General features: G+C 38.2%; 105 protein-coding genes, 1 tRNA gene, 1 pseudogene and 1 other annotated feature (1 of these 108 running past the window's edge). Of the genes and pseudogenes, 32 read left to right on the top strand and 75 right to left on the bottom strand.

The features are described from left to right. Positions 1 to 118: the 5' portion of a hypothetical protein gene (locus M3225_RS24200; RefSeq protein WP_251398677.1), read on the bottom strand. The gene continues 65 nt to the left of window position 1, outside the view; the window shows 118 of its 183 coding nt (coding positions 1-118); its start codon is at positions 116 to 118; the stop codon falls past the left edge of the window. A 67-nt stretch (positions 119 to 185) separates the two neighbouring features. Continuing rightward, the gene (locus M3225_RS24195) at positions 186 to 572 is read right to left on the bottom strand and encodes a hypothetical protein (protein ID WP_251398674.1); all 387 of its coding nucleotides are present in this window, start codon (positions 570 to 572) and stop codon (positions 186 to 188) included. 261 nt (positions 573 to 833) lie between these two features. Between M3225_RS24195 and M3225_RS24190 the strand changes: the two genes are divergently transcribed. Together M3225_RS24190 and M3225_RS24185 are read left to right on the top strand one after the other, a co-directional pair. Then, positions 834 to 1,571 carry a hypothetical protein gene (locus tag M3225_RS24190; RefSeq protein WP_209150982.1) on the top strand — a complete coding sequence of 246 codons (738 nt, stop codon included), beginning with the start codon at positions 834 to 836 and terminating at the stop codon, positions 1,569 to 1,571. A gap of 138 nt (positions 1,572 to 1,709) precedes the next feature. After that, on the top strand, positions 1,710 to 2,543 hold the full coding sequence (locus tag M3225_RS24185; RefSeq protein ID WP_251398671.1) for a hypothetical protein: 834 nt from the start codon (positions 1,710 to 1,712) through the stop codon (positions 2,541 to 2,543). A 47-nt stretch (positions 2,544 to 2,590) separates the two neighbouring features. Here the strand turns inward: M3225_RS24185 and M3225_RS24180 are convergent, their stop codons facing one another. The 4 genes from M3225_RS24180 to mgtE all read right to left on the bottom strand — a co-directional run bounded on the left by M3225_RS24180 (position 2,591) and on the right by mgtE (position 7,125). Continuing rightward, a complete protein-coding gene (locus M3225_RS24180) occupies positions 2,591 to 2,926 on the bottom strand; it encodes a DUF1360 domain-containing protein (protein WP_251398668.1) in 336 nt (111 codons plus the stop codon). Positions 2,927 to 3,003: 77 nt separating this feature from the next. After that, positions 3,004 to 3,516, bottom strand: coding sequence for a CotO family spore coat protein (locus tag M3225_RS24175; protein WP_251398665.1), 513 nt, complete (start codon positions 3,514 to 3,516; stop codon positions 3,004 to 3,006). 213 nt (positions 3,517 to 3,729) lie between these two features. Beyond that, a complete protein-coding gene (locus M3225_RS24170) occupies positions 3,730 to 5,589 on the bottom strand; it encodes a monovalent cation:proton antiporter family protein (RefSeq protein ID WP_251398662.1) in 1,860 nt (619 codons plus the stop codon). A 159-nt stretch (positions 5,590 to 5,748) separates the two neighbouring features. After that, entirely contained in the window at positions 5,749 to 7,125 is a 1,377-nt protein-coding gene (gene mgtE / locus M3225_RS24165) for a magnesium transporter (protein ID WP_251398659.1), read from the bottom strand. 177 nt (positions 7,126 to 7,302) lie between these two features. Here mgtE and prpE point away from each other — a divergent pair, with 177 nt between their 5' ends. Next, the gene (prpE, locus tag M3225_RS24160; protein WP_251398657.1) at positions 7,303 to 8,043 is read left to right on the top strand and encodes a bis(5'-nucleosyl)-tetraphosphatase PrpE; all 741 of its coding nucleotides are present in this window, start codon (positions 7,303 to 7,305) and stop codon (positions 8,041 to 8,043) included. A 35-nt stretch (positions 8,044 to 8,078) separates the two neighbouring features. Here the strand turns inward: prpE and M3225_RS24155 are convergent, their stop codons facing one another. The 4 genes from M3225_RS24155 to M3225_RS24140 all read right to left on the bottom strand — a co-directional run bounded on the left by M3225_RS24155 (position 8,079) and on the right by M3225_RS24140 (position 10,895). Then, on the bottom strand, positions 8,079 to 8,972 hold the full coding sequence (locus M3225_RS24155; RefSeq protein ID WP_251398655.1) for an RluA family pseudouridine synthase: 894 nt from the start codon (positions 8,970 to 8,972) through the stop codon (positions 8,079 to 8,081). Positions 8,973 to 8,986: 14 nt separating this feature from the next. Next, the gene (locus tag M3225_RS24150) at positions 8,987 to 9,784 is read right to left on the bottom strand and encodes an NAD kinase (protein WP_025749877.1); all 798 of its coding nucleotides are present in this window, start codon (positions 9,782 to 9,784) and stop codon (positions 8,987 to 8,989) included. A 61-nt stretch (positions 9,785 to 9,845) separates the two neighbouring features. Beyond that, positions 9,846 to 10,481 carry a GTP pyrophosphokinase gene (locus M3225_RS24145; protein WP_251398653.1) on the bottom strand — a complete coding sequence of 212 codons (636 nt, stop codon included), beginning with the start codon at positions 10,479 to 10,481 and terminating at the stop codon, positions 9,846 to 9,848. A gap of 27 nt (positions 10,482 to 10,508) precedes the next feature. Further along, positions 10,509 to 10,895, bottom strand: a complete 387-nt coding sequence (locus M3225_RS24140; protein ID WP_251398651.1) for a UPF0738 family protein — start codon at positions 10,893 to 10,895, stop codon at positions 10,509 to 10,511. A gap of 216 nt (positions 10,896 to 11,111) precedes the next feature. On the opposite strand from M3225_RS24140, the gene M3225_RS24135 reads away from it, so the two are divergent. From M3225_RS24135 to M3225_RS24115, 5 genes are all read left to right on the top strand, one after another. Further along, a complete protein-coding gene (locus tag M3225_RS24135; protein ID WP_251398649.1) occupies positions 11,112 to 11,702 on the top strand; it encodes a CYTH domain-containing protein in 591 nt (196 codons plus the stop codon). A 4-nt stretch (positions 11,703 to 11,706) separates the two neighbouring features. Beyond that, complete coding sequence (locus M3225_RS29700; protein WP_285886006.1) at positions 11,707 to 12,396, top strand: lytic transglycosylase domain-containing protein; 690 nt, start codon at positions 11,707 to 11,709, stop codon at positions 12,394 to 12,396. Positions 12,397 to 12,682: 286 nt separating this feature from the next. Continuing rightward, positions 12,683 to 13,093, top strand: a complete 411-nt coding sequence (locus M3225_RS24125; RefSeq protein ID WP_251398647.1) for a globin domain-containing protein — start codon at positions 12,683 to 12,685, stop codon at positions 13,091 to 13,093. 26 nt (positions 13,094 to 13,119) lie between these two features. Then, positions 13,120 to 13,971, top strand: coding sequence for a ClpXP adapter SpxH family protein (locus tag M3225_RS24120; protein WP_251398775.1), 852 nt, complete (start codon positions 13,120 to 13,122; stop codon positions 13,969 to 13,971). 300 nt (positions 13,972 to 14,271) lie between these two features. Then, positions 14,272 to 14,451, top strand: coding sequence for a hypothetical protein (locus tag M3225_RS24115; protein WP_251398645.1), 180 nt, complete (start codon positions 14,272 to 14,274; stop codon positions 14,449 to 14,451). 31 nt (positions 14,452 to 14,482) lie between these two features. Here the strand turns inward: M3225_RS24115 and pepF are convergent, their stop codons facing one another. The 4 genes from pepF to mecA all read right to left on the bottom strand — a co-directional run bounded on the left by pepF (position 14,483) and on the right by mecA (position 20,179). Then, entirely contained in the window at positions 14,483 to 16,300 is a 1,818-nt protein-coding gene (pepF, locus tag M3225_RS24110; protein ID WP_034267646.1) for an oligoendopeptidase F, read from the bottom strand. Positions 16,301 to 16,463: 163 nt separating this feature from the next. Further along, the gene (locus M3225_RS24105) at positions 16,464 to 17,645 is read right to left on the bottom strand and encodes a competence protein CoiA (protein WP_251398643.1); all 1,182 of its coding nucleotides are present in this window, start codon (positions 17,643 to 17,645) and stop codon (positions 16,464 to 16,466) included. A gap of 120 nt (positions 17,646 to 17,765) precedes the next feature. After that, positions 17,766 to 19,283, bottom strand: coding sequence for a cardiolipin synthase (gene cls / locus M3225_RS24100; RefSeq protein ID WP_251398641.1), 1,518 nt, complete (start codon positions 19,281 to 19,283; stop codon positions 17,766 to 17,768). A 215-nt stretch (positions 19,284 to 19,498) separates the two neighbouring features. Beyond that, positions 19,499 to 20,179 (bottom strand): adaptor protein MecA, encoded by a 681-nt coding sequence (gene mecA, locus M3225_RS24095; protein ID WP_013055427.1) that lies wholly within the window; start codon positions 20,177 to 20,179, stop codon positions 19,499 to 19,501. Between the two features lie 360 nt (positions 20,180 to 20,539). Here mecA and M3225_RS24090 point away from each other — a divergent pair, with 360 nt between their 5' ends. Then, positions 20,540 to 21,205, top strand: a complete 666-nt coding sequence (locus M3225_RS24090) for a TerC family protein (protein WP_251398639.1) — start codon at positions 20,540 to 20,542, stop codon at positions 21,203 to 21,205. A gap of 96 nt (positions 21,206 to 21,301) precedes the next feature. Here the strand turns inward: M3225_RS24090 and madM are convergent, their stop codons facing one another. The 6 genes from madM to M3225_RS24060 form a co-directional block, all read right to left on the bottom strand. Beyond that, entirely contained in the window at positions 21,302 to 22,063 is a 762-nt protein-coding gene (gene madM / locus M3225_RS24085) for a malonate transporter subunit MadM (RefSeq protein ID WP_251398637.1), read from the bottom strand. Next, positions 22,060 to 22,473, bottom strand: a complete 414-nt coding sequence (gene madL / locus M3225_RS24080) for a malonate transporter subunit MadL (RefSeq protein WP_251398635.1) — start codon at positions 22,471 to 22,473, stop codon at positions 22,060 to 22,062. The genes madM and madL overlap by 4 nt, the downstream gene beginning before the upstream one ends. Positions 22,474 to 22,668: 195 nt before the next feature. After that, complete coding sequence (locus tag M3225_RS24075) at positions 22,669 to 23,565, bottom strand: LysR family transcriptional regulator (protein ID WP_285886003.1); 897 nt, start codon at positions 23,563 to 23,565, stop codon at positions 22,669 to 22,671. Positions 23,566 to 23,766: 201 nt separating this feature from the next. Beyond that, the gene (gene spxA / locus M3225_RS24070) at positions 23,767 to 24,165 is read right to left on the bottom strand and encodes a transcriptional regulator SpxA (RefSeq protein WP_013055422.1); all 399 of its coding nucleotides are present in this window, start codon (positions 24,163 to 24,165) and stop codon (positions 23,767 to 23,769) included. A 420-nt stretch (positions 24,166 to 24,585) separates the two neighbouring features. Beyond that, the gene (locus M3225_RS24065; RefSeq protein WP_251398631.1) at positions 24,586 to 25,989 is read right to left on the bottom strand and encodes an amino acid permease; all 1,404 of its coding nucleotides are present in this window, start codon (positions 25,987 to 25,989) and stop codon (positions 24,586 to 24,588) included. Between the two features lie 205 nt (positions 25,990 to 26,194). Next, a complete protein-coding gene (locus tag M3225_RS24060; protein ID WP_251398629.1) occupies positions 26,195 to 27,571 on the bottom strand; it encodes an amino acid permease in 1,377 nt (458 codons plus the stop codon). Positions 27,572 to 28,017: 446 nt separating this feature from the next. On the opposite strand from M3225_RS24060, the gene M3225_RS24055 reads away from it, so the two are divergent. Further along, the gene (locus tag M3225_RS24055) at positions 28,018 to 28,593 is read left to right on the top strand and encodes a GNAT family N-acetyltransferase (protein WP_016763051.1); all 576 of its coding nucleotides are present in this window, start codon (positions 28,018 to 28,020) and stop codon (positions 28,591 to 28,593) included. 283 nt (positions 28,594 to 28,876) lie between these two features. On the opposite strand, the gene M3225_RS24050 is transcribed toward M3225_RS24055, so the two are convergent. The 5 genes from M3225_RS24050 to M3225_RS24030 all read right to left on the bottom strand — a co-directional run bounded on the left by M3225_RS24050 (position 28,877) and on the right by M3225_RS24030 (position 34,468). Next, positions 28,877 to 29,794, bottom strand: a complete 918-nt coding sequence (locus M3225_RS24050; RefSeq protein ID WP_251398627.1) for an ABC transporter ATP-binding protein — start codon at positions 29,792 to 29,794, stop codon at positions 28,877 to 28,879. Between the two features lies 1 nt (position 29,795). After that, complete coding sequence (locus M3225_RS24045) at positions 29,796 to 30,866, bottom strand: ABC transporter ATP-binding protein (RefSeq protein ID WP_251398619.1); 1,071 nt, start codon at positions 30,864 to 30,866, stop codon at positions 29,796 to 29,798. A 14-nt stretch (positions 30,867 to 30,880) separates the two neighbouring features. Continuing rightward, positions 30,881 to 31,798: an ABC transporter permease gene (locus M3225_RS24040; RefSeq protein WP_251398617.1), complete on the bottom strand. Its 918-nt coding sequence runs from the start codon at positions 31,796 to 31,798 to the stop codon at positions 30,881 to 30,883. Positions 31,799 to 31,805: 7 nt separating this feature from the next. Next, entirely contained in the window at positions 31,806 to 32,741 is a 936-nt protein-coding gene (locus M3225_RS24035; RefSeq protein ID WP_251398773.1) for an ABC transporter permease, read from the bottom strand. 95 nt (positions 32,742 to 32,836) lie between these two features. Beyond that, a complete protein-coding gene (locus M3225_RS24030; protein WP_251398615.1) occupies positions 32,837 to 34,468 on the bottom strand; it encodes a peptide ABC transporter substrate-binding protein in 1,632 nt (543 codons plus the stop codon). Between the two features lie 665 nt (positions 34,469 to 35,133). Continuing rightward, positions 35,134 to 35,338 (top strand) — a binding site (T-box leader). 79 nt (positions 35,339 to 35,417) lie between these two features. Here M3225_RS24030 and trpS point away from each other — a divergent pair. After that, complete coding sequence (gene trpS / locus M3225_RS24025) at positions 35,418 to 36,404, top strand: tryptophan--tRNA ligase (RefSeq protein WP_251398613.1); 987 nt, start codon at positions 35,418 to 35,420, stop codon at positions 36,402 to 36,404. A 28-nt stretch (positions 36,405 to 36,432) separates the two neighbouring features. Here the strand turns inward: trpS and M3225_RS24020 are convergent, their stop codons facing one another. The 9 genes from M3225_RS24020 to M3225_RS23980 all read right to left on the bottom strand — a co-directional run bounded on the left by M3225_RS24020 (position 36,433) and on the right by M3225_RS23980 (position 46,513). Then, the gene (locus M3225_RS24020) at positions 36,433 to 37,182 is read right to left on the bottom strand and encodes a YjbA family protein (RefSeq protein ID WP_013055412.1); all 750 of its coding nucleotides are present in this window, start codon (positions 37,180 to 37,182) and stop codon (positions 36,433 to 36,435) included. A gap of 300 nt (positions 37,183 to 37,482) precedes the next feature. Next, the gene (gene opp4C / locus M3225_RS24015; protein WP_013081753.1) at positions 37,483 to 38,397 is read right to left on the bottom strand and encodes an oligopeptide ABC transporter permease; all 915 of its coding nucleotides are present in this window, start codon (positions 38,395 to 38,397) and stop codon (positions 37,483 to 37,485) included. An 11-nt stretch (positions 38,398 to 38,408) separates the two neighbouring features. Further along, on the bottom strand, positions 38,409 to 39,374 hold the full coding sequence (gene opp4B / locus M3225_RS24010; RefSeq protein ID WP_251398611.1) for an oligopeptide ABC transporter permease: 966 nt from the start codon (positions 39,372 to 39,374) through the stop codon (positions 38,409 to 38,411). A 28-nt stretch (positions 39,375 to 39,402) separates the two neighbouring features. After that, positions 39,403 to 41,139, bottom strand: coding sequence for an oligopeptide ABC transporter substrate-binding protein (gene opp4A, locus M3225_RS24005; RefSeq protein ID WP_251398609.1), 1,737 nt, complete (start codon positions 41,137 to 41,139; stop codon positions 39,403 to 39,405). 43 nt (positions 41,140 to 41,182) lie between these two features. Then, complete coding sequence (locus tag M3225_RS24000) at positions 41,183 to 42,166, bottom strand: ABC transporter ATP-binding protein (protein ID WP_048021971.1); 984 nt, start codon at positions 42,164 to 42,166, stop codon at positions 41,183 to 41,185. Then, positions 42,166 to 43,188 carry an ABC transporter ATP-binding protein gene (locus M3225_RS23995; RefSeq protein WP_251398607.1) on the bottom strand — a complete coding sequence of 341 codons (1,023 nt, stop codon included), beginning with the start codon at positions 43,186 to 43,188 and terminating at the stop codon, positions 42,166 to 42,168. The genes M3225_RS24000 and M3225_RS23995 overlap by 1 nt, the downstream gene beginning before the upstream one ends. A 226-nt stretch (positions 43,189 to 43,414) precedes the next feature. Continuing rightward, positions 43,415 to 44,188 carry a DUF2268 domain-containing protein gene (locus tag M3225_RS23990; protein WP_251398605.1) on the bottom strand — a complete coding sequence of 258 codons (774 nt, stop codon included), beginning with the start codon at positions 44,186 to 44,188 and terminating at the stop codon, positions 43,415 to 43,417. Positions 44,189 to 44,293: 105 nt separating this feature from the next. Next, positions 44,294 to 45,535 (bottom strand): beta-ketoacyl-ACP synthase II, encoded by a 1,242-nt coding sequence (gene fabF, locus M3225_RS23985; RefSeq protein ID WP_251398603.1) that lies wholly within the window; start codon positions 45,533 to 45,535, stop codon positions 44,294 to 44,296. Positions 45,536 to 45,574: 39 nt separating this feature from the next. After that, positions 45,575 to 46,513, bottom strand: a complete 939-nt coding sequence (locus M3225_RS23980; protein WP_251398601.1) for a beta-ketoacyl-ACP synthase III — start codon at positions 46,511 to 46,513, stop codon at positions 45,575 to 45,577. A 256-nt stretch (positions 46,514 to 46,769) separates the two neighbouring features. Here M3225_RS23980 and M3225_RS23975 point away from each other — a divergent pair, with 256 nt between their 5' ends. Further along, on the top strand, positions 46,770 to 46,970 hold the full coding sequence (locus M3225_RS23975) for a hypothetical protein (RefSeq protein WP_045291919.1): 201 nt from the start codon (positions 46,770 to 46,772) through the stop codon (positions 46,968 to 46,970). 28 nt (positions 46,971 to 46,998) lie between these two features. On the opposite strand, the gene M3225_RS23970 is transcribed toward M3225_RS23975, so the two are convergent. The 3 genes from M3225_RS23970 to M3225_RS23960 all read right to left on the bottom strand — a co-directional run bounded on the left by M3225_RS23970 (position 46,999) and on the right by M3225_RS23960 (position 49,078). Next, on the bottom strand, positions 46,999 to 47,193 hold the full coding sequence (locus tag M3225_RS23970) for a ComZ family protein (protein WP_251398599.1): 195 nt from the start codon (positions 47,191 to 47,193) through the stop codon (positions 46,999 to 47,001). A 78-nt stretch (positions 47,194 to 47,271) separates the two neighbouring features. Continuing rightward, positions 47,272 to 48,156, bottom strand: coding sequence for an NAD-dependent epimerase/dehydratase family protein (locus M3225_RS23965; protein ID WP_251398597.1), 885 nt, complete (start codon positions 48,154 to 48,156; stop codon positions 47,272 to 47,274). A gap of 181 nt (positions 48,157 to 48,337) precedes the next feature. Continuing rightward, positions 48,338 to 49,078, bottom strand: coding sequence for an alpha/beta hydrolase (locus M3225_RS23960; RefSeq protein ID WP_251398594.1), 741 nt, complete (start codon positions 49,076 to 49,078; stop codon positions 48,338 to 48,340). 209 nt (positions 49,079 to 49,287) lie between these two features. Between M3225_RS23960 and M3225_RS23955 the strand changes: the two genes are divergently transcribed. Further along, on the top strand, positions 49,288 to 49,476 hold the full coding sequence (locus M3225_RS23955; RefSeq protein WP_013055400.1) for a YjzD family protein: 189 nt from the start codon (positions 49,288 to 49,290) through the stop codon (positions 49,474 to 49,476). 212 nt (positions 49,477 to 49,688) lie between these two features. Further along, entirely contained in the window at positions 49,689 to 50,573 is an 885-nt protein-coding gene (locus M3225_RS23950) for an NAD(P)-dependent oxidoreductase (protein ID WP_251398591.1), read from the top strand. Positions 50,574 to 50,617: 44 nt separating this feature from the next. Here M3225_RS23950 and galT read toward each other — a convergent pair whose 3' ends face one another. Continuing rightward, positions 50,618 to 52,141, bottom strand: a complete 1,524-nt coding sequence (galT, locus tag M3225_RS23945; RefSeq protein ID WP_251398588.1) for a UDP-glucose--hexose-1-phosphate uridylyltransferase — start codon at positions 52,139 to 52,141, stop codon at positions 50,618 to 50,620. A 30-nt stretch (positions 52,142 to 52,171) separates the two neighbouring features. Then, positions 52,172 to 53,350 carry a galactokinase gene (locus M3225_RS23940; protein ID WP_251398585.1) on the bottom strand — a complete coding sequence of 393 codons (1,179 nt, stop codon included), beginning with the start codon at positions 53,348 to 53,350 and terminating at the stop codon, positions 52,172 to 52,174. A 336-nt stretch (positions 53,351 to 53,686) separates the two neighbouring features. Here M3225_RS23940 and M3225_RS23935 point away from each other — a divergent pair, with 336 nt between their 5' ends. Further along, entirely contained in the window at positions 53,687 to 54,580 is an 894-nt protein-coding gene (locus tag M3225_RS23935; protein WP_251398582.1) for a helix-turn-helix domain-containing protein, read from the top strand. 28 nt (positions 54,581 to 54,608) lie between these two features. Here the strand turns inward: M3225_RS23935 and M3225_RS23930 are convergent, their stop codons facing one another. From M3225_RS23930 to argC, 11 genes are all read right to left on the bottom strand, one after another. Further along, on the bottom strand, positions 54,609 to 54,860 hold the full coding sequence (locus M3225_RS23930; protein ID WP_251398579.1) for a hypothetical protein: 252 nt from the start codon (positions 54,858 to 54,860) through the stop codon (positions 54,609 to 54,611). A 199-nt stretch (positions 54,861 to 55,059) separates the two neighbouring features. Beyond that, positions 55,060 to 57,663 carry an ATP-dependent chaperone ClpB gene (clpB, locus tag M3225_RS23925; protein ID WP_251398576.1) on the bottom strand — a complete coding sequence of 868 codons (2,604 nt, stop codon included), beginning with the start codon at positions 57,661 to 57,663 and terminating at the stop codon, positions 55,060 to 55,062. A 114-nt stretch (positions 57,664 to 57,777) separates the two neighbouring features. Next, positions 57,778 to 57,957: a YjzC family protein gene (locus tag M3225_RS23920; protein WP_153253005.1), complete on the bottom strand. Its 180-nt coding sequence runs from the start codon at positions 57,955 to 57,957 to the stop codon at positions 57,778 to 57,780. Between the two features lie 130 nt (positions 57,958 to 58,087). Beyond that, positions 58,088 to 58,732, bottom strand: coding sequence for an SDR family oxidoreductase (locus tag M3225_RS23915; RefSeq protein ID WP_251398573.1), 645 nt, complete (start codon positions 58,730 to 58,732; stop codon positions 58,088 to 58,090). Between the two features lie 103 nt (positions 58,733 to 58,835). Beyond that, positions 58,836 to 59,786 carry an ornithine carbamoyltransferase gene (gene argF, locus M3225_RS23910; RefSeq protein WP_251398571.1) on the bottom strand — a complete coding sequence of 317 codons (951 nt, stop codon included), beginning with the start codon at positions 59,784 to 59,786 and terminating at the stop codon, positions 58,836 to 58,838. Continuing rightward, on the bottom strand, positions 59,783 to 62,893 hold the full coding sequence (locus M3225_RS23905; RefSeq protein ID WP_251398568.1) for a carbamoyl phosphate synthase large subunit: 3,111 nt from the start codon (positions 62,891 to 62,893) through the stop codon (positions 59,783 to 59,785). The genes argF and M3225_RS23905 overlap by 4 nt, the downstream gene beginning before the upstream one ends. Then, entirely contained in the window at positions 62,886 to 63,959 is a 1,074-nt protein-coding gene (locus M3225_RS23900; protein ID WP_251398565.1) for a carbamoyl phosphate synthase small subunit, read from the bottom strand. The genes M3225_RS23905 and M3225_RS23900 overlap by 8 nt, the downstream gene beginning before the upstream one ends. Positions 63,960 to 64,029: 70 nt before the next feature. After that, entirely contained in the window at positions 64,030 to 65,184 is a 1,155-nt protein-coding gene (locus tag M3225_RS23895; protein WP_251398562.1) for an acetylornithine transaminase, read from the bottom strand. After that, positions 65,150 to 65,974 (bottom strand): acetylglutamate kinase, encoded by an 825-nt coding sequence (gene argB / locus M3225_RS23890; protein ID WP_251398559.1) that lies wholly within the window; start codon positions 65,972 to 65,974, stop codon positions 65,150 to 65,152. Before argB ends, M3225_RS23895 begins: the two co-directional genes overlap by 35 nt. Positions 65,975 to 65,986: 12 nt before the next feature. Beyond that, a complete protein-coding gene (gene argJ, locus M3225_RS23885) occupies positions 65,987 to 67,222 on the bottom strand; it encodes a bifunctional ornithine acetyltransferase/N-acetylglutamate synthase (RefSeq protein WP_251398556.1) in 1,236 nt (411 codons plus the stop codon). A 45-nt stretch (positions 67,223 to 67,267) separates the two neighbouring features. Then, positions 67,268 to 68,311 carry an N-acetyl-gamma-glutamyl-phosphate reductase gene (argC, locus tag M3225_RS23880; protein WP_251398555.1) on the bottom strand — a complete coding sequence of 348 codons (1,044 nt, stop codon included), beginning with the start codon at positions 68,309 to 68,311 and terminating at the stop codon, positions 67,268 to 67,270. Positions 68,312 to 68,662: 351 nt separating this feature from the next. On the opposite strand from argC, the gene M3225_RS23875 reads away from it, so the two are divergent. After that, entirely contained in the window at positions 68,663 to 69,361 is a 699-nt protein-coding gene (locus M3225_RS23875; RefSeq protein WP_251398552.1) for a Crp/Fnr family transcriptional regulator, read from the top strand. Positions 69,362 to 69,388: 27 nt separating this feature from the next. Here M3225_RS23875 and M3225_RS23870 read toward each other — a convergent pair whose 3' ends face one another. Beyond that, the gene (locus M3225_RS23870) at positions 69,389 to 69,697 is read right to left on the bottom strand and encodes a metal-sulfur cluster assembly factor (protein WP_013081729.1); all 309 of its coding nucleotides are present in this window, start codon (positions 69,695 to 69,697) and stop codon (positions 69,389 to 69,391) included. A 237-nt stretch (positions 69,698 to 69,934) separates the two neighbouring features. Between M3225_RS23870 and M3225_RS23865 the strand changes: the two genes are divergently transcribed. The 3 genes from M3225_RS23865 to M3225_RS23855 all read left to right on the top strand — a co-directional run bounded on the left by M3225_RS23865 (position 69,935) and on the right by M3225_RS23855 (position 71,783). After that, positions 69,935 to 70,747 (top strand): Cof-type HAD-IIB family hydrolase, encoded by an 813-nt coding sequence (locus M3225_RS23865; protein WP_251398549.1) that lies wholly within the window; start codon positions 69,935 to 69,937, stop codon positions 70,745 to 70,747. 121 nt (positions 70,748 to 70,868) lie between these two features. Next, the gene (locus M3225_RS23860; protein ID WP_013081728.1) at positions 70,869 to 71,018 is read left to right on the top strand and encodes a hypothetical protein; all 150 of its coding nucleotides are present in this window, start codon (positions 70,869 to 70,871) and stop codon (positions 71,016 to 71,018) included. A 3-nt stretch (positions 71,019 to 71,021) separates the two neighbouring features. Beyond that, positions 71,022 to 71,783, top strand: a complete 762-nt coding sequence (locus M3225_RS23855) for a DUF3813 domain-containing protein (protein ID WP_251398546.1) — start codon at positions 71,022 to 71,024, stop codon at positions 71,781 to 71,783. A 36-nt stretch (positions 71,784 to 71,819) separates the two neighbouring features. Here the strand turns inward: M3225_RS23855 and M3225_RS23850 are convergent, their stop codons facing one another. Further along, on the bottom strand, positions 71,820 to 72,659 hold the full coding sequence (locus M3225_RS23850; RefSeq protein WP_025749916.1) for a YitT family protein: 840 nt from the start codon (positions 72,657 to 72,659) through the stop codon (positions 71,820 to 71,822). A 256-nt stretch (positions 72,660 to 72,915) separates the two neighbouring features. On the opposite strand from M3225_RS23850, the gene M3225_RS23845 reads away from it, so the two are divergent. Further along, positions 72,916 to 73,776 (top strand): DegV family protein, encoded by an 861-nt coding sequence (locus tag M3225_RS23845; protein WP_251398543.1) that lies wholly within the window; start codon positions 72,916 to 72,918, stop codon positions 73,774 to 73,776. 52 nt (positions 73,777 to 73,828) lie between these two features. Then, positions 73,829 to 73,960, top strand: coding sequence for a DUF3941 domain-containing protein (locus M3225_RS23840; RefSeq protein ID WP_013055378.1), 132 nt, complete (start codon positions 73,829 to 73,831; stop codon positions 73,958 to 73,960). Between the two features lie 34 nt (positions 73,961 to 73,994). Here the strand turns inward: M3225_RS23840 and M3225_RS23835 are convergent, their stop codons facing one another. Next, the gene (locus tag M3225_RS23835; RefSeq protein ID WP_251398540.1) at positions 73,995 to 74,858 is read right to left on the bottom strand and encodes a CvfB family protein; all 864 of its coding nucleotides are present in this window, start codon (positions 74,856 to 74,858) and stop codon (positions 73,995 to 73,997) included. A gap of 255 nt (positions 74,859 to 75,113) precedes the next feature. Between M3225_RS23835 and M3225_RS23830 the strand changes: the two genes are divergently transcribed. From M3225_RS23830 to M3225_RS23820, 3 genes are all read left to right on the top strand, one after another. Beyond that, a complete protein-coding gene (locus tag M3225_RS23830) occupies positions 75,114 to 75,605 on the top strand; it encodes a YajQ family cyclic di-GMP-binding protein (protein WP_013055376.1) in 492 nt (163 codons plus the stop codon). 140 nt (positions 75,606 to 75,745) lie between these two features. After that, positions 75,746 to 76,609, top strand: a complete 864-nt coding sequence (locus M3225_RS23825; RefSeq protein ID WP_251398535.1) for an SDR family oxidoreductase — start codon at positions 75,746 to 75,748, stop codon at positions 76,607 to 76,609. A 104-nt stretch (positions 76,610 to 76,713) separates the two neighbouring features. Beyond that, complete coding sequence (locus M3225_RS23820; RefSeq protein WP_251398532.1) at positions 76,714 to 78,126, top strand: sigma-54 interaction domain-containing protein; 1,413 nt, start codon at positions 76,714 to 76,716, stop codon at positions 78,124 to 78,126. Between the two features lie 27 nt (positions 78,127 to 78,153). Here M3225_RS23820 and M3225_RS23815 read toward each other — a convergent pair whose 3' ends face one another. The 9 genes and pseudogenes from M3225_RS23815 to asnB all read right to left on the bottom strand — a co-directional run bounded on the left by M3225_RS23815 (position 78,154) and on the right by asnB (position 90,099). Then, positions 78,154 to 79,572 carry an amino acid permease gene (locus M3225_RS23815; RefSeq protein ID WP_251398511.1) on the bottom strand — a complete coding sequence of 473 codons (1,419 nt, stop codon included), beginning with the start codon at positions 79,570 to 79,572 and terminating at the stop codon, positions 78,154 to 78,156. Positions 79,573 to 79,595: 23 nt separating this feature from the next. Then, positions 79,596 to 81,275, bottom strand: a complete 1,680-nt coding sequence (locus tag M3225_RS23810; RefSeq protein ID WP_251398508.1) for a M20/M25/M40 family metallo-hydrolase — start codon at positions 81,273 to 81,275, stop codon at positions 79,596 to 79,598. Between the two features lie 103 nt (positions 81,276 to 81,378). After that, positions 81,379 to 82,584 carry an ornithine--oxo-acid transaminase gene (locus M3225_RS23805; RefSeq protein WP_251398504.1) on the bottom strand — a complete coding sequence of 402 codons (1,206 nt, stop codon included), beginning with the start codon at positions 82,582 to 82,584 and terminating at the stop codon, positions 81,379 to 81,381. A 23-nt stretch (positions 82,585 to 82,607) separates the two neighbouring features. After that, the gene (pruA, locus tag M3225_RS23800) at positions 82,608 to 84,155 is read right to left on the bottom strand and encodes an L-glutamate gamma-semialdehyde dehydrogenase (protein ID WP_251398500.1); all 1,548 of its coding nucleotides are present in this window, start codon (positions 84,153 to 84,155) and stop codon (positions 82,608 to 82,610) included. 280 nt (positions 84,156 to 84,435) lie between these two features. Beyond that, complete coding sequence (locus tag M3225_RS29695) at positions 84,436 to 84,570, bottom strand: hypothetical protein (protein ID WP_285885997.1); 135 nt, start codon at positions 84,568 to 84,570, stop codon at positions 84,436 to 84,438. 130 nt (positions 84,571 to 84,700) lie between these two features. Beyond that, the gene (locus tag M3225_RS23795; protein WP_251398497.1) at positions 84,701 to 85,735 is read right to left on the bottom strand and encodes a LacI family DNA-binding transcriptional regulator; all 1,035 of its coding nucleotides are present in this window, start codon (positions 85,733 to 85,735) and stop codon (positions 84,701 to 84,703) included. A gap of 57 nt (positions 85,736 to 85,792) precedes the next feature. Continuing rightward, positions 85,793 to 87,307 (bottom strand): alpha-amylase family glycosyl hydrolase, encoded by a 1,515-nt coding sequence (locus tag M3225_RS23790; RefSeq protein WP_251398494.1) that lies wholly within the window; start codon positions 87,305 to 87,307, stop codon positions 85,793 to 85,795. Between the two features lie 148 nt (positions 87,308 to 87,455). Continuing rightward, a pseudogene (locus tag M3225_RS23785) lies at positions 87,456 to 88,145 on the bottom strand (ammonium transporter); the annotation flags it as partial. Between the two features lie 106 nt (positions 88,146 to 88,251). Further along, entirely contained in the window at positions 88,252 to 90,099 is a 1,848-nt protein-coding gene (asnB, locus tag M3225_RS23780) for an asparagine synthase (glutamine-hydrolyzing) (RefSeq protein WP_251398491.1), read from the bottom strand. A gap of 171 nt (positions 90,100 to 90,270) precedes the next feature. Between asnB and M3225_RS23775 the strand changes: the two genes are divergently transcribed. Then, entirely contained in the window at positions 90,271 to 90,831 is a 561-nt protein-coding gene (locus M3225_RS23775; protein WP_251398488.1) for a DUF2777 domain-containing protein, read from the top strand. 41 nt (positions 90,832 to 90,872) lie between these two features. Here the strand turns inward: M3225_RS23775 and M3225_RS23770 are convergent, their stop codons facing one another. Next, a complete protein-coding gene (locus M3225_RS23770) occupies positions 90,873 to 91,220 on the bottom strand; it encodes a DUF1516 family protein (protein WP_251398485.1) in 348 nt (115 codons plus the stop codon). Positions 91,221 to 91,298: 78 nt separating this feature from the next. After that, entirely contained in the window at positions 91,299 to 92,471 is a 1,173-nt protein-coding gene (locus M3225_RS23765) for a DUF418 domain-containing protein (protein WP_251398482.1), read from the bottom strand. Positions 92,472 to 92,669: 198 nt separating this feature from the next. Between M3225_RS23765 and M3225_RS23760 the strand changes: the two genes are divergently transcribed. From M3225_RS23760 to M3225_RS23735, 6 genes are all read left to right on the top strand, one after another. Next, the gene (locus tag M3225_RS23760) at positions 92,670 to 92,891 is read left to right on the top strand and encodes a spore germination protein (RefSeq protein WP_013055358.1); all 222 of its coding nucleotides are present in this window, start codon (positions 92,670 to 92,672) and stop codon (positions 92,889 to 92,891) included. Between the two features lie 30 nt (positions 92,892 to 92,921). Then, on the top strand, positions 92,922 to 93,197 hold the full coding sequence (locus M3225_RS23755; protein ID WP_029324687.1) for a spore germination protein GerPB: 276 nt from the start codon (positions 92,922 to 92,924) through the stop codon (positions 93,195 to 93,197). Between the two features lie 89 nt (positions 93,198 to 93,286). Then, a complete protein-coding gene (gene gerPC, locus M3225_RS23750) occupies positions 93,287 to 94,003 on the top strand; it encodes a spore germination protein GerPC (RefSeq protein WP_251398479.1) in 717 nt (238 codons plus the stop codon). Beyond that, on the top strand, positions 94,000 to 94,176 hold the full coding sequence (locus tag M3225_RS23745) for a hypothetical protein (protein ID WP_013055355.1): 177 nt from the start codon (positions 94,000 to 94,002) through the stop codon (positions 94,174 to 94,176). Before gerPC ends, M3225_RS23745 begins: the two co-directional genes overlap by 4 nt. A 12-nt stretch (positions 94,177 to 94,188) precedes the next feature. Beyond that, positions 94,189 to 94,584, top strand: coding sequence for a spore germination protein GerPE (locus M3225_RS23740; RefSeq protein WP_251398476.1), 396 nt, complete (start codon positions 94,189 to 94,191; stop codon positions 94,582 to 94,584). Positions 94,585 to 94,679: 95 nt separating this feature from the next. Continuing rightward, positions 94,680 to 94,898 carry a spore germination protein gene (locus M3225_RS23735; protein WP_251398472.1) on the top strand — a complete coding sequence of 73 codons (219 nt, stop codon included), beginning with the start codon at positions 94,680 to 94,682 and terminating at the stop codon, positions 94,896 to 94,898. A gap of 46 nt (positions 94,899 to 94,944) precedes the next feature. On the opposite strand, the gene M3225_RS23730 is transcribed toward M3225_RS23735, so the two are convergent. From M3225_RS23730 to M3225_RS23695, 8 genes are all read right to left on the bottom strand, one after another. Next, positions 94,945 to 95,250: an HNH endonuclease gene (locus M3225_RS23730; RefSeq protein WP_251398468.1), complete on the bottom strand. Its 306-nt coding sequence runs from the start codon at positions 95,248 to 95,250 to the stop codon at positions 94,945 to 94,947. A 14-nt stretch (positions 95,251 to 95,264) separates the two neighbouring features. Beyond that, on the bottom strand, positions 95,265 to 98,657 hold the full coding sequence (locus tag M3225_RS23725; protein WP_251398465.1) for an AAA family ATPase: 3,393 nt from the start codon (positions 98,655 to 98,657) through the stop codon (positions 95,265 to 95,267). Then, positions 98,654 to 99,838, bottom strand: a complete 1,185-nt coding sequence (locus M3225_RS23720) for an exonuclease SbcCD subunit D (protein ID WP_251398462.1) — start codon at positions 99,836 to 99,838, stop codon at positions 98,654 to 98,656. Before M3225_RS23720 ends, M3225_RS23725 begins: the two co-directional genes overlap by 4 nt. Positions 99,839 to 99,891: 53 nt before the next feature. Next, on the bottom strand, positions 99,892 to 103,629 hold the full coding sequence (addA, locus tag M3225_RS23715; RefSeq protein ID WP_251398458.1) for a helicase-exonuclease AddAB subunit AddA: 3,738 nt from the start codon (positions 103,627 to 103,629) through the stop codon (positions 99,892 to 99,894). Next, positions 103,622 to 107,122: a helicase-exonuclease AddAB subunit AddB gene (gene addB, locus M3225_RS23710; protein WP_251398441.1), complete on the bottom strand. Its 3,501-nt coding sequence runs from the start codon at positions 107,120 to 107,122 to the stop codon at positions 103,622 to 103,624. The genes addA and addB overlap by 8 nt, the downstream gene beginning before the upstream one ends. 263 nt (positions 107,123 to 107,385) lie before the next feature. Next, positions 107,386 to 108,126 (bottom strand): 3-oxoacyl-ACP reductase FabG, encoded by a 741-nt coding sequence (fabG, locus tag M3225_RS23705; protein ID WP_251398438.1) that lies wholly within the window; start codon positions 108,124 to 108,126, stop codon positions 107,386 to 107,388. A 580-nt stretch (positions 108,127 to 108,706) separates the two neighbouring features. Next, positions 108,707 to 109,324, bottom strand: a complete 618-nt coding sequence (locus M3225_RS23700; RefSeq protein ID WP_013081701.1) for a TVP38/TMEM64 family protein — start codon at positions 109,322 to 109,324, stop codon at positions 108,707 to 108,709. A gap of 161 nt (positions 109,325 to 109,485) precedes the next feature. Beyond that, positions 109,486 to 111,465, bottom strand: coding sequence for a S9 family peptidase (locus tag M3225_RS23695; RefSeq protein WP_251398435.1), 1,980 nt, complete (start codon positions 111,463 to 111,465; stop codon positions 109,486 to 109,488). Between the two features lie 176 nt (positions 111,466 to 111,641). On the opposite strand from M3225_RS23695, the gene M3225_RS23690 reads away from it, so the two are divergent. Then, the gene (locus M3225_RS23690; RefSeq protein WP_028412421.1) at positions 111,642 to 111,878 is read left to right on the top strand and encodes an IDEAL domain-containing protein; all 237 of its coding nucleotides are present in this window, start codon (positions 111,642 to 111,644) and stop codon (positions 111,876 to 111,878) included. A 196-nt stretch (positions 111,879 to 112,074) separates the two neighbouring features. On the opposite strand, the gene aceA is transcribed toward M3225_RS23690, so the two are convergent. The 3 genes from aceA to M3225_RS23675 all read right to left on the bottom strand — a co-directional run bounded on the left by aceA (position 112,075) and on the right by M3225_RS23675 (position 115,290). After that, positions 112,075 to 113,358 (bottom strand): isocitrate lyase, encoded by a 1,284-nt coding sequence (gene aceA / locus M3225_RS23685; protein WP_251398432.1) that lies wholly within the window; start codon positions 113,356 to 113,358, stop codon positions 112,075 to 112,077. A 392-nt stretch (positions 113,359 to 113,750) separates the two neighbouring features. Next, a complete protein-coding gene (locus M3225_RS23680; protein WP_251398429.1) occupies positions 113,751 to 115,010 on the bottom strand; it encodes a M48 family metallopeptidase in 1,260 nt (419 codons plus the stop codon). A gap of 208 nt (positions 115,011 to 115,218) precedes the next feature. Further along, positions 115,219 to 115,290 (bottom strand) — tRNA-Glu (locus tag M3225_RS23675). Positions 115,291 to 115,343: the final 53 nt, after the last annotated feature.

The raw sequence follows: 115,343 nt of genomic DNA, 5'->3' as shown, positions 1-115,343 counted from the left end.
GCTTAGGAATAGGCTGCCCTTTCTTCACCGATTGTTTTTTCATTGGTTGTGGATGATAAGGCAGCGGCTGAGGGTATTGATTAGGATTAGGATTATAATTGTAATGATAATACATCATGTTTCCCTCCTTTTCACAGCATCCTATCTATAACATTATATTCAGGACTAAAGAAAGACGTTCTCTCTTATTTGTCCATTTTGCGCTGCATGGACAAAAATAAATCCGTGCTGTTTTTTGGCTTCCTTGCTCTCGAGCTTTCTCCTCCTTTTTGCGCTGTCACTTCACGCAGCTGATTTTGCAGCTCTCGAATGGTTCCTTGCGCTTCATGATTGTACTGTACAATGGACTTTTCGGTTTTTGATTTTTGTTCATTGACGCATGCTTTAAGCCAATCTATTTTTTCCTCTAGTTTTCTTTTTTCTTCTTCATGCTTTTGCTTTAATTCCACTAATTCTTCCTTAATATCTTCATACTCAAATTCTTGATGCTTGAATTTTTGATATTCTTCTTTATAAAAAGCCAGTTCTGACTTCAATGAAGCAATATATTGTTTTGTTTTTTCCTCACTCATGCCCTTCACTCCTTCATTATAAATAACCCACAACTTCTAAAAAATCAGTTAAAGATGAATAACACTTTTTATTAACATGAATATGCTGTAATTGAGTTTATTATTTCCTTCATTTTTTATGCTCGTTCCCACTAGAATTTATTCCGATAAATTCCGCTTTTACTAAGGAACATAAAAGCAGATCATTCATACACTATAGTAGTCCGATACCTAGTAACGAAAAGCGTAAAGGAAGGACAATTACAATTAGGAGGTTTAAAAATGGGAGAACTTTTTGAATCATTATGTATCCGCGTACCTAAAGTGTACGACTGGGTTAGACGTCAAGTTGTTTTACCACAAATCTTTACTAACGACACTTCATTATTTGATGAAGAAGCACTTAAAGATTTAGGGCATGACGCAGACGTTGAAATTATTTTAACAGATAGTGACGGTAAACCTGTGGATCCTTCAGATGAAGATGCACTGGATAAAGTAATTGAACTTGTACCACACGGTGGTCGCCGCTCTAGAAAAATCGTTTTACCGGATGGAGAAGTGGTTATTCTTCATGAAGTTAGATTATCGATCAGTGGCTTCTATAAAATTAAGATAATTGATTTAGGTGGTCATCACAAGCATCATAGCATTACCTCTTGTAATATTCCATGGAAGACACATCAAACGTTTTACCTTTGTGCTCCAGAAGGTACAGAGCCAGTTGTTCACCTTGATTCTTTTGAAGGATCCGGTGGTTCTATCAGATTATCACATTGTGATTTACAGCTGTTAAGCTTTGAGCTCGTATTATGTTTCAGCGTACAAATTGAAAAAGATGTAAAAATTGAAGTGGAAGGCAGCTTCTGCTATCCTCGTCCTGATATTATAGATTCAGCCAGTGGTTGCGCACCTATTGAATATCCACCTCAATGTGAAGCTCTCTTCCCTGGAAGACGCCATCACGATGATGAGGAAAGTAGTAGCTACGAAAGTTCTTTTGAAACAGATTTTGATTAATTAGATACCCTCAGAGGAGAATATTTCTCCTCTTTTTTCATCGTTTACAAGCTTTGTGCATACATATAAATAAAACTGCTGTGGGCAGCTCAGGTTTACAAAATTAATTCATAGCTCAGCAGGAAAGGAGACTACTAGATGAGTCGTAACTCCCCTTCCCCTAAAGATGATTTAACTCAATTAAAACAAAAGCTCATTCACTATAAATCGGAAATTCGGCACGTACAGAACCAATTAAAAAGCTATGAACGAGCTTTAGAACGAGAAAAAGAAAATACATCGTTTTGGAAGAAGAAACACGCTGAGACGCTTTCTACATCTGAAAAAGAAGTAGAAATTGAAGGATTAGAAAAAGAGCTGGATTTACTGAGAAACGAGCTTTCTGAACAAAAAATTATTGCAGAAGCATTCCGAGAAAAAGCCTCGAGAAAACAGCCCGTTATTGAAGAAAAGATTGTGGAAAAAGTAATCGAAAAAATTGTGGAAAAACCCGTGGAAAGGTTTGAAAAGAGTGATATCCTCTGTTTCTTTCAACATTCTATACTGCTGCCAGAACAAGATGAAAGCGAGCTGATGATGTTCGGCAACGTAATTATTCAAAATCAAACGAGCAGTACTTTACGCTCTCCCGTACTTTGCTTAAAAATAAAACCCACTGCTTCTGCTATATTAAGCGGGAAGATTATTGATGAAAAAGGCATTGAAGTTTCTAGTATTCCCTCTTCTTCTTTAGAATGGCGCTACGCTCATCCAAAATGGAACGAAAAAATTCAAAATGACGGTGAATATTGGATCAAACCTATTAAGCAAACAGTATTAAAGCCAAAAGACAAATTACTATTTGACTCTTTTCAAGTAGTCATTCCTCTGTCCTCTGATACGACTTCATTTATGCTAGAAGGCTTTTTTTATAGTGAAGAGTGGCAAGAAGGTATCCCTTTTTTAAATAAAGTTGTGCTAAATTTCCCTTAATTATTAAAAGACATATTGATGTTCAATATGTCTTTTAACTCGTCCATTTATTTCATAAAAGATTCTATAATTCCTGCACATCCTGCAATAGCTAAGATTGTAATGATAGGAATAGCAATGTGCGGGATTGCTACATAACTAAAATAAATTCCTACCGCACACCATATGCCCGTACACCAATAACAGCTGAGCAGCTCTCCAATCCATCGTTGCAGTCCCTTCCCTTTTATCTCCAAGTAAGTTACCGTATTTCCTTGTTCATCTTGATCTTCTACAATTTTATGAAACGGTTTACGAATAAAAGCCGTAATTTTATCAAAAACAATTAGACGAGTAAGTCGAAACGTCGCAAAGACAAATAATGTTAGATAAATCCATGTCATCTTCATTCCTCCGTGCATTCACAAACTTATGAAAATAAAAGCTAACGTGCTTTTTCACTGTTAGCTTTTAGAGTTACTTAAATTTTAACGATAGATATGGTCTGAATATCATGAAACGTCAATACTGTTTTCTCTTTATTAGGAGGAACGCTTACGTATAAACTTCCTTCTTTTAATTCTAAAATTGTTCCTATATATTGTTGGTTTCGACACGTAATTTCACAAATTGGTTGAGACATATGAGCTGGGAAGCTGCATAGAAATTCAACTTTTTCTTTAATCGTCATAGACTGAAACATTTTATTTGGCTTTTTAGTCTCTGATTGCGGTATATCCACGGGAACAATTGAACGCTCTTCCTCTTTTTCTAGCTTAATCTCTTCCACTTTTTCTACGTCAGGCTCTTTGACTTCTTGAATGGAAGAAAAGCTGGGCTCTTCTTTTAACACATGCTCTTTCTTTATTCCTTTATTGTCTTGCTGTTTTGAACTGAAATAATATTGCATAGAACGCTGATTTTGCGTAGCGTTTGGCTGGACAATGTACATTAGCGGCTCGTTTTCTTCTGACTTAGATTTTGAGTTAGTCATGAAGCATACCTCCAATTGCTTGTTATCGTTCTTTTAAAAATGTATGCTTGCACACGGAAAAACTTGTTTATTTTTTTGCGGTAGCCTTTTTGGAAACAAAATCAGCGCTATACTTTTGTTTTCAGCATTGAAAAAATCATAAAAAAAAGCGCTGCATATGCAGCGCTTTTCCCTCATTTAATAAGGTAGAAAACTAAACCCACCTAAATACCTTTATCTAATTTTATACTCAAGAAGCATACGCAATTCATTCACATACGAACGAGACCCTGTTACAATCAAACGATCATCAAATTCAAGCTCCGTATCGCCATGAGGTACAATGGAATCTTTGCCTCTAAAGATTCGAACAAAAATCACATCTCCTGTAAATGGGAACTTACGAAGCTCTACCCCCTCATATTTAGGGTTACGCATATTGATTTGATAAAGTGCTGTTTCTTGATTCGTTAAGATATTTAAAATATTTGGCGATTCGATTAAAGCTTTTAGCAATGCAGTCGTAGATAACAGTACAGAAAAAACTTCAATGTTATTTTCTTTCATCTTTTCATCTAATACAGGACTTTCTACGCGGGCAATAACCCGTTCTGTACCATATTCTTTTGCAAATAGAGCAATGTCGCTATTTCTCTCTTCTTCTCCTGTTGTCACAACTAATACATCCGCATCTAAAATTTCCATACGTTTTAAAGTTTCCTGACTATATCCATCGATGTCGACGATATTAAAAATAGAATCGGACGTACGGTTTTCAATCTTGTCCTGAGTAGGATGATAAATCGTCACATCATATAAATCAAGATCCATTTCTCGAATAACCGGGAGTGTAAATTGATTTGCACCGAGCATATTAACCTTCAACTTTTTGTCATTGATTTCTGGCTTTGGAAATAGCTTTCTAAAGATAATTGGTGTAATAATACATGTAATAATCGCCACCAAAATCAGCGCACCGGACATTTGTGAATCAATAACACCGATATTTTCACCAACCGTTGCTGCTGCAATAACAAGTGATAAAGTCGATGTTAAAAGAAAACCCGATGCCAAAACAGTTTTCATATCATACCATTTTCTTAAAATTAACGCTGGGACCAGCTTGGATATTAACAATGCAATAAATAATAAAGGCATTAAAATCAGCACTTTTTTATCACTGAACAATGACCAAACGTCAAGCTTAACTCCTACCATCACAAAAAAGATAGGAATTAAAAATCCGTAGCCAAACGAATCTAATTTATGAACTAAGTTTTTGTTAGGCGCAAGAAGAGAAACGAGTGATCCCGCTAAAAAAGCGCCTAAAATGTTCTCAACACCAATTGATTCCGAAAGGCCCACCAGAATGATAATGAGTGCAAATACGGCGCGCGTGTCGATTTGAATTGTGCCTTTAGACATTGTTTCAAGAAACGATCGGTTTTTAAACTGCTTCCCTATGAAGTATAAAATCACTCCTACTCCAAATAAAATTAAAATCAACCATGTATTACTATTTCCTGATTTATCATAGACGGAAGCAAATACGGCTAGTAAAATCATCGTGACTAAGTCCGCAATAACCGCAATCAGTAAAATGGTTTGTCCAATCGGCTTTTTCATAATCTGTGCATCTTTTAACGTCGGCACTACTACTCCTAGTGAAATGGTAGAAATAATAAGCGTCATCAAAAAGGCATTATCAATAAAACCTGTCCATACAAAAACATAGGACAAAAATAGTGAAACCGCAAAGATAGCTGCAAACACTAGTATAGAAATGGAAAAAGCATTTGGCACTTTCGCCCCTGATGCCTTTTTGTCTTTTGAATTTCCTCCCGCAAAAGCAGAAAAATCAATTTCTAAACCACTTAAAAACATCAAAAAGATAAAGCCTAGAGTGGAAAGTGTTTCAAGCCACATATCCTGCTCAACAAGGTCAAAACCACTTTTTCCTATAATTAATCCCATAATAATTTCAGCCACGACTACAGGTATAATGTTGAGTTTAAACCGATGCAACAGTATAGGCGTTAAAAAGGCCAAACTAATGACGATAACAAGTGATGTAAAGGACGCGTGCTGTTCCATTAGATTCCCCTCCTTTTACCTTCGCTATTTGTAAAACGAAGACGTTAGTATTCAAAATTAAAGGTTAATCATAAAAGCTTGAAGGCTCTCTGTCAACTATATGAACTGATAATGAAAATCCGACATGATTACTCATGCCGAATTCTAAAGTTCCTGTTATTATTTTAAATAACTCATAAATGTTGTCGCTAGACCGAAGTAAATTAAAATACTGATAAGATCATTGATCGTTGTAATAAATGGTCCTGATGCGACTGCAGGGTCAATTTTGAACCTGTGCATAAGAAGCGGGATAAACGCTCCTGCTAGTGTAGCCACAATCAATGTTGAAAATACAGAGACGCCTACCAAAGCGCCTAAAATAAGATCTCCTTGCCAAATATAAACAATTAATACGACTAAAAGTCCACATGATGCGCCCGTAATCATTCCGGTAGCTGCTTCTCGGATTAACAGCTTAAATTTGCTTTCTTCTTCAATTTCTCCCGTCGCCAGTCCACGAACCGCAACGGCTAGTGCCTGTGTCCCTGTATTACCAGCCATACCGCCAATCAAAGGTATAAATACAGCTAAAATTGCTACTTGATTCAACGTATCTTCAAAACGTCCAATTAAACTCGCTGTCATCATTCCTAAAAACAGCAAAATGATAAGCCAAGGCAGCCTCTTTTTTGCCGCTACTAAAGGATTGTGATCAATCGTATCATCTACATCACTAATACCGGCTAATTTAGAATAGTCATCCGATGCCTCTTCATCAAGAACATCCATCACATCATCAACCGTAATAATCCCGAGAAGATGCTGCTGAAAATCAACAACTGGAAGCGCAAGAAAGTTGTAATCGCGCATAATACGCGCAACTTCTTCTTGGTCTTCTGCTACTGACACGGATACGACTCGTTCATTCATAACTTCGCTTATCATCGTATCGTCATCTGCTATAATTAAATCACGAAGAGAGATAACACCTGCTAGATGCTTTTGTTCATCAATAACAAATACATAATAAATCGTTTCTGCTTCTGGAGCTTCCCTGCGTAAAATGTGCATAGCTGAATGTACGGTTTGATTTTCACGAATGGCCACAAACTCAGTCGTCATAATACTTCCAGCGGTATATTCCTCGTAATGAAGCAACTCTTTAATTTCATCGGCTGCTTCTTCATCCATAATCGTTAAATAACTCGCCACTTGTTCTTTATCCAATTCATTTAATACGTCAACGGCATCATCCGCAGACATTTCTGACAGCATGTCTGCTGCAAAATTCGGATGCATCTCTGAGAGAATTTCTTGATAATCTTCTTCTCGTATCTCTACATTTTCAAAGATATCTGCCATTTCTTCCGGAGATAACATCTCATACAGCGCAAATCTAGAAGGCTCATCTAATTCTTCAAAAAATTGAGCTTGGTCATACGTATGCATATGTAAAAATTCTTCACGAAATGCATCGATTTCATTTTTTTCTAAAAGTGATAATAAATGTTCGGCGAACCATGCCTTTTCTTCTTTTTCAATTGAATCTGTCATGTCTTCAACCTCCCTGTCGCACAAAACTCATTTAACTTTATGATGAATTTTGTTTTTTTTCAACTCACAGCTCTTTACTCTTTTCCCAATAATATATAAGTTCTACACATAGTTTGCTCCATATAAGGGTAATTTTATATCGTCAAAGGAAAAACCTTTTAAGGATGTGGATAAAAGATGCAAGTAGATATAATAGGCGATATCCATGGGTGCTATGATGAATTAAAAGTGTTAACAGAAAAACTTGGGTATGAGTGGCAAGACGGGATTCCTGTCCACTCTGACGGACGGCGCCTTGGATTTGTAGGTGATTTAACAGACCGAGGACCTCATTCACTAAAAGTGATTGAACTCGTATGGTCGCTTGTAATAAAGCATCAGCAAGCTTACTACTGTCCAGGCAATCACTGCAATAAGCTATATCGCTTCTTTTGCGGTAACAAAGTGCAAATTACTCATGGGTTAGAAACGACCGTTGCTGAGTACGAAGCTTTGCCTTCAAGAGAACAGAAATTCATTAAAAAAAAGTTCATTGAGCTTTATGAACAATCACCTCTATATGTGCAGCTTGATCAAAACCAATTAATTATTGCTCACGCCGGTCTTAAAGCTGAATACATTGGCAGAACGGATAAAAAAGTAAAAACATTTGTGTTGTACGGAGACATTACGGGTGAAAAACATCCAAATGGCATGCCTGTCCGGCGGGATTGGGCCAAACATTATAACGGAAAACCTTTTATCGTGTATGGGCATACACCCGTAGTAAAAGCCAGAAAAATTCATAATACCATTAATATTGATACAGGCGCAGTTTTTGGAGGAGCTTTAACGGCGTTTCAGTATCCTGAAGGGAATATTATATCGGTGCCTTCATCTATGCCTTATGTAGAGGAAAAATTTAATCACTTCGTGTAAAAAGAAAGTCGCTTTTCATTAAAAAAAAGCGACTTTTATCTTACGATTTGAAGTTTCTGCATATCTGACGGCAAAGGTGCTGTAAAAGACAATGTTTTTTTAAAAAAAGGATGAAAAAAAGTGAGCTCATAGCTGTGGAGAGCTTGACGAGAAATAAGATGATTCGTTCCGCCATATAGAGTATCTCCAAGCAGTGGATATCCTTTATAAGCCATATGAACACGAATTTGGTGAGTTCTCCCCGTCTCAAGCGAAAGAGAAACTTCTGTAAAAGAAGAATATTGACGAAGCGCCGTATAGTGTGTAATAGCAAACTGCCCATCTTCTCTTACTTCCCGTTCGATGATACTTGACTCTTTTCGGCCAATCGGTGCCTCTATCGTTTCCTTGCCAACAAGCTTACCATGAACAAAAGCTCGGTATACGCGTTTAATTTCATGTTCTTTTTGTGCTTTAGAGAATAAGTAATGAACGTGCCTATGCTTGGCGACAATAAGCAGCCCAGATGTGTCTCGGTCCAACCTATTCACAAGATGAACAGTCGAGTCAATGTTATTTTTCTCATAATAATAGAGCACAGCATTACTTAGTGACCACGTTAGATGTTCTCGAGAAGGTATACTTGGCATGTTTGGCTGCTTATTCAAAACTAATATATACTCATCTTCGTATACAATATCCAAAGGTATAGCTTTAGGAAGAAGACTTTCACTTGCTTTTTCTGGTGGAAACGCCACCTTGATTTCGTCACCTTTTTGCAGAATATACCGAACCGTTGCATGCTTTCCATTTACTTCAATTGCTCCTCCTCTGAACTTAATGTCCGTCAGAGAAGCTTTGGAAATATCATGTTCTTTTAAAAATTCGCGAACCGCTACACCCTCGAAAGAATTATCCACGGTCCAACTCAACGTAAAAACTTGTTTCATTCTCTTCCCTGCCTTTAATCATCACATACAAAAGAGTCTCTGACACGCTGCCAGAAAGGAAACGCGCGAAAGCGAGCAAATCGAATTTTTTCGCTTGCTACCCGAAATTGAATCGACTTTACATCTTTATGTAAAAGAGTTAAATGATCAATGGTAATTTGAAAGTCTGCGTCGTTTACAGGCTTTAACAGCGCTGTATGATGTCCAGGAAGAACCAAGGGAGAACCTATCGTACGGAACACTCGATTGTTAATAGAAGCCATTTCAGCAATTTGAATAGCTTGAAGCGAAGGATGTAAAATCGCGCCTCCAAGGGATTTGTTATAAGCTGTACTTCCCGAGGGAGTGGATACACAGAGGCCGTCTCCTCGGAATGTTTCAAATCGCTGTCCTTTAATTTCCACATCCATTACTAAAGAACCTTCTACACTTTTTACCGTGCATTCATTCAGAGCTAAGTATCGAGCTTCGCGCCCACCGTTTGTATAGCGAATAATCACTTCGAGCAGTGGATACTCTACAGTCTGATAGGGTGTCTTTGCAATAGCAATCACCAGCTTCTCAATCTCATCAGGTGTCCAATCTGCGTAAAAGCCTAGATGGCCGGTATGAACCCCAATAAAAGCCGTCTTGTCAAGTCGGTTTCGATAGCGGTGAAACGCGTAGAGAAGCGTTCCATCTCCTCCTACTGACACTACAATATCAGGCTGGTTTTCATCATATTCTAAATGAAAATCTAATAAATACGTTTTCATTTTTTGCATAAGCGTATTTGATATTTGGTTGCCTTTTGATGTAATAGCAAATTTTATTGTCTCCACCTAATTCTCTCCCCCTATCCATCCAATGTACAAAGCTGTTGCTGAGTCATACCTAAGATTCTTCCGCCGATTCTTTTTTTCGTGAGAAAATAGCCTGGGCTTCTTGAATCTCACCTCGAATTTGAGACATTTCTTCATCGAGCTGAGTAGCCGCTTCAGAAGCACGCTGAAGTCGCTTTTTGATATTCTCAGGAAATTTCCCGCTGTACTTATAATTTAAAGAATGCTCAATTGTAGCCCAAAAATTCATAGCCAGTGTACGAATTTGAATTTCCACTAAAATTTTCTTTTCACCTTTAATTGTCTGAACAGGATAACATACGACCACATGATATGAACGATAGCCGCTTTCTTTTTTATGAAGAATATAATCTCTTTCTTCAATCATTTCAAAGTCTGTGCGCTGACGAAGGAGCTCTACGACCGCTTTAATATCGTCCGTAAATTGACACATCATACGAAGTCCCGCAATGTCCTGCATCTCTTCCTCTAAGCGATCGAGAGAAATTCCTTTTCGAGTCGCTTTATCCAAAATACTGGCGATAGGCTTTACTCGTCCCGTCACGAATTCAATAGGTGAATGCGTAGACTTCATATCATACTGTGAACGAATTCCTTTTAATTTCACCTTAAGTTCTTCAACGGCTTGTTTATACGGTGCTAAAAATAAATCCCAATGCCTGATCATTAATAACACCCCCCTTTTTTCTCTCTATTACTTATTTTCTTTATCTAAAAAAACTTCCTCTACTCTTGCTACCATCTCGTCTCCATAATTCACATTTCCTTCGATATTACTGATGAGATAAGATAGCTCTTCTTTAACGGCTGACAGTTCAATTACTTCCTTATTAATTTCTAAAAATACTTTCATACCTTTATGTAAGACGTGCTTTAAATTTGCCCAAATATTATCACTAAGGCCAACATACATAAATTGATCATTAATATCTACAACATATACAAATGACATGTTATCTGAGTCAACAAGCATTTGTTTTGTATCTTCCAGTTGTTCAATTTCCGTCTCAATAGGGTCTGCTTTTAAATGTAATTCATTTGATTTCATCACACAGGTAGTGATGTCAATTCGATTGTGCATAAATAAACTCCTTCCAACTATACAATTCGTTACTATTTTAACACATTCCAGGAACGTTTAATAAAGGTAAAACCTAAACAATCCGTATTTCTTCATTTTCCAAATTCCCCATATGGATATTCCTGTTAGGAAATGTAGTTTTACTGTCTCAAAAAGTGTGATAAATTAAGATGGAAAGTGCCTCACCAAAAGACCTAAATTAAAAGGATGATTTCATTGAAACAAGAAATTGAAATTGAATTTAAAAATATAGTAACGAAAGAAGAGTTTGATCGTCTCCGCTCACACTTTCAATTAACTGAAGATCAGTTTGTTTCTCAAGAAAACCACTATTTTGATACACCTGCTTTCTCATTAAAAGACTGCGGGGCTGCCCTGCGAATTCGAAGTAAAAAAGATAAGTCTGTTCTCACGCTCAAACAGCCTCATCAAGAGGGTCTTTTAGAAACACATGAAGCATTAACAAATGAACAAGCTAAAAAATTGCTAGATGGGAGTGCCAAGATTCCGTCAACGATTCAACAGCTTATTACTGATTTACAAGTCGATAGCCATACGCTAACTTATTTTGGCACTTTGCGTACAAGTCGAGCAGAAATTCCATATAAAAACGGGTTACTTGTACTCGATCATAGCTTTTATCTAGGTGCTGAGGATTATGAACTTGAATACGAAGTACCCGATGCCACTGAAGGGGCAAAATATTTTGAGCAATTGCTTACGGAGCTTGATATTAAAAAGAAACCCACGGAAAACAAAATTCGACGCTTTTACAAGCGAAAGTATACGTTAATGGATGGAGAATAAATTCATGAGCATGAATATTAACAATTACATGTCTTCTGTTCAATTTCCTGGGACTCAGCCATTTTCAGTCAACAACCAGCTGCCTACAGCTAACGTGATGCTTGGTACAACTTTACTCTCTGTATTTGCTCAGCTTTTTCAAGACTACGTCAATCAAGAGCCTCAAATGAGTACCAATCTTTACTTGAAGGCAGCGCAGGTGTTTCCAGCTATGGCGGTTCAAATGCAGTCTCAGCCAGCTGTTTCTTCCTCAGGTAAGGCAACGGCTTCATCTGCTGCCTTACCTGCACAAAAAAACGAAACGGCAAAGGCCAGTTCTAAGGATGTACAAACGATAATTACAGAAGCAGCTACACGCTACCAGCTGGATCCTAAACTTATTCATTCTGTTATTAAGCAAGAGTCAAACTTTAATCCATCTGCCAAAAGTTCTGTCGGAGCGGCTGGGCTTATGCAGCTTATGCCGGCAACCGCTAAAGCTCTTGGTGTAGAAGATCCGTACGACTCCAAGCAAAATGTATTTGGAGGAGCCAAATATCTTCGACAAATGTTAGATAAATACGACGGAAACGTAAAATTAGCGTTGGCGGCCTATAATGCTGGACCAGGTAATGTCGATAAATACGGCGGAGTACCCCCTTTTCAAGAAACGCAAAAATATGTAAATAAAATTATGTCTTCTTATCTTGTGTAAAAGAGTCAAATCATTCGCCACTCGAACATGGAATGGCTATAGTTTGTCGAGGTTACACTATATAAATAGAAGGAAACGTTTGTGAAAGTATTCCTTTGTTTCTCATAATTAATGATTCGCCACAGCATCATAGACCTTTCTTATGTAGAATTCCACTTTATCTCTTTTCCAGTAGAAGAAGTAAGCGGATAGTTTGAGTTAACGAAATGACACTGCTAAAATTAAGGAAAGTAAAAAACACCAAAGAGTTAAGACGTATATTTCTTATAACAAAGGAGTTATCAACATGAGAGAAAAAATCCACTCCCCTTATGAATTATTAGGCGGTGAACATACGATTTCAAAACTTGTTGATGCTTTTTATACACGCGTTGGACAACATCCTGAGCTCGCGCCAATTTTTCCTGACGATTTAACAGAAACAGCACGAAAGCAAAAGCAATTTCTGACACAATATTTAGGAGGGCCTTCGTTATACACTGAAGAGCATGGTCACCCTATGCTGAGAGCTAGGCATCTTCCTTTTGAAATTACACCGTCAAGAGCCAAAGCCTGGCTGACGTGTATGCATGAAGCAATGGACGAAATTAATTTAGAAGGCCCTGAGAGAGATGGACTTTATCATCGTCTTATTTTAACTGCCCAACACATGATTAATTCACCGGAACAGACAGATGAGAAAGGATTTTCACATTGAGTAATCTAAATAGCCAATACCCATCCTTGCATCAGCTTTGTCAAGGGTCAAATAAAAAACCGCTTGAAATCTATGTATTTGTTGACCCTCTTTGCCCGGAATGCTGGGCACTCGAGCCTATTCTAAAGAAGTTACAAATAGAATATGGTCAGCTGTTATCCCTCAAGCATGTGCTTGGCGGAAACTTGCAGCAATTAAATATTGGAGCACAGCAGAGATTTGAATATATTGCAAAATCGTGGGAGAAAACTGGAAGCCGCTCCGGCATGTCATGTGACGGCAATCTGTGGCTTGAAAACCCAATCGATACTCCTTATGCTGCATCAATTGCGATTAAAGCGGCCGGGCTGCAAGGAAAGAAACAGGGCATTCGCTTTTTGAGAAGACTTCAAGAAGTAGTATTTTTAGAAAAACAAAATGTTACAGAAGAATCTGTCTTAATACAATGTGCAAAACATGTGGGGCTAGATGTTAATGAATTCGTAAAAGATTTGCATTCAGATTACGCTGCGAAGGCCTTTCAATGTGATTTAAAAATCACGTCGGAAATGGATGTCGATGAGATTCCAACTCTTGTGTTCTTCAACGAAAAAGTTGAAGAAGAAGGCATTAAGATATCAGGATACTATTCGTACGAAACATACGTACACATCATTAAAGAGATGTTAGAAATTGACCCAGATCCAGCTTGTCTTCCGCCTCTTCGTTCATTTTTAAGCTATTTTCAATTTGTTGCTTCAAAAGAAGTTGCAGTTGTGTATGGTTTATCATTAGAAGAGGCTGAAAAAGAATTGAAAAAACTTCAGCTTCAGCAAATTGTTGAGAGAGTTCCTGTCAAATACGGAACCTTTTGGCGAAGTACTGAAAAGAGCTGTTAATCATTAAATGTCGATGCTTATACAATGCATAAGCATCGACTAAACAAAAAAGACTTGGCTTTCGCCAAGTCTTTTCGTTTGTCTTAAGACAACAAGGGGATGGGAGAAATTTTTCACGGTCAAACAAAGGGGTATATGTTTGTTTTGTGATAAACTTCACGATTAATACTATAGCAAATTATGTCGACTTTTGGCAACCCCTTTTTTCAATTTTATTCACTTTTTTATAAAAAAACTTCATAAACAGCCAGATTCAATCATATAGTACAACTAATTATGCTTTTAATAGAGGTGTTAACTATGAAAATTGCTGGAATTACTCTAGGCACTGTTATCCTTTTGTTTTCTTTTTTATTCTATATTTTATCTCTTATGCAGCTTGTTCCTCTCATTATTGCAGGCCCTCTTTTATTTTTAGCTATTCTTATTATTTTTACATTGCTTAACAATCACAATAAATTTCGAGGATTTAAAAAATGAAGCAGGATACAGCTCCTGCTTCATTTTAATTTTATTGATTTAATAAACGTTCCATTTCCGTTAATTTCTCTTCAAATACGGCTAGTGCTTCTTCAATAGGTTGAGATGTTGTCATGTCCACTCCTGCTTTTTTCAACACTTCAATTGGATAATCAGAGCTTCCTGACTTTAAGAAACCTACATAGCGCTCAACTGCTGCATCTCCTTCTTCAAGGATTTGCTTGCTTAATGCTGCTGCTGCACTGAATCCTGTAGCATATTGATAAACGTAGTAATTGTAGTAGAAATGCGGAATACGAGCCCATTCTAATCCAATCTCTTCGTCAATTACCAAATTGTCTCCAAAATACTTTTTATTTAAGTCATAATACAATTTTGTTAATAATTCAGGTGTAAGCGGCTCTCCGTTTTGAGCACGCACGTGAACATCGTGTTCAAATTCAGCAAACATCGTTTGACGGAATACCGTACCGCGGAATCCTTCTAAATAATGATTAAGCAAGTATAAGCGCTGCTTTTCATCATCAATCGTTTTTAGTAAATAATCGTTTAGAAGCGCTTCATTACAAGTTGAAGCTACTTCTGCAACAAAGATTGAATAATCTCCGTAAGGATACGGCTGCGTTTTTCTTGTGTAATAACTGTGTACAGAATGTCCAAATTCATGGGCTAGTGTAAACAAGTTATTTACATTATCCTGCCAGTTCATTAAGATATAAGGATTGGTGCCGTACGTTCCTGAAGAATAAGCACCGCTTCGCTTGCCTTTGTTCTCATGCACATCTACCCAACGGTTTTCAAATCCTTCTTTTAACACATTAAGGTAGTCTTCGCCTAATGGTTTCAGGCCTTTTAAAATATAATCTTTTGCTTCTTCATAGGTTACTTCCATTTTTACGTCTTTTACTAAAGGCGTATAGAGATCATACATATGAAGTTCTTCAATTCCCAATACCTTCTTACGTAAATCAATATATCGATGCAATAAATGCAAATTATCGTTCACTGTTTTAACTAAGTTATCGTATACTTCTTCTGGAATATTATTTGTACTAAGAGCTGAGTGACGAGCCGAATTATAGTGACGAACGCGGGCGCTAAAATTATCTTTTTTCACCGTGCCGCTTAAGGTACTTGCAAACGTATTTTTAAATTTACCGTACGTTTCATACACCGCTTTAAACGCTTCTTCTCGTACGCGGCGATCGCTGCTTTCTAAAAAACGAATATAGCGCCCGTGCGTAATTTCTACTTCTTCTCCATTTTCGTCTTTAATGGAAGGGAATTCCAAATCTGCGTTATTTAACATTCCAAACGTGTTGCTAGAAGATCCTAGCACTTCAGAAGCCTGAGCGAGAAGCGCTTCTTCACTTTCTGATAAAATGTGTGGACGTTCGCGAGTAATTTCATCTAATGCATGAGCATATAACTTTAGCTCTTTATGTTCCGCCATGTATTGTTTAATTTTTGATTCTTCAATAGACAAAATTTCTGGTGTTACATACGATAGTGCACTTGCAATTTGAGTATAAAGTGTTTTGATACGATCATTTAACCCTTGATAAAAAGAGTTAGTCGTATCTTGATCGTAGCGCATATGGGCATATGTATAAAGTTTACTAACGCGCATTGTGAGCTCGTCTTGCTCTTGAAGAGCGTCGTATAAAGTTTGAGCCGACTCTCCAAGTTTCCCTTTGAATTTTTCCATTTTCGGAATAAGAGCTTTTACTTCTTCAAATTCTTTTTCCCATGCGTCATCTGAAGCAAAAATATCCTCTAGTTTCCACGTATCTTCTACCTTTATCTCACTTCTACTTGGTAACTTTTTCACTTTTGATTGTTCACTCATGGTCATCCCTCCATCTTTTTCTACCTGTCTATAACTGTTCGCTTTTTCTAAAGCGAATCCTTTTTATTTCTTCCGTTATTGTATGTTGTTTTAAAAGAATTAATCAAAAGTCAGTACGCTTTTGAAAAAAGGATTCTTTCTTAAGCGTACTGATTTTCAGTGGTTATGTCACTTCTTTTGCTTGATTTAACCACTTTTTCATCATTTGTCCATCTTCTAAAAAAGCATCGGATGTTTGCTTTGGAATCGTGTAAGGTCTTCTGATTTTGTATACCCCAGAATTTATAGACGTTAGCATCCCTAACCGGCATAATACCTCTATATACTCAAACAGGGGCTGTTCCACAACGACAGGGGCCATCGGCAAAGACCGAAACACAATATGTCGCTGATGAATTCTGTAGAGCCATAACCTGCATAACTCTTTTTCTGTAACTAAATCCCCTACTTGCTTCTGCTGCATTAAATCAAGAAGCAGCCACGTTTGCCATATAGTAGCAGACGTTTCGATCATGTATAAAGAAGAAAGCGGCATGCCTGCTTCTGCTGGAATATGGGATGGAGGAATATTGTTTTCATAAAGAGCGTGCAAAAAGGGCTGAAGCTTCTGATTAGGATAGAGGGTATAATGCGTTCTCCACGCCTTCTTTTTCTTTATCCATGAAGAGAAAAATTGAGGTTGTGTATGTGTAGAAAAAAGATCATGAAAGATATGCTCGTGAGGAGAGAGCACGACAAGCTGTGCATAACAAATCTGAGATGAAAAAGGAATAAGATGTTCAAGCTTCAACAGTTGATTAGTAGAAGGTGAAAAATAAAGAAGGGTGGGTGTATAATCGGAAAGAGTGAGAAACTGCCACTCTTGAAAAGAAAGTTGGTACATATAAGTGGATAAGCGCTTCATTCTTTTTGCCCCCATAATCCAAAGAGGCGTATAATTTCCCTTCTCATAATGAACAGAACGTTTGGTTAGTACTGAGGAAGATAAGGAAGCACATTGAAATTCGATTGCATATTTTTGCGAGGGCGTATCTATAAGAAGATCTGGACGCTGCATAATTTCAGGAAGATAACTTTCTAACTCGACTTCAAGATGAGAACTAAACCAGTGAAACAGCTTTCGCTTTCCGTCAAGATGATAATCTGTTTCACCTTCATGCTGAGCGACGCACATTTTTTTCAGGTGAGCAAAATGAGGAATTTTTTTTGTACCTACCTTTAACTGTACAGGGGATTGACAAGAGGGACAGTAGAACTGCTTTTCTTTTTTCCACAGCTTAAGCTGTTCAATGGAAAAGCGCTGAGCTAGTGAAACGATGCCTTTTTCTGTTTGGGCAACTAACAATCGTACATTTCTCCTTCCTATAGTAGCGAGCTATATCCTTATATTCGACACCTTTTTACTAAAACCCTTTTCTTTAAGAAAAAAACCACATTGCAGCATACGCAATGTGGTTTATAGCGATTATAATAGCGGTGAAAGCAAACGGGCTGTTGATTCAAATAACCGCTGTATAAATGGCCGCTTTTCAAAGTCTTTAAAGTGAAGCTCACTCGTTTCTTCTAAATCTTGCATATATTCATATACGAGCTTTTGGGTACTAGCTGTGCGATATAAAAAAGCATTTACTTCAAAATTCAAATGAAAGCTTCTCATGTCCATGTTAGCTGTTCCAATAGAGGCAATTTCTCTATCAACGATCACAATCTTGCTGTGCATAAATCCTTTTTTATACTCGTAAATTTTCACACCTGCTTCTAGCAGCTCCGGAAAATAAGAGCGTGATGCATGAAAAACAATTTTTTTATCGGGCTTCTGAGGTACAAGAAGCCGTACATCTATACCGCTTAAAGCAGCTACTTTTAAGGAAGTAAAAATATCTTCATCAGGTATGAAGTAAGGAGAAGCAATCCAAATGGATTCTTTCGCAGACGTAATCATCGAAAAAAATAAGTGTTTGATAATTTCCCACTCACGGTCTGGCCCGCCAGCAATCATTTGAACACCGCCACACTTTTCCATATCAATGTCAATTAAATCAGGCGATAGATACGTTTGAGTAAGCATCGTCTGACCTGTCATATAATACCAGTCTTGCAAGAAAATAAGCTGTAATGAACGGACTGCCTCACCCTTCACCATCAAATGGGTATCTCTCCAAAAGCCAAAATGTCGACTTTTCCCGAGATATTCATCACCAATGTTCAAACCTCCTACAAATCCGATTGTTCCATCAATGACTACAATTTTACGATGATTACGAAAGTTGATTTTATTGTTGAGAAATGGAAGTCTGACCGGCAAGAATGGAATCATTTCTACGCCGGCGTTTCTTAATTCGTGAATATAATGCGGTGAAAGCTGAAAACTTCCCACGGCATCATACAAGAAACGTACATAAATTCCTTCTTGTACTTTCTGAATTAAAATATCTTTAATTTGTTCTCCCAAGTGATCATGTCGTACGATGTAATACTCTAAGTGGATATGATGCCTTGCATGCTTTAATGATTCCATAATTTCGTGAAACGTCTCTTTTCCATTCGTCAATGCGCGCGTATCTGATGAAAAAGAAATTGGACTCTTACCAAGCTTGACGGCTAGCTTCAGCATTTGCTTTCTACTTGTGCCCAACTGTTCAAAGTGATTGTCTAATATACCGGAATCTCTTTCCATCTTTAAAAGCACCTGTTCATCCAGCTTTGCTTTTTTAGCAAATAAACGACGTTTTCGCGTATTGCGTCCAAATAACAAATAAAAAAAGAATCCTATTACTGGGAAACCGCCTAATACTACGAGCCACGTTAGCGTTTGAGTTGGATGACGGTTTTCTAATGAAATGACAAGACCGATGAAAACAACACTAATCGTAATTAAGATACTTAGCACGCCAATAAATTTACCGTCCCAATATCCTTTTGTAAAATAAAGCAAAGCAATAATACCAATAACAAAAGTTAAAAGCTGTAATCTATTTTTCAACTTGTTTTCACCTATCCTAAAACCAATCTTTCATCATTAATAACAGGTCTCTATACCGTTATTATCCTCAAACTTGTTATTTTAACCCTACACTTTCCCCGTGTAGGAACCAGCCGTCTGCTTTTTCTACCTATATTGTTCGATATGAGCGGAGAGCATTTCCAAAAAAGAGGGCAAAACAAAGACCGATTTCATATACATGAAATCGGCTGCTATTATCGTAAAGGAAAATACTGCTTTACTTGTTCAAGTGCATTTTCACTGATTAATTCTTTTCCATATTCCATTAAACGATGAACTGTTACATTTGATTCATTTGCATATTCTAAAATGATGCTTAAAATGTTATCAATTTCAGCTACAAAGTCTTCATCATCTGTAAACTCAACGTATAAATAATATTTTCCTTCAAACACGTACATGCTGTTGATGATATCATCTAACTCTAAATGGTGACTTAAGGAAATTAAATGTTCTAAGTCTTGAAAGCGTGCGACGAACTGTAGCCCTTCGTCTTCTATAATTTCTTCTTCAAAATCAGCTTTTTTATTTTGATTCGCTTGATGATCAAGCAACGCTTCAATTTTTCCATCTACAGGGATATCGATTTTATCATTTTCACCAACAGGTACTTCGAACTTTTGACCGTCTTTTGAAACTTGTGCTCTTGTTACAATAACCTCTAGCCCCTTCTCAAGCGCATGTACTTGAATCCAAAGAGGACCTTCTGCTACAAACTCTTCTTCTTGATGAATTTCGTCCATCATCTCCCAGAATAGCTCTTCACTGCGCTCTCGGCTAAACCAAATTTCATTGCGATCAAATCCACGTTCTTCAATATCTACGTAAGTGACAAAGAATTTTACTGTGTTTTCATTAATGCGTTCGATTTCCATTATCATCTCTCCCTTCGGAAAAATCAGTGAAGGTAATCCGGCCATTTCGAACATTACCCCTAAACGATGAAGGGACTATTTTACCCCCGTGTTAAAGCAATATTACATGTACTTTCTCACTTTGTAAAGCATTCTAACTTGGGATATACAAGCATACACTATTTGAGTGAACCTTGTATATCTATTTTATGACAAAATGCGAAAGAAAGGAAATAAAAAATACTCTGGCAACTCATAGCCACCTTACACCTTACTTTGTTATATACATAATCTCTTTACCCTATGAACGCTTTTTGTTAAAAATGAACACAGATAAAGCAATATGAGCTACTTATCTTTACATATTGGGAGGGAAGACTATTGGATTTAGAATTAATAACCTCCATTCTTCTTATTATCGGTATCGATATTGTATTGGGTGGAGACAACGCTATTGTTATTGCCTTAGCAAGCCGCAACTTACCTGAATATCAGCGAAATAAAGCTATTTTTTTAGGGACTGGCTTAGCTGTGGTAGTTCGCATAGTACTTACTATTTTAGCTGTTTATTTACTAACTATTCCTTACTTGCAGCTCATCGGCGGTTTTTTATTAGTGATCATTGCCTTTAAGCTTCTTGTATCAGAAGGTGATGATGCGTCCTCAATCCGTGCAGGTGTGACATTAGGCGCCGCTGTAAGAACGATTGTATTTGCTGATATTGTAATGGGACTAGATAATGTAATAGCTGTAGCAGGCGCAGCTCATGGAAATATTATCTTGGTTGTCATCGGATTACTTGTATCCGTCCCCATCATTGTTTGGGGAAGCAAGCTCATTTTGTATTTGATGGAACGATTTCCCCTGCTTGTTTACGGTGGAGCAGCTATTTTAGCTTATACTGCTGGAAATATGATTGGACATGAAAAGAACTTACATTCATTCTTTGCAGACCATACATCTCTAGGAACATTCATACCTTTTATAACAATTGCTGTTGTGCTGATAAGCGGCATGGTTGTTAATAGCATTCGTTCAACTAAATGATAAAGAAAAGGCCATACTAAACATTTTTATTTAGTATGGCCTTTTCTTTAGTTTAATGAGCACCGCAGTCTTTTATTCATAAAACACTTTGTACACTTAAAAAATAATCTCTGTGAGTAAAAAAAGAATAGATGGTACAAGTAAGCAACCAAGACCTGTATAAAATGTAGCTGTCATGGCTCCGTAGGGTACAAGTTTTACATCTGTCGCGGCTAAACCAGCTGCTACACCGCTCGTCGTCCCCATAACTCCTCCATATATCATAGCTGTACGAGGGTTGTTTAATTTGATTTTCTTAGCAAATATCGGGGTCAAAATCATAACTGAAATGGATTTAATTAATCCTACAGCTATACTCAACGCGATAATATCAGAAGAGGCTCCAATCGCAGTTCCAGAAACCGGCCCCACAATATAGGTCACGGCCCCTCCTCCGATTGTGGTCAAAGCAACGGAATCTCTGTATCCGAAACAAAGAGCAATAATTATACCTATTACGAAGGAATAGAAAATCCCAAAAAACAAAGCCGTAATTCCGCCGATTCCCGTTTTTTTCACTTCGCTAAAATTGGCGCCGAACGCAGTAGCAATAATGGCAAAATCTCGCAGCATCCCTCCGCCCATTAAACCAATTCCTGAAAATAACTGTATATCAGAAATTCCTTTCTCTCCTCCTGTGTTCACTCCACCGATATAAGCAAGAATTAATCCAAACATAATAGCAATAGCAGATCCGTGAACTCTTCCTTTTGTTAATTTATCTGATAAAAAATAAGCAATATACATGACAATCCCAATAACAGCAAATGCCGTAATCAGCCCGTTATTTTCTAATCCTTCTTTGATCATATTTATCATTTTATCTGCTCCTTAGGTAAAATAGAAAGCTCTATTTCTTGTTCGTTCACCTTCGCTTTCTCTCCTATTCTGCTGATAAATGGTATGGATAGAAAGCCTACTACGACTACTACTACCCCTGCAAGAATCGCCATGCCTCCTCCATCTAGAGCAGCTACAACATTTTGCTGCGCAGACATTGCTACCACGATAGGAATATAAATGCCTCCCCAAAAAGCAATGCCTTCTTCGGATTTTACTTGGAGCTTATTTTTCTTCTTTAAATAATCCACTGCTAGTACAAGAAGAAACATGGATACCCCTACTCCTCCAACGTTGGCTTCTACTCCCATCAGCCCTCCTAATGCGTCCCCTACAATTACTCCTATCAACATGCAAATAGACAGCAATGCTACACCGAAGATTATCATATTACTTCCTCCCCAACACATTATCGAAAGCGTTTACTTTATGATTTAAAAATAGTGTAAAGGAAAAAAGTTGAATAACCTATGCTTTTTTAGTTATATATTTATATCAAAAATGACATAATGCAGTTTTTCTCTACTGTTCACTTTAGATTTATTCGAAAAAGAAATAAAAATCATGACATTTAGTCATGATTCTTATATGTATTCATGAGACATACCGGAGGGTAAATATTTAAAATAATCAATCACAAACTGTCTGAAGATTTGTTGTAAATCCGTCACGTAGCCGCCGTTGTTCCAAGCCAAAAAGATAGTACGTTCAAATGTTTCCCCTTCAATTTTCAGCAGTTTTACATCTTTTCCTGTAGAACCCCCCCAAGTCACTTCAGGAATAAAACCTATTCCTTGCTTCGCTCTAATCAAGCCTCTCACTGTTGCTGGATCATCGCTTTCAAACGTAATTTGAGGCACAAAATTCTGTTCCTTACAAATCACATCCGTTATTTTTCTTAGCTCTTTCCCTTTCTTTAGCACAATAAATTTTTCATTTTTAAGTTCATTTAACTTTACATGCGATTGCTTGGCTAAATGATGATCAAGAGGCACTGCAAGCAAAATCGATTCACGAAGCAAAGGAGTATGTTCGATCTGACGGGTTGTTAATGGAAAAGCTGAAATACATAAATCAAAATCAGGCTGTGAATTGGAATTAGTCAAATGCTGCATCAACCGAAACCGCACCTGAGGATATTGCTCACGAAACCTGCTTAATAGCTCTGGAAGTAAATGTGAACTAGCTAATACAACAAGACGAATTTCTTCAGATGGATCGTTCGACATATCCTTTAGCTCGTGCTTTGCATCTTCCAATGTTTTTAAAGCAAGTTCTACTTTGGCACAGAATGCTTTACCATACCGATTTAATTTAATGTATTTACCGTTTCTATCAAACAAACGAATACCTAGCTCTTTTTCCAACTGTGAAATCGTTTTGCTGAGCGCAGGCTGAGATACGTATAGCTCTTCGGCCGCTTTGCTGATATGTTCTAGTCTAGCAACTACTTGGAAATATTTTAGCTGTAAAAGCTCCAATCCGTTCACCACCACTTTTATATGTTTAATTACTCTCTTACTTTACTAATTACATATATACTTCATTTTCCCTGCTATTTCGACAAAAAATAAGCAGCAGGGAGCCATTGGCTCCCTGCTGCTTATTTTTTATATACCAACTTCAAGCAAACGTTACTTTGTTGGTTTCTTATTTAAATCTTAAACAGACAAATATAAAAATTAACCATTCACAAGTCTTTGAGCTTCGCGAAGTTGGAAAGTACGCACTTTACGTGGTAAGAAACGACGGATTTCGTCTTCATTATAACCAACTTGTAGACGTTTTTCATCAATGATAATTGGGCGGCGCAATAAGCCAGGATTTTGCTGAATTAATTCATACAAATCTTGTAAAGGCATAGCATCTACCTGAACGTCTAGTTTTTGGAAAGTTTTCGAACGTGTTGAAATGATTTCATCTGTTCCATCTTCTGTCATACGTAAAATTTCTTTAATCTCATCGATTGATAACGGCTCTGAAAAGATATTACGCTCTGTATATCCAATATCATTTTCCTCTAACCAAGCTTTCGCTTTACGACAAGATGTACAACTTGGTGATGTATATAATGTAACCATTTACTCCTTCACTCCTTCTATCATAATCGGTCATAACATTCAAAACATGAACTGTAAATCATGTTGTTTTATACAAACTTCATCGAGTGTAAATATTTAATGACTGATAATGAAAATCGATACTACTTTATAATTACTTTTAAAAAATAATATCTATTTGCATTATACTATAAACTTCATCGGAATGATATACTTTTTAAAGTGAACTAGTACATTAGTTCGTTCCTTCACTGTCATTATTTTCATTGCCGATTTTCTTCATTATTTATTTACCACACTACTATTACGAATAAACCCGTAGATTAGTTTCATTTTTTTTTATTATTTTTTTCTTTCACAAATGCCTCAAACTTTTTAGTCACTAAAAAAGCTTTGCAGAAGAAAAGACTTTTCTGCAAAGCTTTTGAGATAACCTTTTATTTATTTAATAGCTGATGTGCTTTTTCCTCGTCTCATTAAAATAGGATACAGTAACAGCCCGATTACAAATAAGCCAATACCTAGGAAAAATGTTTTTAAATCAGCTGTCCCTGTCTTAATCACCCAAAGCGAATAAATAAGTGCTAACGAGGCAATAATTCCGTCTTTTACTCGCGATCCTTTAATTATATCGTACGTCTCACCCGTCACAATAAGCTTTAATTGATAAACTGTCGTCACGAAATAAGGAACTAAATAAGCGAGAGTAGCTACAACGATAGCGAAATTATAGGCTTGCGAAACTGTACCCGAAATAGTCGCAAACAGAAACAACTGTGTTAAGCCATTTGTTAATGTTAGTGAGCGGGCTGGACTATTGTTCTGATTCGTTTTAGCAAACCACTGTGGAAACAACCCTGATTTTGCTGCTTGATAAGGAACTTCTGCACTAACAACAATCCATCCAACAGTAGAACCTAATAAAGATATAAGTGCTAAAATGGCCATTACGTAAGCACCTTTATGTCCAATAACCATTTCTAACGTATCTACTAAAGGCTTTTGAGACTGCTGAAGCTGAGCTGTTGAAAGAATCCCCATAGCTAGAAGCGTAATTCCTACATAGATAACCATTGAGATTAATAATCCAAGCAGCGTTGCTTTCTTTACTACTTTTTGTGATTTTGCACGGTTAGATAACAGTACAGCTGATTCAATTCCGATAAACGCCCACAGCGTAGCAATGGCTGCGCCATTGACCTGACTTCCTAATCCTACATTTATACCCTTTGAATTAACAAATTCTGTACTGACTAGGTTGGATGCGCTAAATAGCGACAGCGCCACAACAATAAATAAACCGAATCCAATAATTTTAGCTGCCGTTGTGATAAAGTTAATATTACCGGCGCTATTGATATCTCGCTGCAAAATAGCTTGAATTCCCCATAGTACAACAGAACATACTAAAAACGTAATAAATTTTCCAGCTTCTAATTGAAAATCTCCGACTGAAAATAAAATATCCTTACTCTCCATTACTGGAAAGAACGTTGTTAAATATCCCGCAAACGATATGATGACAGATGCTGTTGCAGCCCAATTTGCTGCCCAGTAACCCCAAGCCATGCTATACCCTGCTACTTTACCTGCTTTAGGCGATGAAAAAAGGTTCGCTGCATAACTTTGAGGTCCTCCTTTTAATTCAGGCTTTCTCATGACTAAGTTCCCGAACACAAGAGCAATCATGAACACGCCAAGACCTGTTGCAATCCAAGCAAGTGTTGAACCGATTGGACTTGATACGTTTGCTAAATTAGAAGGAAGCATAAACACTCCGCCGCCTACCATATTACCAACTACAAAGGCTGTTAAAAACCAAAGGCCCCATTTTTTATCTTTCATTTGCCGTTTCTCCTTTTGCTTTCTAAAAGCTTAAACTTTTGACATAGAAAGCTCGATGCTTATCTATTAAAACATAGAAATTATTTATTTCTTCATTTGTTTAACAATATAATATATTAGCACACTAAAGCGAAAAGGGAAATAATAAATCCTTCATTTTCTTTTGGAAAAAAATACACGGCTTCATCAAGAAGCCGTGTGTTTTTTATCTTTTATGAAAACCTTTTGAATAATAGACAACAACCAACAAAACAAACCATATCGGACCTACAATAAGCGCTATTCTTGTATCAGAGGAAAAACCCATCACCACTACTACTCCCGCTAAGAAAGCAAGAGAGAGATACGACGTATATGGGAAAAACGGAAGCTTATATTTTAAATCACTTACTTGCTGATCGCTTAATCCTCTGCGGAAGCGAATTTGAGAAAGTAAAATAATTCCCCATGTCCAAATCGCTCCAATAGTGGCAATACTCGTCACCCACGTGAACACCTTATCAGGAACAACATAGTTTAAGCCAACTCCGATTAGCAGTACAACAGCTGAAGCTATAACTGCTGCACCAGGCACGCCGCCTTTTGTTAAGTTGGCATAGCGTTTTGGGGCTTCCCCGTGCTGAGCTAAATTAAATAACATACGACCTGTACTAAAAATTCCACTGTTACAAGAAGATAAAGCCGCTGTTAACACTACAAAGTTTATAATCCCTGCCGCAGCGGGAATTCCAGCTTTATCAAATGTTAAAACAAATGGGCTTCCTTGTGTTCCGATCTCTGGCCAAGGATAAATAGACATAATAACAAACAAAGCTCCGATGTAAAAAATCAAAATTCTCCACAGTACATTATCAATTGCTTTTGTTAAGGTCTTTTCAGGATTTTTTACCTCTCCTGCTGTTACTCCAATCATTTCAATACCAAGGTAAGCAAACATAACCATTTGAAGTGATAAAAGAACACCTTTCATACCATTCGGGAAAAAGCCCCCGTGATTCCATAAATTACTGATCCCTGTTGCAATACCGCCATTTCCAATTCCAAAGATAATCATACCTAGTCCAAGCACAATCATAAGAATAATCGTTACTACTTTAATAAGAGAAAACCAAAACTCTAGTTCACCATATGCTTTTACAGCTAAAAAGTTAACCCCTGTCATAATAACGAGTGCTGCAAGTGCCCATATCCACTGAGGTACCCCCGGGAACCAAAACTCCATATATACTCCAACAGCCGTAATTTCAGCCATACATGTAATAATCCACATAAACCAGTAGTTCCAGCCTGTTAAGTAACCAGCGAGTGGCCCTAAATAATCATTAGCATACTTACTAAAAGAACCGGCTACTGGATTTTGCACTGCCATTTCACCTAGCGCTCTCATAATAAAAAACATAATAAGACCACTGATTCCATACATGATAAGAATACCAGGACCCGCTAACCGAATAGCGGATGCAGAACCTAAAAACAGTCCAACTCCGATAGCTGCACCTAAAGACATTAAGCTAATATGTCTTTCCTCAAGTCCACGGCTTAATTCTTTTTCTTGGGTGTTCCCTTGCGTGTTCCCTTGCATAATTCTCTCTCCTAACATATCCATTTCATATAATAGCGGCTAATTGTATTAGTATTAACTTATTTTTTAGCCAAATGATTCTAGGCAGTGTATGTACTAAAAATCTGATATGGCAAGTTTCACACCTGCACTTTTAACGCTATCACATCTATAAAATACAATATTTAAAAAACTTCACTTTGTTCATTTTATCAAAAATCACAAAAAATGCGATAGTTTTTTGTGATTTCCACAAATAAACTTACGGTTAAAATATAATTAAAACGATTTTTACCATTATATGTTCTTATATTACTATAATTATCTGATTATTAAGAATAGTAAGTCGATTATTCTTCTATATTTTCAATTATAGATGCTTACTTTTCCCTAAAAAGGGTAAAGATAAGATAACTGTTTAAACACTATTTTGAACATCATCATGAAAAGATCAGTAGGAGGATGCTATGAATTGGTATGAAAAACTAAGTCAATATTTTCCCATTGAAGAAATGAAATCAAAGAAGCATATCGAAACGCTTTTACAAGAACGCAGCGATATTTATCATAAAAATGAAGGTCCTCATCACGTATTAATGTACGTGGAAACAGAACAATTTATCTTTATTGATTACCTCTTTGTTTCAAAAGACGCTCGCGGTCAAGGGCTTGGCGGTAAATTAATTGATGAGTTAAAACAGCATAACAAACCAATTATCTTGGAAGTAGAGCCTGTGGACTATAAAGATTCAGACTCAGCAAAACGACTGCATTTTTATAAACGTGCAGACTTTAAGCATGCTCAAACAATCGGCTATAACCGCCGGTCATTAGCTACAAATGAAATTAACCAGATGGAAATTCTATATTGGTCTCCTACCTCTGAAACAGAGGAAAGCATTTTAAATAAAATGAAAAAAACGTACGAGTTAATTCATACGTACAAAGACAAAGAAATATACGGTGCGTCTTATCAGCCGGCAGATCAAGTATTAAAAATTGACAAAAATCGTAAAGACGGCGATATCTTAGCAGATTTATAAAAGGAGGTAGACATTTGTCTACCTTCTTTTATAACTTTTTTGAATGATTATTCAATTAAAAACATTATTAATCACTTATATTCCTTTAGTTATAAGGTTTACACCTAGATAATTTGTCTTAAATATAAAATTCTGAAAATTTTCAATAGTATTTTTTAACCCTTTACTGTATAATACCTGTAAAGCGCTAATGTTACTTGTTCTTACATATTTTTTTGCAACTTGAAGCTTAGTGTTCTTTGATAACCAAATAAAAAACGACCTCGTTGTGAGATCGTTTTTGTTATGTTGTATATGTGGCAAACTCTGCTTGAGAACAAGACACGTAGTGACCTGGAGATACTTCTCTAAGCTCCGGTTCTTCACCATTATAATTATGGATACTTGGATCATAAATTTTGCGCTGACGCGTTTTTTCACTGTCAGGATCGGGAAGCGGAATAGCTGAAAGCAACGCTTTTGTATATGGATGAACAGGGTTTCGATAAAGTTCATCACTTGGTGCAAGCTCTACAATCTTCCCTCTATACATAACGCCGATGCGGTCACTGATGTATTTCACCATTGATAAATCATGGGCGATAAATAAATATGTTAGTCCACGTTCACGCTGTAACTTCTTCATTAAGTTAACAACTTGAGCTTGTATAGATACGTCCAAAGCTGAGATTGGTTCATCTGCGATGATAAAATCAGGTTCTACTGCCAGTGCTCTTGCGATACCGATACGCTGACGCTGGCCACCACTAAACTCATGTGGATAGCGATTTGCATGTTCTTTGTTAAGACCTACTGTTTCAAGAAGCTCATGAACCTTTGCCATACGCTCCTTTCTCGTCTTAGCTAAACAGTGAATGTCAATGCCTTCTGCTATGATATCTGCTACGGTCATACGAGGGTTAAGCGACGCATATGGATCTTGGAAAATCATTTGCATTTTACGATTGAATTTTTTAAGCTCTGAGCGAGATTTGCGACCATGTACATTTTCGCCATTAAATAGTACCTCACCGCTAGTAGCGTTGTATAAACGAATAATCGTTCTGCCTGTCGTTGACTTTCCGCAACCGGATTCACCTACAAGCCCTAATGTCTCTCCGCGGAAGATGTCAAACGTCAGACCATCAACTGCTTTAATTGTTCCTTTGCTTGTGAAAAAATGTTGCTTTAGGCCTTTAATCTCTAATAATTTATCTGTCATGTTATTCACCATCCTTCGCTACGAGTATAGGTGTACTGTATACATTATCAACCTTACGCATGCGACGCTGAACTGAAGCAGGCGGCTCTACTTTTGGTGCATCGGGATGTAACAGCCATGTTTTCGCATAGTGCGTATCAGATATTTTGAACATTGGAGGTTCTTGCTCAAAATCAATTTTCATTGCGTATGGATTTCGCGCTGCAAATGCATCTCCCTTTGGAGGATTAGTTAAATCTGGCGGCGTTCCAGGAATAGCAGCCAGCTCTTCTTCTGCCTCATTATCTAAGCTTGGCATAGAAGCTAGTAGTCCCCACGTATACGGATGTTTTGGATCGTAAAACACTTCATCCACTGCGCCCATTTCAACAATTTGACCAGCGTACATAACGGCTACTCGATCTGCTACATTCGCTACTACACCAAGATCATGGGTAATAAAGATAATAGATGTATCCGTTTTTTTCTGAATGTCTTTCATCAACTCTAAAATTTGAGCTTGAATTGTTACATCAAGCGCCGTTGTTGGTTCATCAGCGATCAATAGCTTCGGATTAGAAGCAAGAGCCATCGCAATGACAACACGCTGTCTCATCCCGCCGCTGAATTCATGCGGATATTGATTCATACGCTGTTCTGGAAAAGGAATACCTACAAGCGTTAATAACTCCACTGCACGTTTTTTCGCTTCTGCTTTAGATACTTTGGAATGCTTGATTACAACTTCACCAATTTGAGCCCCAACTTTCATCGTCGGATTTAAAGAAGTCATCGGATCTTGGAAGATCATACCGATATCTTTACCGCGAATGGCTTCCATTTCTTTATCCGTTTTCTTAGCTAAATCAATACCGTCAAACAGCATTTCACCGCTTTTAATTTGGCCAGGAGGCATCGGAATAAGGCGCATGATCGTTTGTGAAGTTACACTTTTACCAGATCCTGATTCACCAACAATGGCTAGTGTTTCACCTTTATTTAAGTGGAAGTTAACGCCGCGAATGGCTTGTACTTCACCGCCATATGTTTTAAATGATACAGCTAAATTTTTTACTTCTAATAAACGTGACATATAAGTTCACTTCCTTACTTACGTAATTTTGGATCTAACGCGTCTCGTAACCCATCACCTACTACATTAAATGCTAGTATAGTCAAGCAAATAAACGTAGCCGGGAAGAATAACCTCCATGGATAGTACTCTAAAGCTGGTAAAGCATCGGAAGCCATTGTTCCCCAGCTTGCAAGCGGTGCCGGAACGCCTAGTCCCAAGTAACTTAAAAATGCTTCTGTAAAGATTGCTGAAGGAATGGTTAAAGTCATTGTAACTAAAATTTGACCCATAGAGTTAGGAATTAAATGCTTGAATAAAATTCTGTTAGTATTTGCGCCTAATGTTTGTGAAGCCATTACATATTCTTGATTTTTTAACTGCATTACTTGACCGCGAACAATACGAGCCATATTAATCCATCCAGTTAGAGTCATGGCTATAATCATAGTTCCTAAACCTTGATCAAATACAACCATTAATAGAATAACAAGCAATAAGTATGGAACCCCGTATAGGATATCGGCAAATCGCATCATTACTTCGTCTGTCCGTCCACCGCGGTAACCGGAGATGCTGCCCCATACTACACCGATAAATAAATCGATTAATGCTGCAGATAAACCAATGAATAGAGAAATACGAGCTCCTTCCCATGTTCTTGTAAATACATCTCTACCTAAATCATCTGTTCCAAACCAATGCTCTGATGAAGGTGGTTTGTTAGCATTAACTAAGTCGTTAGTTGCATAATCATATTTGGTCATCATGGGTCCAAATATAGCCATAAAGACAATTAGTATTAGGAGGATCACTCCAAACATGGCCAATTTATTTTCTCTGAATCTCAAACCTACATCTTTCCAAAAAGATAAACTTGGTCTAGAAATCTTTTCTGCTTCACTTAAATTTACGGATGCTGGTTCAAACATGTCTTTAGGAATCTGTTGCATAATTTAATTAAGCCCCTTTCTTTCCACCACTTAACTTAATGCGTGGATCAATCAGACCATACAGAATATCTACAAGTAATACTGAAGCTAGAAGCAGAATGCTATAAAATACTGTAACTCCCATAATCACTGTGTAGTCCCGGTTTGTAATACTAGTAACGAAATGTAATCCCAATCCAGGAATTCCGAAAATCTTTTCAATAATAAAGCTACCCGTTAAAATCCCTGCAGTTAAAGGTCCTAAATAAGAAACTACCGGTAACATAGCATTTCTTACTGCATGTCTTATTATGATAGCCCCTCGACTTAACCCTTTTGCTTTAGCAGTTCGCATATAGTCATTGCTCAATACTTCAAGCATACTCGAACGAGTAAGTCGTGCAATAAAGGCCATAGGCGTAGCAGCCAATGCTAATGCGGGTAAAACAGTGTGAGCCCACGATTCCCAACGTGCTACTGGAAACAGGTCTAACTTCATTGCTAATGTGTATTGAAGAAGAGTTGCCATAATAAAGCTTGGTACAGAAATGCCTAGAACGGCAATAACCATCGCAGCATAATCTTGCCATTTATTGTGCTTCATGGCTGAGAAGACACCAAGAACAACCCCAATTGCTAGGGCTATTAAAATAGCTTCCATTCCTAGCATAAATGAAACCGGAAATCCACTGCTTATTAAATCGTTAACTGTTTGACCTTTATATTTAAAAGAAGGCCCAAAATCCCAAGTACTTACAGATTTCAAATAATCTACATATTGGATATACCAGGGTTGATCTAAACCATAAAATTTATTTAAATTTGCAATAATCTCTGGTGGAAGCTTTTTCTCTCCGGAAAATGGCCCTCCTGGTGCGGCTCTCATCAAGAGAAACGTAGCTGAGACAATTAAAAATAATGATAGTAACATATAGATTACTCTTTTCCCTATATATTTGACCATCATATACACCTCCATAATTTAACATTCACTACTTATTCAAGCAGAAAAGTATATGGGATTTCTCCCATATACTTTCTCTTAAAAGCTTGTTATTTTCACTTAAAGTGAGCCCATTTAAACTGAATATCTCCAGTTGAAGACAAAACTACATCTTTCAAGTCTTCATCCTGCACCCAAGCATCTGTATAATAGTAAATTGGTGCTGCAGGCATGTCAGTCATAAGGATTTTCTCTGCTTGCTTTAAGATATCATAACGCTTTTTAGGATCCTGCTCTTTACGAGATTGATCAAGTAACTGTTGATATTTAGGATTTTCCCAGAATGTGTTATTATTTCCACCGTTTTTATCTTCGAACATTTCTAAGAATGTAATCGGATCATTAAAATCTGCTATCCAACCCATACGGCCAATTTGGAAATTTCCTTTATTTAATTCATCAATATAAACGTTCCACTCTTGGTTATTAAGTTGGACGTCTACACCTAGATTTTTCTTCCACATATCTTGAACGGCTTGTGCTACTTTTTGATGCCCTTCGTCTGTGTTATAAGAAATTTTAATTGGAGGAAGTTTAGACAATCCCATTTCTTTCAAACCTTTGTTTAAAAGTTCTTTCGCTTTTTTTACATCATTATCTTTAAATAAGTTATTTTTCTTCTCACCATATGCTTGTGCAGGCACCATAGCAGTTGCTGGAACTTGTTCAGCTTTAGTTACATTTTCTACAATTGCTTTACGGTTAATTGCATAAGCTAAAGCTTTTCGAACGTTAGCATTACTTAACGCTTTATCTTCAGTGTTAAACTTGTACATATATGTTCCTGTTTTTACGTTAACATGAAGATTTCCTTTATCTTTTAGTTGTGGAATTGCATCCTGAGGAAGTTGTCCCGCAGGGTTACCAGCCCAATCTAGTTCACCTTTTTCAAACATAGAAAGCTCAGTAGCATTATCGTTAATCATATACATTTCAATATTTTTTAATTTTACGGCATCTTTGTCCCAATAATTCTCGCTAGGTTTTAAAACAATTTTGTCGTTATGCTTCCACTGAGTCATTTTAAAAGGACCATTTGTTACATAATTATCTCCAGCATTTGTATACCATTTAGGATTTTTTTCTACAACTTTACTATCAACCGGATAGTACGTATAGAAAGCTGTTAACTCTAAAAAGTAAGTTGTCGGATGTTCTAAAGTTACTTGTAAAGTTTTATCATCTACTACTTTAATACCAACATCATCCATACTTCCTGTACCTTTATTAGCAGCTTCTCCACCTTTGATGTAATAAAGCTGTTCAGCATATTGTGATTCATTTTTAGCATCTAAAGCCCATTTCCAAGCGTATTCAAAGTCTTTTGCTATTACAGGGTCACCATTTGACCACTTAGCATCTCTTAATTTAAATGTGTAAACTAATCCATCATCACTTACATCAATCTTTTTCGCCATTGCTTCTTCAGGCTTACCATCTTTACCTAGACGAGTTAACCCTTCAAAAGTTTGTCTTAAAACCGCACCAGATACACTATCATTTGCTAAACCTGGGTTTAGAGAAAACGGTTCTGTTTTGATATTCACACGCAGATCTTGGCTTTTAGCTTTTCCGCTATCATCGCCTCCGCTACTACTGCCACCAGATTCTTTGTTAAATCCACATGCAGCTAAAAACAAGCTCATTACAAGCAGCAAACTGAAAAGAATCGACAACCTTTTCTTCATTGCATGTTACCCCCTATTAAATTTTGTTTGTGTGGCAACCATATTTTTTGATATTCACTAATTTCTTAATCCTCTTTCAATACAAAATAATCAGTTATTTTTTCGTATGGTAGAGTATTAAAGAACTCACTGCAAAATTATTCTTCTACCCTATGAAACTCTCATCAATTGTTTACATGCTGTAAATCCAATGTATGCGCTTAATATGTAGAAGACTCATTCATTACAAAATTCGCTAATTGAAACAAAACATTTTCTATTTTGTGTTTTCTGAAAAATCAAGAAATTGTAATACCTTTGTAAAAAATATGTTTGTTACGCCTATTATAAATATTTTAAAAATTTATTGCAATACTATTATTTAATGGTATTTTTTTATCATGAGGGAAAAAACCTTATCTTATAAGGATTGTGCCCACTTGTCAGACGTCTAAAATCTTTTTTGTAGTATAGGTATTACAATAGTATTACAAAGTCATTAGAAATACTAAATAAAAGATTTTTACCAAATCCTACACCAAATTTTCATCAAGAAATGCTTTAATTAAAAGATTCTTGTCTTTTTTTGTCGCTGAAAAATTCCAGTAAATTGTCTTATAAAACTTTTTAGCGATAAGATGTTTAAATTCCTGCTTTTTCGCGTTATAATAACGAATAACTATATAATTAAAGCTGTGAAAAAGAGTAGTATGCAGAATTTTCATTTTTAGAGAGTTTGTGGCTGGTGAGAACAAACATTGAAACCTGCAGAATGGACTTTGGAGCTTTCAAGTGCAAAGCTTGAACGTTGACCTCAACGTTACATGAATAAAGATAGTTCACAATAATGTGTGCTAATTAGGGTGGCAACGCGGTCCATTCGCCCCTAGCTTATGCTAGGAGCGAATGGGCCTTTTTATGTTGTATCCTTAAACTAGCATCATATATGTGCAGATGAAAGGAAGATTTGATGAAAACAATTTTTTCAGGTATTCAACCAAGCGGTACAATCACTTTAGGTAACTACATTGGAGCGATGAAGCAATTTGTTGAACTTCAAAATGACTATAACTGTCATTTTTGTATTGTAGATCAGCATGCAATTACAACGCCTCAAGACCGTTTAGCACTTCGTAAAAACATTCGCAGCCTTGCTGCTCTGTATGTAGCAGTAGGAATTGATCCAGCAAAATCAACTTTATTTATTCAATCAGAAGTGCCCGCCCACACAGAAGCGGGATGGATGTTACAGTGCGTAGCGTATATCGGTGAACTTGAGCGTATGACTCAGTTTAAAGATAAGTCCGCTGGAAAAGAAGCAGTATCAGCAGGATTATTAACTTATCCTCCGTTAATGGCAGCTGATATTCTTTTATACAACACCGATTTAGTTCCAGTTGGTGAAGATCAAAAGCAGCATTTAGAATTAACGCGTGACTTAGCTGAGCGCTTTAACAAAAAATACAATGATATCTTCACTATTCCTGAAGTACGTATTCCAAAAGTAGGCGCACGCGTCATGTCTCTTCAAGATCCTACGAAAAAAATGAGCAAGTCCGATCCAAACCAAAAAGCTTTCATTACGCTCTTGGATGACGCTAAAACAATTGAAAAGAAAATTAAAAGTGCCGTAACGGATTCAGAAGGTATTGTTCGCTACGATAAAGAAAATAAGCCAGGTATTTCAAACTTATTAAGTATTTATTCAATCTTAGCCAATAAATCGATCGAAGACATTGAAGCAATGTACGAAGGCAAAGGTTATGGTGACTTTAAAGCTGACACAGCTAAAGTGGTAGCTGAAGCACTCGCTCCAATTCAAGAAAGATATTATGAATTAGTTGATTCTAGCGAGCTAGATGATATTTTAGATCAAGGTGCCGATAAAGCAAACACAACAGCTAATAAAATGCTTCGCAAAATGCGAAACGCAATGGGAATTGGCCGTAAACGTTAAAAAAACGACTGCTATGCAGTCGTTTTTTTTAATTAACTTTTGGCTCTTGTTCAATTTCCCAAAGTTTTTCAAAGAAAGGTTGTCCTTTTACTAAGCGCTCGCATAATAATTTATGTTTTGGTGACCACCCTGACTTCGTTTCATCGTATAGCTGATTCCATACGTCTTGAAACGACATCTCTTGAATGTCTTCATATTTCGTTGGATTCCACTCTGTGTACCAGTAGCGGATTTGAGCTGTATTTTTTGTTGTATGTAGCTGATCAAGTGCCATAAATAACAGCTGTTTTAGCTGACGTTCTTTACGTGTTAGTCCTCTCATCGTTTCAGGAGACGGCGAAAGAATATGATGCTCTTTTTTATTTAGCTCGTCTTCACTGAACTTATATTCTAGCTCTTCTTGGTCCGCAATCATCTCATAGACTAACTGTTCTTGTCTTGGAATTAAGCGGCTTTTTCGAATCGGAATATGATACCCCATCGTGTCAATTGCTAAAATATTCGTTCCATCTGTAACGATAAAACAATATTCAACCTGTGTGCGTTCATGATTTTTCCGAATGTATGCTTTCTGATAGACATCTTGTAGTAGTTGTTGAGGTAGCTCGGAAAGATCATTTTCAATGTAATGAAATAAAAGCGGATTTACTTTTAATAATGGTGCTTGATCGAGCAGTTCTACACAATCGTCTTTTCTCCACTCATGGAAATGACACACATTATAACCGTTTTCTTCGCCTTCAAACCAATTAACCCATACATCATGAAGATATAGCATAATTTACCCCTCACTTACTATCTGTTTGTTATCCATCAGTATAGGCAGAGAAAGGAATTTTTATTCCAAATGATGTTATTTTTCTAAAAATTAATTACAAAATGCCTTTGTTCTTGGCTATTATTCAAATGCACTTATTTCGAAGCTAAGACATAACGGCGTTGCTAATGATTGTTAAAGGCTTCATGAACTATTTCCAACCCTATAAGCAACAAAAAATCCGAGTTTCTTCTATAATAATAGGTTTGTCAGGAGGTCTGACAAACCTAAAAAAATCTATCACACTTTTGTGATAGATTTTTAACGAAGAGATTTTGGATTCAAAGCATCTTTTAATCCTTCACCAATGAAGTTGATAGCTAGGATCGTAAATGTAATAGCTAAACCTGGCGGAACCCACATCCAAGGCTTATTCTGCAGCACATCTGATTCCCTTGCTTCTGTCAGCATATTCCCCCAGCTCGGCGTATCAGCCGGCACGCCAAAGCCGATAAAGCTAATCGCTGACTCAAATACAATAAGAATGGCCATCTGCAAACTGGCTTGAACCACAATCGTTGAAAACACATTTGGCAGCAAATGTTTAAAGATAATTTTAAACGGGCTGCACCCAATGGAAACAGCTGAAAGCACATATTCATTTTCTTTTTCAGCCAAGACTTTGCTTCGAACCAGCCGTGCCGTACTTCCCCAGCTTAAGAAACTAACAACTAGAATTAGCGTCCAAACGCCTGAGATCTTCCCAATTAGGATTGTATTTAACACTACAACGAAAACAATTAGCGGAAAGTTTAATACAAAGTCTGTAAAACGCATTAAGAATTGATCCACTTTGCCTCCGTAATAACCCGCAATCGAACCAATAAGAGTTCCGATTAAAATAACGAGTGTTGTACAAGCAACTCCAATCAGTAACGAAGTTCTTCCCCCATACAGTGTACGTGCAAATACGTCTCGCCCATTTGTATCCGTTCCAAACCAATGCTCACTAGAAGGCGCTGCATTCATCGCCATATAGTCGATACGTGTAATATCTGCTTTTGTAAGCAGCGGTGCAAAAATGGCAAGAAGCGTAATCACAATCATGAAAGCTAAACTTATCATGGCTAATTTATTTTTAACAAACTTCTTTCGCGCAATCGCCCATGGAGAAAGGTTTTTAGGAGCTTTCATATTCACTTCTGGCTGTACATCTTTTTTCGTTACAATTTCCATACTTTCTCCTCCTAATCCAAACGAATACGCGGATCTGCTACGCCGTATAACAAATCAGCAATCAGATTCCCAACCAGTGTTAAAATTGAAAACAGCATTGTAAGCGACATCATAACTGAATAGTCACGAGTTGCTACAGAGTCAACAAACAACTTTCCTATTCCTGGATACGTAAAGATCGTCTCTGTGATGATAGAACCGCTAATGATTGTCACAAGATCAAACCCTAAAAACGTAATAAGCGGAATCATTGAGTTGCGTAAGATATGAACATTATAAATTTTAGATTCTTTTGTCCCTTTCGCTCTAGCTGTGCGTACAAAATCTTTGCGACTGTTTTCAATAATATCATTACGCAAAAATTGGGTGTACTGCGCGGTCGACATCAAGCCAAGAATCAGCGCAGGTAATATAACGTGATGAATTCTACTTTGAATAAATTCCCATGAGCCCTCTTTCAATCCTACTTCAACAGAACCGCTAAATGGAAACCAACCTAACTGAAAGGAAAATAAATAAATGCCTACGATCCCTGCGATAAACGATGGAACCGCTAATGCAAAGTAATTATATCCTGCAATAAAGTTATCTGCTAAGGTATACGGTTTTCTTCCTGCATACATACCTAAAATAAATGCAAACACATACGTAATCAAAAGCGAAGTCAAAGCTAAAAAGATGGTATTAGGCATACGCTCTAAAATAATATCTAATGTCGGTAACTTATGAGTTGTTGACTTTCCTAAATCTCCTTGTGCCACTCCCTTTACCCAGTTCCAATATTGAACGTAGATAGGATCGTTATATCCTAGCTTATCACGCATTTCCTCAATGTATTTTGGATCTGTATTACTAGGGTTGATTTCTCCCCCAAAAGGGTCCCCTGGCATCATTTTTGCCAGGGAAAACACAACAAAGGAGATCAGAATCAACATTGGAATCATCCCTAAAATACGTCTTAGTGAGTATTGCAGCATCGTTGACTCTCCTTTACATGTAAAATACTTATTCCGTTACAGACCATTTCTCCGGATCTACAACTACCGTTGATGGATCTAGAGTTACGTTTTTCACACGCTTATTCACAGCATAAATATTGATATTTTCCCATAAAGGAAGTGCTGGCAGCTGCTCATTAAAGAATTTTTGCCATTTTACATATACATCTTTACGGTATTTATCATCAAATGATTTTTCACTTAAACCGCCTTTAAGCATTTGGTCAGATTCCTTATTTACCCAACGTCCATAGTTCCATTCAGCATTAGAGCTCCATAATCCTGTAGGGTCTGGATCTGAACCAGTGTCCCAAGAACCAAAGAACGCTTCTAACACCTTATCGTCGTTATCTTTCATTTCATTGTACAAGTTAAATTCAACAAGTGAACCCGTTGCTAATTTTGTTTTAATACCAATATCATTCCATGCTTGCATAATAGCCTTCGCACGACCCTCGAAGTTGGCTGGACCAGCATAGTGACCGAATGAGATCGTAAATGGTTTTCCGTTTGGATCTTCTACAAAACCATCATTATTCTTATCTTTATAACCAGCTTCGGCTAATAATTTTTTAGCTTTTTCTGGACTATACTTGTAATTTGTTAAATCTTTTTGGTCGGCAGCAATCCAGAATACAGACGGAATAACTGTATTAGAAACAACCGCTTTATCGTTCATAAATGCTTTTACCATTGCTTTTCTATCTATTGCATAAAGCAATGCTTGACGAAGTTTTAGGTCTTTGAACTTATCGTAATCATCTACGTTTTTACCAGTCTTTTGATCACGATGTCCAAATCGTAGACCAATATACGAATAACTAGTTGATTTCCCTTCCAAAAAGTCTAAGTTTTCTGCTTTTTCAACTTGCCCTAAATCAGCTGGACGAACATCCATAATGTCTACATCACCTTTTTTCAATGCTCCAGCGGAAACAGATGGATCCAGTACTTTTACAACAACGCCATCAAGATGAGGCTTACCTTTCCAATAATCATCATTACGCTCCATTTGGACATATTCACTTGCTACCACTTTTTTCACTTTAAACGGTCCAACACCAATTGGCTCCTTACGAACTTGTTTGGACTCTGCAAGATCTTTTACAGCAATTCCTTCATAGTACTTTTTCGGCATTGGATACGGCCATAGATTGTCTAAGTTATTTACACGAACTTCTTTAAACGTTACTTTAAATGTTTGCGGATCTACTACTTCAACTCCAGAAATAGAATCCGCTTTGCCGTCGTGATATTCTTGAGCGCCTTTAATATGCTCAACGTTTACATAGCGTGGACCTGTATAATCTTTATCGGCAATCGTTTCATACGTATATTTAAAATCATCTGCAGTTAACGGATCTCCGTTATGCCACTTAATGCCCTTTTTTAATTTAAACGTGTAAGTTAGTTTATCACCACTCACGTCCCAAGTAGCTAAGTCAGATTTAATCTTTAATTTCTTATCATAGGTAAAGAGCCCTTCATTGATAAATTCTAAGATTTGGCTATCATATGCACTACCATACAACGCATACTCAAAAAGCCCTTCCGGCGCTCCGTCAATCCCATACGTAATCGTTCCGCCATCTTTTGGCTTGTCTGTTTTTGCACCTTCAGTTTTTATTTCTCCGCCTTCTTTACTAGAAGATGAAGAACTGCTTCCACCGCTGCATGCCGCTAGAAAAAGCGATAGCACAAGCAAAACGGAAACAAGTGATAAAAACGATTTCTTTTTCATCATGACGTTCCCCCTATTTAACTAATAATCTGTTCGTATGTAGCTTTTACGAGTTATATAAATGGCAAGCTACTTGATGGCCAGGTCTCACCTCCTTTAAGGCAGGTTTTGTTTGGCTGCACTCTGCCATTGCATGTATACAGCGAGGATGAAACGCACAGCCTTTTGGTGGATCAATTGGACTTGGCACATCTCCCTGTAAAATAATACGCTGTTTTTTCTTTCGTGGATCTGGTTCAGGTATAGCCGATACAAGCGCTTGCGTATAAGGGTGCAATGGCTCTGCATATAGACTTTTCTTATCTGCAATTTCCACTAAACCACCTAGGTACATAACACCGATACGGTCACTCATATGTTTAACAACACTCAAATCATGGGCAATAAATAAAAAGGTTAGATCGAATTCTTGTTGAAGTTCTTTAAGAAGGTTTAAAACTTGTGATTGGACAGAAACGTCGAGTGCGGATACCGGTTCATCAGCAATAATAAGTTTTGGACGAAGTGCAAGTGCACGTGCAATTCCAATACGCTGACGCTGTCCACCGGAAAATTCGTGAGGATATTTATAGTATGCATCTTCCGGTAACCCTACTTTTGTAAGTAGATTCATAACTTCTGATTTTAATTGATTGGTTGATTTTCCTGTGAAATTCCGAATTGGTTCAGAAATAACATCTCCAACCATTTGCATTGGATTGAGGGAAGCATAGGGATCTTGAAAAACCATTTGGAAATCTTGTCTGATTTTACGGAGAGAAGTCCCTTTTACTTCTGTGATATCTTTACCATCGAAAATAATTTTTCCGCTAGTTGGTTCCAACAGCCTCAGAATCGTTCTTCCTGCCGTGGATTTTCCACATCCAGATTCTCCTACCAGCCCGAGCGTTTCACCTTTTCGGATAGCAAAAGAAATACCGTCAACTGCTTTTACATCACCAATTTTCTTTCGGAAAAATCCGCCGTGAATAGGATAATAGGTTTTTAAATGTTGAACTTCTAGCAATACATCTTTCACCGCTTTAGTCATTAGCTTGTCTTCACTCCTTTTGACGGATAGCTATTTTCATACAGCAGACATGCGACGTCATGCCCCTGTGAATCCGGGCGAAGAACAGGCGTAACAGAACTGCAGTCTTCCATTGCATGAGGACAGCGGTTAACGAAACGACAGCCTGTCCGCGGCATGTTTACAAGAGAAGGCACAATTCCTTTGATCGTATTCAATACTTCTACATCATCTTCCATGCGTGGAATTGAGTGAAGAAGCGCTTTCGTGTACGGATGTTTTGGGGCATAAAATAACGTATCAACATCTGTATGCTCAACAATTTTCCCACCATACATGACGATCACTTCATCACACATCTCAGCAACTACTCCTAAATCATGTGTAATCATTATAATAGACATATCATTGCTTTCTTGAATTTCTTTTAACAATTCTAAAATTTGAGCTTGAACCGTAACATCTAAGGCTGTTGTCGGCTCATCAGCAATTAAAAGTTTGGGCTGACAAGCTACCGCCATGGCAATCATGACACGCTGCCTCATTCCTCCTGACAGCTGATGCGGATATTCATCGATGAGCTTTTCAGATCTCGAAATACCAACGCTTTTTAAAAGCGCAATGCTTTTTTCACGCGCTTCAGCTTTCGATATATTCATGTGGTTAAACAATACTTCCTGCAGCTGATACCCAATGGTTAACACAGGATTAAGAGATGTCATCGGCTCTTGGAAAATCATTGAAATGTCTTTTCCCCGAACATCATTCATTTCATCTTCTGATAAGTGCGTAAGGTTCTTCCCATTAAATAAAACGCTTCCGCTTCTAATTTGACTATTTACTTTAGGTAATAGTCCAATAACGGATAAAGACAACACGCTTTTTCCACAGCCAGATTCCCCTACAACTCCTACAATTCGCTTTCGTCCGACTTGAAACGACACGTCGTCCACAGCATTATGCCAGGAATCATTAATAGAAAAAGCAGTTTGTAAATTTTTAACTTCTAGTAAAGGTGTCGATTCGAAGGGCTTTTTATCCATTTATAGTGCACACCTCATTTTTCTAAAAATTGTTATATTTGAATAAGATATTATTACAATTTCATTACAAAATCAATATATTTTGAAAATTAACTATATTTTTTATTTTGAAAATAATAATTTCTGAATATCTCTTCAGCACTTTAACGCATAAACCTCCTAATTTTTTGTTGGAAATAGGATAAAATTCACTATTTTTCATTTTAGGTATATAGCACTTGTTTTTTTACAGTTGGAACGCAGATTTTTTTAAGATAGTATTGGTGCTAAGAGGAAGCAGCTGTGTAGTCGTTAAAATTTGGGGCTTCATACATGAAGTAACAAGATGATAGCCGATATTGTAGCCCATCATTTCTGGATACCAATTTTGGCCGAATAATAGTTGATCATATTTTTTTTCGTCAGCACACAGGTTGTAATAAGGTTTAACATACTTTTCCCACATTTTTTTTGCTTCTTCAATCGTATAATAATTTGTCCACGGAGCTAAATGCTTTTTACCACAATACTCCTCTACAGCTCTTTCAGCTAACCCCTCCATCATCATAGCGTCTAACAAGGTGATCGTTTCATCAGACTTATTAATGGCTTTTAGCCTGCAAACATGATGGTATTCATGAGTAAGCACCGCTAACATTTCTTCATCAGATGTATGACTTGTCATAAAAACAAATAATTTATCGGTAAAAGCGACACCTGCTCTTCCGTTAAATTCACGCTGCATTTTTCGATTTCTAGGATTGCTTGGAAGCACTAGCACCGATACGTCCGGCCCATTCCATGCTTTTTTAAGCTTCTCGTAATGGGCTTTAGCTTTCTTCCAAACCTGTCTTTTCTTCATTTCTTCTAATTCTTTTATAAACATTAAAGAAGGCGGACACATTCCATAGTTAAAAAGTAATTCCATATATTCTTTTTCTTTTAATTTCTTAAAGTAGCGCGCAAGATAACGGCTTATTTCTTTCGGCTCCGTCCAAGTAGAAGTTGAAACAATCGGCATGTTTTTCCCTCACTTTCTTCATCCTTTTGTTTCATGATATGTTCACAGCTACTCTTTTGGTTATTAAAAATAAAAAAATTCTAGGCATCAGCCTAGAATTTTTCATTATGCTTCGTATTTTTTAAAGATGATCGTTGCATTGTGACCGCCAAAACCAAGTGAATTGCTTAGCACCGCATTTACTTCTTGTTTACGCGCTTTGTTTGGAATGTAGTCTAAATCGCACTCTTCATCAGGTGTTTGATAGTTAATTGTTGGAGGAAGAATACCGTCTTGAATTGCTTTCACACTAAAAATAGCTTCTACTCCTCCAGCAGCTCCTAGCAAGTGTCCAGTCATTGACTTTGTTGAACTAATTGCTACTTTTTGAGCGTGGTCACCAAACACTTCTTTAATAGCCATTGTTTCAAATTTATCATTGTATCCTGTACTTGTACCGTGAGCGTTGATGTAATCAATATCACTTGGCTGTAGGCCTGCATCTTCAATCGCATGGCGCATTGCACGAACGCCGCCTTCTCCTCCTGGAGCTGGCGCTGTGATATGATGAGCATCTCCTGTTGAACCATAGCCCACAATTTCAGCATAAATACGTGCGCCGCGTGCTAATGCATGCTCAAGCTCTTCAAGCACAATAACACCCGCACCTTCTCCCATAACGAAGCCGTCGCGGTCTTTATCAAACGGACGAGATGCTGTTGCAGGATCTGGATTTGTAGAAAGTGCTTTATTCGCACAGAAACCAGCAATAGATAAACGCGTGATTGGCGCTTCCGTACCGCCCGTAACCATCACGTCTGCATCTCCGCGTTGAATTACTTTAAACGCATCACCAATGGAGTTTGTACCTGTTGCACATGCCGTTACCGTACAAGAGTTCACTCCTTTCGCCCCTAAAGCAATGGAAACTTGTCCTGTTGCCATATCAGGAATCATCATCGGAATGAAGAATGGACTTACACGGCGAGCACCTTTTTCTAATAACGTTGAGTATTGATTTTCAAACGTTTCCATACCGCCAATTCCAGAACCAATCCAAACGCCGACGTTTGGAGCAATTTCTTCTGTAATAGTCAAATCAGCATCTTTAACAGCCGCCATTGCAGCTACCATTGCATATTGAGTAAAGCGATCCATCTTACGAGCCTCTTTGCGGTCAATAAAATCTTCCACATTAAAATCTTTTACTTCAGCCGCTACTTTAGCCGGGAATTCATCTGCATCTAGTCTTGTTAAAGGACCAACGCCAGATACACCTGCTACTGCGTTTTTCCAAGCTGTTTCTACGTCATTTCCAATTGGTGTAAGCCCACCAAGTCCTGTTACAACTACACGTTTTTTATTCATCGTACATTCATCTCCTTCAGTTGCTTTAAAAATGTAGTGTTATTTTCCCCATCTAATAGCAATAGCTCCCCATGTTAAGCCGCCTCCGAAGCCAACCATTACAATTAAATCATCATCTTGAATTTTCCCTGCTTCAAGCTCATGAACAATTGAAATTGGAATCGATGCTGCTGATGTATTGCCGTAGTATTGGATTGTTTTAGACATTTTTTCTTCAGGCAAATCTAATCGCTGTCTTGCAGCTTCCATAATACGAATATTCGCTTGATGAGGTACAAGAAAATCAACATCCTCTTTTGTTAAACCTGCTTTTTCAATTACATTAACAGCAGATTCCCCCATCTGTCGAACAGCAAACTTAAATACTTCGCGTCCGTTCATTACAATATGATCAAGCTCATTTTGATACAAGTGCTTGCCTCCTGTGCCGTCGGATCCTAATTCAAAGGATAAAATACCTCGTCCTTCTGATACAGGTCCCATTACAACTGCACCTGCTCCGTCTCCGAATAAAACAGCCGTGTTACGGTCGTCCCAATCTGTAATCTTAGAAAGCTTTTCTACACCGACCACTAATATATGCTTGTAAGCATTGGTTTCAATAAATTGCTTAGCTGTAATCATGCCGTACATAAATCCTGCACATGCTGCACTCACATCGTAAGAAGCTGCTTTTTTTGCTCCCAATCTTTCTTGTAGCATACATGATACTGTAGGAAACGGTTGATCTGGCGTTACCGTAGCAACAATGATCATGTCAATATCTTCTGCTTCGACGTTAGCTTTATGTAAAGCTTCAACTGCTGCTTTATAAGCTAAATCAGATGTGTCCTCGTTATCGGCTGCAATTCGGCGCTCTTGAATACCTGTGCGCGTACGAATCCACTCATCTGACGTATCCATTACTTTTTCAAGATCTAAATTTGTTACAACTTTCTCTGGTACATAACGTCCAATTCCTAGAACACCAGCGTTCATATCAACCTCTCCTTTAAATAAAAGGCTTATATTCCTATAAAACCTATATCCGTCATTTCATTTATCGATTATATAATCAATTATTATGAGTTGGTACTAATTTTACTTCATTTTTTATTTTTTGTCTATATAGGTGTTCGTCCTACTCAGGTATCTATCATGCTACATATAGTAATCATACGGGTCCCTCTTATTCTAGTATGGGACATTAGGTAAGAACTTACCCACCATTAAAATAGTGAAAGGAATGAGTATCATGGCAAGAAGACAAAGAAATGAAGCTTTTTCTGATTTTATGTTTGGAGCTGGGCGCAGAAAATCAAGAGAAGAAAGAGAGCGGGAGGAGTGGGAACGATTATTTAAACAAATCGATGAAATTGTACTCGCCGTCGAAGAACTAGCTCCTCTTCTTAAACAGTTTGCCCCTTTAGTCGATTTATTTTCCAAACAAAAATAACAGCTCGGATTCTACCGAGCTGTTTTCTTTAGTTGTTTTCATTTCCAGCTAACGCATCTTGCTTGCCAAGCTCATAGGCGTCGTTCATTACTTTTGTTAGTAATGTCAATACCGGCTGTACATGTTCCATTGATAACTCAACGCCTGTTTCATCTAAGATCTGCTTTGCTTCTGGCAAATACTTCATTGCAATTTGCATGAATTGCATATTTTGCTCTTCCATAGTGAAATCTCCTTTATTAAAAACATTTATTCCTCCTTATATTAGCGAATCTATTCTATAAGTACAACTTTCTCCTTTTTAATGAAGAGGTAAAAAGAATGTTCTCATATGTTTTTTTTGCAGATAAATTCCTTCTTTAGCCGTTACTCTTGAAGAAAAATGCAGCAGTTCTTTCGCTTTCCTGCTGATTTCATATTTTTCTTGAGCCACTTCTTCCTTCACATCCATATGAGTAATGTTCGCTCCTGCACTCCAAGGCTGTAGCTTTTCTTCAACTAAATGAACCACTTCGTATGAATATCCAGCGGTTTTACAGCGTCTAAGTGCACTGACGGCGTCGTCAATATAAACAATAAAATCTGTGCCTTCCATAACGTTAAAAGCCTCTTCGTACCCTGCAATATTTTTAGAATAGCACATTGACAAAGGCTGCCAAGGTCCGTAAAGAGTCGGCGTTCTGACAATCATAATGGGCCATCCACCATCTTTATATTTTTCTATCATTCGCTCAAAATGAACGTATAGCCTTCCTTCACTACTGTCCGGTGCTGGAACCGTTGTTTCTTCAATCTTTCGCTGCTGGTCTCCAAATACACGCATGGTAGAAACAAACACAAATCGAATATTGAATTGACGGCATTTGTTAAGCGCTTGAATGAGCACTTGCTGCGCTTTTTGCATTTTTTGTCTTAAAAAATCAGGATGATAAAAATCTCCTCCATCAAAGTACGTAAAGTAGACAATATCCGTTTCTGAGGTAATCATATCTAATGAATCTCCTACTTCAGTCGATACATAATTAGCGTTTCGCCCTAAGAAAAATTTCATCTCTTCCTGCAAATCATCTTCTTCTTTATGAGCAGAATGTGTATATCCTTTTACTTCTGTACCTTCGTCTAAAAAAGCCATACATAAATGAAAACCAATAAAGCGGTTTACCCCTATTACTACTACATTTCCCATATCGCTTCCTCCAATTCTTCATTCATCATTTATTCAACAAAAAGCTTCAAGCCCTATAGTTATAGAGAGTACTCATTCCTTATTTCAAAGAAGTTCATCTGTGAAAGCATCATGAACTCTTTTTTTCTTTTATCTCTTATACAAAAAGCCCCTATGATATGTATAATCATAGAAGCTTCGCTTATAACACTTTTTCATGCTGTTTATAAAATTGGAGAAGAGACCGTTCAAACAGATAGTTTTTTTCCGGCAAATAAAGTGAAAGCATAATCGGAGAGTGAAGTTCTTCACGATGTAGTTCATATTTTTTGCTGTGTGCAATTGGATAATGAGTAGAGGCATTAGGCGCGGTCCATATCTTCACGGGCAGCGTTGATTTTAATTCTGTAACAGAAGGGTACTCCTTAATTAGCTTTGATACTTGCTTCCGCTCCACTTTATAAGCTTGAGTCAAGTCCTTCGCGAATTGTTTATAAAAGAATTTATTGTTTTTTTCATGTTCTGCATGCGTATGAAGATCAATACATGGATTTAATAAACCAACTGATCGAATGAACGTATTCCCGTCATTTTCCATTAGCTGTAGCGCTAACAGGGCCCCCATTCCTTCAGCTAAAATATGAATTCGTTTATTCAAAATTTCTTGTTTCATTACTAAATGATAAAGTTGTTTTGCAAGGTGATATGCTTCAGGAGACCCCCAATGCCGGCCATATAAATTGGAATAAAATACTGTGTATCCTTCATCTTGTAAACATTGCAACAGCTGTGATCTTCCGCCGTGCTGAATCCATAAGCTAGTTGAACTTTCAACAAAATGATCTTTATCACCCAATACTAACACACCGAAACCATTCGGTCGTTCAGGGACATGTACGACATTCCATTGCGTATCTAAGCTAAAAAAGCGTCGATGTATCATAGCTCTTCCTCCGTAACTTACTAGTTGTTCCATACAGTGTATGATAAAACCATCAAAAAGCGCACTAGAATAATGCCTATTTCTAACTTATTGCTCTTTTGTTTCTGCATGGGAACACGCCCCTTATTTATTCATAAAAAATTCAATTTCTTATTTGACTGCTATATGCTAAAATGAAATCAAACTGTACTGTAAACGAGGTGAATTGAATGCGTGTCGTAATGGCTTTTGTTTGGGGCTTTTTACTAATGAATATGGCAGTGTACGTAATCTCTGCAATGACGGGCGGTACTTACAGTTTCGCAACCGCTTCCATCCTTGGAGTAGTTTTCACGCTAGTTGTAATTTTGATTGGAGAACTGGGTGTACCGAATAAACCAGCAAATAATCACCACTAAAAAGTGTTGGCTGTAAAGCCAGCGCTTTTTTTATCTTTTGGCATAGACATTACTCAATAATCTCAGTACTTTCTTTTGTTAACTCGTATTCAAGACGCATGACTGAGAGTACTTTTCTACATTTATATATAGTCGGAATCATTGATTATCCCAAACTTTAACTATATAATTTTAGAATAATCAAACTATTAACTTTAGGAGTGAATGCTGTTGTGACTAAAGAAAAAATTGGTTTTATCGGAACAGGCGTTATGGGTCAAAGCATGGCTGGACATTTAATTGACGCGGGACATGAAGTCCTTGTTTATACACGAACAAAAACTCGTGCTCAAGTATTACTTGAAAAAGGGGCCAAATGGAAAGAAACAGTTCAAGAAGTGGCCGAACAATCTGATGTTATTATCACAATGGTAGGCTACCCTCACGATGTAAAAGAGATTTATTTAGGAAAAGATGGCATTATACATAATGCAAAGAAAGGCTGCTATACAATTGATATGACGACATCAAGCCCTATACTTGCTCGTGAGATTTATCAAGCGGCAAAAGAGAAGCATATTCATGCGCTTGACGCTCCTGTTTCAGGAGGAGATATTGGGGCTCAGAAAGCAACATTAGCGATTATGGTAGGAGGCGATTCTGAAGCATTCTCTGCCGTTACGCCTATTCTTGAAAAAATGGGGACAAATATCGTTCTTCAAGGAAGCGCTGGTGCTGGTCAACATACAAAAATGTGCAATCAAATTGCTATCGCCTCTAATATGATGGGTGTATGCGAAGCTATACTTTATGCTGAAAAAGCCGGATTAAATCCAAATACCGTTCTAAAAAGTATTGAAACAGGCGCAGCGGGAAGCTGGTCGTTAAGCAATTTAGCTCCTCGCATGATTAAAGGAGACTTCGAACCAGGTTTTTATATTAAACACTTTATTAAAGATATGAAGATTGCCATTGAATCAGCTGAAGAAATGGAGCTATATACACCAGGGTTAAAATTAGCAAAATCGCTTTATGAACAGCTCGAAAAACAAGGCGATGATAATAAAGGAACACAGGGTCTGTATACCCTTTTAAAACAGCACGCACTAACTGTATAAAAACAGGCAGCTCATTACGAGCTGCCTGTTTTTTTATTAATGATTTACTCTTCATTTAACGAGTTCATAAAGCGGCTGAATGCAAGCTGTCCTTCAGTATTTTGTTTAAAAACACCCGCGTGTTCTAAAATAGTCGCAAAGACAAACCCAAGCTCTTGTTGAAGAATGCTTTGCACATTTTCCGCTTCAATATGTGGATACTTTTTCTTGATTTGTTCAGCCCACTTCACGTGTTTTTTCGCTTGATCATGCTTGCTGGCTAACTCGCTCAGGTTATTCTGAACTAATCCTTTGGCAACTAAACTCATTTCGTCTTTCAAACGACCGGGTAAAACCGCAAGCCCCATTACTTCGATTAAACCTATATTCTCTTTTTTTATATGATGAACTTCTGCATGCGGATGATAAATGCCATCTGGATGCTTGCTGTTTGTTCGATTGTTTCGCAGTACTAAATCTAATTCGTACAAATCTCCTCTTTTCCTAGCAATAGGCGTAACCGTATTGTGAGGAGTTTGACCTGTAAAAGCTAAAATATCAGCGCTTTGATCACTATATGATTTCCATTTCTTCAAAATAAAATCCGCTGCTTCCACTAATGGTGAAAGGTGCGAACTTTGAAGACGAACGACCGACATCGGCCAATGAACAATTCCAGCTTTCACGTCTGGATGCGCTTTAAGAGAGAACAATTTATTTATTTTTGCTTTAGCCATAGGAAACTCATGATAGCCTCCTTGAAAGTGATCATGAGTTAAAATAGATCCTCCTACAATTGGTAGATCTGCATTTGACCCTAAAAAATAATGTGGAAATTGTTCAACGAAGGCAAGCAGCCGCTTAAACGTTTGCTTTGAAATATGCATGGGTGTATGCTCGCTCGCAAAAACAATGGCATGTTCATTATAGTAAACATAAGGTGAAAACTGCATGTACCACAGCTCTTCTTGCAATTCCACAGGAATAATCCGGTGATTTTGACGAGCTGGGTGGTTAATGCGACCTGCATAACCAGCATTTTCTTTACAGAGAAGGCACAGCGGGTAGTTGCTTTCCTTCAATGATTTGCTTGCTGCAATTGCTTTTGGATCTTTTTCCGGCTTAGATAAATTAATGGTAATTTCAAGTTCTCCAAAATCAGTGTTTGTTACCCATCTTTCGTTTTTAGCAATTCGATCTCTGCGAATATAGTGAATGTCTTTTGACAGCTTATAATAGTAGCTTGTGGCTTTTTGAGGGCTTTGTTGATAGTGATCATAAAATGTTCGATTAACCTCTGAAGGCATGCTTGCAAAGCACCCCATTATTTTGGTATCGAATAAATCTCTATAGGTGATAGAATTCTCGGCGATTCGATTGTTTTCTGCAGCCCAATCAAGCATGTTGTCTAAAATAGCAGCTGGATGTTCCAGACGTTCTTCTTTGACTTCTACCAGGATACATTCATCGAGTCTTAACACTTCCAGCAGTTTATTCCTCACCACATCTATATCCCATTTTGTTAATAGATTCTTTTGTAAACCATATTGAATAAGTCGGGTGATTTCTTCATGAATGTTGACTGACATACACTCGTTCCTTTCTCTATCTGTTTTCTTTTATACTGCTTCTAATGTGAGTTCACGCGCTCCTTCTCCAACCGTGACCACATAAAATTCAGCTTCTAAACTCGTTTGCTTATAATAGGCGTCTTTTACTTGCTCAATAAATCTATCAACCTGTGCTTTTTTTACGATACTGATTGTACAGCCGCCAAAGCCTGCACCCGTCATGCGTGATCCAATCACGCCTTCTTGCAACCAAGCTGCTTCTACGAGAGCATCTAGTTCTTTTCCACTTACTTCATAGTCATCTCGCAGCGAACGGTGCGACTCATTCATCAATTGACCAAAGCCTTTTAAATCGCCATTTTGCAATTTAGCAACCGCTTCTTTTGTGCGTTCATTTTCATATACCGCATGTTTAGCGCGCTTATAATCTACTTCGTTTTGTATCAAAGATTTATGCTTTTCAAATTGCTCTTTGGTTAAATCACCAAGTGAATCAATGGAAAGTGAAGTTTGCAAATCTGACAGCGCTCTTTCACACTCCATGCGGCGTTCATTGTATTTTGAATCAGCTAGCCCTCTTCGTTTATTTGTATTAGAAATAACGAGCACAGCATCTGTTAATTGCAGCGGGCTATAATGGTATTCAAGAGTTTGACAGTTTAACAATACGGCTTGATTTTCCTTCCCCATTCCAATCGCAAACTGATCCATAATACCGCAGCTTACGCCGATAAATTCATTTTCAGCTTGCTTCGCAATTTTTACAAGGTCCATCATACCAATATTCAACTCAAGAATTTTATTTAAAAGTACGCACGTGACTAACTCAATTGATGCTGACGATGAAAGCCCTGCTCCGTTAGGAATGTTGCCGAAAAACAAGATATCAAAACCAAAAGGAAGATCATATCCGTGCTTTTTAAAGGTGTCCATTACTCCTTTTGGGTAATTAGCCCAATCATCCTCGGTTATGTACGTTAATTGCTCTAAAGAGGATTCAATAACGCCTACTTCAGAGAAATTTTTAGAGTACATACGTATTTTTCGATCATGACGTTTTTGCACTACCGCATACGTTCCTATACTCAATGAACAAGGAAAAACATGCCCTCCATTATAATCAGTATGTTCTCCAATTAAATTGACACGTCCTGGCGCAAAAAAGCAGCGAATAGTTTCTGACGAATGAAATATTTGTTTGAACTCTTCGATTAATTTTTCCAGCATTTATTATCACCTATTTTAAGTAGTTTTTTGGAAACGGATTCATATGTACATTGTAAAGTCCAAATTTCCTGGCCTCAATGGTAAAATTACTATCGATAATCGGTACTTTTTTGCTCATCACTTTAAAAATGATTCTTTTCAATTGATGATGAACTATTCTTGTGCAAAAGGTGTTATCTTCATGTAAGCCGTGACTTGCAAATTATAAGAAAATAATAGATTTAGAGACATTCACTAAAAATAATCACGATATTTTCAAAAAATTATAGAAAAATGAAAGCGATTACGTTAAAGTAAGAATTAAGTGCTACTTTATTTCAAAAAGAAGGTGAAAATTTGCTCTCACATTTCCAAGCTCAAGAATATTCAACGTACGCATACAGGTTTTTAGAATCCCGCACAAACGAAGTTGCGCAGCTTTGGTCGGTTGGGTGGGATGAAGTTTTCTCTCCCCTTTATAACTGGAGCGGAAATCAGCGAAAAGACGTAGGGAAATATATTTTTCAATACACGGTCTCTGGGTACGGGATGATTGAGATAGATGGACAAGAATATAAAGTGGATGCTGGGAAAGCATTCATCGTCAATATACCTGGAAATTATCGCTATTACTTACCAAAGGAAAGTGAAAACTGGGAGTTTATTTTTCTTACATTATACGGAGATGAAGTACAAAAATGCTGGGACTATATTCAGTCGACCCACTCCCCTGTAATTCGGTTTCACCCTGAATCAGCACCTGTTCAGCTGCTTGCTAAAATATATAAGCGGGCAAGTGAAAAGCATATAGCGGATCCATTTCACGCCTCAAGCTTATCTTACCGCTTTGTAATGGAGCTGTATCAATATATTAAAAGCATGGACAGTTTTACAGAAGACTGGCCAGAAAGTATCATTAGCTCTATTTTATTTGCACGTAATCATTATCATGAAGAAATCGGTCCGGATGAAATGGCAGATGCAGCTCATTTATCTCGCTATCATTTTAGCCGGTTATTCAAACAAACAACAGGGATTACGCCTATTCAATATTTAACGAAGCTTCGCATTCAAAAAGCGGCCGAGCTGTTGCATCAAACCAAGTATTCAATCGAAGAAATCGCTGAAAACGTTGGCTATGCAAATGCTAATTATTTAACAAAAGTGTTTCGCAAAACAACCAATATGACGCCCGGGCAATATCGAAAAAGTGATGCATCCATTGATGAGCACTTTGCATTACCAAAATAAAGACGACTGCCATAAAAGGAAGTCGTCTTTATTTTTTATCAGGGATTTCTACTACCACAGAACCTTTTTCGTAAATAAAAGTCAATTTTTTACCCGGGATAATCATATTTTCTAAAATATCTCGTGCGGCTTGAAGTGCAAACTCTGTCCGTTCTGCCTTCTCCTGCACTTCTTCATTTTCAGCTTGAAGATTATTTTTATCTAGCGTTCTTATTTTAGTTAATGCCTGATCTATAAAATCGTATGCTTCGTCATATATAAGCTCTATACGGTCCTTCATGTGCTCATTCATGCTCCTTTGCCCATTTTGTATTATCATAAATGAATTAGATATATTCTACAACCTAAAACTGAATAAGTTTTTACGCTTAGCCTTCATGTATTTTTCTTTCATTTCTTTTTATTTATTTTAAAAGGAGAATTCTCTTAATAGCAAAAAAAGACCATTCAATTCATCATGAATGGTCTTTTTAGAAAACTTATACGCTGACAATAAACTCATCATCTTTTACATCAACCGTCACTTGACTATAATCTTCAATTTGCCCTGCAATTAATTCTCTGGCAATTTTTGTTTCAATATATTTTTGAATAAATCTCTTTAAAGGGCGAGCTCCGTATACTGGATCAAACCCGGAGGCAGCAATATAATTCTTTGCTTCTTCTGTTAACGTTAACGAAATATGACGGTCGGATAAACGCTTTTCAAGCTGAAGCAATAGCTTATCAATAATCCCTTTTACTTCATGAACAGTTAGCGGTTTGAATAAAATCGTGTCGTCTACTCGATTTAAGAATTCTGGGCGAAAATGCTGTCTTAATTGAGCCATTACTTGCTCTCTGGCTTTTTCAGTAATCTCGCCTTCGCTTGTTAAACCGTCTAGTAAAAATTGAGAACCGATATTTGACGTCATAATAATGACTGTATTTTTAAAATCAATGACTTTTCCTTTTGAATCTGTCGCTCTTCCATCATCTAATATTTGAAGGAGCACGTTAAATACTTCGGGATGAGCTTTTTCAATTTCATCCAACAAAACGACTGAATAAGGCTTGCGTCTCACCGCTTCCGTTAGTTGTCCACCTTCTTCATATCCTACATAGCCTGGAGGAGCTCCTATAAGTCTAGAGACTGCATGCTTTTCCATGTACTCAGACATATCAATACGAACCATTTGTTCTTCACTATCAAATAAAGAATGTGCCAACGTTTTGGCTAGCTCCGTTTTTCCTACTCCGGTAGGTCCTAGGAAAATAAATGATCCAATCGGACGGTTCGGGTCTTTAATGCCTGCCCGTGCGCGAATCACGGCATCCGTAACTAAGGATACGGCTTCATCCTGTCCAATCACACGCTGCTGTAAAATTGACTCAAGCTTCAACAGCTTTTCTCTTTCCCCTTCAACTAGTTTCGATACCGGAATCCCCGTCCATCTTCCTACAATTTCAGCAATTTCTTCTTCTGTTACTTCTTCTCTTAACAAACGGTTTTCTTGTGCTTTTTCAGCAGCTGTTTCTTCCAGCTGTTTTAGTTCTTTTTCAAGAGCTGGAATGCGTCCGTGGCGAAGTTCAGCTGCTTTATTTAAATCATATTTCCCTTCAGCTTCTTCTAGGTCTCGCTTCGCTTTTTCAAGCTGCTCCCGTACATCTTGTACCGTTTGAATCGACTGCTTTTCTTTTTCCCACTGCAGCTTCATTATATCTGCACGTTCTTTTAAATCAGATACTTCTTTTCGAATTGCCTCTAACCTTGTGATGCTTGCTTGATCTGTTTCTTTACTTAATGCCGCTTCTTCAATTTCAAGCTGCATTACACGTCTTGTCACTTCATCTAATTCTGATGGCATGGAATCAATTTCTGTTCGAATGGTTGCGCATGCTTCATCAATTAAATCAATTGCTTTGTCAGGTAAAAAACGATCTGAGATATAACGATCAGACATAACCGCTGCTGAAACAATTGCTCGGTCATGAATGTTTACACCGTGATGAATTTCAAATCGTTCTTTTAAACCACGTAAAATAGAGATTGTATCTTCTACTGAAGGTTCTTCAACTAGCACCTGTTGAAAGCGTCTTTCAAGCGCTGGATCTTTTTCAATATACTGACGGTACTCATCAAGAGTTGTAGCTCCTATACAGTGAAGCTCTCCTCTAGCAAGCATTGGTTTTAAAATATTCCCTGCATCCATCGCTCCGTCCGTACGGCCTGCTCCAACGATTGTATGAAGTTCGTCAATGAACAACAGAATTTGACCATTGCTTTTCTTAACTTCTTGAAGAACAGCTTTTAAACGCTCTTCAAATTCTCCTCTGAACTTCGCTCCTGCTACTAAAGCTCCCATATCTAACGAAAAGATGGTTTTATCTTTTAATCCTTCAGGCACATCTCGGCGAACAATACGCTGTGCTAGGCCTTCAACAATCGCTGTTTTACCAACGCCAGGTTCTCCGATCAAAACAGGATTGTTTTTTGTTTTTCGCGATAAAATGCGGATAACGCGGCGAATTTCTCCATCTCGTCCAATGACTGGATCGATGTTCCCTGCTCGTACTTCTGCCACTAAGTCTCTTCCATATTTAGCTAACGCTTCATAAGTGACTTCCGGATTTTGGCTTGTAATTCGCTGATTCCCTCGAAGGCTAGTAAGCACATCTTGCAGGGCTTTTTTTGTTATACCGTGACTTGAAAATAACTTGCTATATTCACTAGAAGACGGTTCCTGTGCTAATGCTAAAAAGATGTGCTCAACTGAAACATAATCATCTTGCAGACGAGATGCTTCTTCTTGAGCTTTGACAAACAGCTGCTGAAGTTTATTTGTAATATAAACTTTCCCTGCTTCAGCACCACTTCCAGTGACAGCTGGTTTTTTTGCAAGCAATTGATTTACCTGCTGCTGAAAAGATTGATGATCTATATGTAAATGATCTAATATGCGAGGAGCAATACCATCTTGCTGATGAATGAGCGTATAAAGCAAATGAGCAATATCCACTTCCTGCTGATTTCGTTTAATAGCTTCGGACTGCGCTTCCATCACGCCTTCTTGCAATTTTTGGGTCATTTTATTTATATCCATTGAACATCCTCCTTCGATACATTTGACCTTTATTGACCTTTATTTCATTATAACCAGCGATGGGAAAACAAGTAAAGCCATTCAATTTAGAATGGCTTCTTTATTTTTTACTACTTAAGGCTTGCGCACGTATGTCCAGTGGCGATCATCGTTTGCCGTCTCTGGAAAACGCTCTCCTGCTTTTAATTTAACCTTTTGAGGATTATTTACGTTGCTTCCTGTTTCACCAATTTCAATATACACTCCGTTGTTAGGAGCTTTTTGACCCGGTGTGAAATGACGATTTTGTCCCATTGTCCTGCCTCCTCATTCCTGAAATGAAATGTTCTCCTATACTATTCCCTTAAGATTTCCGTTTCATAATGGAGATGTTTTCATATTAGGAAGAGAAAAAAGAGCAGACTTGTAGATCCGCCCTTTTGTATCAATGAGTAAACTTAATAGCTTTTTCGATTTCAGTTTCTCCAGCTAACATTTCAAACGTTTTGCCTATCGTAGCTTCTTCGTTTAGACATTCTACAAGCACGGTTGCTACATCTGCTCGAGGAATCGTCTGAGATTTATCTTGAATATCATTATTGATATCAATTTTCCCAGTAGCCTGATCATTAGATAAAGTTCCTGGTCGTACAATTGTGTACTGTAAATTAGACTGCTTTAAGTATTCATCCGCTATCGCTTTAGCACGCAAGTAAAGCTGTAAGCCTTCTGGTCTCTGTTCAGGTGCGTCTGTTCCCATTGAACTTAACATAACAAAGCGCTTCACACCTTGATTTTTTGCTTCATCAATGATATTTTTAGCACCGTTTTGATCTACAGCGATTGTCTTTTCGTCTCCCGTATGTCCTCCAGAACCTGCTGCAAATATGACAGCATCCATACCTCTTAAAGCATCTGAAACATCTTGCTCCAAGTCAGCAAGCACAACGTTAGCACCTAGCTTCTTTAATGCGTCTGTTTGCTTTTCGTCGCGAATCATCGCATAAGCTTCATGCTGCTTGCTGTTTACGACTTTTTCTACCACTTGTTTTCCCGTTGTTCCGTTTGCTCCAACAACTAATACTTTCATCATAAATCACCTTTCGTTCTGTTTAGTATACAATTGATGTTCCCTCAATTAATTCCCTTTAAACAAAAAACCCTTTCTGACATTCTCAGAAAGGGCTTTTCTCTTAAGCTAAAATGGCTTGCAGCAAAGCTTTTTGTACATGCATACGATTTCCAGCCTGCTGAAAGACAACAGAATTTGGTCCGTCAATAATGCTTGCTGTCACTTCTTCTTCACGATGCGCAGGCAAGCAGTGCAGAAATAAATAGTCTGACTTAGCATAGGCAGCTAGTTCATCATTTACTTGATAAGGAGCAAATATTTTCAAGCGTTTCTGTGCTTCTTCTTCCTGTCCCATACTTGTCCATACGTCTGCATAAATAGCATCGGCATTTTTTACAGCCTCTACAGGATCTTTTGTAATCGTAACCTTCGCACCTGTTTTAGCAGCTATTTCATTAACATAATCTGTTACAAAGTCTTTTGGCTCATATCCATCAGGGCATCCAATTGAAATATCTATACCCATTTTTGCACATGCAATCATTAACGAATGCGCTACATTATTTCCGTCTCCAACATAAGCTACTTTTAGCCCTTCGAATGATTTCTTGTGCTCGTAAATCGTTAATAAATCAGCTAGAGCCTGACAAGGATGGTAATCATCTGTCAAACCATTAATAACGGGAATGGATGCGTAGTCTGCAAGCTCTTCAATCTTGCTATGTTCAAACGTACGAATCATTATAGCATCGATGAATTCAGATAGTACGCGAGCTGTATCAGCAATCGTTTCTCCGCGTCCAATCTGTAAATCTTGGCTGCTTAAAAAAAGGGCGTTTCCTCCAAGCTGCATCATTCCCGCTTCAAATGAGACTCTTGTTCTTGTTGAAGATTTTTCAAAAATGAGACCCAGCGTTTTTCCTTTTAACGATGTTACGATTTCACCATTTTTATGCTTTTCTTTCAGCTCAATGGCGCTTTCCAAAAGTGACATAATATCGTCTGATGATAAATCTTTAAGCGTAAGCAAATCTTTTCCTTTTAAATTGGTATTTATCGATACTGTACTCATGATACTGTCACTTCCTTTTTAGTTTTTTGAAACCATTCTTGTAGTGATGAAACCTGATATTCATCCGCTTGAAACGATTGGAAAAATAGTGAAGCCGTTTCTGCCTCCGTCATTACCATCAAACCGTGTTTTAATGCTGACATACGGCTTTCTTTATCTTCAGGCTGTAAACTTACGTATAATAAAGCTTCTTTCGTTTTTACCCATTCACTAACCTCTTTGTCTTTAACAAGAGTTAAGCCTGCGCTTTGTACAAGTGCTTCAAGACCTTGCGCATCTCCGTTGATATACACTTCCGTAGCACCTTTTTTACTTAACACATACTGATGGAATACTTTTTTTGCTGCTTCTTCAATCGTTGAAGAAATCGCAATTCCTTCACCAGTTGACTTCATTTCTGGTCCAACAAGGGGATCGACTCCTGATAATTTACTTGTCGAAAATACTGGAAACTTAATAGTTGTGTAAGCTGGATCTGGCAATAAACCTAGCTTTTCACTAATTTCCGACAATGATTTCCCGAGCAATATTTGAGTTGATAGCGAAACAAGCGGTGTATTGCACACTTTGCTTACTACAGGCACTGTACGGCTGGCACGCGGATTAACTTCCAGCATATAGACCTCATCGTTGTAAATAACATATTGGATATTCATAATCCCTTTATATTGAAGTTTGTTTACAATTTTTTGAGCGTAGCTCACCATTTTTTCTTTATGTGCTTCTTCTACTGTTTTTGCTGGTAAAAGCGCATAACTGTCTCCTGAATGAACGCCGGCTTTTTCAATATGTTCAACGATTGTCGGAATCAACACATCATTTCCGTCTGCTACAACATCAATTTCTGCTTCTTTTCCAGGGAAGTAAGCATCAATAAGCATTGGAAAATGAGACGCTTTAATAGCGGGTAAACAAGCCTGCAGCTCTGTTTCGTTCTGAATTGTCAGCATTCCTTTTCCGCCAATCACGTAAGAAGGACGAATAAGTAATGGGAATCCCATATCTTTTGCTTTTTGTACAAGCTCTTTCTCATCTTTCGCCATTTCACCTGGGATATGCGGAATAGCACAGTCATCTAAGAGCTTATAAAACAGGTCACGATCTTCAAGTGCATCAATGACATCATTTGTAATACCTAATAAATTGACGCCAGCTTCTTCTAGACCTTTAACAAGTGAAATAGCAGTTTGACCTCCGTATTGAACAATTACATCCGTCACATTTTCAGCATCAAGAACATTTAATACATCTTCTACTGTTACAGGTTCAAAATATAAGCGATCTGCTACTTCAAAGTCCGTACTTACCGTTTCTGGATTGTTGTTAATTAAAATCGTTTCGTACCCTTCTTTTTCAAGAGCTAACACACCGTGTACAGAGCTGTAGTCGAATTCTACTCCTTGCCCGATACGAATTGGTCCAGAACCGATAATAGCAACTTTTTTATTGGTTGATGGTTCAATCTCGCTCTCACCGTAATAACTGGAGTAGAAATAAGCCGTAGAAGATTCAAACTCCGCTGCACATGTATCCACCATTTTATAACTCGGCGTAATATGTAGTGCTTTACGTTTCGCTCGCACTTCAAGCTCCGGCACATTCCACACGTTTGCTAGATAAGCATCTGTAAATCCATGCTCCTTCACTTGCTTGAAGTGTTCAGCTGTAATGGAATCAAAACGTCCTTCCTTTAAAGAGGCTTCCATTTTAATCAGCTGTGTAAAGTGTGTTAAATAGAAATAATCAATTTGCGTTACTTCATGAATATACTCAGGCGTTGTGCCGCGGCGTAAAAGCTCAAGGATAACAAAAATACGCTCATCGCTTTGTTCGCCAAGCTTGGTTTTTAATTCATCCGTTGAAAGTTCTTGCAGTTCTTCTACTTCTAATCCTTGTAAGTCAATTTCTAAAGAAGACAATGCCTTTTGAAAGCTACGTGTAAAGTTACGGTCAATAGCCATTACTTCTCCAGTTGCTTTCATTTGTGTACCAAGCGTTCTCTCGGCGTAGAAAAACTTGTCAAACGGCCATCTTGGAAATTTCACTACTACATAGTCAAGAGCAGGTTCAAAACTTGCATACGTGTCTCCTGTCACAGGATTCAATAACTCATGAAGCGTGTAGCCTACTGATAGCTTTGCAGCAATTTTAGCAATCGGATATCCAGTTGCTTTTGATGCAAGAGCAGACGAACGGCTCACACGCGGATTTACTTCAATTAGATAGTACTGCTTGCTTTTTGGATCAAGCGCAAACTGAATGTTGCAACCTCCAATAATGCCAAGCGATGAAATAATTTTAACTGAAGCGGAACGAAGCATTTGATATTCTACGTCTGTTAACGTTTGAGAAGGAGCAACGACTACCGAATCTCCAGTATGAACGCCTACCGGATCAATATTTTCCATATTACAAATTGTAATGCACGTATTGTTTACGTCACGCATAACCTCGTACTCAACTTCTTTAAATCCGGCGATGCTTTTTTCAATTAAGCATTGAGTAATAGCACTTTCACGCAAACCTGACGCTGAAAGTTTTTCAAGCTCTTCCATAGAATGAGCAATTCCTCCGCCCGTTCCGCCTAACGTATAAGCAGGACGTACAATAACAGGAAAACCAATTTTCTTGGCAAAAGCTAACGCTTCTTCTACTTTTGTGACAACTTCACTTTCCGGCACCGGTTCATTCAGTTCATTCATCAATGCGCGGAACTCTTCACGGCTTTCACCTTTTTTGATTGATTCAATCGGTGTCCCTAAAAGTTTCACATCGTATTTTGGCAAAATGTTTTGTTCATGAAGCTCAAGGGCTAAGTTTAAACCCGTCTGTCCGCCTAATGTGGCTAACAAACCATCTGGCTTTTCTTTAGCAATAATTTTCTCTACGCAGTCTACTGTTAATGGTTCAAAATATATTCGATCTGCTACGTGAGTGTCTGTCATAATCGTAGCTGGATTATTATTGATTAAGATAACTTCATAACCTTCTTCTTTTAATGACAAGCATGCCTGAGTTCCTGAATAATCAAATTCTGCTGCTTGCCCAATTACGATTGGTCCTGAGCCAATTACTAAAATCTTTTTTAATGTTTGGTCTTTAGGCATATACTTTTCCGCTCCCTACTTGCTGTACTTTCTTCATAAATTCATCAAAGATATACGTGCTGTCACTTGGTCCAGGATGTGCTTCTGGATGATATTGAACTGACATAACAGGAAGGTCTTTATGCATTAAACCTTCAACCGATCCGTCATTCACATTTTTAAATCGAACGTTTAACGGCGTAGACGTAACCGTCTGTTCATCTACTACATAGCTATGGTTTTGAGACGTCATACACACTTTGTTATTCGTTAAATCAATTACAGGCTGATTAGCTCCTCGGTGACCAAACGTCAGCTTTTTGGTTTGTGCTCCAAAAGCGAGCCCAATTAACTGATGGCCAAAACAAATTCCCAAAGTTGGATAAGCTGAAATAATTGCCTTTAGTTCATCCAGCTGACTGCTCACTTGAGTTGGATCTCCAGGTCCGTTTGATAAGACAATTCCATCCGGCTGCAGCTCTTTTACTTTTGAAAGGCTGGTAGAATACGGAACAACCGTTACTTTGCACTCTCGATTTAACAGCTCTTGTAAAATTGATTTTTTATATCCAAAGTCCATTAATACAACGTGTTTCTCACCGTTCCCGTAAGTAACAGGCTCTTTTGTTGATACTTCTTTTACCACATATCCATCGCATTCAGCCGTAAATGCTGGTAGTTCAGCAGATGCCGAAAAGGCAGATTGCATCGTACCTTCTTTTCGAATTCGTTTTACGACCGCTCTCGTATCCACATGTGTAATAAGCGGAATGTTCCATTTCTTTAAATATTGTTTAAAGCTGTACATGGCTTCGTAATGGAACCCTTCATCTGAACATTCGTATACGACAACGCCTGCTACGTGAGGCTTTTTGCTTTCATAATCTTTTTCATTGATACCATAGTTCCCAATCAAAGGGTACGTAAAAACGATAATTTGATCTTTGTAAGATGGATCAGTCACAACTTCTTGATAACCAGTCATTCCAGTAAAGAAAACAATTTCTCCTTCTGCCTGGTGCGTTGCTGTATGTTCAATGTGTCCGGCAAACGAATCGCCGTTTGCTAAGTGTAAATATCCGTTCATTGTGCATCCCTCTTCGAATAATTATTTATAAAACAGAATTTTTATACAAATATATTCAAAAAAATTTGTATTATGAAGTAATTTTTGTTTGGCTAAACGCTTCTTCAATGATATGAATCGCTTGGTCCAACTCTTCTTTTGTTACAGTTAAAGGCGGCAGCAATCGTACTACATGCGGTCCTGCTCCCAGTGCTAGCAATCCTTTTTCACGCATAGCTGCAAGCAATGCCGACTGATGTTCTCCGCATTCAATTCCAATCATAAAGCCTTTTCCACGAACATCCGTTACAAATGAATAATCTGCTACGCTATTTTTCAAAGCGTTGGTAAAGTAAAGGCTTTTTTCTCTAACCTCTGCCAAAAATGCTTCATTAAAAATAATGTTTAAGGTTGCTTTGGCTGAAGCTAAAGCAATTGGATTTCCTCCAAATGTTGTTCCGTGAGTACCAGGTCCAAACGCTTCTTTGAGATAGCCTTTTCCAATCATCGCACCAACCGGCATTCCGCTTCCTAACCCTTTAGCCGCTGTAATAATGTCTGGTGACACGTTAAAATGCTGATAGGCAAATGGTTTTCCTGTTCTGCCGATTCCAGTTTGCACTTCATCGACTATAAAGAGTGCTTTATGCTTTTTACACAGCTCTTGAATGGTTAACAAAAATGCTTCGGTTCCTGGAACCACTCCGCCTTCTCCTTGAATGATTTCCACCATAATTGCTGCTACGGTGTCGTCCATTTCCCGTTTTAATGCTTCTTCATCATTGTATGGGACATAAACAAACTCATTAACAAGAGGACCGAAGCCATCATGAATTTTTGCCTGCCCTGTAGCTGTCATTGTAGCAAATGTACGTCCATGAAATGATTTTGTAAAAGTAATAATTTTGTGTTTTTGTGTGTACTTGCGCGCTAATTTAATCGCAGCTTCGTTGGCTTCTGCACCGCTGTTACAGAAAAATACTGCATCACCGTTTGAATGTTCCGCAAGCTTACCTGCTACGTCTTCTTGAATAGATTGATGAAATAAATTTGACACGTGCCAGACTTTATTTAACTGCTCTTCGACCGCTTTTTGAACATCAGGATGACGATGACCTACATTACAAACAGCGATACCTGAAATAAAATCTAAATATTCATTTCCTTTGTTATCTATTAATTTTGTTCCTTGCGCCTCTTCCACATGGATATCAAACCGTTGATATGTTGGAAACAATGCACTCATCGCTATCTTCTCCACCTTTTCCATTATATTTAATTGCTGTACCAATCATATTTCCTTCCTTGTCTAAAAATCCGTCAATTCCGCTAATAATATGAACTTCTTCAAGTAAAGAAGATAAAGCATTTACCGCTGATGTCACTTTCGGAATCATTCCGCCGTAAATTACTTTTTCTTCAATAAGTGCATCAATCTCTGACTTTGTAAGTTCAGGAAGCAAGGTTCCATCCTTTAGCACTCCTTTTACATCCGTTACAAACATCAGCTTTTCAGCATTTACTGCTTGTGCGACTGCTCCGGCCGCCACGTCAGCGTTAATATTATAACTATTACCTTCTTCATCTGCTCCAATGGAAGAAATAACTGGGATATACTGACTGTCAGTTAATTGCTTTAATAATGTATCGTTTACACCTTTTACTTCTCCAACGTAACCTAGACGTTCAACATCAATAGCCTCTGCTTTAAGCAATAATCCATCAATTCCTGATAATCCTACCGCTTTTAAATTCGCTTTTTGTAGATCTTTTACAAGCTGCTTATTAACCTTGCCTGCTAATACCATAGTCACAACTTCTAATGCTTCTTTGGACGTTTTTCGAAGCCCATCCACAAATTCTGTTTCAATGTGAAGTTTGGTAAGAGTATCTTGAATATCAGGTCCACCTCCGTGCACGACAATGATCTGATATCCACTCGCTTTTAACTGCTGAATACTTTCAAAAAAAGCGCTTGTTAACTGATTGACAATGCTGCCTCCGCATTTTACAACGACGATTTTTTCATTGCTCATTTTACTCTCTCCTTACGTTCGATAACTGGCATTGATTTTGACATAATCGTAAGTCAAATCGCAGCCCCACGCTTTGCCAATTCCACTTCCTTGCTGTAAGTCAACATAGACTTCAACCGTATCATTTTCTAAATAAGCCTTTGCCTCTTCTTCACTAAATGAAACAGGCTGGCTGTTTTCTAACATCTGAATATTACCTAACGAAACATTCACTGTTTCAGGATTAAGCGCTACTCCGCTGTAGCCAACTGAACAAATAATTCGTCCCCAATTGGCATCGGCTCCATACATTGCCGTTTTCACTAAGTTCGAGCCCACAATTTGTTTAGCAATCACATTTGCTTCTTCGTTTGTATGAGCACCAGATACGTTTACTTCAATTAGTTTTGTTGCCCCTTCACCGTCACGTGCAATTTGTTTGGCTAAATCTTCACACGTCAAGCGCAGTGCTTCATAAAATGAAGTCCATTCAGGATGATTTGATGTAAGCGATTTGTGATCAGCTTTTCCATTTGCTAAAACAACAACCATATCATTGGTTGACGTATCACCATCCACTGTAATTTGATTAAAGCTTTTATTTGTAATAGAACGCAGCGCATCTTGTAGCACTGAAGCTTCAACCTTGGCATCCGTTGTTATAAAGCTAAGCATCGTAGCCATATTTGGGTGAATCATGCCTGATCCTTTCGCTGTGCCGCCAATTGTAACCGTTTTGCCATCAATTTTTGTTTCATAGCAAGCAGACTTCATCACTGTATCTGTTGTTAAAATAGCCGTTTGAAATTCTTCTGCTTTTTCTTTGTTCGCCGAAGGACTTAATAACCCAATGCCTTTCACGATTTTTTTCATATCTAGAAGCTCTCCAATTACCCCTGTAGAAGCTACCGCTACATGATGAGGTAGAATATTAAGCTTTTCTGCACATGTATTTCGCATTTGGTATGCATCTTTTAATCCTTGTTCTCCAGTACATGCATTTGCACATGCGCTGTTCACAATGATAGCTTGCAGCTTCTGTTCCACTGCTACACTTTCTTTTGTAACGGCTAAAGGCGCTGCTTGGAAGGCATTAAGCGTGTAAACGGCTGCGCAATTAGCTGGCACATCGCTTACAATAACTCCTAAATCTTTTTTAGCATAGCGTAAACCAGCGTGAACGCCATCTGCTGAAAAACCTAGCGGCGTTACAATTGTACCGTTCTCTATTTTCTTTATCTTTTCTTTAGTTTGTTTAACCGTAATCACTATACGTTCCCTCCTGCTTTTATCGTGATTAGTGATGCTATGCTTTTATGGGAAGACAGGCAGTAACCCAATACCCGTTTGCTGTTCAAACCCCATCATTATATTGGCATTTTGAATGGCCTGACCGGCTGCCCCTTTAACTAAGTTATCAATGACAGAAACAATGGTGACACGCTTTGTTCGTTCGTCAAATGCAATACCAATATCACAATAATTTGATGCACTTACTTCCTTAGTAGACGGAAATTCACCAGCGCTTCGAACGCGAACGAACGGAGAGTTTTGATATGTATCTACATATAGCTGATGAAGCTCTTGTACTGAGCTCTCTTCAGAAAGTTCAGCGTATATAGTACTCATAATCCCTCGCGTCATTGGAACTAAGTGCGTACTGAACGTAACATGACCGATTTCCTCATCCCACTTTTCTAAAATAGATTCGATTTCTGGGATATGCTGATGCTGATTTACTTTGTATATTTTCATATTTTCATTGATTTCAGCATAGTGAGCAATTTGCGAAAGACCGCGTCCTGCTCCTGAGATTCCGGACTTTGCATCAATGATAATAGAGTTTGATTTCACCATTTTTTTACTAACGAGGGGAGCTAGCCCAAGCAGTGTAGCTGTTGGATAACAACCCGGGTTCGCAACAAACGTACTGTTTTCAACTTCTTCTGCAAACCATTCTGATAATCCATACACAGATTGTTGTAAAAACGCTTCGGCTGCGGCAGGCTTTTTGTACCATTTTTCATAAAGCGCTTCTGTTTTTAATCTAAAATCTCCAGATAGATCTACCACTTTTATTCCTTCTTCTATTAATTGAGGTACAAGTTTGCTAGAAACACCGGACGGAGTTGCTGTAAACACTAAATCTAATTCTTTAGCCATGTTCGTAGGGTTTATATCTTGCAGCGTATATACAGTATTAGAAAGGTGAGGATAAACTTCTGCTAGTTCCATCCCATCCTGAGAAGATGAATAAACTGCATAAACATGAAAATGTGGGTGATTCGCTAACAAACGAATCAGTTCTACTCCTCCATACCCTGTTGCTCCAACAATTCCTACCTTGTATTCTTTCATTTTAAAACTCCTTTTTCCACGTATCTATTTGAATTATTTATCATTATAATACCGTATAAAAATAAAATCAAATGAATATTTAAAAAATCCAACACTTTATTCTATATTTTTAAACATTTTTATTTATTCATCATTTTTTATTTTTATAACTAACTTTCTATTTTTCACAGAAATTGTTCACAGATACTTTTGGAAAACACTGGTTGTTTTTGTGTATAATGATAGTAACGATAAAAATCATCCGTATGACATTCTTTTCATACGGCTAGTGGACGTACAGCATATACAGACTGTTCTAACTTAATAGATTATAAGTAACAGTCGCAAAAATTTTAATTAAAAGGTGATAACATGATGAACATCACAACGGATTGTTTTTCAAATGAGCTGCAGCAATTTTTTATGAACTTTGATCATAAAATCCCGTTTAAAAAAGGTGACTTTCTCTTTCAAGAAGGTTCGACTTCAACCCATTTATTTTTTATTACGTCGGGGGCCGTGCAAGTAGGTAAAGTGACGCCGGAAGGACGCGAACTGACGCTTCAACTGGCGAGTTCAGGAGACTTAGTCGGGGAAGTCATGCTGTTTTGCGGATCTACTCCCCATATGCTTCAAGCAAAAGCCATTGAACCTTGTACGGCAATCAGTATTCAAAAACGGGTGTTAGAAAACGAACTAGCACAATACCCTGCTCTTTCTATGGAATACATGAAGTGGATGGGACTACAAATTAAGCGAATGCAGACAAAGTTTAGAGACTTAATTCTAAATGGAAAAAAAGGAGCTCTCTACTCTACTCTTATTCGCATGTCCAATAGTTTTGGGGTAATGAAGCCAAATGGTATTTTATTAAACGTAACTTTGACAAATCAAGAAATCGCCAATCTATGCGGGACATCTCGAGAAGTGGTCAATCGCATGCTCGCTGAGTTGCGAAAAAACGAAGTGATTTCAATGGCAGATGGAAAAATTATCATTCATAAGCTCTCTTTCTTAAGAAAAGAAATAGACTGCGAGGACTGCCCTGTAGAATTGTGCAGAATTGAATAAGAAAAAAGCCATCGTTGATGGCTTTTTTTATTGAACACCTAATGCAATTTTAGCGTAGCGCGTCATGCGATCTTTATCCCATGGCGGATTAAATGTGATATTCACTTCTACATTTTCTACTTCTTCAAGCGAAATTAATTGTTTTTTCACTTGTTCTCCAATCACACCAGCTAGCGGGCAGCCGATGGAAGTTAACGTCATCGTAACGATGACCGTGTTGTTCTCTTCCATTTCTACACCGTACACTAAGCCTAAATTTACGATATCAACGCCAAGCTCTGGATCAATCACTTCTTCTAGTGATTCCATGATTTTATCTTCTAACTGTTTCTCCACATTCATTCTCCTTTCCTTTACTTCCGTAATTATCTTCACGTATTAAATATACCCTGAAACAATTTATCATAAGCAATCAATAATAACTATGACTTACACCGTAACAAGACAGTTTTTACATGTCAATCGTTCTGCTTTTCTCATGAGGAAAAGTTGTGTAAAATATGGGAATACAAGCATGAATATTGGTAGAATTCAATATAATCGTATAACTACTTCAATTTAAAAGGAGCCTATATGAGAAACGATCAACACTTAATTGCATTAGATCTGGATGGAACATTATTAACGAATGAAAAAACCATTTCACCTAAAACAAAACGAGTATTAGAAAAAGCCAAACAAGAAGGCCATGTGGTGATGATTGCCACTGGAAGACCTTATCGTTCCAGTGCTATGTACTACAGCGAATTAGATTTATCCACGCCTATCGTAAACTTTAATGGAGCGCTTGTTCATCATCCCCTTCAGCCTAATTTTGGCACGCATCACGAACCTTTAAACCGAAGCACTGTTCACGAGATTGTGACGGCTATGCAAGACTATCGCATCAACAACATCATGGCGGAAGTGCAAGATGATGTATATCTTCATTTTGAAGATCGAAAATTAATGGATGTACTTAGCCTAGGGGATCCTAAATTACAAACAGGTGATTTGCGTCACACGCTGCAGCACGATCCAACGTCTATTTTAATTCATGCAGATGAAGAACATGTACAAGATATACGCTCTCACCTTTCAGATGTTCATGCAGAAGTACTAGAGCACAGACGCTGGGGAGCACCTTGGCATGTGGTTGAGATTGTAAAAAAAGGACTTAATAAAGCGGTAGGCCTTGAGCGCGTAGCTAATCATTATCAAATTCCACGCGAACGAATTATTGCGTTTGGAGATGAAGACAATGATTTTGAAATGATTAAATTTGCAGGACATGGAATCGCCATGGAAAATGGTATTAGCGAATTAAAACAGCTAGCGCGTGAAGTAACAAAATCTAATGAAAATGATGGTATTGCTTATTATTTGGAAAAAACGTTAAATTTATAACTTAGCTTTTTTTGAAAAGCAAGGTAAATTTTTATCGCTATCATTTTTTTTATTTAGCACACACTATAACCGACACTTCTTAAGGTGTCGGTTTTATTTATATTACGAGGAGGAATTTATGATGGGCAGAGGCAATCGATCAAAACGTTTTGTGAAACAAGGTGCAGACGCAGTTCAAAAACATGATGAACGAATTCCTTATCATATGACTATGGCGGAGGCAGAAGCATTTCAAGCTCAGCAGCGCCAAACTCCTCATGGAGGACAGTAACTTATGAAAAATTCACTTTTTGGTCAAGTAAAAGATGCTATTCGAAATGCAGTATCCGGTCACTCAGACGATCATCTTCACCGTCAAAAGCACGGCAACGGTGAGCTTGATATTTCAGAAGGCGTATTAAATATTATTGCTTCTAACGCCTCTCCACAGGAGCAAGAACAATTGAAGCAATTCCAAAATTCATTACATCAAGCGTATCATACAGATGGAGAATCACATTCACAAGAGAAAAGCGCAGATATTACGTCGGATACGCTGTCTCATATCGTTCAGAATGCGTCTCCAGAAGAGAAGGCTCAGCTAGAACAGCTTCAAAACACTTTAGAAGGCGGTCATTCTCACGCTCACGGTGAAGCTCACACGTCCAGTGAGAGCGTTGCAGCTGATATATTGTCTCATGCACAGCAAAATGCTTCACCTGAAGAAAAGAGCCAGCTAGAACAGCTTCAAAGTACTTTAGAAGGCGGTCATTCTCACGCTCACGGTGAAGCTCACACGTCTAGTGAAAACGTGGCAGCTGACATGCTGTCTCATGCACAGCAAAATGCTTCACCTGAAGAACAAAATCAGCTTCAGCAGCTTCAGAATACATTAGGAGCTGCTGGTCAAAATCAGCAACCGTCTCAGGCTCATATGTCTGCAGCTTCTGATGAAAACATTGCAGCTGATATGCTGTCTCATGCACAGCAAAATGCTTCACCTGAAGAACAAGCTCAGCTTCAAGAGCTTTCTAATGACTTAAAAGGTACACATTAATACAAAGGGTCCAGGTAATTAATACCTGGACCCTTTTTAATCCTTGCGAAACAAACCAAAGATTCCCGTTGTCTGAACGATATTGGTAAATGCCTTAGGATCTACCTCTTTAATCACTCGTTCCAAGTCAAATAATTCATATCTAGTCAAAACAATCATTAGCATTTCTTTATCTTCGTTTGTGAAACCGCCTTTAGCCGGTACCGCCGTAATCCCTCGCACGAGTTTGGCGTGAATCGCCTTTCTTAGCTCCACTCCTTTTTTCGTTACGATCATCGCTGTGAGTTTGACATGACGCGTATGAATAACATCAATGACGCGAGTTGTCGTATAAAGCGTCACAAGCGTATAGAGTGACTTCTCAGCACCATATAAAAGACCTGCTAGCACGATAATAATTGCATTTAATATGAACATATAAGTGCCAATTGGTCGGTCTTTTACTCGAGACAAAATCAGGGCAATAATATCGAGCCCACCAGTTGAAGCTCCAAATTTCAATGTAATTCCTACCCCTACTGCTAAAATAACGCCGCCAAAAACTGCGTTAAGGATGATGTCCTTAGAAAGTGCTTGAATAGGAATAATGCCAAGAAACAAAGTTGTTGCAGCAACGCTGATAAAGCTGTAAACAGTAAATGATTTTCCAACTTTTTTCCATCCTAAAATAGTTACAGGAATATTTAACAACAACAGCAGTACTCCAGTGGAAATAGTAAAAGGGGTGTAATCTGTCACGATACTCGAAACAAGCTGTGCTACTCCCGTAAAGCCGCTCGAATATACATTAGCAGGTATCAAAAACAAGTTGAGCGCAAGCGCATTCAATAATGCTCCTACCAAGACGACTATCGCTTTTTTTGTTTCAAGCCACATATTCAAATGACCAACCTCCGCTTTTTTAAAACTTCTTAATCTCTTATATCCATTTATAAAATGAATAAAGTCAGCATTTTTAAAATAGTTAGTACATATAGTATGTACGATTTGACAGAATTAAAAAAACTTATTCAAAAATTGTATTTTCCTCAAAGTGCTTATACACTAATACTATGTCGTATATAACGCTTCTCAATGTGTATACATCAAACTCATTTAATGTTCTATAAATGCAATTAGGAAGGTGACATTTATGTCAATTAAACTTTTAACCGATAGTGCAAGCGATTTGCCTTTATCCTTTTTTCAAGAAAATAACGTTGGCTTTTTACCGCTTCGCGTAAGCTTGGATAACCAAGAATATTTAGATCTACAAACTATTGAACCAGCTTCTGTCTACGAAGCCATTCGTAAAGGCAAGATGCCAAAAACGTCTCAAGCGGCTCCAACTACTATGTATGAAGTCTTTGAGAACATAGCTAAATCAGGTGATTCGTGCATTTATTTAGCATTTTCTTCTGAATTGTCCGGTACATATCAAACAGCAATGATGATTCGAGAAGAACTCCTAGAAAAATATCCCGATTTTCAATTAGAAATAATCGATACGAAATGTGCATCTCTTGGCCAGGGAGTAGTTACTTATTATGCTGCACAATTATTACACCAAAACCTCTCACTAGTAGAGATAACAGAAAAAATAAAACAATATGCTCTGCATATGGAACATATTTTTACGGTTGATGACTTAGATTTTCTTGCTCAAGGAGGCCGCGTGAGCAAAGCTTCTGCTTTTGTAGGAGGTCTGCTTAATATTAAGCCGTTGCTTCATGTGGAAGATGGAAAATTGATCCCAATCGAAAAAATCCGCGGCCGTAAAAAAGTCTTCAAACGCATGCTTGACATAATGGAAGAGCGAGGAAAAAGCCTCTCTTCTCAAACCATTGGAATTAGCCATGGAGATGATTTAGAAACAGCTCTTCAGCTGAAAGAGATGATTCAAGAACGTTTTGGAACCAAGTATTTTATTATTAATATTATTGGTGCAGCCATAGGTTCTCACTCTGGTCCAGGGACGATTGCGGTGTTCTTTTTGAACGAAACCATCGAATAATTTAAAAAGATGAGGGCATTCTAAAGATACGATAAAAAAGGGGTGTATCTGAATGCCAAAAACAAGCGATAACGATAAAAAAGCAAAAGATAATAACGCAAAGCTTCACGAAAAGAATCTTCAAGCTAAACATAACCGTGAGCTTGGAAAACATTCATTTTCTAAAAAAACTGATCACTTATAAAAAGAAGCCGCTGAATTTTCAGCGGCTTCTCCTTTTAGTTTTCTTCTTTTTTAAAATATGTCCATCCTTCTTCTTGATAAACTTTTCCTTCTTTCATCAGTTTACCAAGCGCACGTTTGAACGCAGCTTTACTCATATTAAAGCGCTCACGAATATCTTCTGGATAGCTTTTATCCCAAAATGGCATAACGCCACCGCGACTTTCCATGTAATCGTATAGTACTTGTGCATCTTCATCCATGCTTTCTTGCTTGCGCGGAAGAAGCGATACGTTTAGCGTTCCGTCTTCTTTTACATTAATTACGCGGCCGGTTACATACGTACCAAGCTTTGGTTCTTTACGTCTTTCGCTTTCATGAATAAATCCAACATACCCTTCATCTGTCATAATAAATGAACCTACGCGCAGTACGCGATAGATATATCCGCTCACTTCACGATTAAAAAGTTCGGGTGGAGCATCTAATGCCATCGCTTTCATCACATCATCTGTAGCAATTTTTCCGTACATCTTACCGCGCTTTGAAATCTTCATCGTACAGTAGACCTTGCTTCCGACTTCTGGCCACAGATCTTCTAGCGCAGGTAAGTCTGTTGAACCAATTAACATATCTTTGTTCATGCCGATATTTACAAACACGCCTAAATCTGGATTAACATCTACGACCTCAACCCACTCATAGACACCTTCTTCCACAAGGGGTAAGTGCATTGTTGCCGTTAAGCGGTCATGCTGATCAAGGTATAGAAAAACTTCTACTTCTTCTCCTTCAGCAAGTTCTCTTGTTGTTTCATTTTTATGTAGCAAAATTTCTTCTTCACCTTCTGCTAACATATAACCAATCGGCGTTTCCCGGTTTACTGTTAAATACGCTTTCATCCCAGCTTCTACATTCATCGTTCTATCCATCCTTTATATAAATTAGTAGTGATTGTTCCTTCACCACATACCTTCTCACTTTGCATCGAACAGCATTTTAAATTTCAAATCGACTTAAATACATGCATTGTTTAAAAAAGCTACTTCTATAGCTTACAACAAAAAGCATAACTTGTATTGTATCAATTACCGCCCCTCTATTCAATATCAGTTGTATACAGTTTGTGTTTTATTTATAATAAAAGAACAAACTCTTTACACATGGAGGTTATTATGGCTAAAGATAGTTCATTTGACATTGTGTCACAAGTCGATTTATCAGAGGTAACGAACGGCATTACCATGGCAACAAAAGAAATTAAAACCCGCTACGATTTTAAAGGCAGTAAAAGTGAAATCTCGCTCGAAAACGAAGAGCTTGTTCTTATTTCTGATGATGAATTTAAGCTTGAACAGTTAAAAGATGTACTGATTTCCAAGCTCATTAAACGCGGCGTACCTACACGCAATATCTCATACGGAAAAATTGAGAATGCTTCTGGAGGAACGGTTAGACAACGCGCCAAGTTAATTCAAGGTATCGACAAAGACAACGCTAAAAAGCTAAATACCATTATTAAAAATACCGGTTTAAAAGTAAAAAGCCAAATTCAAGATGATCAGCTTCGCGTAAGCGGTAAAAATCGTGATGACCTGCAGCAAATTATTTCAGCAATTCGCAGCGCTGATTTACCTATTGACGTACAATTTATTAATTACCGCTAAAAAATGGATGCCCCCGGCATTCATTTTTTCTTTCAAAGCCTTTTTTTATTCGTTCAGACTTATCCCCATGCATAGATACACATTCTTAACAAATACTAGTATACGCTTACATACTCATATTAATTAAGGAGTGTATACCAATGAATCAAAATCAAAATCAAAACTTCCCTCCTCAACATCAGCAAACTCAGCCAGGTATTGAGAAAGATATGCATCCAATCCCTACCTCTATCGCTCCAGACTATAAGGAAAGCGGAAAATTACAGAACAAAGTAGCTGTTATCACAGGAGGAGACAGCGGCATTGGACGTTCTGTCGCTTATCATTACGCTAAAGAAGGCGCAAATATTGTCGTAACCTATCTTAATGAACATGATGATGCAAATGAAACCAAAAAACAAGTTGAACGAATGGGGGCTTCTTGTTTGTTGCTTGCTGGTGACATAGGAGATGAACATTTTTGTCAAGAAGTCATCTCAAAGGCCATTCAGACTTTCGGAAAAATAGACATCTTAGTCAATAATGCAGCTGAACAGCATCCTCAAAAAAGTATTACGGATATCACGACTGAACAGCTTACCCGTACGTTTCAAACGAATATTTTTTCAATTTTTCATTTAACCAAAGCTGCATTGCCTCATTTAAAACAAGGAAGCTCTATTATTAATACAACGTCTGTGACAGCTTACCATGGACATGATCAGCTGATTGATTACTCTTCAACCAAGGGTGCTATCGTTGCTTTTACACGTTCTTTATCAGCTTCGCTCGCAACAAAAGGCATTCGCGTAAACGGCGTAGCTCCGGGACCCATTTGGACACCTCTTATTCCCTCTACGTTCGACGAACAGCAAGTTGCAACATTTGGATCTAATACACCTATGAAACGGGCAGGACAGCCTTCTGAGCTCGGACCGGCCTATGTATATTTGGCAAGTTCTGATTCTTCTTATATGTCCGGGCAAGTTCTGCACATTAATGGGGGATCCATTGTAAACGGATAATATTTCTCTTCGGTCATTCATTTATTTTTATGTGAAAACACTATCAGAATTCAGCTATTTTTGTTTAAATAGAGATATGAACACCGCTAAAGGAGAGTATTTGAATGACCGATACATTAAGCACTCTTAAACATATATACGAAACCATTTTAAATAAAGTCGATGCCGGTATCCATGCAGTCGATGAAACAGGAAAAACCATTATTTACAATGAAAAGATGACAAAGATGGAGCTGATGGATGAACAAGACGTTTTACATAAAAACTTGTTAGATGTGTTTATGTTCAAAGAAAATCAGCAAAGCACGCTTGTACAGGCGCTGCAAAAAGGAAAAGAAACGGTTAACGTCAAGCAAACGTATTTCAACAATCAAGGACAAGAAATCACGACGATTAATAATACCTTCCCTATTTTAAAAGATGGGGTCATTCAAGGAGCGGTTGAAATTGCTCAGGACGTTACGAAACTAGAGCGTCTAATCCGGCAAAACATTAGGCAAAAAGGAAACACACGCTTTACGTTTGATAGCATTATCGGAAACAGTCAAGCCGTTCACGCTGTTATTGAAGACGCCAAGCGCGCAACTAGAACTCCTTCTTATGTCTTAATTATTGGAGAAACAGGCACGGGGAAAGAACTGTTTGCTCAAAGTATACATAATGGCAGCATCCGCTCTTCTGCTCCTTTTATTTCACAAAACTGTGCTGCGCTACCGGATAATTTAATTGAAAGCCTTTTGTTCGGTACGAAACGCGGAGCTTTTACAGGTGCAATGGATAATCCTGGTCTTTTCGAACAAGCGCAAGGAGGCACATTACTACTAGATGAAATCAACTCGTTAAACCCAAACCTGCAGGCTAAGCTTCTTCGAGTTCTGCAAGAAAAAACCGTACGAAGAATTGGGGATACAGTGGACAAACCGGTTAACGTTCGAGTCATCGCGAACATGAATGAAGATCCAATCGATGCGATTGCAGAAAATCGATTACGCAAAGACTTGTATTATCGACTTGGCGTCGTGACGCTTTTTATTCCTCCTCTTCGTGAACGAAAAGAAGATATTATTGAATTAACAAAGTTTTTTATCAAAAAATACAATGATTTGTTTCAGATGAATGTAAAAACCGTAGATCACCAAGTCATGTCTTCTTTTCTCTCTTATGACTGGCCAGGGAACGTACGGGAATTAGAACACATTATTGAAGGTGCAATGAACTTGGTAATGGATGAAGATGTTATTCACTATTCTCACCTTCCTTTCCAATACAGAACGAAGTTTCAGCTAAAGCAGCATGAACATTTTGAAAATAAAGCAAGCAATGAAGCACCTTCTTATCCAAGCGCTTTTCACCCTTCTCTTCCTTTAAAAGAGCAGCTTTTAGCGTTCGAAGCAGAATGTATTAAACAAACGCTTGAACAACATAACCACAACATCTCAAAAAGTGCTAAGATACTAGGGCTGACCAGACAAAGCTTGCAGTATCGTATGAAACGATTAAACATCCGCTCTAAATAAAAAAGAAGTGCACAGTGCACTTCTTTTTTATTTTGCTTTATAAACCGGTGAATCCGATTGTTTTTGATTAATATTTCTCTTGATTCCTACGTGATAATACATGTAGAGTACAATAATTAAAGGGACCCCGCAGTAAAGACCAATTCGTTGATCCGGAATAAAAATTAAGCTGATTAATACAAGTCCATACAAACAAAAACCTAGAATAGGAACGAACGGATAAAGCGGTGTTTTAAATTTCAGCTCCCTTATGTCTCCTCCTTCCGCTAAAAAACGACGGCGGAACATAAATTGAGAGGCACAAATGGACATCCAAACAATAATGGTCACCATTCCTGAAATCGAAATAAACCAAAGATATACCGTTTCAGCAGCCACGACGCTTGTAATCAACGAGCACCCTGAAATAATCATCGTCACAATTAACGCGTTAATTGGAACACCTTTTGAAGATAATTTCTTCAAAGGTTTTGGCCCCATGTTGCTGTTTGACAGTGACCAAAGCATACGAGAAGCAGCATAAACTCCGGAGTTCGCCACTGATAACACGGCTGTTAAAATTACAAAATTCATGATATCCGCTGCGTATGGAATGCCAATTTGATCTAACACGGCAACAAACGGACTTTCAATGACTCCTGCTGTTTTATATGGAAGAATAGAGACTAAAACAAACATAGCTAACACAAAGAAAAACAGCGTTCTCCAAATGACGTTTCGAATGGATCTCGGCAACGTTTTCTCAGGGCTTTCACTTTCTCCTGCTGCAATGCCGACAAGCTCCGTTCCTTGAAACGAAAAGTTAACCGTTACTAAAGTCAATAGAACTGCCAGTATTCCATTTGGAAAAAGACCTGCGCCTTGGGTGAAATGCGAAAGAAACGGTGCAGGTTCTCCTCCTTTAAAGTCGATAAAACCAAAAACAGCAGCTCCTCCAATTAAAATAAATAGAATAATAGCCGTAACTTTAATACTCGAAAACCAAAATTCAGTTTCAGCATAGCTTCGAGCAGAAAGAGCGTTAATTAAAAACGTAATGACGCCAAAAATTAAGCACCATGACCATACAGGTACATCAGGAAACCACCTCTGCATTAAAATTCCTGCTGACGTAAATTCAAGCCCTGTCGTATTTGCCCAGCTGAACCAGTACAGCCATCCAATCATAAAGCCTGTAGAAGGTCCTAAAAACTTTGTCGCGTATTCTTGAAAGGAACCTGAAACCGGCATCGCTACCGCTAGCTCTCCTAAACAAAGCATAACTAAGTACATAAGGAAGCCACCTATTATATAAGCAAGAATGGCTCCTCCTGGCCCTGCCTGGCTAATAGTAAAACCCGAACCTAAAAATAGTCCTGTCCCAATAACGCCTCCTAACGCAATCATAAATAAATGTCTGCTTTTCATTGTTCTCTGTAATTGGTTTTGTTCTGTATGTCTATTCATCAGTACCTCCATTCTTCATTTTCTTATATGTTGTTTATACAAGCATGACAACTTTTTAACATATGAACAGTTGTTTCTTGAATCAACTTAGGAAGGACGCCGAACGAATAAGGTTTGTACACTCGCTCTGTCCACTTATGTCCGTCTTTCCCATATACTCCTATATTAATGGACGGAATATTTAACTCTCGAATTTCATGGAAAGGAATCGTCCCTGCAATACCCCACCCCGGAAAGTTACGTGTAAAAGCATCGATTTCCTTATCCGTCTCATGAAGAGATAAAAAGCTGTCATCCGCTAGATAGGGGAAGAATTTTTTAAACTGAAACGTCTCTCCCGTCTGTTTTCCAACCTTCTCCACAGCCGCTTGTAAGGAATAGAGAAGCTGCTGATCTCTGCTTTCGTCTTTCTTCAAGTGATTATGAGGCAAGTAAGGCGGTGCAAAAAAGACAATTACGCGCGGACTTTGATGCGGATCTAACTTTTGAAGTTCTTCAATTACTTTAAAGCACCTTGTTCTAAGTTCTAAATTCGCATACTGTTCGAAAGCTCGTTCAATACAAGCCTGAGCATTTATCCCTTTTTGATCCAATTCTTCCAGGTAATCTTCCAAACTCACAACATCCACTTTCCAAGACAAGTTTCGCTTTGGTAAATTCGTTCTTCGAACAAAAAGTTCGTAATAATCAGAAAGTTCCCCCTCCACTTTTTCACATGCTTCGATTGATAATCCAATTAATTGGCTCATCACTTCTTTTGCCGTTCGTTCGTAGATGAAATAGTTAAAATACAAATGACTGCTTACAGCGGTTTGCACATTATAAGCCTCTTTATTATCTCGTTGATACAGGCAGGAAGGTGGCAGTACAAACTCTCCCTCAATATTTTCAGCTAGATTAATATTGTTATGGATACTTCTCGTAATCTCAGATGCAATCAAATTAGGATCTATACCAGCAAGCGTATCTCCTACATGCACTTCCCTTCCGTAAATATAAAAACATGGAAGCAGTTTCCCGGCAGCTCCTGTATAAATATAGCGCGTGGAATCTCCATCGTACAGAGGTGTAATAAAGTCGGTATTAATCGCTGCTACATATGAAAGATTTTTTTCTTTTTTCAAACGGTTCAGTTCAGAAACAGCAGAAATAATTCCAGCATGCTGACTTTCCTCATCTGGATTGACCATAAAAAGCACATTTCCTTCTAATTGATTTCGATACTTAGTAAAATGCAACACATTGGCTAAATGTACAGCAATTCCACTTTGCATATCAACGGCTCCTCTTCCAAACATCCATTCACCTGAGCGAGCATCTCGCTGTACATCTTCATTAATATTATGCATAGAGAAATAGCGCTGAAGTTCTTCTGGATCTAACGCTATGTCTTTTAATGAACCAAAATCTTCAATGCCGACTGTATCTAAGTGAGCGTGATAAATAATTGTTTGAGCATTTTTTTTGCTGCCTTGAATAAAAGCAAATACATTTTTTCTACCTAGCGTATCGCCATTAATTTTCTGTTCCCAGACGTGAAGCGGATTTTCTTTGAAATAAGGAAAACTTTGAAGCGTGTTTTTAATAAAATCAGCAATCTTCACTTCGCCGCTTGTCCCATTGATACTTTTGATTTTCACTAACGCTTTTGTTAAACATTCCACTTGCTCTTCAATGCTTAGCTGTGAGAGTTGGATATACACTTCTATTCCTCCTGCCTATCAAATAAAAACGTCATTTAGCTGCATATGAATAAAAATAGTACGATATATACATATCGTACTATTTTTATTTACTTTAGACCGATTACTCAGCAAATACTCTTTCAATTCGTTCAATTGCCCAGTCCAACTCTTCTTTTGAAATCGTTAACGGAGGAGCAAAACGAATAACCGTACTGTGCGTTTCTTTACAAAGCAAACCTTGGTCTTTTAATTTTTCACAATAAGGACGAGCTTCTTCGTGTAATTCTACCCCGATGAATAGACCGCGGCCGCGCACTTCTTTAACAACTGGATTGCTTAAGCTTTGGAGCTTCTGCTTGAAATAAGAACCTAATTCTAATGATCGCGCTGGAAGTTCTTCGTCTTCAATTACTTCCAAAGCAGCTAATGATACGGCACAAGCAAGCGGGTTTCCTCCAAACGTTGAACCATGAGAACCAGGGTTAAAGACACTTAAAATGTCTTCGTTAGCTACTACGCAAGAAATAGGGAAAACTCCTCCTCCAAGCGCTTTACCTAAAATCAACATATCTGGTTCTACGCCTTCCCAATCACAAGCAAACATTTTGCCTGTACGCGCTAAGCCGACTTGGATTTCGTCAGCAATAAATAGCACATTATGTTCTTTACATAAGTCAGCTGCAGCTTTTAAGAAGCCTTCTGGAGGTAAAACGATACCTGCTTCACCTTGAATTGGCTCAATTAAAAATGCGGCTGTATTTGGTGTAATAGCAGCTTTTAACGCTTCTAAATCACCGTAAGGAATCGTTTGAAGCCCTGGAAGCATCGGTCCAAAACCACGTTGATATTCTGCTTCAGATGATAATGAAACAGCTGTCATTGTACGACCGTGGAAGTTGCCCACACATGCGATGATTTGTGCTTGATTTTCAGCAACACCTTTCACATCGTAAGCCCAGCGGCGTGCAGCTTTAATGGCTGTTTCCACCGCTTCTGCTCCCGTATTCATTGGAAGAGCCATATTTTTATTTGTTAATTTACAAATCTTTTCATACCATGGACCAAGCTGATCATTATGAAACGCTCGTGACGTTAACGTTACTTTATCAGCTTGACGTTTTAATGCTTCAATAATTTTTGGATGACGATGTCCTTGGTTAACAGCGGAATAAGCACTTAGCATATCCATATATTTATTATTTTCTGGATCGTGTACCCATACGCCTTCTGCCTTTTCAATTACAATCGGCAGCGGATGATAGTTGTGTGCCCCAAATTTTTCTGTTTGCTCAATGATTTTCACCGTTTTTTGTGTTTCAGTTGTCATATTTATTCCTCCTCATTTCCCAATTAGAATGTTTCAGATGTTGTTTTTGCTTGCATGTGAAGAACAAGATAATCTGGTCCACCTGCTTTTGAATCCGTTCCTGACATATTAAATCCGCCAAAAGGCTGGTACCCTACAATCGCTCCTGTACATCCTCTGTTAAAATACAGATTTCCAACATGGAACTCTTCACGAGCGCGTTCAATATGCTCGCGGTTATTTGATAATAAAGCTCCTGTTAATGCATATTCTGTATTGTTTGCAATCTCCATCATATGATCAAAATCTCGCGCTTTAGAGAATGCTACTACCGGACCAAAAATTTCTTCTTGCATGAGACGAGCTTTTTCATCTATATCCGCAAAAATAGTTGGCTGAATGAAGTATCCAGTTGAATTGTCTGCTTCTCCTCCCGCAACGAGACGCCCTTCTTCTTTTCCAATTTCAATATACGATAATACTTTGTTGTACGAAGCCTCGTGAATAACAGGTCCCATATAAGTCGAAACTTCTTCCGGGTTTCCAACAGTTAATGTTTTTGTTAGCGCCACTGCTTTTTCAAGCACTTCATCATACACATCTTGATGCACAACAGCACGAGAACCTGCGGAGCACTTTTGCCCTGCAAAACCAAATGCAGAGTATACGATTGAAGAAGCTGCTAAATCAAGATCTGCATCTTTGTCTACAATCACCGTGTCTTTTCCGCCCATTTCAGCAATAACACGTTTTAGCCATTTTTGTCCCGGCTGTACTTTTGCTGCTCTTTCGTAAATGCGGCAACCTACTGCGCGCGAGCCGGTAAATGAAACAAAGCGTGTTTTTGGATGTTCCACTAAGTAGTCACCGATTTCAGGTGTAGCACCAGGAATAAAGTTTAATACGCCTTTTGGTAATCCTGCTTCTTCCATTACTTCTACAAATTTCGCTGCTACTACAGGAGTGGCATCAGCTGGTTTTAATAAAATTGTGTTTCCCGTTACGATGGCTGCTACCGCTGTTCCAGCCATAATAGCTAACGGGAAGTTAAATGGTGAAATAATAATACCTACGCCAAGCGGAATATAATTGTACTGATTATACTCACCGTCTCGGCTCTGTACTGGGGAACCGTCTTTTAATGTCAGGACTTGACGTGCATAGTACTCTAAAAAATCAATTGCTTCTGCTGTATCAGCATCTGCTTCGTTCCAAGGCTTTCCCGCTTCTTTTACAAGATAACTAGAAAATTCATGCTTTCTTCGACGGATGATGGCCGCTGCGCGGAAAAGAATATCTGCGCGATGTTCTACTTTCCATTTTTTCCACGTTTCAAAAGCTTTTAGAGCTGACTGCATCGCTTGCTCTGCTAGATCTTTATTAACTGTAGATACATATCCAATCACTTCTTTTATATTCGCTGGGTTAACAGACGTAATTTTCTCTTCAGTCTCCACTTTTTCACCGTCGATCACAAGCGGGTACGTCTTGCCAAGCTGTGTATTTACATATGTTAATGCTTCTTGAAATGCCTTTTTATTGTTTTCGTCCTTAAAATTTGTAAATGGTTCATGAGAATAAGAAACTACCATGATATATACCTCCTAGTATGCAAATTTTTGTTTACTTTATAGTTATGCAAATAGCGTGCCAACTTTTAATAAAACTTCATAGCCCCCTTATTTATCAAGAATTTCATCACTCATGCCATTCTTTCTTTTTCACAAAAGAAAAAAATAATTGGCATGTGTATATTTTTTCGGCACTTTAACTGCCAATATTTTTAGCATAAAGAAAGAGATTGAGACATAATTAAATCACTTCAATCTAAAGACGAACAAATGGGATAAATGAGCTAGTATGGATCACTTATTACACCGCTGTTGATTGCTGTGCAAGACTTCGCTTTCCGCGAGCGGCCGATGAGCCTCCTCGTCGCTTACACTCCTGCGGGGTCTCACCTATTCCGCTTTTCCCGCAGGAGTCTTCGCCTTGCCCTCCAATCAACAGCTAGAAGCAACTACATACAGTAAACCTACGTTCACCCTAACAATGAAAAAATCCGAACGATTAATCGTTCGGATCTTCCTTCAACTAAAATACTTTTATCCCAGCCTCTTTCTATTTGTATATAAAGTTATCTTTTAGTCATTTGAATGGTTTTACAGGACTGTCTTTTAATCATTTTGTGAGGAACGCGCACTTGTTCTGCAACAGCATACGGCGTTTCAATCTGCTTAATCAAGCAGCGTACAGCCTGATAACCAAGTTCAAAAATATTAATATCAATAGATGTGAGAGCAGGTCTAGCCATTTCGGCGATCAAGACATTATTAAAACTGACAATAGAGATGTCTTCAGGAACCGAAATCCCCATTTCATCCAATGTATTTAAAACGCCTAATGCCATTAGGTCATCTGCTACTACCAGAGCCGTTGGACGTTCTTTTAAAGATAAAAGTTCGCAAACAGCTTCTTTTCCTCCCTTCTGTAGAAATTCTTCATGAATTACATACTCGTCTCGATAAGGAATATTTGCTTTTTGAATCGCTTTATCATAGCCAGTCAAACGATCAATGGTAACGACTAATTGAAGACTTCCTCCAATAAAGGCAATACGCTCATGACCCGATTCAATTAAATATTCCGTCGCTTCTTTTCCAGCTTTAAAGTTATCATTATCAACAAACGTGATGCTTTCACTATGCTTAAACGGCTTTCCAATAACTACAAACGGTACGCTCTGCTCTTGCAGATAAGAAAGTACTTGATCATCAACTTTGGAGTACAGCAAAATTAATCCATCCACTCGTCTCCCCTGTACCATTTGAACAACTTCTGCAAAAATCTCTTCTTCCGTTTCCCCAGTGGACATATAAATCGCTCTTTTGTTTTCGTGAGCTCCGGTGCTGATTCCTCTTAGCACTTCGGGGAAGAATGGATTTTGAAACACCTTGTCCGCTGAGCTCGGCATCACTAGGCCGACTGCCTCTGTCGTTTGATTTGCTAGACTTCGCGCAATAATATTTGGGTGATAACCAAGTTCTTTCATAGCCGATCGCACGCGCTGTTTTGTTTTTTCACTAATTCTTGAGCTGTCTGCAATAACGCGAGATACCGTCGAAGGGGCTACATTTGCTAAATTTGCCACATCTTTTATTGTTACACCCATAATTCCACCTCTTAATTATGTTTTCTTCATTAATACTTATCCAATATAGTTTGACAACTACGACGCGCTGTCCTTTTTATGAGATTGAGAAATTTTCTTTTCTTTTCTTCTTTTTGACGATGCTTTGTACAAAAAGATGCCAAATCCCGTATAAACAACGGCAACCGCTGCGATATATCCAATATTAAATCCTGACTTTTTCACTACTTTATATACATTTGTGGTCTCAGGCTCCAATGAAATGCTATATACATCGTCAACTGGCCGTATAATTCCTTCCGTTATTAACCCTCTTAATTCATTTTCTTTTCCAACTTTTTCAAGCGAGAGATTAATGGCCGACGTATCCTTTGTATTATTAATCACAACAAACGTCGTTTCGTCTTCATACCTTCTCTTGTATACAGCCACACCTTTTTGCTCAGAAACAAGGGTAAAACTTCCTTTTCGAAGAGAAGGCGACTTTGCTCTAAGTTCAGCCAGTTTTTTTATATGATCTATAATATCGGGATTAGCTAAAAAATTCATCATGCCATAATTTTCTGCTCCCTTTCCCCCATTCAGCGCAATCTCCGTTCCATAAAAGACGATTGGTACACTCGGTGACGTATAAAGGTAGGAAAGTCCTTGCTTTGTTCGGGCTCCAGGATGATTTTCACTCTTTAATGCTTTTGCTGTAAAACGTGTGCTATGAACATCATCTAAAAAATTTGCTAAAGGCAGATTACTTCCTTTTTCCCACTTGTCATACAACATTTTCTGTGGACGATTAGTACCGCTAAATGTAGCAGCAGTGGCTTCGGCTAAAGCTCTATCTGCAAGCAAATCAATTCCTAAGGACTTAGCCTGTTCACTTTTTTTTAATGAATGCCCGTTTATTTCTCCTATTAATAGAAAGGAAGGGTCCATGCTTTTTAGCGTCTGAGAAAATGATGAAATAAATTCAGAAGGAGCTTGATCGATATCTTTGATGTAATATCCGTCAATAGCTGCTTGTTTGCTCCACCAAGCAGCATTTTTAATAAGGTATTTCTGCACACCGCTTTCCTTTAGATTAAGATGAGGCAGCGCTTTAATTACTTCGTTATCTGTACCGGATTCATTACTTATCCATGTTTGTTTTCCTTTATCTGCTACCCAGGTATGATTGTTACTGATTGTTAAAGGAAATTCGGCCATAATTTTTATATTACGCTCATGTGCTTTCTTTACAAGATTTTGTAAGTCTTTTAACGTTCCAAAATGATCGTCTATTTTATAATGGTTGGTCACCGCATATCCATGATAGCCTGCATCATCGTTTTCCATAAAAGGCGTTAATAAAACAGCGGTAAATCCCATCTCTTGAATATAGTCTAACTTTTGTGCTACTCCTTGTAAATCGCCTCCATAATAGGCATCTAAGCGTTCATAGTTAACATTTCGATCATTCTGTTCACTTCCATTATAAAAACGGTTAATCATCAATGAGTATATCACCTCATCATGTATATCTTTATGATCTTGCGCTGAGGCGCTGCTTCCAAAAAGCAATAATAGTACAAGCAGCATACTTCTCCTCTTCCATTTCATCTATTCCCCTCCTATAGACGAACTGTTTCAAACTCACTTTTGTTTCCATTATAACGTTAACGCTTACATTATTGTTAAATAAGTTGATAAAAACAAAAAAAGTGATTAAAAGTTTTTGCTTTTAATCACTTTTCCTATCTATATATCGCTATATCGTCTCATTTACGTTCGTTATATGAGGTTTATCCGATACTTTACCAACTTTATTTAATCGATCAATCAATCCAACCCCAAATTCAGGATGAAGATTACCGTCTCCTGTCGCTACAAAACTTTCACGAAATTCGTATGCGGATGAACCGTGTTCAGCAAAATCTAAACCAGCAATTTCTTCTTCGCTCGATACTCGAATAGAAGAAAAACGCGTGAGGACAAACAAGAACAACCCAACCGTTCCAATTGTCCAGCCCATCACAGCTATAATTCCAAGAGCTTGAATACCTAATAGCTGTATGCCGCCATAAAATAAACCATTAGCTGTATCAAACAGCCCCACCGCCAGCGTCCCCCAAATACCGCAAATTCCGTGAACAGTAATAGCGCCAACTGGATCATCTAACTTCATTTTGCTATCGATAAAATGTACAGCTTCTACTAGAATAATTCCTGCAACCAGCCCAATTACGATCGCACCTGGAATCGATACGTTTGCTGTTCCAGCTGTAATCCCTACAAGTCCAGCTAAGGCACCGTTTAATGTTAAGCTAGCATCAATACGTTTGTAGCGAAACTTTGTGTATAAAGCAGAAGACAACACTCCGCATGACCCAGACATTAATGTCGTTGCGATGATTCCTGGTACATGAGCAGGATCGGCTGCTAATGTACTTCCTCCATGTAAAGTTATACAAAAATAGACTCCGGTCTTCTTCTCTACTTAAATGTACAAAAAAAGAAATAGATGACTTATTTCATAAAAAACCCTCTGTACTGAGAGGGTCCTGTCATTCAACAATTTGAATATTATTGTGAGTAAACCAGACGTGAATTTGAGCTAGATGAGCTAGCAGCTGAGGTCCTGTCATTAATTGACCAAACCACGGTGCTTTAAATCCTTCTCCGCCTGTATCAATAATATGCTTTAACTGCTGCTTATCAAAAAATTCATGAAGAGGTGACTGTTTATCTTGTAAAAGAGATTGAAGCCATACAGTTACAGCTTTTGTATAAGCGGGGTTATGCGTTTTAGGGTAAGGGCTTTTCTTGCGATAAAGAACGTCATGAGGCAAAATTCCTTCAAGCGCTTTGCGTAAAATTCCTTTCTCTTTATTGCCCGTCATTTTCATCTCCCACGGAATATTCCATGCATATTCCACAAGGCGATGATCTGCAAAAGGCACGCGTACTTCTAAGCTCGCTCCCATGCTCATGCGATCTTTACGATCTAATAAAGTTGTCATAAACCAAACCTGATTTAAATAAAACAGCTTTCTCCGCTGTGCATCTTCTAACGATTCACCCTCTAATTCAGGCACTTCCTTTAATGTTTCTTCATATCTTGCACGCACATAATCTTCTAACTGTAATTTCTTTCTCCATGAACTTTGCAGCAAATCGATTCGAGCATCTAATGAACGCATCCAAGGGAAGGTATCCGAAGACAAATCATGTTTTCGGTGAAACCACGGATATCCCCCAAAAATTTCATCCGCACATTCTCCTGATAAGCTCACGACAAAATCTTTTTTGATTTCCCGGCAAAACCAAAGCAGCGATGAATCTACATCAGCCATTCCAGGAAGGTCTCTCACCTCTACAGCCTCTGTTAAATGCTGCACAAGGTCCTCCGTTGAAATAATGCAGCGGTGATGATTTGTTTGAAACGTATCCGACATGAGCTTGATATAAGTTCCATCAGAATTTGGCTGAAACTCATTTACTTTAAAAAATTTATCATTGTCTTCATAATCGATAGAATACGTATGAAGAGAGCCCTTGCCGCTTTCTTTGAACGCATTTGCAGCAATTGCTGTAATGGCGCTTGAATCTACTCCACCTGATAAAAATGTACAAACCGGGACATCCGACACTAGCTGTCTTACAATCGCGTCTTGCACTAAAAATTTAACTTTTTCTGTAGTTTCACCTAAATCATCTGTATGCTGCTCACTTTTTACGTTCCAGTATCGCCAAATCTTCAACCCGTTACGCGTAAGCGTGAGCGCGTGAGCCGGACGCAATTCATTTATTTCTTTAAATACGCCGTGGCCGGGAGAACGAGAAGGTCCTAAGCCAAACACTTCTGCTAATCCATCTAATCCTACTTCTGCTTTCACCTCAGGATGAGCTAATATCGCCTTTAATTCTGATGCAAATTGAATTCCGCCTTCATAAGATCGATAGAATAAGGGCTTCACTCCCATTCTGTCGCGTGCTATAAATAACTTTTCATTGGCTTCATCCCAGATTGAAAAAGCAAAGATACCGTTAAAATGATCTACGCACGCTTCTTTCCATTCTATATAAGATGTTAGAAGTACTTCCGTATCTGAATGCCCTTGAAATTGATAACCTCTTTTTAGTAATTCTTTCCGAATATCTTCTGTGTTGTACAGCTCTCCATTATAGCAAAGCGTGTAGAGCTGTTCGTTTTTTTCTCTCGTCATCGGCTGTCTTCCGCCTTGAGGATCTACTACAACTAAGCGCTTGTGTCCAAAGGCAACATGCTGCTGTGTCCATACGTTGGTGTCATCAGGACCTCTTTTCGATAAAGTGTCAGCCATTTTTGTTATTGTTGCTGTTTCATTTAAAAGCGATCGCTTTAAGTCGACCCAACCCGTTATACCACACATCGTTTATCATCCTTTCTTTCACGCTCTTGTTTATGAATGAAATAATGCCATTGTATGCACACAATAGTTACAGTTGAATTGTCCTTATATTTTATTTTTACTTTCAAGTTATAAAGAGAGCTTTTTTAGGCAATAAAAAAATATGGATAAATTTCACACGGAGGTTTGATTATGAATCATTATTATAAACAACAAGCTATGAACAATCAGCCGCGTTCCTTCGTGATTGGTACGGTTGAATGTGTTGATTCACAGTGGATTTTCTTTGAAGATGAAAGTGACGAAGCTTCCATGCTCCATGAAGTAATGGATGATACATTAGAACTTCTTATTGATACACGCTGGGAAAAAGCCATTATGGTTGATGACCGTCAAATAAAGCTTCACGATGGAACGTATTTATTGCGAAATGGCGATAAGCTAAGACTGACCAAAAAGCTACCTTATGCATACGAACAGCTGCTTCAATCACTACCGAAAGAGACCTTTTTATCATTTACTCATCACTTAAATTCATTAAAATTCTCTCTTTATGATTGTATTTACTGTCACAACACATTATGTTTTTTACCGACAGACGGTGATACAAAAGGTGCTAATTTTATCATTTATGACAATGAGGAAAAAATTTGCGCCGTTCAGCATTTATTCGAACGAGGCATACATCACCTAGATCGATTTGAATATACCGTTAACGATGGAGAACGTTCAATGAATATTTTTTTAGATTAAAGCAAAAGAAAAAAGCTATCTTATCTAAGATAGCTTTTTTCTTATCCTAGTACGACATATCCGTAATAGAATACTAAGATAAGCGTAATTGCAAGAACTGCCCAAGCAACGCCTGTACGCTTTCCTTTTTCAGTACGAACAAGTACCATTTCCATTCCCACAAGCACTAACACTCCCGCAATTCCTTTAATGAGCGCTGCACCTTGAAAATGGTACCAAGCTGCTAACATATGCAGACCTGATACTAATACTAATAAGTATAAAAGTCTGGCCACCATATGTAGGATTTTCTGACCTTTAGTTTTACCTGCTCGATGTAAAATCAACGAAACCACAAACGAGATAATCAATAATGTCCAAAGCGTTACATGAATATGTAGTGGAGCCATTCATCTCACGTCCTTTCTGAAAATATCATATCATGAAAACCTTTCCTTCACCAATGATATAAGGAAGGAAAAGGATTTTTAGCGGCTGCGTCCATAAGTAACATACCGAATGAATTTTTCAAGCGGCCCATCTGAAAATATGCTAATCCATATCCAGCTTCCCAGCAGTTGAATAAAAATGATAATCGCGGCAATAGACAAACCTTCTACAATTGAAATATGTCCGTAGTATCCTAATCCATATGAGTAAAAAAGAAATGTACATACAATAGACTGGACAATATAATTAGTTAAAATCATTCTCCCCAAAAAGGCAAATGGCTGCATGAGTTTTTGAATAGATAAACTTCGCATAGCTAATGTGACCAACGTTACAATAAAAATAGCTCCTGCCGTTCCTCCGATTGTATCGTGAATATAGGATGTAGCTACATTGTGATCTAAAACATACGGCAGTACGGATGATGCTGTATATACGATGAATGAAATAAGACAAAGCCACTTTGTCTCTACTATATATTCTTCTATTTCTTCGAACCACTCGCTTTTTGCCATAAAACCACCTAATAAAAACAGTGGGAATAGCGACAAAAACAGAAAAGGAACCGTATTTAAATTATACGCGTAGTACCAATCAAGCAAGCGCTGATGAAAGATTGATGCAAAACTTCCATGTCCATATACTTGAAGCGCTTGGTCAATAATAGGCTGGTGAACTCCCGCTGCTGTTTCTCCTTCATTAGCAAAAGCCGCTACTGTTAAAATAACAATCATAATCACAGCGTAAATACTAAATATTCCGGTTCCCCACGCTAATAACACTTCTTTCTTTGCTTCTTGAAAAAATAGCATGATCAAAGCAAAAAAGCTGTATATCACAATCATATCACCGTGCCAAATAAATAAAGCATGAATAGCCCCAACGACAAGCAAAGCCGTCATTCTTCGTACATAAAAAGGAGTAAAACTTACTTGCCTTTCGTATGTACACTGGAACATTTTCATAAAACCAAATCCAAACAAAATAGCGAGCAGCGCGTAGCCTGTCTGTCCTACAACTATATCAACTAATCCGTTAGCAACATAATTCATTCTTGAACCGTCCAACAAATTATTATCGTAATATGAAGCAGGCGAATAAAAATTCGGCATGTTCATGAGCAAAATACCAATAAGCGCGATTCCTTTTAATACATCCGCTGCTTCAATACGCTGTTCTTTATCAGCTGCGTTCATTTTGAAACGTTTCATTCTTTCACACCTTACATTATTTCATTATTACTTTCACATTATATCGAACGCGAAAGTTTTTCTTCAATGTTTACTATTTCCATTCCTCTCTTTAATGTTTTGCTTACTCTCTGCATATAGATAAGTAAAAAGCATTAATCACCTTTTTGTCTAGGTTTCATATGCTGTTACTAGACTAAATTAAAAGGGTGTTTGCCTATGCCTGCCATTGTTGGTGTTGTTAATCTTAACAGTGTTGGTTCAGCCAGCGTCTTTCATATTGGAGATGTTTATACAATAGCCCCTATTTCCACTGCTAAAACATTTGCTGGCGCAGGTTCGTTTAATACAGGCGACGGATTATATGTTGTGAATCAGCAGAGCTCAACCAATACGTCAGACAATGACGTAAATGATCAAAATGTTGCTGGAAATCTATAATAGAAATGAAGCTCATACAGGAGGATGCTTATGAACTTTTATGTGAATCAAAGTATCTGTATTCAAAGTATGAAAATCAGTGCTGTAAGTAACTCTTCGGTACTTCAAATTGGAAGCGTAGGTGTCATTAAACCGAACTCAAATCTCTTTAATACAGGAGGATTTACAGGCGCTGCACCTACTGAAACAAAAAAAGGCATTCTTGGATCTGTTTCTCCTTCTACCTTTACCCCCGGAACCGGCGCAGGAACTGCCCCAGCTCCTTTTTCACAGTCGTTAACTCCTCCAGCGCGAGACAACGACTGACATGTTACAACCTTCAGCGCCATATGTATATATATAACTATTTTCTTTATCAGAAGATAAGGGAATCGAGGTGATTGAAGGTGGATAACATGAACTATATTCAGCAAGTATATCAGTATGTTCAGCAAATGTCTTCGTATATTCAGCAGCAAGAAGGACGCATTGCTCAGCTTGAAAAAAACGTACAAGAACTTCAGCAAAAAATAAAAGAGTTAGGTGAACAGCCACCTATTAAAATTGATAAAATCGAATATAAATTTGAACAGTTAAAAATTGATTCTTTAGATGGAACATTAAATATTGGATTAAACCCTCTTACACCTGACAATTTAGAAGATATCATTATTAATGAGAAACCAGAAGTAACATTTCCGCAAGGAGCTCAGCCACAAGGGCAGCCGCCTCAAGGTGAGCAGCCGGGACAACCCGGAGGTCCTGGACCGCAAAATCCTAGCTTAAAACCATTGGACCGCCACCTAGAAAAGCAGTGGGTCTCCGATATTCACGAAACGATTTTAGGTGAACTTAATCAATATGGATTTTCTATGGTTCAACATGTGCTTGATGAGCGCTCGATGATGATTGATGAATCGTACTACGAGTTTATTTTAGAAGATATTAAAAAGCAGCTGCAGCAGCGGATTACTTTTTATATACAGCAAGTTCAGCCGGAAGAAATGGAACGAAATTTTGAACAAATCAAACCTCAAATTATCGGCAAACTTTATGAAGACATGAAAAAAGGAATTGACGCATTTTTAACGTATTTACCTGAATCTTTAAAGAAAGGTGGACCCCCTTCATGAACTTTAACGTTGTAAACCGTGAATTGCTTGTTGGAGACGTTAGTATTACAGGCGTATCTTCTTCCTCTCTTTTTTTAATTGGTGATGCAAATTACATCTCTCTATCTTCAACATTTGATACGCCAGCGGAATCTTTGATTATCGGCCCTTATGTTCCATTATCGTTATCATAAAGGAGCTTATGTATGCTTTCACGCACATCTTCTGTTAATTATATAGAAATTAATTCCTTGTCAGCGAGCTCTTTTTGCCAAATTGGAGATTCAACAGAAATTCACCTACTTAATAAAGCTTTAGCCGACCGGAGACAATATCCGTTTTTCTACGGCAGAGAAGGAAATTTTGATGATTATGCTATCTTTAGTGAGTCTATTCCCCACGGTGACTATGAACCTATTCCTGTGCAAACATGGAATGAAATACCTTTAATCCGCGTTAATAGAATTGATATAAAAGGATGTTCATTCTCATCAATTATTCATGTTGGATCAACGTGCAATGTTTATGCAGAAGCTCGAATTAAACATATTCGTGAACTGATCAACGATGAACCTTCAAAGGAAGCTGAAACAGGAACATGAAAGAAAGTTGCTTCAGAAGCTAGCAGCAGTGAGTGAACCTTTTAAGAAGCTGCTCATATACTAAACTAATATCACGAAAAAAGGGTGTGAACCTCATGCCAGCATTAATTGGACCCGTTAGTATTGCGAGCGTCGGAGGCGGTGTCGTAACGTTTGGAGATACGTTCTACGTTTCTCCAAAAAGTTCTGCTAAAACGGCGGCAGGCTCCGGTTCCTTAAATACAGGTAACTTTGTTAATACAAATAACGGCATTTCAGGAACAAATACGTTAGATCCAGATTTATTCGATCAAAATATAGCGGCAAATGCTTAAAAAAACCCCTTATCTTTGCTAATAAAGCGGATAAGGGGTTTTTCATTCACTTGGATTTTCGGCTATTTGATTTTTTGGTTTTAGGTAATTTAGAAGAAGGCTGTTTACGAATCCATTTAATAAACGAGCTAATTTTAGCATCAGTTTGTAATAAAGAAATCGTATTAAGACGAATGGCTAATTCATCATTTGTATATAACGCATGAATTTGTTTATGACACGGAATACATAAGTTTGCCGTTGGTTCAAACGCTCCACCCATTTCCTTTGGCGTTAAATGATGCACGGTCGTCAAGACATCCTGCCTTCCGCATAATTCACATGTTCCTATCCGCCTGTCTTTATTCTTCATATAGATTTCCTTCCCTATAAAGTTTCTACTCTCACACTAGTTCCTTTGCCAGATGGCTCGGAAGGCTCAACAATCAAACGTTTTGGCAGCCGAGCCCGAAGTTCTTGTACGTGACTAATGACCCCAATTGATAAATTATTGGACTGAAGTTTTTCAAGCGCCGTAACAACGGTATCAAGAAGCTCTCCATCAAGCGTTCCAAATCCTTCATCTAAAAAGAAAAACTGCAGTGGATATTCTCCTCTTAGCTGAATTTGTGCAGATAATGAAAGGGCCAGAGCGAGGGAAGTTAAAAATGTTTCTCCTCCGGATAACGTTGAAACCGGACGTTTTACGCCCCCATTTGCATCATCTCTCATGATAAAGCCGCCTTGGGAATCAACTTCAACCGCATAGCGCTGACGTGTTAATATACCCAGACGCTCCGAAGCATCTCGGCTAACGGACATCAGCTGTTCTTCAGCAATATATTCCACGAAAGCATTTCCTTTAAATACTGTTTGAAGCTTTTGATACTGTTCAAATAACGCTTGTTTTTCTTCACACTCCTGTTCAAGCACTAAAAATCGCTCATGTCGTTCTTTGACGCTTTTTAACGTTTGCTCAGCTGCTCCCTTGAGCTGAACGGCTTCTTTCACAGCTGCTTTTATATCATGAAGTAACTGCTGAGTTTCCTCAAATTGATGCTCTTCTATAGACTGGTGATTAAGCTGGATATTTAACTGTTCAATTGATGATTTCATCTGTTTTATGTTGTCCCAATAAGCCTGAACAGTTTCATCCAACAATTTCATCTCACCATGTGATAACAAAGCTTGCTGAACTTCTTTTCCTTCGCTGAATAAAGAATTCCCTATAACTTCTTCCCATTTTCCAGCTGCTTTTTTATACTGGATATGAGCTGTTTCTAGAGATTCTCTCGCTGCTTTTTCATCCATTTGCAGTGTTTGATACGCTTTTTGAACAGTCTGCCAATGCTGATACGCCTGTTGTTCATTTGTCTCTAACTCCGCAAGTAAAAGAACTGTTTTTTGCAGCGCTTGTTCAATATCTTCTTGATCTGTAAGCGTACGCAAGCGTTCAATTTGTGAGTGAACAAGAGATTGTTTATGAGACAGCATCGCTTTTAATTCTGTAAATTCTTTTTCGCCCGCATATTTCTCTTCTTTTAGACGTTCGATTTTCTTTTGCTGATTCTCAAAAAATACGCTACTTTTTTCAATTCGAGCCTTTATTGTCTGCTCTTCTTTTTCTCTTTCAGCCAGCTGTTCGTTAATTATTTCCATCTCTTCAAATACAAAGGAAGGATAGTCTTGTTGAAAAGCTGCTTTTCCTGCTTGTAACGCTTGTTTTTGCTGATTGACTTTCCCTTCTAATTCAGCTTGTCCTTTTTGATAATGAGCAAGCTCTAATTCAATCTTTTCAAGACTTTGCTGCACCTTCTGTACCTGCCCGAGAATTGCTTGCTGTTTTTCATTTACCTGCAAATAATCTTGCTCAAGAGATTTGATTTCAACTTCTATTTTCTTAGCATACTGGTCAAAGGCATCTGTATCCATTTCTCCTAAAGCAGGAACTTCGCCAACTTCATTCATAAACCCAGCTAAATCAGGTATTTTTTCAACAAGAGGTTTAGCTAGCTGTTCAAGCTGCATTTTAAGCGATGAATAGCTAAATCGCTGTTCCCGCAAGTGATTGACTTGATCTTCGAACTGATCCGCTGATTCTGCTGTAACATCTTCTTCTTTTTGGTTTAACACGGGGTTAGGATGATGCTCAGAGCCACAAACTGGACAAGGCTCTCCTTTGGTCAGCTGCTCAGCTAATTGATGAGCCAGACGGTGTGACCATTCTTTTTCTTTACGTCTTTTTAGGTCACTCATTAAATGATCCGCCTGTTGAAAAAGCTGCTGAAACTCTTTTTCCCGCTCACATACAGTGTGATACAAGCCTTGAATATCTGAAAATAACCCTTTACTTCGTTCTATTGTTTGCTGATATCTCTCTTGGTGTGTTTGTTTTTGTGTATGCAAATGCTGAAGCTGTTCGGCTTTTTCTTTATACGTTTTTTGGCCTTCATCTAGGTTTTTTTTATCATTATTCCATACTTGATAACGGTAGAATGCTTGCTGGACAGCCTGTCGATAATCAGGTTGAATCTCCACTTTTGTTAATGCTTCTTTTAACTCTTTTTGAAGGGTCAAACCTTGCTGATACCGCTTATCTGCTTGCATTAATTCATCATTTTTTGCTTGAAGTGCCTGTTGCTTTTGCTGAAGAGAGCCTTCCGCTTCTTTTACTTCTTGCTGTCCCTCTTTAATTTGTTTTTGGAGATCAGAAGCCTGTTGAAGCTGTTCTTTTTGAACAACTAATTTGGGCTGCTGTTCATTTTTGTGCAAGCGAGCCTGCTCATATAAGCTATTCGAACGCTTATATTCCTCACTTTTTTGAACAATTTGTGCTTTTAAATTTTCTACTTTATCTTCATAAAGCTTCTGCTGTTTTTCAGCTTGTTCAAATGTTTCTAAATAAGGAAAAAGACGCTCGGCCTGCTGGGCTTTCGTCAATAAATCTTGCTTTTGGCTAATCTCCTCTTCCTGCTGGGAAGCATGTGCTAGCTTTTCTTCTAGCAGTGCTTTTTCCTGCTGCGCTTTCCAAAGAGACGCCTGCTGATTGTATCGCTCTTGCAAATCAGCCGCTTCTTTTTCTCGTTTTTCCAAAAGTACAATACTATCACTTACAAGCTGCTCGGCTTCCGTTACTTTTTCCGTTGAAGCTTCACCTAATCCTGCTTGTTCTGCTGTGATTTTATCTAGGTCTGTTTTTAGCTGCTGAACTTGATAACGTATTTTCTTACTAAGCTGATCTCCGTACTGCTCGAGGTTAAAAAGACGCTGAAGCATTTGACGACGTTCCGTCCCTTTTAACGATAAAAACTCTGCAAATTTTCCTTGTGGTAATACAACAGCTCTTGTAAAATCATCAATTGTTAAACCAAGAAGTTCCTGTACCTGCTGGTTTACATCATTCGTTTTATCCGCTAATACGTACGTTTCATCTTCTACTTCAATCAATCGACTTGAAGCTGATTTCACACGCAGCTCATCCATCCGTTTGAAGCTTCGTTCAACAGTATAGCGTTTTTTATGACTAGCGTTTTCCAGTTCGAACGTAAAGGTTACTTTCAGTTCATTTTCCCCGTGATTTAAAATTCCTTGTGTATTATTTGCTGCACGCTCTACTTTTCCGTATAAAGCTAGTGTAATGGCATCTAAAATGGAGGATTTCCCGCTTCCTGTAGGACCAAATATTCCGAACACACCGCCTGAACACAGCGCTTCAAAATCGACAGTTTGTTTTTCTCTAAAACTGTGAAGTCCTGAAACTGTCAAGTTAATAGGTTTCATTTTTCATCCTCCTTTCCCAATGCTTCTTCATCGTTAATCAAGGTTAAAAACAGTTTTACTAACTCAGTATCAGGTGCCCCTCCGCCAGTTTGCCTGCTATAGAACTTTGTAAACAGTTCTTCGATCGGCACTTCGCGCTGTGAATGTGTTTCATGTGCTAGTTCTTCTGCTTTGAACACCGGACGAATATGAATAAAGCCTGGATGAAGCTTACGAAGGCGATGGATTTCTTCTAGAGAAAGTGCATCTTCTACGTGAACTTCTAAATCGACCCATGCCTGCGCATCTTTTTGCTCATCAAGCCATGTATATACTTCTGCCAATCCGTTTTTCGCTTTCCAACGTGTCAAAGGCTTTCCGCTAGATAATGGAATTTCAGTCACCTCAACCTCTTTTCCTGGCTCAGCATCTAAAATGGTAACGGACTTTGCGTATCCTGACTCTGAAAAGCTATAAGCAAGAGGTGAACCAGAATATCTTGCAAGGGTGTGGGCGCGATTGATCATTTGCGGTCGATGCAAATGTCCTAATGCTACATATTGAGCATTAGCAGGTAAACTAGTTGCCGCCACTGTATAAGCTCCTCCTACTTCAATTGGACGTTCTGAATCCGTTGAACTTCCGCCTGCTACGTAAATATGACTCATTGCAATGTTAACGGTATCTGTTGTGAACTGCTCGCTCATTTTATCAAAAATACCTTTTACTCTGGCATCATATGAATTTCGAAGAGCCAGCTCATCATTTTCTTCTGCTAACAGTTCCTTTAACCTTGATTCAGATGGGTAAGGAAGAGCCGCCACCTTTAATATTTCATCTGATGTAGGAATGTGAATGCTTTCTACATCGGTAGTAGGCAAACCCAGAAGCGTAATATTTTGATGAACTGCTAATGGAGAAGCTGCCGACAGCCGATCTGGGTTATCATGGTTACCTGCAATAACAATAATCGGACGTTCTCCATTGTTGCTCAACCTAGACATACTTTCGTAAAAAAGCTGCTCTGCCGCTGCTGGAGGGTTGACCGTATCAAAGACATCTCCCGCCATGAGAATAGCATCTATCTTTTCCTCTTCCACAATGTCTGCCAGTTCCTCTAAAAACTGTGCTTGCTCAGCTAGACGGCTTCGACCTTCTAGCGTTCGCCCCAAATGCCAATCCGCTGTATGTAATAAACGCATGTTACTCTCTCCTTATTGGTGAAAAAGAAGAAGACCAGGGCCTTCTTCTTTTTTTATATTTCAACAGCATGTCCACCATCTAAAAAGTACAGATAGCGATGCTGCACAGGTTGTTTTACAATCCGCTCAATGGCCTTTGCGTAAAGCTCTAACTGAATGCGGTATCTTTCAATTAGAAACGGTTTTGCTCGTTCAAAATCCCCTTGAAAACGATCCGAAATATTATCAGTTTTAAAATCAAGTAAAACGAGCCCTTCTTCCGTTTCATAAAGACAATCAATAATACCTTGCACTAAAATTGTTTCGTCTTCCTGCTCCCAATGATCATAGATTTCTTTAGCGGAGACACCTAAACTAAAAGGCATCTCTCTATAAACAGTGCGAGCCGTTCGAATACCTTGTGCAATATCACTGTCTAAAAAGTCTGCTACATCATTTGCATCAACGGCATCCGCTTGTTCTTGCGTCAATAATTCTTTGGTAACCATTGATTGAATAAAGTCTTGAACCATTTCAAGCGTATAAGCTTTATTTAATGGAAGCTGCTGCATAACGGCATGGGTAGCTGTTCCTTTTTCAGCTCCTGTGAGAGATTTCTCTTGAAGAAACAGCGGACGACTTTCAAGAGGTGCTTTAGATCCGCGAACGAGATCGTCGCTTCCCCCTGCATCCGTCAGCTGCTGCTGCCTTTTTAGTTCAGAAACAGATTGCTTCGAACGATGAACGGAAGCTACACGATAATCATAAGACCAATTTAAGCGTCTATACACTTCGTCTTTATAATCGCTCGATTCTGAAACTGGCTCATGTTTTTGAAGAGCGTTCAAAAGCTCTTCATGATGCTGCTGCTCTTCAAGAGGCTGTTCGGCTAAATCACCTGCTAATAACGTTGAAAGTTTCCAGCTTGAAGCATGCTGATGAATCATCTCAGCCGGCTGGACTCCTCCTTCAACCATATCACTAACATTTCGGTGACGAATTAAAGAAGGTCCAATCCAGTCTAAATAACATTTTGCATCTCTTCTCACATGAGCTGGGAGCGTCCAATCTTCGTGTGCCATAACGGAGCTCCACTGTCTGAGTTTTTCTGGTGCGTCTTTTACTGTTCCGACTAAAATAAGTTTTTCTTTCGCACGCGTCAAAGCTACGTATAATACCCGCATTTCCTCTGCCATGCTTTCTTTTTTCATTTTTTTCTTCATGGTCTGCTGAAGAAGAGTTGGGTACGTAATACGTAGTTTAGGATCAATATATTTAGATCCAAAACCTAGTTCTTTATCGAGTAAATACGCTTTATTCAAGTCCATCAAGTTAAACTGACGAGCAAGACCAGCTACGAAAACAACAGGAAATTCAAGACCTTTACTGCTGTGGATAGTCATCAAACGCACCACATCTTCTTGTTCCCCCAGTGCTCGAGCAGCTCCTAAATCATTCCCTCGATCCTGCATGCGTTCAATAAAGCGTAAAAATCGAAACAGACCTCTAAATGAAGTCGCCTCATACTGGCGAGCGCGATCGTAAAGAGCACGTAAATTGGCTTGACGCTGTTTCCCGCCAGGAAGTCCGCCAACAAATTCAAAGAAACCCGTATCGCGGTAAATTTGCCAGACTAGTTCTGATAAAGAGCTTTGTCTAGCTTGTGTTCTCCATGCTTTTAACTGCTCATAGAAATATTTTACTTTGTCGCGAAGTTCCTCATGATCTGAAACCGCTAAGTACGTTTTTAACGCATCGTAATACGTTCCTTTCTTTTGCTCTGCTCTCAGTGTAGCTAACTCTTCGTCTGAAAGCCCTACTACCGGTGAGCGAAGAACAGAAGCTAACGGAATGTCTTGATGCGGGTTATCTACTACTTTTAATAAAGACATCATAATCATCACTTCAGTAGCATCAAAATAGCCTGTTGATAAATCGGCATAAATCGGCACGCCTTCTTGCTTAAATTCATCCATGATCTGCGCAGCCCAAGGCATAGAACGAAGCAAAATAACAAAATCGCGATACGTCACGTTTCGCATGATATCGAGCTTGCGATCATATATTTGAAAACGATTTTGAACGAGTTCTTTAATTTTACGCGCCATTGCTCTTGCCTCTAACTGAGCCGTTTCAAGCTCTGCTTCTGAAAAAGCGACGAGAGAAGAATCCGATTCTTCCTCCGCTCCTTCTTCTGCATTTTCTTTTGCAATTAGCAAAAGCTCCGTTTCCATTCCTTCCACTTTTGGATACAATGCTCCTAATTTTAAAGAAGCATCATCGTCATATGCAATTTCTCCGACTTCTTCATCCATCAGCTGGTTAAAAATAAAGTTTGTAGCATCAAGCACTTGGGAACGACTGCGGAAGTTTTTGTTCAAATCAATACGTTTTCCAAACTGTCGTCCATCCTGCGTAAAGCGCTTGTACTTTGTTAAAAACAAAAATGGCTCCGCTAAACGAAAGCGGTAAATGGATTGTTTTACGTCTCCAACCATAAATAAATTTCCTTGTTCTTCACTATCTCTCGTCACTAATTTAATCAGTGTTTCTTGAACCATATTTGTATCTTGATATTCGTCAACAAGCACCTCTTCAAACTGAGTGCGATATTTTTGGGCAATGGACGAAGGCTTAAGCACACCGTCTTCTTTTACACTCAAAATTTGCAGGCAATAATGTTCTAAATCAGAAAAATCCACTAACCCTTTCTCTTTTTTGAGGTGTTCATATCGTTCACCGAAGCGTTGAACTAAAAAGATTAGCGTTTCAATAACAGGCTTCATTTTTTCAAAATCAGCCATGTAGCCGTGCAAAGGTCTAGAAAACAAATCAGCATGAAGTTTTTCAAGGCTTGTCTTAGCTTTTTTGCGAAGCTCTCCGAAATCATCTAGAAGCTGCGAGTCGTATGCTTCTCCTTTACATGGCTTTAAACGAGTAAAATTTAAATTCTGCATTTCCTCATGCAAATCAGCAAAAGAATGCTTAGAAGCGCTGAGCAGCCGATGAATTTGAGCTAAGTCTTCCTCTGCATTAACGGCGCGAGGAGCAGGCCCTCCTGGCAGCTTTGTTAGCTCTAAGCCCTGTTTTAAAATCGACTCAATGCCCATCAGCTGCGTTGTTACTTCTTGTAAAAGAAAAGACAGAAACGGAAGTGAATCAATAGAAGAGTCTTCTGTCACATCATATTGACTCACGATCATTTCAAGCCAGCCGTTTGGGTCAGGGTTAGACCTTGCAAAGTCATATAGCTTTCTTACCATAAGCTGAATATCTAAGTCATTTCTGTCACTTGTATAACGATCAATTAGATCAAAGAATCGCTCGTTCTGTTCAATACTGTACTGTTCTTCAAACAATTCTTCTAATACTTCTTCCCGAAGAAGATCCGCTTCCGTATCATCTGCAATCCGAAAACCAGGATCTACATCAATCAAATAATAATACGTTCGAATGACTTCTAAACAAAAAGAATGGAGCGTAGAAATCGACGCACGGTTTAATAAATTAAGCTGTCTGCGCAAGTGTAAAGAAGATGGATTCTTTTTCAACTCTTTTTCCAATGCTTCTCCAATTCGATTTCTCATTTCAGCTGCGGAAGCATTTGTAAACGTAGCAACGAGTAATCTATCAACATCGATTGGTTCATCACCCATCGTAATCTTTTTAATAATACGTTCGACTAAAACCGCTGTTTTTCCTGAGCCAGCTGCCGCGGCTACTAATATATCTTGACCGGATGAAACAATAGCGTTCCACTGATCATCCGTCCACTGGGAGTCGGCCGGTTTTACGTGTATATCTTTACTCATCTCGTTTGGCCTCCTCTCGAATTTTATCTAAAATAACACTTTGGCTCTCTGCACTAAGCTGACGATATTCATTGTTTTCCATTGATTCATCGAACTGACAGATTGAGCGGTATTCACAAAACGCACATGGTGTTTTATCTTTTAGCTTATAAGGCGAAATATCAATTTTTCCATTTGTAATCTCTGTACCTGCCTCCACAAACTTACCTCGCACATGCTGACGGAGATGTGTAAAATCTTCTTCGCACGCAACCGAAGAATTGGAATAAAAGCCCCCTGTCTTTTTAATGCCAGCCGATATAACCTGTGAGTGCCCTGACTCTAACGTTTCGTCCATTAACCGTACTGCTTCCTCATCTCCTAAAAGCAGTCCTTTCATTTTAAACTTCTTAAAGATTTCAGCTTCAATTTGATCAGGCTGTAATGCTTTAGTACTGTTGATCATTGGATTATGAACGTGGAAATAAAGAACGCCAGCAGGCAATGCTCCTCTATTATCATGAAGAAGCTGTTCAGCATACGTCACGACTATGTCTAAATAAGCTAAAATTTGAAGAGATAAACCGTAGTACACTTCCACTAAGTTTAATGCTTTATCGCTTGATTTATAGTCTACAATGCGCAGTAAAAGTCCTTTGGAGCTTTCCGCTTTATCCACTCTGTCAATTCGGCCAATAAGCTCCATCGTATGGCCATTTGGCAGTGTAAACTGCATAGAAGGCAGCTCCCCGCTAGGTCCAAACCCTAATTCCAATCCAACAGGAACAAACCCGCTCACCTTAGCGTGCTCACTTAACACAAGCGACGCCCGTTCAATAATTTGCTGCAGCTTATGCGTTAAATAGTGGTGGCGATTGGAGCTCAATAAAATTTCGTTTTGTAAGCGCGGAGCAAGTTCATGCACCGCATCCGTAGAAAGCTGCTGACAGTCTTTTCTCGTTAAGTTCTTCCATTCTTTTTGACCGCCGCGAAGCTCGTCTGAAATCATCTTCAACGCCGAGTGAAATAACTCGCCTATGTCAGGAGCTGCTAATTTGAAAACTTTTCGTTCTTTAAGCTTGAGCCCGTGAGAAGCAAAATGGGCATATGGACAGGCTTCAAATTTTTCCATTCTCGATACGCTTGCTTGAATATGTTTTCCATACAGACGCTGACTCGTTTTCTTTGTTAACCGTTTTGCTTCATTTTTATAAAATAAGCTGCTTAGTACTCTCTCACTGTATGAGTTCCAATCTGGATTTTCTACATAAAAATTATATACATCCCACCAAGCGGAACTCATCGGATAATGACGTTTCCATCCTTGCAGCTGGCTGGCTAAATGCGCGATGCTCGTTAAAGGATTTGTTATATAATCAACTTGCTTTTCCTCTTCTAAATCCGTAGGTTCCGTCATTAACAGCTTTTCCTGCAGCAGCGGAAATAGCTCTTTTACTCGATTAATAACGAGCGAAGGCAGCAGTGTCTTCCCTTCCTCATTGGCAAGAGGATACGAAACATAAAGTTTTTCAGAAGAACTGGAAAGTGCTAAATAAATGAGAAATTGTTCGTCAAACAGCTTTTGTCTTCCAGTTGGCGCAAGTAATAGACCTGATTCAAGCAGCTGCTCTCTCTCCTTTTCAGATAACAGGCCATCGCTTTTTGGTTTAGCTGGAATCACACCGTCGTTTACACCTAACACAAAGCTTGCTTTGATGTGGGATAAACGCGAACGCTCGAAGCTTGCAACAACCACTTGATCCAGTGCAGGCGGAACAAGTGCAAACTGCATGCTATCAAGCCCTGTCTCAAATAGATCTGCGAACAAACGAATCGATACTTTCTCTTCTCCCATCATTTCAACAAACTGGTCAAATAAGTGAAGAATTGCTTTCCATACCTGCTCGTGCTCTCTTGCTTCTTGAAGCTTTCCTTCTTCTTCACATCGATTGCGCAGCGCTTCTATCTTTTGTGGAATATCTAAATTCGTTAAAAAACGATAGAGCGCTTCTGCTTTTTCTTTTCCTATTTTCGCTTGTTTTAATTTTTGCTGAAGCGAGTAAATAGGAGGGACAATCATATTTTTCAATTCATTTATTTTTTGTTCAAAAGCAAGCTCTTCGTCCGTTTTCCCAAGGTTCATGTCTTCAAGCGAACGATATTTTCTGTAGGTGAATGGTTCCTTACTCGTCCACTTAGATCCTTGAATACCGTAAGCAAGTACGTAATTTTCTAATTCATCCATCTCTTCACGGAGCTGGTGCACATCGGATGACAAAGGAAATAAAAGATCTGTTTTCACTGCTCGAAAGATTGTTTCATATCGCCATGACCCACTTACCACCTCTAAGATTGAGCGAATAAATTCAACGAGTGGATGGTGAAACATCGCGCGCTTTTGGTCAATAAAGTACGGAATTTCATAATCTCGAAAAATGGTTTGAAGCAAATCATGATAGTCTTCTGCATTTCTAACAATCAAGGCAATATCACGATAGCGATACCCATGATCGCGCACAAGCGACAGCACTTCTCTTGCAATCCCTTCAACTTCTGCTCTTCGGCTAACAGCCGGTAGCAGCTGAATGTGCTCGGGCTCTGACTGAAATTCCGGCGTTGGCCGTTCATCATAATATCGTTCTAAATAGGCAAGCTCTGGACTGTTTTGATGCCTTTTTTGTTCGTTAAATACGTTCGGCTCTTGAATCTCTATTCCGTTTTCAGCCGCTAGACCCATTATTTCTTGATACGTTTCGCTCGTTAACCGAAACAAGTGCAAGTCATTTGGAATAAAATCTTGATATGAATAATCAGAAGTAACCGCTATTTTCACTTCTCTACAAACTTTCATCAGCTCTACTAATACCGTTAATTCTTGAGGGGTATAGTGATGGAATCCATCTACATAAATCGTTGCTTGAGCAAGGTAGGCAGAAGACGCTACTTTTTCACTCAGCAGCTTCAAATAATCTTCTCCATCTACATATTTCGTCATCAGCTGTTTTTCTAATTCTCCATAAATGAGATGTAAATCATGTAATTTATCAGCAAGGACTTTCTCATCTTCTGCTTGAAGCTTTTGCTTCATCTCTTCGAGAGACGGTGCATCTACCGTGTACTGTTTAAACTCTTTAACCATTTTTTCTAGTTCTTCAATAAACCCTGCTTGTTCTGAAGAATTCGCAAACAGTCGAAGCTCTTCTTTTTGATGTTCAATAATTTTTTTAAGCATCATATGAATACCTGTTTGATCCACATGATAGCGGCTAATACCTCCGACTTCTTGCAGGATACGCCATGCAAGACGTGTAAAACTATAAACTTGAGCACGCATCATACCTTCTAAACCAGGTGTTTGAACAAGCGCGTACTCCGACTGAAATGTCATCTGTTCAGGTACAATATAAATAAGTGGATGCCCAAGCGGAGCATTTAACAGCTCTTGGCGCATGCTATTTAAAAGATATTCCGTTTTCCCGCTTCCTGAACGTCCTAATAAAAACTGTAGCCCCACGTTTTCACCCCTTCATTTTTCTTCTCTATATTTTCATTTGTTTAAGTACAAAATGGATAAACGCCACGTAAACACGTGACGCAGTCGTCAAAATTTTATAGTGATAATCATCTAAATCTCTCTATCTCTCTCCTTATTATTTTACTGAACTTGCAGACAAAATTCCACTTTGCCGATATGTGAAATGCTGGATGCAACAAAAAAACTTTTCAGTAGTCAAATGACCACTGAAAAGTTTTAGAAAAGCGAGTTATTTTCTACTTTTACATCATGATTCCACCATCTACATGCAGTGTTGTACCGTTAATATAGTTGGACTCATCAGATGCTAAATAAAGATAAGCATAACCAATGTCAGAAGGCTGACCTAATCTTTGTAAAGGAATAGTGGATTTCATTTGATTAATGATTTTGTCTGGCATCGCCTTCACCATATCCGTCTCAATAAACCCGGGAGCTACAGCGTTTACATTAATTCCTTTTCGCCCCAGCTCTTTAGCCCATGTTTTTGTCATTCCCACTACGCCTGCTTTTGTCGCCGCATAGTTTGTTTGACCAACATTTCCATATACGCCAGATACCGAAGATGTGCTAATAATTTTCCCTTTACCTTGAGCAATCATGTGCGGTACAACTGCTTGCGTACAGTGAAAAACGCCTGTAAGGTTTACGTTAATTACCGCTTGAAAATTTTCAACTGATAATTTGGTTAGCATTCCATCTTTGGTGATACCTGCATTGTTAATTAAAATATCTATTTTAGAGTAGCGTTTCACTACTTCTTCTACCATTGCATCTACACTGTCTCGATCCGCTACGTTCACTTGAAAGAATGCTACATCTCCGCCTTCTTCTTTTAGCTGAGCTGCTCGTTCTTCTCCCGCTTTTGCATCGTAGTCAACCATAGCGACCTTTGCACCCTCTTGTGCGAAAATTCGAGAAGCTTCGAACCCTAATCCATTTGCTGCACCAGTAATAATTGCCACTTTATCTTTTAATCTCATGTCACCCGCGCTATAAGACGCTTACTAACAATGATTAATCAGCAAGTCGCTTGAATCTTAGTAGCGCATTCCCCTCCTCAAAACGACGCCAAGCACGTCTTAATGATCATTCGGTGCTTTTCTAGTAATGATCCCTCTACTTACATCTTAGTAGTCAAGCTCAAAAATCATTCATATAATTTTTAAGAAAACGTTTTGAAATACATGAGGTGATAATACATGTTGAGAAAAAACATGAATATCTCTAGAAAACAAAGGGTTCATTACTTAGGTGCAACTAGGAATAGACGTCTAATTTATTCCCAGTTTTTTCTTTTATTTTAGCATATTTTTCATAATTGATAAACAAAAAACTTATTGATGACTGGACTAATCCTCCGTATGTGCATTTTTCTAACAACCGAATAAACAGACAAATAACTTCTTCGAGAAAAAGTTAAAAAGTCTTTCAAAAACGCCGGTGTATCCCTATAAGAAAAGGCTTTTCTATAGTTTACAATACCCTCTTTGGCTGCATGTATAACAAAAGACTGCCTATTAAAAAGCAGTCTTTCATCACTATTTGTTATATATAAACAAACTATTTATCATACTGTTTCACTTTAGATTTTTCATTTAATCTTCGTTCAATTTGCTTTCCAACAAGCCATAAGACAAAAATAATGACTAAAACAAGTACTGCTTTTAGAGGCTGTTTCACAAATGAAACAAAATCGGCCCCAATAAAGCTCATCATAAATATCATCACCATTTTACCAGCTAATACAGCAAGCATAAACTGAGCCATACTGACACGTGATAGTCCTGCTACTACATTAATTGCCGAAGATGGGGTAAAAGGGAAACAAAGCATAATAAACAGCGGTCCGAAACCGTGTCTTTCTACCCAAATCATAATCTTTCGAATTTGCGCATGCCGGCTGATGAAATGCAAAAACCTCGCCTGTCCATATTTTCTAAAAATTAAAAAGACAAGCAGTGATCCAACGCAGCTGCCAACCCATGAAATTAAAAAACCTAACCATAAGCCAAAAGCAGCAGCATTGGCCATTACAAACGCAAAAAGCGGCAAGATGGGGATAAACGCTTCTAAAATAGGCAACAGCAGTCCCGGAATGATTCCAAATGATTGATATTGTTTTAATAACTCGAGGACGCCGTCTAATGTCAAATAATGCTTTAATGTTTCAAAATCCATCGAATGTTCTCCTTATTTAAACAACTGTGCTACTTTTCACTTATTGTACTACTTTCCTTTACCAAACAAAAGTTTTACAGCGTTTTACCTTTCCTGCCCTTTTACGTTTGCCATATAGCCTTTATTTACACACACATATTTGGTTGAACAGCATGCACTTTTTACTTAGACTGTTTTAAATAACGTTTAAACCAGCTTGTTAAATATTTTAGTCTCGCCGTTCGTAAATTAGGCTTACCGCTTCTAGAAAGTTCATGGTTAGACTCAGGAAAACGAATAAATTCTACTTCTTTATTTTTTCTTTTCAGTGCTACATAAAGCTGTTCAGCTTGTTCAATTGGACATCTATAATCCTGTTCGCTATGTAAGATTAACAGCGGTGTTTTAACGTTCTCCGCTAAACGAAGCGGCGAGTGGTTCCAAAGTTTTTCCGGATTTTCATAAATATCAGCTTTTAATTCCCATTCGGTAAAATAATAGCCAATATCACTAACGCCGTAAAAACTCGTCCAATTTGAAATAGACCGTTGCGTCACCGCTGCTTTAAAACGATTTGTACTTCCCACAATCCAGTTTGTCATAAACCCTCCGTAGCTTCCTCCCGTTACGCCAAGCTTATCTTCATTAACATAAGAGTAGCGCTTAATTGCTTCGTCGGTCACCGCCATCAAGTCCGTATAATCCATGCCTCCGTAATCTCCTCGAACAGCATCTGTAAATGCTTGACCATATCCTCTGCCGCCTCTTGGATTAGAAAAGAGGATATTGAACCCTTTTGATGCAAGCACTTGGAATTCAAACATAAATGTATGACCATACATAAGATGCGGACCTCCGTGAATTTCTAAAATTGTTGGAGATACATCGTTGGTGGCAACAGCTTTTACTGCCCAACTGTGGATATGCATACCGTCCATAGAAGTCGCGTAAAAAGATTCTGCTTCTGTTAGCTGCACATGCTTTAAAAATAAGTCATTAACATTTGTCAGCTTCACTAATTCCTCAGTTTTTAAATTTAGAGAATAAAGATCTCCGGGATGTGTAAATGTACTGATTGCTACGATAGCTTCCTCACAATTGGGAAGAACAGATACGCCATATACGTGAGCATTATCCATAAGCACCGGATCTAACTTTCCATTCACATTCCCTTTATACATACCTACAGAACCCTTTTCACTTACGACAAAATAAAATTCTTCATTACTGCTCCACATAATTCCCGCTGTGGTTCTTCCAAAGTGAAAATCTCCTGCTACCATATCTCCTACTTCTAAGTCTATACCAGCAGTGATACAAGCTGTTTTTTGATTGGAGATCTGATAAATGTATATGTCATTCATTGAAGCCGATCCGTATGTACGTTCATTTCCAGTGTAAGCTATGTATGACCCATCTGGTGAACACGAAACTTGATGAAAATATCCTGTTTCCGATGTAATAGATGTTAATTTTCCGGTATCACGATGCAAAATAAACACGTCCATGGTTAACGATAGATCCGGATTCTCTCCTCGGCTGCTACAAAATACAATTGAGTTTGCATCGGGGGCCCAGCATCCTACAGAGTGATGATAAGGTCCATCCGTTAAAAACGTCACTTCTTTATTTTTAAGTTTAACTACAGCAACTTGCGTATATTCACCTTTTAAGTAACCGCTAACATCGGATTTGTACAACAAACGTTCCACTTCGTATGGCTGGGGATGTTCATGATTTTGTTCAACTCTTACAGCTTTTTCTCCTACTTTTGTGGAAAACATAATTTCGTCACTATAAGGAGACCATATTGGATTACTAATGCCTTTTTCAAGTTCTGTGAGTGCTTCTGCTTCTCCGCCTGTCACTGCTAATAGGTAGAGCTGAACGGTTTGACTGCGATCTGATAAAAAAGCAATCCACTTGCCGTCAGGGGACCAGGCGGGAGAATGATTATTTCCTTTATAGTACGTTAATTGCTTTGTTCTTTTCGTTTCAAGATCTAACATAAACAGCTGCGTTTCATACGCGTTTTCTATTTTCTTCGTTTCTCGAACCGTATAAACTACACTTTTTCCATTTGGAGAAATCTGAGGATTATACACAGACTTTAATTCATACAAATCCTCTATCGTTACCGTACGCTTTTTTAAATGATTCAATTTCTTCGCCCCCAAGCATTCATTTTCAAACCAAATAGTCAATCGATAAAAACGAAAGTAGCGTTTCCCTTTTACTTTATCATTTCTAAAAATAAAAATCTAAAAATTTAGAAAATTAGTTGTTTTTTCTTCTTTTAATCTATATAATAATAAAAAGGGTGCAGAGGTGATGAGGTATGAACAATGAAAAATCGTACACGGAAATGATGAAGTCCCTCGCTCGCAAGAAAAAAGTAATTGATACTGTGAGTATGTTGGATGTTTATATCGAAATGGTAATTGATGAATCGCTGTTTAAGCGTCAAAAAGAACTGTTAGAAACAAACATTAACACGGCATTAGATCAACGTGATGAAACTGCTTTTTATGAGCTATCAGCACAGTACCAATCCTTGCTTCAAACATCTACTTAATATTTTAAGAACTTAATTCATGTTAATGATTTATATGTACGTTTAACAGGCAGATACTTTCTTCTCAGGAAGAACAGCTGTCTGTTAAATCGTGTTTACTACATAAAAAAAAGATTCTTACAGATGTAAGAATCTTTTTTGTTAGGATTTTTCCTATGAGTGGAATTAACCAACCGTTCCACTCATAGATTTTTTGTTATTTATGCGCCTGAAACTGCTCTTCTTCCGTTGAACCTTTTAAAGCTGTTGTAGAGGAAGTCCCACCAGAAACTACTTGCGCCACTTCATCAAAATAACCCGTTCCTACTTCACGCTGATGTCTCGTAGCTGTATATCCATTTATTTCACTAGCAAACTCTCTTTCTTGTAACTCTGAATAAGCTGCCATTCCTCTTGTTTTATATCCTCGTGCCAGCTCAAACATGCTGTGATTTAAAGCGTGGAAGCCAGCAAGCGTAACGAATTGGAATTTGTAGCCCATCTTTGCGATTTCTCTTTGGAATTTTTCAATCGTTTTCTTATCTAATTTTTTCTTCCAGTTGAAAGATGGTGAACAGTTATAAGCAAGCATTTTACCTGGGAATTTTTCATGAATAGCATCTGCAAATTTTTGTGCTTGGTCTAAATTTGGTTCAGAGGTCTCGCACCATACTAGGTCAGCATATGGCGCATATGCTAAACCACGAGCAATAGCTTGATCGATTCCGGCTCTCGTGCGATAAAAACCTTCAGCGGTGCGTTCACCCGTAATAAACTGGCGATCTACAGGATCAACATCACTTGTAATTAAATCAGCAGCATCAGCATCTGTACGAGCAATCAGAAGCGTTGGAACACCCATTACATCTGCAGCTAAACGAGCAGCAATCAAATTTTTCACAGCCGTCTGAGTTGGAAGGAGTACCTTGCCACCCAGATGACCACACTTTTTCTCAGAGGATAATTGATCTTCAAAGTGTACGGCAGATGCTCCCGATTCAATCATTCCTTTCATTAATTCAAATACGTTTAACTGCCCTCCAAACCCTGCTTCTGCATCTGCTACAATTGGAGCAAAGTAATCGATATCTCCTTCTCCTTCTAAATGCTGAATTTGATCAGCACGCTGCAGCGCTTGATTGATTCGTTTCACGACATGCGGCACGCTGTTTGCTGGGTATAGACTTTGATCAGGATACATATTTCCTGAAAGGTTTGCATCTGCAGCTACTTGCCATCCGCTTAAGTAAATTGCTTTTAACCCTGCTTTTACCTGTTGTACTGCTTGGTTTCCGGTTAAAGCTCCTAGTGCATGGACGTATGGCTCTGTTTTTAATAAGTTCCAGAACTTTTCGGCCCCTCTTCTAGCAAGCGTATGTTCAATATCAATGGATCCTCTCAGCCCAATGACTTTTTCTGCAGAATATGGACGTTCAATTCCTTTCCAACGCTCATCGCTTTTCCAATTTTCTTCAAGGTTTTTTACACGAATATCTTTCATTCTTTATACCCCCTAATGAATTTGAAATTCTATATTCATAAAAATATAAAACGCAGCAGTTAGAATATGTCTGTTTCATGATGAAGTAAATTAGCAGTTTGTCATAATATTAGTAAGAACGTAGATGAAATAAGTAAATAGTTGAAGGACATGTAGTAAGACTTCGCTGAGGTGAATATACATTGAGAATTTCGACTGCTATCTTTTCAATCACAAATAACTATTCCTCCCCATTGTTATAAAACAGTTTTTATTTTACATACGTTATTATATAACAGTACTTTCGAAAATGAAACCTCCTTTTAGAATTTTTTTCCTACTCGCAAGGAGGCTCTTCTATTAATACCTACGTATAAAAGGCTTCATATATCCTTTACTTTTTCTTATATCACTTATTCATTTCTTTCATACTCCTCCACAAATGAAATTCTTTCCAGTATTGTTGGGTGACCATATCGGAAAATTTTCACTAAATACGGCGGGTTTACCTGAGATAGTCCTGATTTTGTTAAGTCCTGAAACGTTTTAATAGCAGCTTGTTTATCTCCTGTTAGGTCCATCGCGTACGTGTCAGATTGAAGTTCATGATGACGCGACTGCATATTTGTTAAAGGACTTACAGCAAATGTAAGAACAGAAAAAATAAGTAGAATAAGCGGTAAGGAATTTAAATCACTAAGAGAAGTAATTTTTAATGCTTTCCCCCATCTCTGAATCACAAAGCGAGCTAAGTGCTTCGTTAGCCATAATCCCACAATCGATAAAACTAAAGCTGAAGCAATCCCCACATAAATATGTTTCTTTACATAGTGACCCATCTCGTGCGCCATGATAAACAAAATTTCACGTTCCGTTAATTTATTAAGGGTGGTATCCCATAACACAATTCTTGAATTAGAACCTATTCCCGTCACATATGCATTGAGAGAGTTGGTTTTTTCAGACATGTTTACTTCATATACATGCTTAGCAGGTATATGAGCTTCATCTGCTAAATGTAAAATTTTCGTCTCCAACTCTTTATTCTTTAATGGATAAAAATCGTTATATAACGGATCAATAACCACTGGTTGAATAAACGTCAAAAATAGCGTAAATGGAATGGATACTAGCCACGCATACAGCCACCATCTTTTTGAAAACTTACGAATTAATGCATATAACACAGCAATCACTAAAAACATAGTGGCATAGTTTACCCAAAAATCTGTAAAAAGATCTTTCATCCATCCTTGAAAAGGTTGCGTCGTAATATGGTAAGCCGTTGAAAGCTTATAGCTAATCCAGTCCATAGGAAAAGAATAGATCAGCAGCAGAACAGATAACCAAAATACATAAATAGCAGCTTGGAGAAGACTGAAACGGCTGACGTCTTTAGACCACTTATTAACTTTCTTAGACACACCTAACACTAAAATTAAAATAAACCCTAGCCACTCATATGGAATTCGGATAAAAAAGAGTGCATCTCTAATCTTTGAATATTTTTCGGTTAACATAAGTTCTCGTGCATTCATAAACGTAGCCGGATCTACGCTGGTACCTCTTAATGATTGTGGAATAGAGGTGTCACTTATATAGAATAAATACACCCATATACAAGCTGCATACACAAGAAAAACTCCGATGGAGCACAAAACAATTTTTTTCACGCATTCCCCTCCTTTTGTACAAACAGTATTCCGTTATTACTATTGTAGGTTTTTTTTCGAAATTTAGAACAAGCGTTTATAGATGTGCTATAAGAAATGCAAATTATGCAGAGGAAATCATAGAAAAACGAAAAATAGAGTTTATACAAAAGAAAAAACATTGTGTACAAATAAAAAAGCAGTTTGCATATGCAAACTGCTTTTAAGATGACCCGTACGGGATTCGAACCCGTGTTACCGCCGTGAAAGGGCGGTGTCTTAACCGCTTGACCAACGGGCCAGTATGGCTCCACAGGTAGGACTCGAACCTACGACCGATCGGTTAACAGCCGA

It is taken from the genome of Priestia aryabhattai, assembly GCF_023715685.1.
GTDB lineage: Bacteria > Bacillota > Bacilli > Bacillales > Bacillaceae_H > Priestia > Priestia aryabhattai_B.
This window is presented reverse-complemented; position numbering and strand designations above follow the sequence as displayed.

Excerpts from the sequence above, each read along its gene's own strand:
- M3225_RS23920 (WP_153253005.1), bottom strand. The coding sequence starts at position 57,957 with ATGGGACAAAATCGTCATTTCACACCGGGTCAAAAAGCTCCTAACAAC.
- mecA (WP_013055427.1), bottom strand. The coding sequence starts at position 20,179 with ATGGAAATCGAACGCATTAATGAAAACACAGTAAAATTCTTTGTCACT.
- M3225_RS23975 (WP_045291919.1), top strand. The coding sequence starts at position 46,770 with ATGGCAAGAAGACAAAGAAATGAAGCTTTTTCTGATTTTATGTTTGGA.
- M3225_RS24060 (WP_251398629.1), bottom strand. The coding sequence starts at position 27,571 with ATGCAAGGGAACACGCAAGGGAACACCCAAGAAAAAGAATTAAGCCGT.
- M3225_RS23720 (WP_251398462.1), bottom strand. The coding sequence starts at position 99,838 with ATGCGTTTATTACATACAGCGGATTGGCATTTGGGGCGAACGCTAGAA.
- clpB (WP_251398576.1), bottom strand. The coding sequence starts at position 57,663 with ATGGATATAAATAAAATGACCCAAAAATTGCAAGAAGGCGTGATGGAA.
- trpS (WP_251398613.1), top strand. The coding sequence starts at position 35,418 with ATGAAAACAATTTTTTCAGGTATTCAACCAAGCGGTACAATCACTTTA.
- M3225_RS24155 (WP_251398655.1), bottom strand. The coding sequence starts at position 8,972 with ATGAAACAAGTTTTTACGTTGAGTTGGACCGTGGATAATTCTTTCGAG.
- M3225_RS24125 (WP_251398647.1), top strand. The coding sequence starts at position 12,683 with ATGAGAGAAAAAATCCACTCCCCTTATGAATTATTAGGCGGTGAACAT.
- M3225_RS24065 (WP_251398631.1), bottom strand. The coding sequence starts at position 25,989 with ATGAAAGATAAAAAATGGGGCCTTTGGTTTTTAACAGCCTTTGTAGTT.
- mgtE (WP_251398659.1), bottom strand. The coding sequence starts at position 7,125 with ATGACAGATTCAATTGAAAAAGAAGAAAAGGCATGGTTCGCCGAACAT.
- M3225_RS24190 (WP_209150982.1), top strand. The coding sequence starts at position 834 with ATGGGAGAACTTTTTGAATCATTATGTATCCGCGTACCTAAAGTGTAC.
- M3225_RS23855 (WP_251398546.1), top strand. The coding sequence starts at position 71,022 with ATGAAAAATTCACTTTTTGGTCAAGTAAAAGATGCTATTCGAAATGCA.
- M3225_RS23835 (WP_251398540.1), bottom strand. The coding sequence starts at position 74,858 with ATGAATGTAGAAGCTGGGATGAAAGCGTATTTAACAGTAAACCGGGAA.
- opp4C (WP_013081753.1), bottom strand. The coding sequence starts at position 38,397 with ATGGAAATTGTAACGAAAAAAGATGTACAGCCAGAAGTGAATATGAAA.
- M3225_RS23995 (WP_251398607.1), bottom strand. The coding sequence starts at position 43,188 with ATGGATAAAAAGCCCTTCGAATCGACACCTTTACTAGAAGTTAAAAAT.
- M3225_RS23990 (WP_251398605.1), bottom strand. The coding sequence starts at position 44,188 with ATGCCGATTGTTTCAACTTCTACTTGGACGGAGCCGAAAGAAATAAGC.
- madL (WP_251398635.1), bottom strand. The coding sequence starts at position 22,473 with ATGATAATCTTCGGTGTAGCATTGCTGTCTATTTGCATGTTGATAGGA.
- M3225_RS23960 (WP_251398594.1), bottom strand. The coding sequence starts at position 49,078 with ATGATACATCGACGCTTTTTTAGCTTAGATACGCAATGGAATGTCGTA.
- M3225_RS23690 (WP_028412421.1), top strand. The coding sequence starts at position 111,642 with ATGAACAATGAAAAATCGTACACGGAAATGATGAAGTCCCTCGCTCGC.
- galT (WP_251398588.1), bottom strand. The coding sequence starts at position 52,141 with ATGTCAGTCAACATTCATGAAGAAATCACCCGACTTATTCAATATGGT.
- M3225_RS23730 (WP_251398468.1), bottom strand. The coding sequence starts at position 95,250 with ATGAAGAATAAAGACAGGCGGATAGGAACATGTGAATTATGCGGAAGG.
- addA (WP_251398458.1), bottom strand. The coding sequence starts at position 103,629 with ATGAGTAAAGATATACACGTAAAACCGGCCGACTCCCAGTGGACGGAT.
- fabF (WP_251398603.1), bottom strand. The coding sequence starts at position 45,535 with ATGAATAAAAAACGTGTAGTTGTAACAGGACTTGGTGGGCTTACACCA.
- M3225_RS24035 (WP_251398773.1), bottom strand. The coding sequence starts at position 32,741 with ATGGTCAAATATATAGGGAAAAGAGTAATCTATATGTTACTATCATTA.
- M3225_RS23825 (WP_251398535.1), top strand. The coding sequence starts at position 75,746 with ATGAATCAAAATCAAAATCAAAACTTCCCTCCTCAACATCAGCAAACT.
- M3225_RS23760 (WP_013055358.1), top strand. The coding sequence starts at position 92,670 with ATGCCTGCCATTGTTGGTGTTGTTAATCTTAACAGTGTTGGTTCAGCC.
- madM (WP_251398637.1), bottom strand. The coding sequence starts at position 22,063 with ATGATAAATATGATCAAAGAAGGATTAGAAAATAACGGGCTGATTACG.
- M3225_RS24140 (WP_251398651.1), bottom strand. The coding sequence starts at position 10,895 with ATGCACAATCGAATTGACATCACTACCTGTGTGATGAAATCAAATGAA.
- M3225_RS23795 (WP_251398497.1), bottom strand. The coding sequence starts at position 85,735 with ATGGGTGTAACAATAAAAGATGTGGCAAATTTAGCAAATGTAGCCCCT.
- M3225_RS23815 (WP_251398511.1), bottom strand. The coding sequence starts at position 79,572 with ATGAATAGACATACAGAACAAAACCAATTACAGAGAACAATGAAAAGC.
- M3225_RS24020 (WP_013055412.1), bottom strand. The coding sequence starts at position 37,182 with ATGCTATATCTTCATGATGTATGGGTTAATTGGTTTGAAGGCGAAGAA.
- opp4B (WP_251398611.1), bottom strand. The coding sequence starts at position 39,374 with ATGCTGCAATACTCACTAAGACGTATTTTAGGGATGATTCCAATGTTG.
- M3225_RS24050 (WP_251398627.1), bottom strand. The coding sequence starts at position 29,794 with ATGACAGATAAATTATTAGAGATTAAAGGCCTAAAGCAACATTTTTTC.
- M3225_RS23970 (WP_251398599.1), bottom strand. The coding sequence starts at position 47,193 with ATGGAAGAGCAAAATATGCAATTCATGCAAATTGCAATGAAGTATTTG.
- M3225_RS23875 (WP_251398552.1), top strand. The coding sequence starts at position 68,663 with ATGATGAACATCACAACGGATTGTTTTTCAAATGAGCTGCAGCAATTT.
- M3225_RS23790 (WP_251398494.1), bottom strand. The coding sequence starts at position 87,307 with ATGAAATGGAAGAGGAGAAGTATGCTGCTTGTACTATTATTGCTTTTT.
- M3225_RS24030 (WP_251398615.1), bottom strand. The coding sequence starts at position 34,468 with ATGAAGAAAAGGTTGTCGATTCTTTTCAGTTTGCTGCTTGTAATGAGC.
- M3225_RS23860 (WP_013081728.1), top strand. The coding sequence starts at position 70,869 with ATGGGCAGAGGCAATCGATCAAAACGTTTTGTGAAACAAGGTGCAGAC.
- pruA (WP_251398500.1), bottom strand. The coding sequence starts at position 84,155 with ATGGTAGTTTCTTATTCTCATGAACCATTTACAAATTTTAAGGACGAA.
- pepF (WP_034267646.1), bottom strand. The coding sequence starts at position 16,300 with ATGAGTGAACAATCAAAAGTGAAAAAGTTACCAAGTAGAAGTGAGATA.
- M3225_RS24185 (WP_251398671.1), top strand. The coding sequence starts at position 1,710 with ATGAGTCGTAACTCCCCTTCCCCTAAAGATGATTTAACTCAATTAAAA.
- M3225_RS23930 (WP_251398579.1), bottom strand. The coding sequence starts at position 54,860 with ATGAAGGACCGTATAGAGCTTATATATGACGAAGCATACGATTTTATA.
- M3225_RS24180 (WP_251398668.1), bottom strand. The coding sequence starts at position 2,926 with ATGACATGGATTTATCTAACATTATTTGTCTTTGCGACGTTTCGACTT.
- M3225_RS23700 (WP_013081701.1), bottom strand. The coding sequence starts at position 109,324 with ATGGATTTTGAAACATTAAAGCATTATTTGACATTAGACGGCGTCCTC.
- spxA (WP_013055422.1), bottom strand. The coding sequence starts at position 24,165 with ATGGTTACATTATATACATCACCAAGTTGTACATCTTGTCGTAAAGCG.
- fabG (WP_251398438.1), bottom strand. The coding sequence starts at position 108,126 with ATGAGATTAAAAGATAAAGTGGCAATTATTACTGGTGCAGCAAATGGA.
- argC (WP_251398555.1), bottom strand. The coding sequence starts at position 68,311 with ATGAAAGAATACAAGGTAGGAATTGTTGGAGCAACAGGGTATGGAGGA.
- M3225_RS24145 (WP_251398653.1), bottom strand. The coding sequence starts at position 10,481 with ATGATCAGGCATTGGGATTTATTTTTAGCACCGTATAAACAAGCCGTT.
- M3225_RS23905 (WP_251398568.1), bottom strand. The coding sequence starts at position 62,893 with ATGCCTAAAGACCAAACATTAAAAAAGATTTTAGTAATTGGCTCAGGA.
- M3225_RS24040 (WP_251398617.1), bottom strand. The coding sequence starts at position 31,798 with ATGCAACAGATTCCTAAAGACATGTTTGAACCAGCATCCGTAAATTTA.
- gerPC (WP_251398479.1), top strand. The coding sequence starts at position 93,287 with ATGAACTATATTCAGCAAGTATATCAGTATGTTCAGCAAATGTCTTCG.
- opp4A (WP_251398609.1), bottom strand. The coding sequence starts at position 41,139 with ATGATGAAAAAGAAATCGTTTTTATCACTTGTTTCCGTTTTGCTTGTG.
- M3225_RS23980 (WP_251398601.1), bottom strand. The coding sequence starts at position 46,513 with ATGAACGCTGGTGTTCTAGGAATTGGACGTTATGTACCAGAGAAAGTT.
- M3225_RS23755 (WP_029324687.1), top strand. The coding sequence starts at position 92,922 with ATGAACTTTTATGTGAATCAAAGTATCTGTATTCAAAGTATGAAAATC.
- M3225_RS23805 (WP_251398504.1), bottom strand. The coding sequence starts at position 82,584 with ATGACAACTGAAACACAAAAAACGGTGAAAATCATTGAGCAAACAGAA.
- M3225_RS23915 (WP_251398573.1), bottom strand. The coding sequence starts at position 58,732 with ATGAAAGTATTAGTTGTTGGAGCAAACGGAACAACGGGAAAACAAGTG.
- M3225_RS23940 (WP_251398585.1), bottom strand. The coding sequence starts at position 53,350 with ATGCTGGAAAAATTAATCGAAGAGTTCAAACAAATATTTCATTCGTCA.
- M3225_RS24170 (WP_251398662.1), bottom strand. The coding sequence starts at position 5,589 with ATGGAACAGCACGCGTCCTTTACATCACTTGTTATCGTCATTAGTTTG.
- argB (WP_251398559.1), bottom strand. The coding sequence starts at position 65,974 with ATGAGCAATGAAAAAATCGTCGTTGTAAAATGCGGAGGCAGCATTGTC.
- M3225_RS23840 (WP_013055378.1), top strand. The coding sequence starts at position 73,829 with ATGCCAAAAACAAGCGATAACGATAAAAAAGCAAAAGATAATAACGCA.
- prpE (WP_251398657.1), top strand. The coding sequence starts at position 7,303 with ATGCAAGTAGATATAATAGGCGATATCCATGGGTGCTATGATGAATTA.
- M3225_RS23820 (WP_251398532.1), top strand. The coding sequence starts at position 76,714 with ATGACCGATACATTAAGCACTCTTAAACATATATACGAAACCATTTTA.
- M3225_RS29700 (WP_285886006.1), top strand. The coding sequence starts at position 11,707 with ATGAGCATGAATATTAACAATTACATGTCTTCTGTTCAATTTCCTGGG.
- M3225_RS24115 (WP_251398645.1), top strand. The coding sequence starts at position 14,272 with ATGAAAATTGCTGGAATTACTCTAGGCACTGTTATCCTTTTGTTTTCT.
- M3225_RS24045 (WP_251398619.1), bottom strand. The coding sequence starts at position 30,866 with ATGTCACGTTTATTAGAAGTAAAAAATTTAGCTGTATCATTTAAAACA.
- M3225_RS23770 (WP_251398485.1), bottom strand. The coding sequence starts at position 91,220 with ATGGCTCCACTACATATTCATGTAACGCTTTGGACATTATTGATTATC.
- asnB (WP_251398491.1), bottom strand. The coding sequence starts at position 90,099 with ATGTGTGGTATAACGGGTTGGGTCGACTTAAAGCGATCGCTTTTAAAT.
- M3225_RS23900 (WP_251398565.1), bottom strand. The coding sequence starts at position 63,959 with ATGAACGGATATTTACACTTAGCAAACGGCGATTCGTTTGCCGGACAC.
- M3225_RS23735 (WP_251398472.1), top strand. The coding sequence starts at position 94,680 with ATGCCAGCATTAATTGGACCCGTTAGTATTGCGAGCGTCGGAGGCGGT.
- M3225_RS23965 (WP_251398597.1), bottom strand. The coding sequence starts at position 48,156 with ATGGGAAATGTAGTAGTAATAGGGGTAAACCGCTTTATTGGTTTTCAT.
- M3225_RS24175 (WP_251398665.1), bottom strand. The coding sequence starts at position 3,516 with ATGACTAACTCAAAATCTAAGTCAGAAGAAAACGAGCCGCTAATGTAC.
- M3225_RS23745 (WP_013055355.1), top strand. The coding sequence starts at position 94,000 with ATGAACTTTAACGTTGTAAACCGTGAATTGCTTGTTGGAGACGTTAGT.
- M3225_RS23845 (WP_251398543.1), top strand. The coding sequence starts at position 72,916 with ATGTCAATTAAACTTTTAACCGATAGTGCAAGCGATTTGCCTTTATCC.
- M3225_RS23850 (WP_025749916.1), bottom strand. The coding sequence starts at position 72,659 with ATGTGGCTTGAAACAAAAAAAGCGATAGTCGTCTTGGTAGGAGCATTA.
- M3225_RS23765 (WP_251398482.1), bottom strand. The coding sequence starts at position 92,471 with ATGAAACGTTTCAAAATGAACGCAGCTGATAAAGAACAGCGTATTGAA.
- argF (WP_251398571.1), bottom strand. The coding sequence starts at position 59,786 with ATGAGTACAGTATCGATAAATACCAATTTAAAAGGAAAAGATTTGCTT.
- M3225_RS24195 (WP_251398674.1), bottom strand. The coding sequence starts at position 572 with ATGAGTGAGGAAAAAACAAAACAATATATTGCTTCATTGAAGTCAGAA.
- M3225_RS23830 (WP_013055376.1), top strand. The coding sequence starts at position 75,114 with ATGGCTAAAGATAGTTCATTTGACATTGTGTCACAAGTCGATTTATCA.
- aceA (WP_251398432.1), bottom strand. The coding sequence starts at position 113,358 with ATGAAAGATATTCGTGTAAAAAACCTTGAAGAAAATTGGAAAAGCGAT.
- M3225_RS23895 (WP_251398562.1), bottom strand. The coding sequence starts at position 65,184 with ATGAGTGCATTGTTTCCAACATATCAACGGTTTGATATCCATGTGGAA.
- M3225_RS23865 (WP_251398549.1), top strand. The coding sequence starts at position 69,935 with ATGAGAAACGATCAACACTTAATTGCATTAGATCTGGATGGAACATTA.
- M3225_RS23725 (WP_251398465.1), bottom strand. The coding sequence starts at position 98,657 with ATGAAACCTATTAACTTGACAGTTTCAGGACTTCACAGTTTTAGAGAA.
- M3225_RS23740 (WP_251398476.1), top strand. The coding sequence starts at position 94,189 with ATGCTTTCACGCACATCTTCTGTTAATTATATAGAAATTAATTCCTTG.
- M3225_RS23955 (WP_013055400.1), top strand. The coding sequence starts at position 49,288 with ATGCGTGTCGTAATGGCTTTTGTTTGGGGCTTTTTACTAATGAATATG.
- M3225_RS24000 (WP_048021971.1), bottom strand. The coding sequence starts at position 42,166 with ATGACTAAAGCGGTGAAAGATGTATTGCTAGAAGTTCAACATTTAAAA.
- M3225_RS23775 (WP_251398488.1), top strand. The coding sequence starts at position 90,271 with ATGAATCATTATTATAAACAACAAGCTATGAACAATCAGCCGCGTTCC.
- M3225_RS24055 (WP_016763051.1), top strand. The coding sequence starts at position 28,018 with ATGAATTGGTATGAAAAACTAAGTCAATATTTTCCCATTGAAGAAATG.